At 39.3% G+C, this 113,647-nt stretch carries 124 protein-coding genes and 1 other annotated feature (1 of these 125 running past the window's edge); of the genes, 81 read left to right on the top strand and 43 right to left on the bottom strand.

What is annotated here, in order from left to right; genetic code table 11:
- The 4 genes from AB986_RS19165 to AB986_RS22885 all read left to right on the top strand — a co-directional run.
- Nucleotides 1–10, top strand: the end of a protein-coding gene (locus AB986_RS19165; RefSeq protein WP_048313219.1) for a sensor histidine kinase. Its footprint begins 1,352 nt before the window's first position; 10 of the gene's 1,362 nt are visible here — the last part of the coding sequence; the start codon falls outside the window, past its left edge; its stop codon occupies nt 8–10.
- Between the two features lie 68 nt (nt 11–78).
- Nucleotides 79–1,044: a 3'-5' exoribonuclease YhaM gene (yhaM, locus tag AB986_RS19160; protein WP_048313218.1), complete on the top strand. Its 966-nt coding sequence runs from the start codon at nt 79–81 to the stop codon at nt 1,042–1,044.
- 77 nt (nt 1,045–1,121) lie between these two features.
- On the top strand, nt 1,122–2,408 hold the full coding sequence (locus tag AB986_RS19155; RefSeq protein WP_048313217.1) for an MDR family MFS transporter: 1,287 nt from the start codon (nt 1,122–1,124) through the stop codon (nt 2,406–2,408).
- An 84-nt stretch (nt 2,409–2,492) separates the two neighbouring features.
- On the top strand, nt 2,493–2,768 hold the full coding sequence (locus AB986_RS22885) for a sporulation YhaL family protein (RefSeq protein WP_321212271.1): 276 nt from the start codon (nt 2,493–2,495) through the stop codon (nt 2,766–2,768).
- A 39-nt stretch (nt 2,769–2,807) separates the two neighbouring features.
- Here AB986_RS22885 and AB986_RS19145 read toward each other — a convergent pair whose 3' ends face one another.
- Together AB986_RS19145 and AB986_RS19140 are read right to left on the bottom strand one after the other, a co-directional pair.
- A complete protein-coding gene (locus AB986_RS19145; RefSeq protein ID WP_048313216.1) occupies nt 2,808–3,719 on the bottom strand; it encodes a peptidylprolyl isomerase in 912 nt (303 codons plus the stop codon).
- A 428-nt stretch (nt 3,720–4,147) separates the two neighbouring features.
- Complete coding sequence (locus AB986_RS19140; protein ID WP_211201486.1) at nt 4,148–4,336, bottom strand: hypothetical protein; 189 nt, start codon at nt 4,334–4,336, stop codon at nt 4,148–4,150.
- Between the two features lie 117 nt (nt 4,337–4,453).
- Between AB986_RS19140 and AB986_RS19135 the strand changes: the two genes are divergently transcribed.
- Nucleotides 4,454–5,050, top strand: coding sequence for a YpmS family protein (locus AB986_RS19135; protein WP_048313214.1), 597 nt, complete (start codon nt 4,454–4,456; stop codon nt 5,048–5,050).
- Nucleotides 5,051–5,183: 133 nt separating this feature from the next.
- On the opposite strand, the gene AB986_RS19130 is transcribed toward AB986_RS19135, so the two are convergent.
- On the bottom strand, nt 5,184–5,726 hold the full coding sequence (locus AB986_RS19130; RefSeq protein ID WP_048313213.1) for a DUF3267 domain-containing protein: 543 nt from the start codon (nt 5,724–5,726) through the stop codon (nt 5,184–5,186).
- Nucleotides 5,727–5,965: 239 nt separating this feature from the next.
- On the opposite strand from AB986_RS19130, the gene AB986_RS19125 reads away from it, so the two are divergent.
- Nucleotides 5,966–6,307 (top strand): DUF1878 family protein, encoded by a 342-nt coding sequence (locus AB986_RS19125; RefSeq protein WP_048313212.1) that lies wholly within the window; start codon nt 5,966–5,968, stop codon nt 6,305–6,307.
- On the opposite strand, the gene AB986_RS19120 is transcribed toward AB986_RS19125, so the two are convergent.
- The gene (locus tag AB986_RS19120; RefSeq protein WP_048313211.1) at nt 6,304–6,876 is read right to left on the bottom strand and encodes an HTH-type transcriptional regulator Hpr; all 573 of its coding nucleotides are present in this window, start codon (nt 6,874–6,876) and stop codon (nt 6,304–6,306) included. The genes AB986_RS19125 and AB986_RS19120 overlap by 4 nt on opposite strands.
- A gap of 71 nt (nt 6,877–6,947) precedes the next feature.
- The gene (locus AB986_RS19115) at nt 6,948–7,316 is read right to left on the bottom strand and encodes a YtxH domain-containing protein (protein ID WP_048313210.1); all 369 of its coding nucleotides are present in this window, start codon (nt 7,314–7,316) and stop codon (nt 6,948–6,950) included.
- A gap of 224 nt (nt 7,317–7,540) precedes the next feature.
- On the opposite strand from AB986_RS19115, the gene AB986_RS19110 reads away from it, so the two are divergent.
- Both AB986_RS19110 and AB986_RS21295 read left to right on the top strand, forming a co-directional pair.
- A complete protein-coding gene (locus AB986_RS19110) occupies nt 7,541–7,738 on the top strand; it encodes a hypothetical protein (RefSeq protein WP_048313209.1) in 198 nt (65 codons plus the stop codon).
- Between the two features lie 124 nt (nt 7,739–7,862).
- A complete protein-coding gene (locus AB986_RS21295) occupies nt 7,863–8,261 on the top strand; it encodes a YkvA family protein (RefSeq protein WP_053216269.1) in 399 nt (132 codons plus the stop codon).
- A 38-nt stretch (nt 8,262–8,299) separates the two neighbouring features.
- Here AB986_RS21295 and AB986_RS19100 read toward each other — a convergent pair whose 3' ends face one another.
- Complete coding sequence (locus tag AB986_RS19100) at nt 8,300–8,818, bottom strand: tryptophan transporter (protein WP_048313208.1); 519 nt, start codon at nt 8,816–8,818, stop codon at nt 8,300–8,302.
- A 129-nt stretch (nt 8,819–8,947) separates the two neighbouring features.
- Nucleotides 8,948–10,036, bottom strand: a complete 1,089-nt coding sequence (gene serC / locus AB986_RS19095; protein ID WP_048313207.1) for a 3-phosphoserine/phosphohydroxythreonine transaminase — start codon at nt 10,034–10,036, stop codon at nt 8,948–8,950.
- A 196-nt stretch (nt 10,037–10,232) separates the two neighbouring features.
- On the opposite strand from serC, the gene AB986_RS19090 reads away from it, so the two are divergent.
- Nucleotides 10,233–11,120, top strand: coding sequence for a hypothetical protein (locus AB986_RS19090; RefSeq protein WP_048313205.1), 888 nt, complete (start codon nt 10,233–10,235; stop codon nt 11,118–11,120).
- 45 nt (nt 11,121–11,165) lie between these two features.
- Here AB986_RS19090 and AB986_RS19085 read toward each other — a convergent pair whose 3' ends face one another.
- Nucleotides 11,166–11,597 carry an HIT family protein gene (locus tag AB986_RS19085; protein WP_048313204.1) on the bottom strand — a complete coding sequence of 144 codons (432 nt, stop codon included), beginning with the start codon at nt 11,595–11,597 and terminating at the stop codon, nt 11,166–11,168.
- Between the two features lie 469 nt (nt 11,598–12,066).
- On the opposite strand from AB986_RS19085, the gene AB986_RS19080 reads away from it, so the two are divergent.
- The 4 genes from AB986_RS19080 (at nt 12,067) to AB986_RS19065 (ending at nt 15,356) form a co-directional block, all read left to right on the top strand.
- On the top strand, nt 12,067–12,540 hold the full coding sequence (locus AB986_RS19080; protein WP_048313203.1) for a PCYCGC motif-containing (lipo)protein: 474 nt from the start codon (nt 12,067–12,069) through the stop codon (nt 12,538–12,540).
- Nucleotides 12,541–12,605: 65 nt separating this feature from the next.
- Nucleotides 12,606–13,346, top strand: a complete 741-nt coding sequence (locus tag AB986_RS19075; protein WP_048313202.1) for an ABC transporter ATP-binding protein — start codon at nt 12,606–12,608, stop codon at nt 13,344–13,346.
- On the top strand, nt 13,343–14,563 hold the full coding sequence (locus AB986_RS19070) for an ABC transporter permease (RefSeq protein ID WP_084006659.1): 1,221 nt from the start codon (nt 13,343–13,345) through the stop codon (nt 14,561–14,563). The genes AB986_RS19075 and AB986_RS19070 overlap by 4 nt, the downstream gene beginning before the upstream one ends.
- A gap of 37 nt (nt 14,564–14,600) precedes the next feature.
- Entirely contained in the window at nt 14,601–15,356 is a 756-nt protein-coding gene (locus tag AB986_RS19065) for an EcsC family protein (protein ID WP_084006665.1), read from the top strand.
- 21 nt (nt 15,357–15,377) lie between these two features.
- Here AB986_RS19065 and AB986_RS19060 read toward each other — a convergent pair whose 3' ends face one another.
- The gene (locus AB986_RS19060) at nt 15,378–15,812 is read right to left on the bottom strand and encodes a ferritin-like domain-containing protein (protein WP_048313201.1); all 435 of its coding nucleotides are present in this window, start codon (nt 15,810–15,812) and stop codon (nt 15,378–15,380) included.
- Nucleotides 15,813–15,993: 181 nt separating this feature from the next.
- Here AB986_RS19060 and AB986_RS19055 point away from each other — a divergent pair, with 181 nt between their 5' ends.
- From AB986_RS19055 to AB986_RS19045, 3 genes are all read left to right on the top strand, one after another.
- Entirely contained in the window at nt 15,994–16,509 is a 516-nt protein-coding gene (locus tag AB986_RS19055) for a type 1 glutamine amidotransferase domain-containing protein (protein ID WP_048313200.1), read from the top strand.
- Nucleotides 16,510–16,526: 17 nt separating this feature from the next.
- A complete protein-coding gene (locus tag AB986_RS19050) occupies nt 16,527–16,874 on the top strand; it encodes a DUF3243 domain-containing protein (protein ID WP_048313199.1) in 348 nt (115 codons plus the stop codon).
- Nucleotides 16,875–17,027: 153 nt separating this feature from the next.
- A complete protein-coding gene (locus tag AB986_RS19045; RefSeq protein ID WP_048313198.1) occupies nt 17,028–17,774 on the top strand; it encodes a phosphatase PAP2 family protein in 747 nt (248 codons plus the stop codon).
- Here AB986_RS19045 and AB986_RS19040 read toward each other — a convergent pair.
- The 4 genes from AB986_RS19040 to AB986_RS19025 all read right to left on the bottom strand — a co-directional run bounded on the left by AB986_RS19040 (nt 17,739) and on the right by AB986_RS19025 (nt 21,134).
- Entirely contained in the window at nt 17,739–18,632 is an 894-nt protein-coding gene (locus AB986_RS19040; RefSeq protein WP_084006658.1) for a diacylglycerol/lipid kinase family protein, read from the bottom strand. The genes AB986_RS19045 and AB986_RS19040 overlap by 36 nt on opposite strands.
- Before the next feature lie 110 nt (nt 18,633–18,742).
- Nucleotides 18,743–19,606: a formate/nitrite transporter family protein gene (locus AB986_RS19035; RefSeq protein WP_236690420.1), complete on the bottom strand. Its 864-nt coding sequence runs from the start codon at nt 19,604–19,606 to the stop codon at nt 18,743–18,745.
- Nucleotides 19,607–19,801: 195 nt separating this feature from the next.
- Nucleotides 19,802–20,563: a PRC-barrel domain-containing protein gene (locus tag AB986_RS19030; protein ID WP_048313196.1), complete on the bottom strand. Its 762-nt coding sequence runs from the start codon at nt 20,561–20,563 to the stop codon at nt 19,802–19,804.
- 76 nt (nt 20,564–20,639) lie between these two features.
- Nucleotides 20,640–21,134 (bottom strand): antibiotic biosynthesis monooxygenase family protein, encoded by a 495-nt coding sequence (locus AB986_RS19025; protein WP_048313195.1) that lies wholly within the window; start codon nt 21,132–21,134, stop codon nt 20,640–20,642.
- Between the two features lie 159 nt (nt 21,135–21,293).
- Here AB986_RS19025 and AB986_RS19020 point away from each other — a divergent pair, with 159 nt between their 5' ends.
- From AB986_RS19020 to AB986_RS18975, 10 genes are all read left to right on the top strand, one after another.
- A complete protein-coding gene (locus AB986_RS19020; RefSeq protein WP_048313194.1) occupies nt 21,294–23,492 on the top strand; it encodes a transglycosylase domain-containing protein in 2,199 nt (732 codons plus the stop codon).
- A gap of 184 nt (nt 23,493–23,676) precedes the next feature.
- On the top strand, nt 23,677–24,720 hold the full coding sequence (gene hemE / locus AB986_RS19015) for a uroporphyrinogen decarboxylase (protein ID WP_048313193.1): 1,044 nt from the start codon (nt 23,677–23,679) through the stop codon (nt 24,718–24,720).
- 17 nt (nt 24,721–24,737) lie between these two features.
- Entirely contained in the window at nt 24,738–25,694 is a 957-nt protein-coding gene (hemH, locus tag AB986_RS19010) for a ferrochelatase (protein WP_048313192.1), read from the top strand.
- Nucleotides 25,687–27,093 carry a protoporphyrinogen oxidase gene (gene hemY, locus AB986_RS19005; RefSeq protein ID WP_048313191.1) on the top strand — a complete coding sequence of 469 codons (1,407 nt, stop codon included), beginning with the start codon at nt 25,687–25,689 and terminating at the stop codon, nt 27,091–27,093. Before hemH ends, hemY begins: the two co-directional genes overlap by 8 nt.
- 189 nt (nt 27,094–27,282) lie before the next feature.
- Nucleotides 27,283–28,548, top strand: a complete 1,266-nt coding sequence (locus tag AB986_RS19000) for an ATP-binding protein (RefSeq protein WP_048313190.1) — start codon at nt 27,283–27,285, stop codon at nt 28,546–28,548.
- Entirely contained in the window at nt 28,538–29,116 is a 579-nt protein-coding gene (locus AB986_RS18995; protein WP_048313189.1) for a TetR/AcrR family transcriptional regulator, read from the top strand. The genes AB986_RS19000 and AB986_RS18995 overlap by 11 nt, the downstream gene beginning before the upstream one ends.
- 193 nt (nt 29,117–29,309) lie before the next feature.
- Nucleotides 29,310–31,637, top strand: a complete 2,328-nt coding sequence (locus AB986_RS18990) for a YhgE/Pip domain-containing protein (protein ID WP_048313188.1) — start codon at nt 29,310–29,312, stop codon at nt 31,635–31,637.
- 179 nt (nt 31,638–31,816) lie between these two features.
- Complete coding sequence (locus AB986_RS18985) at nt 31,817–32,956, top strand: ABC transporter ATP-binding protein (RefSeq protein ID WP_048313187.1); 1,140 nt, start codon at nt 31,817–31,819, stop codon at nt 32,954–32,956.
- Nucleotides 32,949–33,611, top strand: coding sequence for an ABC transporter permease (locus AB986_RS18980; protein WP_048313186.1), 663 nt, complete (start codon nt 32,949–32,951; stop codon nt 33,609–33,611). The genes AB986_RS18985 and AB986_RS18980 overlap by 8 nt, the downstream gene beginning before the upstream one ends.
- A 14-nt stretch (nt 33,612–33,625) precedes the next feature.
- Complete coding sequence (locus AB986_RS18975; protein ID WP_048313185.1) at nt 33,626–34,528, top strand: glycine betaine ABC transporter substrate-binding protein; 903 nt, start codon at nt 33,626–33,628, stop codon at nt 34,526–34,528.
- Nucleotides 34,529–34,569: 41 nt separating this feature from the next.
- Here AB986_RS18975 and AB986_RS18970 read toward each other — a convergent pair whose 3' ends face one another.
- Genes AB986_RS18970 through proV form a run of 3 tightly spaced genes read right to left on the bottom strand, consistent with a single transcriptional unit; the run spans nt 34,570 to nt 37,547 of the window.
- Entirely contained in the window at nt 34,570–35,493 is a 924-nt protein-coding gene (locus tag AB986_RS18970) for a glycine betaine ABC transporter substrate-binding protein (protein WP_048313184.1), read from the bottom strand.
- Between the two features lie 11 nt (nt 35,494–35,504).
- Entirely contained in the window at nt 35,505–36,338 is an 834-nt protein-coding gene (choW, locus tag AB986_RS18965; RefSeq protein ID WP_048313183.1) for a choline ABC transporter permease subunit, read from the bottom strand.
- Entirely contained in the window at nt 36,339–37,547 is a 1,209-nt protein-coding gene (proV, locus tag AB986_RS18960) for a glycine betaine/L-proline ABC transporter ATP-binding protein ProV (protein ID WP_048313182.1), read from the bottom strand.
- Between the two features lie 334 nt (nt 37,548–37,881).
- Between proV and AB986_RS18955 the strand changes: the two genes are divergently transcribed.
- A complete protein-coding gene (locus tag AB986_RS18955) occupies nt 37,882–38,409 on the top strand; it encodes a GbsR/MarR family transcriptional regulator (protein WP_201779293.1) in 528 nt (175 codons plus the stop codon).
- 269 nt (nt 38,410–38,678) lie between these two features.
- Here the strand turns inward: AB986_RS18955 and AB986_RS18950 are convergent, their stop codons facing one another.
- Entirely contained in the window at nt 38,679–39,407 is a 729-nt protein-coding gene (locus AB986_RS18950) for an amino acid ABC transporter ATP-binding protein (RefSeq protein WP_048313180.1), read from the bottom strand.
- 418 nt (nt 39,408–39,825) lie between these two features.
- On the opposite strand from AB986_RS18950, the gene AB986_RS18945 reads away from it, so the two are divergent.
- The 4 genes from AB986_RS18945 (at nt 39,826) to AB986_RS18930 (ending at nt 45,588) form a co-directional block, all read left to right on the top strand.
- Nucleotides 39,826–41,499, top strand: coding sequence for a glycoside hydrolase family 13 protein (locus tag AB986_RS18945; protein ID WP_048313179.1), 1,674 nt, complete (start codon nt 39,826–39,828; stop codon nt 41,497–41,499).
- A 231-nt stretch (nt 41,500–41,730) separates the two neighbouring features.
- On the top strand, nt 41,731–43,731 hold the full coding sequence (gene tkt / locus AB986_RS18940) for a transketolase (RefSeq protein WP_048313178.1): 2,001 nt from the start codon (nt 41,731–41,733) through the stop codon (nt 43,729–43,731).
- Between the two features lie 157 nt (nt 43,732–43,888).
- A complete protein-coding gene (gene deoR / locus AB986_RS18935) occupies nt 43,889–44,851 on the top strand; it encodes a DNA-binding transcriptional repressor DeoR (protein ID WP_048313177.1) in 963 nt (320 codons plus the stop codon).
- Nucleotides 44,848–45,588, top strand: coding sequence for an MBL fold metallo-hydrolase (locus AB986_RS18930; RefSeq protein WP_048313176.1), 741 nt, complete (start codon nt 44,848–44,850; stop codon nt 45,586–45,588). Before deoR ends, AB986_RS18930 begins: the two co-directional genes overlap by 4 nt.
- 955 nt (nt 45,589–46,543) lie before the next feature.
- Here AB986_RS18930 and AB986_RS18925 read toward each other — a convergent pair.
- Nucleotides 46,544–46,738 (bottom strand): hypothetical protein, encoded by a 195-nt coding sequence (locus AB986_RS18925; protein ID WP_048313175.1) that lies wholly within the window; start codon nt 46,736–46,738, stop codon nt 46,544–46,546.
- A gap of 170 nt (nt 46,739–46,908) precedes the next feature.
- On the opposite strand from AB986_RS18925, the gene lplA reads away from it, so the two are divergent.
- The 10 genes from lplA to paaX all read left to right on the top strand — a co-directional run bounded on the left by lplA (nt 46,909) and on the right by paaX (nt 55,440).
- Nucleotides 46,909–47,898: a lipoate--protein ligase gene (lplA, locus tag AB986_RS18920; protein WP_048313174.1), complete on the top strand. Its 990-nt coding sequence runs from the start codon at nt 46,909–46,911 to the stop codon at nt 47,896–47,898.
- 271 nt (nt 47,899–48,169) lie between these two features.
- Nucleotides 48,170–49,699, top strand: a complete 1,530-nt coding sequence (locus AB986_RS18915) for a fatty acid--CoA ligase family protein (RefSeq protein ID WP_048313173.1) — start codon at nt 48,170–48,172, stop codon at nt 49,697–49,699.
- Nucleotides 49,700–49,822: 123 nt separating this feature from the next.
- Entirely contained in the window at nt 49,823–50,788 is a 966-nt protein-coding gene (paaA, locus tag AB986_RS18910; RefSeq protein WP_048313172.1) for a 1,2-phenylacetyl-CoA epoxidase subunit PaaA, read from the top strand.
- On the top strand, nt 50,781–51,122 hold the full coding sequence (gene paaB, locus AB986_RS18905; RefSeq protein ID WP_048313171.1) for a 1,2-phenylacetyl-CoA epoxidase subunit PaaB: 342 nt from the start codon (nt 50,781–50,783) through the stop codon (nt 51,120–51,122). Before paaA ends, paaB begins: the two co-directional genes overlap by 8 nt.
- A complete protein-coding gene (gene paaC, locus AB986_RS18900) occupies nt 51,122–51,901 on the top strand; it encodes a 1,2-phenylacetyl-CoA epoxidase subunit PaaC (RefSeq protein WP_048313170.1) in 780 nt (259 codons plus the stop codon). Before paaB ends, paaC begins: the two co-directional genes overlap by 1 nt.
- 17 nt (nt 51,902–51,918) lie before the next feature.
- Nucleotides 51,919–52,392 (top strand): 1,2-phenylacetyl-CoA epoxidase subunit PaaD, encoded by a 474-nt coding sequence (paaD, locus tag AB986_RS18895; protein WP_236690419.1) that lies wholly within the window; start codon nt 51,919–51,921, stop codon nt 52,390–52,392.
- A gap of 25 nt (nt 52,393–52,417) precedes the next feature.
- Entirely contained in the window at nt 52,418–52,738 is a 321-nt protein-coding gene (locus AB986_RS18890) for an EthD family reductase (protein WP_048313168.1), read from the top strand.
- 20 nt (nt 52,739–52,758) lie between these two features.
- Nucleotides 52,759–53,532, top strand: coding sequence for an enoyl-CoA hydratase-related protein (locus tag AB986_RS18885; RefSeq protein ID WP_048313167.1), 774 nt, complete (start codon nt 52,759–52,761; stop codon nt 53,530–53,532).
- A gap of 143 nt (nt 53,533–53,675) precedes the next feature.
- A complete protein-coding gene (locus tag AB986_RS18880; protein WP_048313166.1) occupies nt 53,676–54,452 on the top strand; it encodes an enoyl-CoA hydratase-related protein in 777 nt (258 codons plus the stop codon).
- A gap of 94 nt (nt 54,453–54,546) precedes the next feature.
- Nucleotides 54,547–55,440: a phenylacetic acid degradation operon negative regulatory protein PaaX gene (gene paaX / locus AB986_RS18875; protein ID WP_048313165.1), complete on the top strand. Its 894-nt coding sequence runs from the start codon at nt 54,547–54,549 to the stop codon at nt 55,438–55,440.
- Nucleotides 55,441–55,473: 33 nt separating this feature from the next.
- Here paaX and AB986_RS18870 read toward each other — a convergent pair whose 3' ends face one another.
- On the bottom strand, nt 55,474–56,004 hold the full coding sequence (locus AB986_RS18870) for a gamma carbonic anhydrase family protein (protein WP_048313164.1): 531 nt from the start codon (nt 56,002–56,004) through the stop codon (nt 55,474–55,476).
- 131 nt (nt 56,005–56,135) lie between these two features.
- On the opposite strand from AB986_RS18870, the gene AB986_RS18865 reads away from it, so the two are divergent.
- The 10 genes from AB986_RS18865 (at nt 56,136) to AB986_RS18820 (ending at nt 66,486) form a co-directional block, all read left to right on the top strand.
- Nucleotides 56,136–57,104: an NAD(P)H-dependent flavin oxidoreductase gene (locus AB986_RS18865; RefSeq protein ID WP_048313163.1), complete on the top strand. Its 969-nt coding sequence runs from the start codon at nt 56,136–56,138 to the stop codon at nt 57,102–57,104.
- 183 nt (nt 57,105–57,287) lie between these two features.
- On the top strand, nt 57,288–58,256 hold the full coding sequence (locus AB986_RS18860) for an ABC transporter substrate-binding protein (protein WP_048313274.1): 969 nt from the start codon (nt 57,288–57,290) through the stop codon (nt 58,254–58,256).
- Nucleotides 58,257–58,359: 103 nt separating this feature from the next.
- Nucleotides 58,360–59,394 carry an ABC transporter permease gene (locus AB986_RS18855; RefSeq protein WP_048313162.1) on the top strand — a complete coding sequence of 345 codons (1,035 nt, stop codon included), beginning with the start codon at nt 58,360–58,362 and terminating at the stop codon, nt 59,392–59,394.
- Nucleotides 59,360–60,154 (top strand): ABC transporter ATP-binding protein, encoded by a 795-nt coding sequence (locus tag AB986_RS18850; protein WP_048313161.1) that lies wholly within the window; start codon nt 59,360–59,362, stop codon nt 60,152–60,154. Before AB986_RS18855 ends, AB986_RS18850 begins: the two co-directional genes overlap by 35 nt.
- Nucleotides 60,155–60,306: 152 nt before the next feature.
- Nucleotides 60,307–60,702, top strand: a complete 396-nt coding sequence (locus AB986_RS18845) for a thioesterase family protein (RefSeq protein ID WP_048313160.1) — start codon at nt 60,307–60,309, stop codon at nt 60,700–60,702.
- A gap of 26 nt (nt 60,703–60,728) precedes the next feature.
- On the top strand, nt 60,729–61,829 hold the full coding sequence (locus AB986_RS18840) for a Glu/Leu/Phe/Val dehydrogenase dimerization domain-containing protein (RefSeq protein ID WP_394175477.1): 1,101 nt from the start codon (nt 60,729–60,731) through the stop codon (nt 61,827–61,829).
- Between the two features lie 24 nt (nt 61,830–61,853).
- Nucleotides 61,854–62,921, top strand: coding sequence for a pyruvate dehydrogenase (acetyl-transferring) E1 component subunit alpha (gene pdhA / locus AB986_RS18835; protein ID WP_048313158.1), 1,068 nt, complete (start codon nt 61,854–61,856; stop codon nt 62,919–62,921).
- A complete protein-coding gene (locus AB986_RS18830; RefSeq protein ID WP_048313157.1) occupies nt 62,918–63,913 on the top strand; it encodes an alpha-ketoacid dehydrogenase subunit beta in 996 nt (331 codons plus the stop codon). The genes pdhA and AB986_RS18830 overlap by 4 nt, the downstream gene beginning before the upstream one ends.
- Nucleotides 63,914–63,928: 15 nt before the next feature.
- Entirely contained in the window at nt 63,929–65,077 is a 1,149-nt protein-coding gene (locus AB986_RS18825; RefSeq protein ID WP_048313156.1) for a dihydrolipoamide acetyltransferase family protein, read from the top strand.
- On the top strand, nt 65,077–66,486 hold the full coding sequence (locus AB986_RS18820) for a dihydrolipoyl dehydrogenase family protein (protein ID WP_053216266.1): 1,410 nt from the start codon (nt 65,077–65,079) through the stop codon (nt 66,484–66,486). The genes AB986_RS18825 and AB986_RS18820 overlap by 1 nt, the downstream gene beginning before the upstream one ends.
- A 286-nt stretch (nt 66,487–66,772) precedes the next feature.
- On the opposite strand, the gene AB986_RS18810 is transcribed toward AB986_RS18820, so the two are convergent.
- A complete protein-coding gene (locus AB986_RS18810) occupies nt 66,773–67,342 on the bottom strand; it encodes a helix-turn-helix domain-containing protein (protein WP_048313154.1) in 570 nt (189 codons plus the stop codon).
- Between the two features lie 101 nt (nt 67,343–67,443).
- Here AB986_RS18810 and AB986_RS18805 point away from each other — a divergent pair, with 101 nt between their 5' ends.
- The 7 genes from AB986_RS18805 (at nt 67,444) to AB986_RS18775 (ending at nt 72,836) form a co-directional block, all read left to right on the top strand.
- A complete protein-coding gene (locus AB986_RS18805) occupies nt 67,444–68,151 on the top strand; it encodes an AzlC family ABC transporter permease (protein WP_048313153.1) in 708 nt (235 codons plus the stop codon).
- Entirely contained in the window at nt 68,144–68,452 is a 309-nt protein-coding gene (locus tag AB986_RS18800; protein ID WP_048313152.1) for an AzlD domain-containing protein, read from the top strand. The genes AB986_RS18805 and AB986_RS18800 overlap by 8 nt, the downstream gene beginning before the upstream one ends.
- Before the next feature lie 180 nt (nt 68,453–68,632).
- Complete coding sequence (locus tag AB986_RS18795) at nt 68,633–69,505, top strand: Cof-type HAD-IIB family hydrolase (RefSeq protein WP_048313151.1); 873 nt, start codon at nt 68,633–68,635, stop codon at nt 69,503–69,505.
- 146 nt (nt 69,506–69,651) lie between these two features.
- Entirely contained in the window at nt 69,652–69,900 is a 249-nt protein-coding gene (locus AB986_RS18790; protein ID WP_048313150.1) for a hypothetical protein, read from the top strand.
- A gap of 396 nt (nt 69,901–70,296) precedes the next feature.
- Complete coding sequence (locus tag AB986_RS18785) at nt 70,297–71,568, top strand: M48 family metallopeptidase (RefSeq protein ID WP_048313149.1); 1,272 nt, start codon at nt 70,297–70,299, stop codon at nt 71,566–71,568.
- 341 nt (nt 71,569–71,909) lie between these two features.
- Complete coding sequence (locus AB986_RS18780) at nt 71,910–72,296, top strand: YueI family protein (protein WP_161797409.1); 387 nt, start codon at nt 71,910–71,912, stop codon at nt 72,294–72,296.
- A gap of 27 nt (nt 72,297–72,323) precedes the next feature.
- Nucleotides 72,324–72,836, top strand: a complete 513-nt coding sequence (locus AB986_RS18775) for a redoxin domain-containing protein (RefSeq protein WP_053216265.1) — start codon at nt 72,324–72,326, stop codon at nt 72,834–72,836.
- A gap of 42 nt (nt 72,837–72,878) precedes the next feature.
- Here the strand turns inward: AB986_RS18775 and AB986_RS18770 are convergent, their stop codons facing one another.
- Nucleotides 72,879–74,210: a DUF2254 domain-containing protein gene (locus tag AB986_RS18770; RefSeq protein ID WP_048313147.1), complete on the bottom strand. Its 1,332-nt coding sequence runs from the start codon at nt 74,208–74,210 to the stop codon at nt 72,879–72,881.
- Between the two features lie 143 nt (nt 74,211–74,353).
- Here AB986_RS18770 and AB986_RS22500 point away from each other — a divergent pair, with 143 nt between their 5' ends.
- Complete coding sequence (locus AB986_RS22500) at nt 74,354–74,524, top strand: hypothetical protein (protein ID WP_161797408.1); 171 nt, start codon at nt 74,354–74,356, stop codon at nt 74,522–74,524.
- Between the two features lie 230 nt (nt 74,525–74,754).
- Here the strand turns inward: AB986_RS22500 and AB986_RS18765 are convergent, their stop codons facing one another.
- Nucleotides 74,755–74,940: a hypothetical protein gene (locus AB986_RS18765; protein WP_048313146.1), complete on the bottom strand. Its 186-nt coding sequence runs from the start codon at nt 74,938–74,940 to the stop codon at nt 74,755–74,757.
- Nucleotides 74,937–75,500: a histidine phosphatase family protein gene (locus tag AB986_RS18760; protein ID WP_053216264.1), complete on the bottom strand. Its 564-nt coding sequence runs from the start codon at nt 75,498–75,500 to the stop codon at nt 74,937–74,939. Before AB986_RS18760 ends, AB986_RS18765 begins: the two co-directional genes overlap by 4 nt.
- Nucleotides 75,501–75,881: 381 nt before the next feature.
- Here AB986_RS18760 and AB986_RS18755 point away from each other — a divergent pair, with 381 nt between their 5' ends.
- On the top strand, nt 75,882–76,433 hold the full coding sequence (locus AB986_RS18755; RefSeq protein ID WP_048313145.1) for a GNAT family N-acetyltransferase: 552 nt from the start codon (nt 75,882–75,884) through the stop codon (nt 76,431–76,433).
- Here AB986_RS18755 and cls read toward each other — a convergent pair.
- Together cls and AB986_RS18745 are read right to left on the bottom strand one after the other, a co-directional pair.
- Nucleotides 76,428–77,927 carry a cardiolipin synthase gene (gene cls / locus AB986_RS18750; RefSeq protein WP_048313144.1) on the bottom strand — a complete coding sequence of 500 codons (1,500 nt, stop codon included), beginning with the start codon at nt 77,925–77,927 and terminating at the stop codon, nt 76,428–76,430. The two genes, AB986_RS18755 and cls, sit on opposite strands and share 6 nt — an antisense overlap.
- 53 nt (nt 77,928–77,980) lie before the next feature.
- The gene (locus AB986_RS18745) at nt 77,981–78,388 is read right to left on the bottom strand and encodes a DUF948 domain-containing protein (RefSeq protein ID WP_048313143.1); all 408 of its coding nucleotides are present in this window, start codon (nt 78,386–78,388) and stop codon (nt 77,981–77,983) included.
- Between the two features lie 149 nt (nt 78,389–78,537).
- Between AB986_RS18745 and AB986_RS18740 the strand changes: the two genes are divergently transcribed.
- The 5 genes from AB986_RS18740 (at nt 78,538) to AB986_RS18720 (ending at nt 81,457) form a co-directional block, all read left to right on the top strand.
- On the top strand, nt 78,538–79,236 hold the full coding sequence (locus AB986_RS18740) for an AIM24 family protein (protein ID WP_048313142.1): 699 nt from the start codon (nt 78,538–78,540) through the stop codon (nt 79,234–79,236).
- A gap of 3 nt (nt 79,237–79,239) precedes the next feature.
- Nucleotides 79,240–79,992 (top strand): GNAT family N-acetyltransferase, encoded by a 753-nt coding sequence (locus AB986_RS18735; protein ID WP_048313141.1) that lies wholly within the window; start codon nt 79,240–79,242, stop codon nt 79,990–79,992.
- Between the two features lie 106 nt (nt 79,993–80,098).
- Nucleotides 80,099–80,539 (top strand): macro domain-containing protein, encoded by a 441-nt coding sequence (locus tag AB986_RS18730; protein ID WP_048313140.1) that lies wholly within the window; start codon nt 80,099–80,101, stop codon nt 80,537–80,539.
- A 169-nt stretch (nt 80,540–80,708) separates the two neighbouring features.
- Nucleotides 80,709–80,972 (top strand): KGG domain-containing protein, encoded by a 264-nt coding sequence (locus tag AB986_RS18725; RefSeq protein WP_048313139.1) that lies wholly within the window; start codon nt 80,709–80,711, stop codon nt 80,970–80,972.
- Nucleotides 80,973–81,076: 104 nt separating this feature from the next.
- A complete protein-coding gene (locus AB986_RS18720; protein WP_048313138.1) occupies nt 81,077–81,457 on the top strand; it encodes a KGG domain-containing protein in 381 nt (126 codons plus the stop codon).
- A gap of 267 nt (nt 81,458–81,724) precedes the next feature.
- Here AB986_RS18720 and AB986_RS18715 read toward each other — a convergent pair whose 3' ends face one another.
- From AB986_RS18715 to ymzB, 3 genes are all read right to left on the bottom strand, one after another.
- The gene (locus tag AB986_RS18715; RefSeq protein ID WP_048313137.1) at nt 81,725–81,922 is read right to left on the bottom strand and encodes a DUF2188 domain-containing protein; all 198 of its coding nucleotides are present in this window, start codon (nt 81,920–81,922) and stop codon (nt 81,725–81,727) included.
- 310 nt (nt 81,923–82,232) lie between these two features.
- Nucleotides 82,233–82,592 carry a DUF4870 domain-containing protein gene (locus AB986_RS18710; protein ID WP_236690418.1) on the bottom strand — a complete coding sequence of 120 codons (360 nt, stop codon included), beginning with the start codon at nt 82,590–82,592 and terminating at the stop codon, nt 82,233–82,235.
- 121 nt (nt 82,593–82,713) lie between these two features.
- Nucleotides 82,714–83,061 (bottom strand): protein YmzB, encoded by a 348-nt coding sequence (ymzB, locus tag AB986_RS18705; protein WP_048313136.1) that lies wholly within the window; start codon nt 83,059–83,061, stop codon nt 82,714–82,716.
- 117 nt (nt 83,062–83,178) lie between these two features.
- Between ymzB and mnmH the strand changes: the two genes are divergently transcribed.
- Nucleotides 83,179–84,240, top strand: a complete 1,062-nt coding sequence (gene mnmH / locus AB986_RS18700) for a tRNA 2-selenouridine(34) synthase MnmH (RefSeq protein ID WP_053216263.1) — start codon at nt 83,179–83,181, stop codon at nt 84,238–84,240.
- On the opposite strand, the gene AB986_RS18695 is transcribed toward mnmH, so the two are convergent.
- Nucleotides 84,203–84,667: a hypothetical protein gene (locus tag AB986_RS18695; protein WP_048313134.1), complete on the bottom strand. Its 465-nt coding sequence runs from the start codon at nt 84,665–84,667 to the stop codon at nt 84,203–84,205. The genes mnmH and AB986_RS18695 overlap by 38 nt on opposite strands.
- Nucleotides 84,668–85,171: 504 nt before the next feature.
- Between AB986_RS18695 and AB986_RS18690 the strand changes: the two genes are divergently transcribed.
- The 5 genes from AB986_RS18690 (at nt 85,172) to AB986_RS18670 (ending at nt 92,219) form a co-directional block, all read left to right on the top strand.
- On the top strand, nt 85,172–87,295 hold the full coding sequence (locus tag AB986_RS18690) for an ATP-dependent Clp protease ATP-binding subunit (RefSeq protein WP_048313133.1): 2,124 nt from the start codon (nt 85,172–85,174) through the stop codon (nt 87,293–87,295).
- Nucleotides 87,296–87,555: 260 nt separating this feature from the next.
- Entirely contained in the window at nt 87,556–88,824 is a 1,269-nt protein-coding gene (locus tag AB986_RS18685; RefSeq protein WP_084006654.1) for an ATP-grasp domain-containing protein, read from the top strand.
- 32 nt (nt 88,825–88,856) lie between these two features.
- Nucleotides 88,857–90,827 carry a hypothetical protein gene (locus AB986_RS18680; protein ID WP_048313132.1) on the top strand — a complete coding sequence of 657 codons (1,971 nt, stop codon included), beginning with the start codon at nt 88,857–88,859 and terminating at the stop codon, nt 90,825–90,827.
- 79 nt (nt 90,828–90,906) lie between these two features.
- Entirely contained in the window at nt 90,907–91,203 is a 297-nt protein-coding gene (locus AB986_RS18675) for a Dabb family protein (RefSeq protein WP_048313131.1), read from the top strand.
- A 23-nt stretch (nt 91,204–91,226) separates the two neighbouring features.
- Nucleotides 91,227–92,219, top strand: coding sequence for a zinc-binding dehydrogenase (locus AB986_RS18670; protein ID WP_048313130.1), 993 nt, complete (start codon nt 91,227–91,229; stop codon nt 92,217–92,219).
- 51 nt (nt 92,220–92,270) lie between these two features.
- Here the strand turns inward: AB986_RS18670 and AB986_RS21290 are convergent, their stop codons facing one another.
- Nucleotides 92,271–92,837: a hypothetical protein gene (locus AB986_RS21290; RefSeq protein WP_053216262.1), complete on the bottom strand. Its 567-nt coding sequence runs from the start codon at nt 92,835–92,837 to the stop codon at nt 92,271–92,273.
- Nucleotides 92,838–93,005: 168 nt separating this feature from the next.
- Between AB986_RS21290 and AB986_RS18660 the strand changes: the two genes are divergently transcribed.
- Complete coding sequence (locus AB986_RS18660; RefSeq protein ID WP_048313129.1) at nt 93,006–93,710, top strand: DUF1836 domain-containing protein; 705 nt, start codon at nt 93,006–93,008, stop codon at nt 93,708–93,710.
- A gap of 93 nt (nt 93,711–93,803) precedes the next feature.
- On the opposite strand, the gene AB986_RS18655 is transcribed toward AB986_RS18660, so the two are convergent.
- The gene (locus tag AB986_RS18655; protein ID WP_053216261.1) at nt 93,804–94,277 is read right to left on the bottom strand and encodes a BsuPI-related putative proteinase inhibitor; all 474 of its coding nucleotides are present in this window, start codon (nt 94,275–94,277) and stop codon (nt 93,804–93,806) included.
- 173 nt (nt 94,278–94,450) lie between these two features.
- Here AB986_RS18655 and AB986_RS18650 point away from each other — a divergent pair, with 173 nt between their 5' ends.
- The 3 genes from AB986_RS18650 to AB986_RS18640 all read left to right on the top strand — a co-directional run bounded on the left by AB986_RS18650 (nt 94,451) and on the right by AB986_RS18640 (nt 95,955).
- Complete coding sequence (locus tag AB986_RS18650) at nt 94,451–95,074, top strand: NUDIX hydrolase (RefSeq protein ID WP_048313128.1); 624 nt, start codon at nt 94,451–94,453, stop codon at nt 95,072–95,074.
- 202 nt (nt 95,075–95,276) lie between these two features.
- Nucleotides 95,277–95,480 carry a hypothetical protein gene (locus tag AB986_RS18645; RefSeq protein ID WP_048313127.1) on the top strand — a complete coding sequence of 68 codons (204 nt, stop codon included), beginning with the start codon at nt 95,277–95,279 and terminating at the stop codon, nt 95,478–95,480.
- Nucleotides 95,473–95,955 (top strand): endolytic transglycosylase MltG, encoded by a 483-nt coding sequence (locus tag AB986_RS18640; RefSeq protein WP_048313126.1) that lies wholly within the window; start codon nt 95,473–95,475, stop codon nt 95,953–95,955. The genes AB986_RS18645 and AB986_RS18640 overlap by 8 nt, the downstream gene beginning before the upstream one ends.
- 41 nt (nt 95,956–95,996) lie before the next feature.
- Here AB986_RS18640 and AB986_RS18635 read toward each other — a convergent pair whose 3' ends face one another.
- Both AB986_RS18635 and AB986_RS18630 read right to left on the bottom strand, forming a co-directional pair.
- Complete coding sequence (locus tag AB986_RS18635) at nt 95,997–97,229, bottom strand: hypothetical protein (protein ID WP_048313125.1); 1,233 nt, start codon at nt 97,227–97,229, stop codon at nt 95,997–95,999.
- Nucleotides 97,229–97,762, bottom strand: coding sequence for an RNA polymerase sigma factor SigX (locus AB986_RS18630; protein ID WP_048313124.1), 534 nt, complete (start codon nt 97,760–97,762; stop codon nt 97,229–97,231). Before AB986_RS18630 ends, AB986_RS18635 begins: the two co-directional genes overlap by 1 nt.
- A 204-nt stretch (nt 97,763–97,966) precedes the next feature.
- Between AB986_RS18630 and AB986_RS18625 the strand changes: the two genes are divergently transcribed.
- Nucleotides 97,967–99,247: an MFS transporter gene (locus tag AB986_RS18625; protein WP_048313123.1), complete on the top strand. Its 1,281-nt coding sequence runs from the start codon at nt 97,967–97,969 to the stop codon at nt 99,245–99,247.
- Between the two features lie 37 nt (nt 99,248–99,284).
- Here the strand turns inward: AB986_RS18625 and AB986_RS21285 are convergent, their stop codons facing one another.
- The 4 genes from AB986_RS21285 to AB986_RS18605 all read right to left on the bottom strand — a co-directional run bounded on the left by AB986_RS21285 (nt 99,285) and on the right by AB986_RS18605 (nt 102,587).
- Nucleotides 99,285–99,821, bottom strand: a complete 537-nt coding sequence (locus AB986_RS21285) for a GNAT family N-acetyltransferase (RefSeq protein ID WP_053216260.1) — start codon at nt 99,819–99,821, stop codon at nt 99,285–99,287.
- 93 nt (nt 99,822–99,914) lie between these two features.
- Nucleotides 99,915–100,793 carry a hypothetical protein gene (locus AB986_RS18615; protein ID WP_053216259.1) on the bottom strand — a complete coding sequence of 293 codons (879 nt, stop codon included), beginning with the start codon at nt 100,791–100,793 and terminating at the stop codon, nt 99,915–99,917.
- Nucleotides 100,774–101,721, bottom strand: coding sequence for a hypothetical protein (locus tag AB986_RS18610; RefSeq protein ID WP_048313122.1), 948 nt, complete (start codon nt 101,719–101,721; stop codon nt 100,774–100,776). The genes AB986_RS18615 and AB986_RS18610 overlap by 20 nt, the downstream gene beginning before the upstream one ends.
- A 290-nt stretch (nt 101,722–102,011) precedes the next feature.
- Nucleotides 102,012–102,587, bottom strand: coding sequence for a DUF2087 domain-containing protein (locus AB986_RS18605; RefSeq protein WP_048313121.1), 576 nt, complete (start codon nt 102,585–102,587; stop codon nt 102,012–102,014).
- A gap of 431 nt (nt 102,588–103,018) precedes the next feature.
- Between AB986_RS18605 and AB986_RS18600 the strand changes: the two genes are divergently transcribed.
- Nucleotides 103,019–103,666, top strand: a complete 648-nt coding sequence (locus AB986_RS18600; protein ID WP_053216258.1) for an N-acetylmuramoyl-L-alanine amidase — start codon at nt 103,019–103,021, stop codon at nt 103,664–103,666.
- Between the two features lie 115 nt (nt 103,667–103,781).
- Here AB986_RS18600 and AB986_RS21915 read toward each other — a convergent pair whose 3' ends face one another.
- Entirely contained in the window at nt 103,782–103,949 is a 168-nt protein-coding gene (locus tag AB986_RS21915) for a YfhE family protein (RefSeq protein ID WP_084006653.1), read from the bottom strand.
- A gap of 136 nt (nt 103,950–104,085) precedes the next feature.
- Between AB986_RS21915 and AB986_RS18595 the strand changes: the two genes are divergently transcribed.
- On the top strand, nt 104,086–104,400 hold the full coding sequence (locus tag AB986_RS18595) for a hypothetical protein (RefSeq protein ID WP_048313120.1): 315 nt from the start codon (nt 104,086–104,088) through the stop codon (nt 104,398–104,400).
- A 20-nt stretch (nt 104,401–104,420) separates the two neighbouring features.
- On the opposite strand, the gene AB986_RS18590 is transcribed toward AB986_RS18595, so the two are convergent.
- The 3 genes from AB986_RS18590 to AB986_RS18580 are packed head-to-tail and all read right to left on the bottom strand — an operon-like array spanning nt 104,421 to nt 108,149.
- Nucleotides 104,421–105,554, bottom strand: a complete 1,134-nt coding sequence (locus AB986_RS18590; protein ID WP_048313119.1) for a Ger(x)C family spore germination protein — start codon at nt 105,552–105,554, stop codon at nt 104,421–104,423.
- A complete protein-coding gene (locus tag AB986_RS18585) occupies nt 105,551–106,639 on the bottom strand; it encodes a GerAB/ArcD/ProY family transporter (RefSeq protein ID WP_053216257.1) in 1,089 nt (362 codons plus the stop codon). The genes AB986_RS18590 and AB986_RS18585 overlap by 4 nt, the downstream gene beginning before the upstream one ends.
- A complete protein-coding gene (locus AB986_RS18580) occupies nt 106,626–108,149 on the bottom strand; it encodes a spore germination protein (RefSeq protein ID WP_236690417.1) in 1,524 nt (507 codons plus the stop codon). Before AB986_RS18580 ends, AB986_RS18585 begins: the two co-directional genes overlap by 14 nt.
- 249 nt (nt 108,150–108,398) lie before the next feature.
- Nucleotides 108,399–108,605 (top strand) — a binding site (T-box leader).
- Nucleotides 108,606–108,659: 54 nt separating this feature from the next.
- Between AB986_RS18580 and argS the strand changes: the two genes are divergently transcribed.
- Nucleotides 108,660–110,345 (top strand): arginine--tRNA ligase, encoded by a 1,686-nt coding sequence (gene argS / locus AB986_RS18575; protein WP_048313118.1) that lies wholly within the window; start codon nt 108,660–108,662, stop codon nt 110,343–110,345.
- 39 nt (nt 110,346–110,384) lie between these two features.
- Here the strand turns inward: argS and AB986_RS18570 are convergent, their stop codons facing one another.
- A complete protein-coding gene (locus AB986_RS18570; protein WP_048313117.1) occupies nt 110,385–111,119 on the bottom strand; it encodes a TraR/DksA C4-type zinc finger protein in 735 nt (244 codons plus the stop codon).
- Nucleotides 111,120–111,271: 152 nt separating this feature from the next.
- On the opposite strand from AB986_RS18570, the gene AB986_RS18565 reads away from it, so the two are divergent.
- Nucleotides 111,272–111,742: a hypothetical protein gene (locus AB986_RS18565; RefSeq protein WP_048313116.1), complete on the top strand. Its 471-nt coding sequence runs from the start codon at nt 111,272–111,274 to the stop codon at nt 111,740–111,742.
- A gap of 339 nt (nt 111,743–112,081) precedes the next feature.
- On the opposite strand, the gene ctaG is transcribed toward AB986_RS18565, so the two are convergent.
- Nucleotides 112,082–112,987, bottom strand: coding sequence for a cytochrome c oxidase assembly factor CtaG (ctaG, locus tag AB986_RS18560; RefSeq protein ID WP_053216256.1), 906 nt, complete (start codon nt 112,985–112,987; stop codon nt 112,082–112,084).
- 278 nt (nt 112,988–113,265) lie between these two features.
- On the opposite strand from ctaG, the gene AB986_RS18555 reads away from it, so the two are divergent.
- On the top strand, nt 113,266–113,592 hold the full coding sequence (locus AB986_RS18555) for an ArsR/SmtB family transcription factor (protein WP_330218554.1): 327 nt from the start codon (nt 113,266–113,268) through the stop codon (nt 113,590–113,592).
- Nucleotides 113,593–113,647 lie beyond the last annotated feature (55 nt).

The following is a 113,647-nucleotide window of genomic DNA, read 5'->3' as shown; positions in this document are numbered from 1 at the left end:
AAAGAAATAATCATGGTCCAATGACAAGTTGAGGCTGTGCTATACTAGGTAGATAGATTTTGCCGCGGAGGTGGAAAGATGAAGGATTTTAAAGGCATCGGTCATTATCGTGTTGGTGATCAAGTTGATCACTATTTATTAATTAAATCATCTGTGAAAGGTGTAGCGAGCAATGGAAAGCCTTTCTTAACGTTAATACTACAAGATAAATCAGGAGACATTGAAGCGAAGCTATGGGATGCTTCTTCTGATGACGAGGAAAGCTTCGATGCACAACAAATTATTAAAGTAAAAGGTGATGTAACAAATTATAGAGGCCGCAATCAGCTTCGTATTAAGACAATACGATTGGCGACAGATATGGATCAAGTTAAGGTTAGTGATTTTGTAGAATCTGCTCCGCTTGAAATAAATGAAATTATGGAGAAAATCACGCAATATGTATTTGAAATGCGCAATCCAAATATTCAGCGAATCACACGACATCTAGTTAAAAAGCATCAAAATGAATTTCTTACTTTCCCAGCAGCAACGAAGAATCACCACGAGTTCGTATCCGGATTATCTTACCATGTTGTATCTATGCTAGATATTGCTAAATCCCTATCGAATCTCTACCCATCATTGGATACAGATTTGCTTTATGGAGGCATTATTCTTCATGACCTAGGAAAAGTCGTGGAACTTTCCGGATCAATTGCTGCAAGCTATACCAATGAAGGAAAGTTACTAGGTCATATATCAATTATGGTAAACGAAATCGGACAAGCTGCGAAAGAATTAGAAATTGAAGGAGAAGAAGTGATGCTTCTTCAACACCTCATCCTAAGCCACCACGGGAAAGCAGAATGGGGAAGTCCGAAGCCACCTATGATTCGCGAGGCAGAGATCCTTCATATGATTGATAACATTGACGCAAAAATGAATATGCTTGATCGCGCTCTTGATAAAGTAGAACCAGGTGAATTTACTGATCGAGTATTCGCTCTTGATAATCGTTCATTTTACAAGCCACAGATGGAAACTGTGAAAAGAGAAAGCTAATAGAGGCAGACGAACGAAAGAGAAACGCGCTAATGAGCCGTTTCTCTTTTTTTTGTGACTTACTACGGAGGAATCCTATGAGAATAAAAGATTGGGATCGAAACTTAAAGATTCGACTGTTTGGTGAAGGGATGATGAATGTTCTTTTCTGGATGTTCTTTCCCTTTATGGCGATTTATTTTTCTGACTCATTTGGAAAGGGAATGGCAGGGCTACTACTAGTTCTTTCACAAGTAATTGCCGTTGTTGCTAACCTTGTTGGTGGTTATTGTGCGGATCAATATGGAAGAAAACGAATGATGTTTGTTTCAGCATTCGGACAAGGTATAACGTTTATCCTTTTTGCTCTTGCTAATTCTCCTTGGTTCAACTCTCCAATGCTAACCTTTATTAGTTTCTCAATACTAGGGGTGTTTGGCTCATTATATTGGCCCGCAAGCCATGCAATGGTTGCAGACGTTGTTGAAGAGAAAGACCGAAATACCGTCTTTGCTGTCTTTTACACGGCACTCAATATATCTGTTGTTGCAGGTCCAATCCTTGGAGGAATCTTTTTCTTTCAACATAGATTTGAATTACTTTTACTAGCGGCGCTTGTAAGTTTTGGGGTTAGTGCTTTAATTGGAGTCTTTATTCGAGAAACGGCTCCGGATAAAATGCAAAAGAAACTTGTTTCTGAGTCGTCCACCAAGTGGACCAGCTTTATTTCGAATCAGCTTAGGGACTACAGGATTATTGTGCAGGATAAAGTGTTCCTCCTATTTATTCTCGCAGGAATTCTTGTAGCTCAAACGTTTATGCAGCTAGATTTGTTGATTGCTGTCTATTTAAGTGAATCCGTACCAACACAACCTGTGCTATCTCTCTTTGATTTCAATATTAGTGCAGACGGTAACCGGATTTTCAGTTGGCTCATTTCAGAAAATGGCCTATTAGTCGCTCTATTAACGGTCTATATGACTTCAAAAATGAGTAGATATAAGGAGCGAAATGTCTTTATCGCTTCGTGTCTAATCTATGCTTTAAGTATGGTTATGTTTGGTCATACGACTCATGTGTGGATGCTTGCATTAGCGATGTTTGTTTTTACATTAGGAGAGCTCATGGTTGTAGGTATTCAAGAAGGATTTGTGTCAAGACTTGCACCTGAGCACATGCGTGGTCAATATTTCGCTGCAGGAAGCCTTCGTTTTACTATCGGTAGAACAATTGCCCCAGCAGCTATACCAATGACGGCGTTAATTGGATTTCAAATGACTTTTTATCTTATTAGTATACTAGCTGTGTGTGCAGCATTACTCTATGGTGTAATGTTTAAGCTTCATAGTCACCAGGACTCAAATCGTATCCATTCTGAGACGTAACTTGAGGCATATTCCTTTCTATTTCTACATACAGTGTAGTAATCAAATGAGCTTGTACGAGAGTAGGAAAGGAAGTGGCTTACGTTGAGGAAGGGTGTTCTTATTATTCTTGGATTTCTATTTATCATTAGTGTTCTCCAACTTACCGAAGTTTCTTCGAATGTATCTAGCTTTTTCTCCAGTTTCCCATGGTGGCTTTATTTTGTACTAGCAGGGATTGTTTACAGCGGCTACAAAACAATGCAGTTGACGGCAGAAGAGAGAAAAGTAGATCAGATCCATATTGAAGAAGAAGGCCGTGTTTATGTAGAGAGAATGGAAGAAGAGCGTAAACGAAGAAAGCAAGCTACCGAAAATTAAAAAAACGAAAGGGCGCGGTGGCCCTTTCGTTTTTTTTAATTATTCTTCTGAATTATGGTCATGGTCAGCATCTGCTTCTTCTTCAGAAGCTTCTTCTTTATCAAAGAGATCTTTGAACTGATCGTCTTTCACTTTAATGTCAGAGTCCTGGATTAGCTCATCAATGACAGCAGGAACGTCTTTCGCGTTCTGCAACATGTACTGTTCTTCAACTTGTTCTTTAGCTTCTTCAAATGGTTTAACCGTCTTACTCTTTAGCTTAATAATGTGATAGCCAAATTGAGATTGAACGATATCACTAACTTCGCCTTCTTTAAGAGCATATGCAGCTTCTTCGAATTCAGCTACCATGTCACCTTTTTTGAAGATACCAAGTTCCCCGCCATTTTCAGCTGAGCCGTCTTTAGAGTATTCCTTCGCAAGCTCTGCAAAGTCACCGCCATCTTCAAGCTTACTTTGAACTTCTTTCGCAGTTTCTTCATCATCTACAAGGATGTGGCTTGCTTCTAATTCAGTGAATAGATCTTTGTTATCCTCATAGAATTCCTTTAGTTTGTCATCAGTTACTTCAACACCCTCAGTAGCAGCTTTCTGTGCAAGAAGCTGTTTGCGTACATCTACTTTGAATTGTTCAAGATCTTTGTATCCATTAGATTGTAGCGCTTGTTCTAGCTGTTCGTCTGTTTCAAAGTTTTCTTTAATTTTATCAAGTTCAGCATCAACTTCTTTATCTGAAACGTCGTATTTATCTTCGAGAATTTTAGTTTGTACTAAATCACTTAGAACGGCCTCACCGGACTGGTCTTTCATTGCTTGATAGAATTCTTCTTTGGTTACATCGCCAGCACTCGTCTCTACAACAACTTCTGAGTCATCCGCAGAATCATTACTGCATGCAGAGATAGCTAGCATTGCAATCAATACTGAAAGCATAATGAACATTTTTTTCATCAAAGATACACTCCTAAAGGGTTAGTTATATTTAATCTGTTTGTGATACAGTTAATACTATAGCATAGAAAGATATGGTAAGTTAAATTCATTTGGAAATATGAGAAAAATTACATAAAAGAGGAAAAAATCACGGTGATTGATAAAATTAAAGGGGAGCAGACTGTTTTTGTAGACATTGTTGCTATAGTGTGGTGATTTCCGCTCCAGGATGCTCGCTTTCCGCGGGGCGGGCGGTGAGCCTCCTCGTCGCTAACGCTCCTGTGGGGTCTCACCTGTCCCGCTAGTCCCGCAGGAGTCGAGCATCCTTCCGCTCCAATCAGCGAAGTGTAGTTTACTATATAAAAATCCTTTCAATAACAACAAAATCTGTCTGAAAAAACTCAAAAAAAAGATGAGGCATGATTGCCCCATCTTTAGATCAGTTGCTAGGTAAAAAGAACTTCTACATATGAAGAAATGAGCAATATTGTAATTAGAACGTTAATTGTTCTAAATACATTAGGCTGCTTTTCTTCAGGTATATTTTTCTTTAAGCAAAGCGCATTTGTCATTGAATTGAATGTTACTAGAATGAACGTTGCAAATAGAATGAAGAAAATTCCAATAATAGTCATGTAAGAACCTCCCAGAGTCCATTTCGATAATTCGAAGAATATATAACGATTTACTTTAACTAAACTCTCTTTCCGTAGTATGATGGAGAATATTCGTCCCACAAGGAGCTGTTAGAAATGTTTAAAAACCGATGGAAGACGGCCTTTATTATTCTTTTTGCTGCTGTCATCCTCACGTTGGCGGGAATAGTAGGATTCTATCAATACTATTTTCCTGAAAGTGAAATTGCCAAACTCTCAAACGAGAGAAACAAGGAAGAATCTTTTGAAACGACATTTTCCATACAGATGAAAAAAGATGAGCTGAATGAAACAATCAACCGAGAGCTTGAGAAGTATAGTGATAAACAAGAGAACATTGAGTATAGTGTTAATCTCAATGAGCTTGCTACCTTCCAAGGGTACGTGACGATATTTGATCGAAAGGTTGATTTCTTTTTGAAATTTGAGCCACAGGTTCAACCGAACGGAGATCTTTTATTAAAAGAAAAATCGTTTCAGATTGGCCTTTTTGAGCTCCCAAGTGATAAAGTTCTCTCATTTATAAAAAAACAGGCCTCACTTCCGCCTGAAATTACAATCGATTCAGATGAAGGGACAATCTACATGGCTGTAAGCGATCTAGAGTTGAAGAATGATATGAGGCTAAAAGCTAGATCATTTGATCTTCCAAATGATGAAATCATTTTTGATGCCTACTATCCTATTAATTAGATCGTTGTCCTATTGTTATTATGAAGGAAGTCTTATGAGAATTCAATACTGACGACTGTGTCGTCCATACAAAAGAACAGAGCGCTGATCTCCAGCGCTCTGTTCTTTTGCTATCTAATTGAACCAATCGTTTTCACGAAGCTCGTTTAATGAGTATGTGGAATCCTTCGCTTCTATCTTCTACATATGCATGTTTAGGCGCGCGTAGCACTTGAGAAGCATAGAGAAAATCGCTGAAGCTGAATCCAAGATTTATAGCGGCTAAGATCGAGAAGAACGATACATAGGTTGGCATATAAACCGATGCTACAATAGCAGCAACCGTAATAATAACTGCGGGAGAAAGAGCTGCAATCAAAAAGAGATTACGTGAAATGGGACTGCACGTTTCACATCGCATCATGGGTATCATAGTGCCTTTTTCGAACTTCATAGTTGCTTTCAATCCGGCTAATGTTAAAGGAAGCCAGTGAATAATCTTATGAATTGGGAAAAGAACTGCTAAAGAACCGAGAAACGGTAAAATAGGTACAATCGCATGTTTTGTTGTCGGGTATAACAAGCTAAATACAAGATAAAATGCAATGAAGTATAATAGTGTTAATAGCATAGAGAAAATAGTTAATCGATGCGTTCCAAATTCGCGATTTAGGTAAATCGATTTCCAACAATTCATAAGAGTCACCTGCTTCCGTAGCTTTCTTCTAAGTTTGTTTTAATATTGAATACTCGTATACTGTACAGCCATTTGATAAAGAAATCAATACGTTTTTTTGTAAAGAAATTAGTCAAAATTTTTTTGACAAAATCAGCGCTTTTTCGCACTGGATTAGTCTGGAAAATACATTTCAATTTAGACCCTATTCCGTTAAACTATAAGTACAATTGATTGCAAAGTAAGGAGTTAAGTTGAGAATGGAAGCCATCCATAAACGTTTAGACAAAATTGAATTTCATATGCGCTTACTTGCTAAAATGAAAGAGGAAGGTGAGTACCCATTCTATCGTATGGTTATTGAACAGGGGCTAACTGAGGAAGAATTAATAGAAGTTTACAAACTGTGCGCAGAAGTTAACAAAAAAATGCATGAACAAGTAGAGGAAGGGCTTCTTAGCAGATCCTCATTGCTCACGCATTTTGTAGGTATGTTGAATATTAAGCTGGACCCACTTTCAACAATTAGAGCTATACAAGCTCAGGAGAAGCTTTATCAAGAACTTATGGAAACTCTTTTAAAGGTATCACCTTATCGTTAGAGTGAAGATGAGTGGTTCTCAACATCTTGTTCAGTGAGTTCTTTTGAGAATTCACTTTCAAGCTTGGTGAACGATTTCTGGAATATTTCCATAAAGTCTTCACCATAAAGACTCTTAATGACACACATCATTTCGGTGAACTCAGGGAACTTACCATAAAGCTCACGTAATGGCATAGAAGCTTTTAAAACGCTATCACGGTTTGGAGAATAATGTTTCCATGTTTCTTGTAGAAGTTTTTCGCCCTTTTCTGTTAGCTGTACATAAGTATTACGTTTGTCATTTTCTCTTTTGGAAAAGGTTAGAAGGGACCGTGATTCTAGCTTTTTTGAAAAGTTGAATGCTGTTGAAACATGCATGACGCCAAACTTAGCAATATCAGAAATAGAAGAACCGTCAAGGTGATAAGCAATTGAAAGAATATGATGCTCGTTAATATTTAAATCAAATGGCTTAAGCCACTCTTGCCAGTCTCTTTCAACCGATTTCCAGAGTGCTTTGCTTAGTTGACCAATTCGGTGGCTAAAAATCATTGCTTCTTGAATAGATATATCCTGTTTTTCTTTCATAAGTTCCTCCTCTACCTCTATCATCGCTCAAGCTATATTAGAATATTGTTGTCCATCTGAAAAAAAGCCGGCTATTTTGGAGCCGGGCTGTTTACTTCATCTTTAACCGTTTCAATGGTTTTCTGCATTTCTTCCATATCATCTTTTAATCTCGTAAGATTAGGCTCAATATCCTCCTGGTAAGAGGCAATTGATCGTTTAAGGTCAGCAGCAACCTCTTGTATTACTTCTTTCCCCTCAGAAGATAACTGTTTTACTTGAGCAGTTAATTCGTTAACGTCCTGTTTAAGTCTTGAAAAAGCTTCCTTTATATCATCGCTTTTTTCTTTTGCGTCAGCGATCATTTCTTTGCCTGGTTTTGGTGTTGTTAATAGAACAGTGGCAGCGGAGACGACTCCACCAAATACAAACCCTGTTAGTAATGTTTTAGCTTTTCCCATGGTGTTCATCCTTTCCTATCAAATCTTCTAACTATACATCGACTTATAAGACAATACTTCTCCACGAACGTGTGAATTCCTTCTTTTCGTTATCACTCATTTCAAGCGATTAAGCTTAAAAACCAGTATCCACTTATAAACCCCAACTTTCATAACGGAATGAACACAAGAGTATTTACATATACCTTGTAGTATACATTATGGCAAAAAGGAGAGGGAAGGATATGGCTGGATTCGTATTTATTCTAATAGTAGTCGGTGGTTTACTTCTAACGGCAATGGTGAGTAGGTTGTTACTTGTTAGAAAATATTCATTTCATAACGACCAAATGATTCGAAAACAAAAAAGTGCATATTTGTTTGGCATGTGTGCAGTTGTATTTCTCGTTCTTGGCGTATCGATGGCATTTCTTGTTTTTTAGCAGTCATTCTCTATTTTCCCCATCGATTTCACTTCACAAACATAATAAATTTAGTGTATTTGGTTAGAAACACGCTCAATTGAGGTATCTTATAAAGAGAATGGTAACGAAGGAGCGTGTGAAAATGAATCGAATGGTTAGAAGTATTTTTAAACGTATGACAAAAAAAGCTGTATCAGTTGTGAAAGATAAAGATCAACTCAATGAGGTTTCTGTTGAATCGTTCAAAAAAGGAGCATTATACAAAGGCAGAAAAGGTATGGACGATATGTGGGTTGATGTGAAAACATTCTCGAGACTTGTACAGGAAGTGAAAAAGGGGAGTTATCGAGATATTTCAAAGAAGTCCGTTGTTATGATTGTAGGTGCATTGCTCTATTTTGTTAGTCCAATTGATGCTGTACCGGATCTATTGGCAGGAGTTGGGTTGCTTGATGATGTTGCTGTTATTGGATTTGTAGCAAGTCAATTGAAGCAAGAACTAGAGAAGTTTCGCGAGTGGGAAACAGGAATTAAGATATAAGAAAACCGGCCTGGAATGGCCGGTTTTCTTATATCTATTTAATAGGCGAAGCTTGTACGTTTTAGAATCGATTGTACAACTGGATAGATTAGTACAATAGCAATTGTATTTACTGCAGCAGTTGGAAGAACTACGGTTAGGAATAATCCAGTAAATGCAGCGCCGCCAGGAAGTCCTGCGAATACGAGAGCTGCTCCTAGGAATATGGCTCCGCTAATCATCGTACCAATTGCAGTTAGTACACCAGCAGTAATTAATGACTGACCAAAGCGCTTAACAAGTAAATATAGTCCGAAAAAGGCAAATGCCGTAATCGGCTTATCGATCATGTTGGCAAGTTGGCCACCGGGAAAAGTAGTTGTTGCAGCTGAAATTACGCCAGTTGCAAGACCGAGTACTAGGACACTTTTACGTTCTGGAAACAATAGTATTCCAAGAAACATCATCGTAAGAAGCATATCATTCTTCATCCCGGAAATAAGACCGGGAATAATGGCGTGAAGAATCGTACCAATCCCAAGTAGTAAAGCCATTAATACTAAATTTTTCGTTTTCATTAAAAATCTCTCCTCTTCTCATCTCATTCTCCGCCAAAAGACGGTGTTCTCTCCACCAGTGCGCTTAGTGCCTGCTGCGAAAGAACTAGTTTTATTAATAATAACAAACGATTACTTGATTTTAAAGTGTTAAATATTGTGTTTGTGATGGAATGTGTGCATAAAATCACATAGTGCATGAACTGATTCGATTGGGACGGCGTTGTATAGTGAGGCTCGACAGCCGCCCACAGAACGGTGTCCTTTCAGACCTACAAAACCTTCTTCTTCTGCTTCCTTAAGAAACAACTCTTCGAGTTCTTTCCCGGGGAGTCTGAATGTTACATTCATGGAAGATCGGCTAAGCTTATCAGCTGTACCGTTATAAAATCCTTTGCTTCCATCAATTGTGTCGTAAAGAAGGTTTGTTTTTTCAGCGTTTAATTTTTCTATTGCTTGAATACCACCATTATTCTTTGTCCATTGAAGGACAAGAGAAAGCATATAAATGGCGAAAGAGGGTGGAGTATTATAAAGAGACTTTTTATCAACATGTGTTCGGTAATCTAGCATAGTTGGAAGGTTGTCTGGAATGTTCTTAAGCATGTCTTTCTTTAGAATTACAACAGTGACACCGGCAGGACCAAGGTTCTTCTGGGCGCCAGCATATATGAGGCTAAATTGATCAACAGGAAGAGAGCGGCTTAGAATATCACTCGACATATCAGCTATGAATCGTGACTGGTCGTTTTTAGGAAAGTGTTTCCACTGAGTTCCGTGGATCGTGTTGTTAGAAGTGAGATGAACGTATGCGTCCTGATCACTATACTTAATCGTACCTAGGTCAGGAATGCTTCGAAAATCATCAGCTTGACTGCTGCTTCCTATGAAAGTGTTCCCGATTTTCTCTGCTTCCTTGAGCGCTTTCTGGGCCCAACTTCCCGTAATGACATAGTTACCTTGCTGACCTTCTGAAAGAAAGTTCATAGGGATCATAGAGAACTGTAAGCTTGCTCCACCCTGTAGAAAAAGAACCTCATAATCATCAGGTATGTTCAACAATTCCCTCAACAGTTCATTCGCCCCATCATGAATCTTCTGGTATTCTTTGCTTCGGTGACTGAATTCCATTATTGACATGCCGAGTTGCTGGTAGCTGAGAAGCTCTGATTGAGCATGGTCCAGCACTTCCTGAGGTAATGCTGAAGGACCAGCGTTGAAATTATAACGACGTTCCACTAGTAGACACTCCCTTTAGCGATGTAATGCGACTTGATTTTGCTTGTCATTATCCTATCATTAAAAGAATCATCGTTGCTATGCTTTTTTCTAATCTTTTAGAATATTTCGCCCAATTAAGCGGGTAGCATTTGCTCTTTTTGCGAAATTTGCTATCCTAGATGAATCGAACGTAAAGAAAGTGGTGTAATGAAGAATGTATAGAGAAAACAAGCCAACACTTATTGGTCCATATGATCATCCAGATATATATCCTGGACCGCGCCCATCTTCCTCTTTTCTCTACCACAATGGGAAAGCGCATCGAATTGAAGAGAAAGAAAATGTACCTGTAGAGAAACAAGTTGTTCATTATGCACAAGGTGATGATGTTACAGGGACATTGGCATTCGCTTCTTCAGAGCAATATACGGTAGAGGAATTAGTAGGGAAGGAAGGGTTGTCTTCCATTGAAGATCGGATTCCATTGCTAGCATACGGGTCTAATGTATGTCTTGCACAATTAAGATATAAATTTAGTTTAAATCCAGACTTAAGTGATTTTCTATTGTATTATCGAGCAGATCTAACGGATACTGACGTTGTAGCGGGCTCATTTCTTGCCCCTTATGGTGCTCTTCCTGCTGTTATAGCTCCAGTAAAAGGAGCGAAAACAGAAGTGTGGGTTACATTTGTAGATCGAGAACAGCTAGAGTTGTTGAATCGTACAGAAGGCAGTTATGTTCTAAGGGAACATCAAAATGGGAAATTAACACTTAAAACCGGTGAACAATTTGAACGTGTTTATGCTTACTACTATCCTCATGCCTATCTTAGAAAAGGGTCATTTGTTCGTTTCATGGATATACCAGGGGAGTCAAAGCTTCCTTCTATGTGGCAAGCAGACTTGTTAAATGAAATAAAAACTATGATCGGCTACGGCGGTCATCGAGAAGAATTTATTCATGAATTAAGATGGGATGGTAGCTTTCGTAAGAAGATGACTACGATGTTAAATGGGTTAGACGAAACGTTTGATCACCCAGATTGGGTGGAGCCAAAAGGGTTCCATACTTTGAAGGAGATGACCCGTTCACAAAAATAAAGGAGACCCGATTGGGTCTCCTTTATACTTATATACAGTAGAGGTTTACTGATATTGCGAACGAACACCTTCAGCAAGGCGCTTTAGAGTATCTGCATCATAATCATTCTCATGCGTTTTCCATACGGCGCCGAACCCATCTCCTTGACCGTAACGAGGGATGAGATGTAGGTGGTAATGGAACACTGACTGACCTGCGATCTCTTCATTATTGTTTAGAATGTTCATCCCTTGAGGTGCAAAGTTCGCTTTTAGTGCATTAGCAATTTCAGGAACAGCAGCGAATAACTTTGATGCTGTTTCAGGTTCGAGTTCGTAGATATTTTGTTGATGTTGCTTAGGTATGACGAGGGTGTGACCTTCCGTTACCTGGGTAATGTCAAGAAAGGCAAGTACATCATCGTTTTCATATACTTTTGCAGACGGAATGTCTCCATTTATAATTTTACAGAAGATGCAATCGGGTGAATGACTCATCATTATCATCCTTTCAATCTTTTTATTTATCGTACCATAATTTACTATAAGTTAGGCTATGTTAATGGACAGTGTTGATTTTTGAATCGTTTACGCCCTGTGGTGACCTTTCAGCAGAGCTGAAAGGCGACTGAAACTGAGGATACTCTCGATTGAGCCAAAAATCGAGTAATTAACAATATGAGATAACATACCCATAAGTTAAGATCCATTCCCTAAATTAGAGATGTTAAATTAGTGTTAAATGCCATTTTTAAACAAAGAAATGGGCTCTGCCGGGGGTGCAGAGCCCTGACCCTGAGTGCAACTTGTTTCAGGGAAGACGTCACACTCTCTATAAGGATGTTCGCAAATCCATTGATCTATTCAACTATTTCTAAATGTTTTACGAACTTCGAAGGTGGTTTATAGAAACTCATAACAAAACAAGGTAAGATATGGATAGATAGGTGGTTCGGAGGGATGAAAAATGTATAGAATTAAAATGGTAGTATGTGTCAGCCTACTTGCTCTTGGGGTCATGACTGGTTGCGGAAGTGAAGACCATAATGAAGTACATATGGTAAATGGGGATATGAGAGAGACAACGGCGTCTACAGATATACTTCCTACGTTTCTTGATGAAAAGGATGCTACTGTTGAAACCATTTATGCAGAAGTCGCTCAGCATAAAGATCTATTAGAACACATTCCTTGTTATTGTGGTTGCGGGGAATCTGCTGGACATACAAGCAGCTATGATTGCTTTATTAATGCAGAAGACAATAATGGAATTACGTGGGATGATCATGGCGCTAAATGCGGCGTTTGTTTAGATATTGCAGCCCAATCACTAAATTGGTTTAATGAAGGGCAATCGGTAAAAGAAATTAGAGAACGAATTGATGAAGTATACAAGGAAGGATATGGCACACCAACGCCAACTCCAATACCTGAAGTATAAAGCGATTCACCTGCCAACAATAAGTTTGTTAAACTAAAGGCAAATGAAGAAATGAGAGGACCTCTATGACGAATTCAATTTTGGAAGTTAGTAATCTTACTGGTGGATATCAGGCAAATAAGCCTGTTCTTCACAATCTTTCACTAAACGTACGGCCAAATGAAATTGTAGGGTTAATTGGTTTGAATGGTGCGGGAAAGAGTACCAGTATTAAGCACATACTGGGCCTCCTTGATCCAATGGAAGGCAGTATTCGTGTTGCAGGGAAAACCTTTTCGGAAGACAAAGATGGCTATCGTAAACAGCTTTCCTATATACCAGAAACGCCGTTATTATATGATGAATTAACACTATGGGAACACCTACAATTAACTGCTCTGGCGTATGAACTAGGAAACGATTGGCAAGTTCACGCTGAAGATCTTTTGAAAGAATTTCGAATGACAAATATGAAAAAATGGTTTCCTGGACATTTCTCTAAAGGAATGAGACAGAAAGTCATGATTATGTGCGCGTTCCTTGTGAAACCTTCTCTATATATTGTCGATGAGCCTTTTGTAGGTCTTGATCCAATTGGTATTCAATCTTTTCTTGATACAATGCTACAAATGAAGGAAGAAGGTGCAGGCGTATTAATGTCCACACACATTCTTTCAACAGCCGAAAGATACTGCGATCGCTTTGTTATTCTTCATGATGGGGAAATTGTGATGTCAGGAACGCTTAAGGAGTTACAAAGACAAATTGGACAACCAACTGCTACGCTGGACGACATTTATATTAAAGCGACCAGGAGTGGAAAATGATGCATCTTGATACGTTATGGAAGGAGAGGTCAGGTGCATTCTGGAATATTGCTCTACGATATTTTCGATTAATAGGGAATAGTAGCTTTTTGTTTACCGTTGTACTGACGTTAATATTTGGAGCGTATTATTACAGTGAATTACTTAAGGTTCTACCAGAAACGTTTCCAGGCTTAATTGTTATTACAGCGATCACAGCTGTTGTACTCGTTCGAACACCGCTTCGTTTCTTCTTATACGAAGCAGATCTTGTTTTCCTTTTGCCAGCCGAAGGAAAGCTGAATGGGTATTTCAGAAAATCTCTTATATATAGCTTTCTACTACAGGTGTTTACGACGATTGTAGTATTAACAATTCTGGCCCCTTTATATCAACATGAAACAAACGCAGGAACTGGATATTATGTGTTTGTCATCGCAGTTCTAATCATTCTAAAAGGTTTGAATGTCATTATGAAGTGGTTGGAGCTTCACCTACCAGCACATCGATCAGTAGTCGGTTATATCATAGTAAGGCTATTCCTTACTATGTTGATTACATACTTATTGCTTATTCAGGCACAGTGGCTTTACGTTACTCTTTCGGCGGGATTGATTGTTGGCATTCTGTTTCTTCTGTTTCTACCGCTTCAAAAAAAGTATTCAATTAAATGGGAGAAGTTACTTTCAATAGACGAACACCAAAGTATGAAGTTCTACCGAACAGCGAATTTGTTTACTGATGTTCCTAAATTAAAGCAATCTGTTAAGCATAGACGTATGTTAAGTGCACTTGCAGAGAAAGTACTCCCTGTAAAAACGGTTTATGCAACGCTATATCAGAAAGCGTTTATCCGTAGCAATGAATACTTTGGCATATATATACGTCTTTTGCTTGTGGGACTAGGCGTTATTGCATTTGTACCAAGTGAAACAGGTAGGATAATTGGAGCAGCCCTAATCGTTTATTTAACAGCTGTCCAATTACGTACTTTATACCCTCATTATCAGGCCCATGTGATGGTAAAGCTTTATCCGATTTCTGACATGGATCAGGAAAGAGCATATCGAGCTCTTCTAATCCGGTTACTTAGTACACAGGCTGCTGCTTTTGCGCTTCTTTCAATTATTCTTCACTTTAACCTAGTTGAGTTTATACTTATTGCACTGGCGGGAACGGCGTCAGTCGTATTTGCTTCGCTACGCAATCGCAAGAAGAAAGTCAAGTCTATGAACTAGCTTTGGCATAGTTAAAAAGTGAAGGGTGATTTTGTTGTTGAATAATTACCGCAGTCAAATTGAAGAGGAACTTGAATCTTGGGAACGAAAAATGAAGAGAAAGTCTTCCGTGGTCTCTCGAGCAGCAAAAAAGGTACAAAACCGGATAAACAATGTCATACCTGAACGTGTGCATAAAGTTGTCACAAGCAGCATCAAAACGATGGTGCAGGGGGTTCTTGCAGGGAATACTTACGCTGTCAAAGTACCTGAACAACATTTATCGTTACGTTCTAGGGATACGTTGGCAAAGCACTCTATTCAAACCTATAAGCGAATTGCTGCCGTTGAAGGAGCAGGAACTGGAGCTGGAGGAATTCTTCTTGGAATAGCAGATTTCCCTTTGCTTCTATCCATTAAAATCAAATTTTTATTTGATATTGCGAGTATTTATGGATTTGATGCAAAACAATTTGAAGAGAGAGTGTTTATTCTTTATATCTTTCAATTAGCATTTTCTTCTGATGAAACTAGAAAAGACGTGTATGAACGAATTCAGAATTGGGATCAGTCTTATTTACAAAAAGAAGTAAGAGAGACGTTTAATGAGCATGATTGGAAGTCATTTCAACTTGAGTATCGTGATTATATCGACTTCCCTAAGTTGCTTCAAATGATTCCAGGGTTTGGAGCGATTGTTGGAGCATATGTAAATTATCATTTTATTGATTGGCTAGGGGAGACAGCAATAAATGCCTATCGACAGCGACTCATTCAACTAGAGGAACACAACGAAGAAACGCCAGCCGAATAGGCTGGCGTTTCTTTATGCTATTTATTCGAAGCGAGCATCGCTCAAGATACGATCCATTTCTTCCATATGATGTGTTTCATCGGCAATCATATCGTCAAGCTTCACGACCAACTCAGTCAAACCAAGTTCATCAGCTTGCTTTTTGCGTTTTTCGTAACGATCGATGGTATCTTTTTCAGCTGCTCTAGCTTCAAGTAACATTTCCTTAACATCTGTTAGTTGTTTTACTTCTGTAGGTGCTGTAGTTGGCGTACCGCCAAGCACTTTAATTTTCTCAGCAAGATAGAGAGCGTGTCCTTGTTCATCTGCAATTTCACTCTCGAAGAAAGGTTTTAATGTTTGACGGTATAGTCCAGATACTACTGCCGCATTGTACGTATACATAATGCTTGCGGCATACTCATTCGCAAGGTCTACATTAAGTCCATCAATTAGTTCTTGTTTCTTATCTGCCATTAAAAACATCCTTTCTATTTCTAATCTGATTTCGTTTCCACCTTATTTTTACCCTTCAATGGTGTTTATAAAACATAAATTGACTAAAACATATCAATACGCCATTGGAGGTTTGACAGTTGAATGGAGGGGTAATAATCAACTATGCAGAACATACTACCATTATATAGGAGGGCTTCACTTGAGTAAGATAGCAGTACTTATGACAAGTATGTTTGAGGATGTAGAATATACAAAACCTGTAGAACAGTTTAAGAATGCAGGCCATTCAATAACGGTTATTAGCCCTGAAGCGGGTCAGGAACTAACGGGAAAACAGGGTGAAGCAAAAGTTACTTCTGACAAAGGCATTGATGAAGTTAAACCAGAAGAGTTTGACGTTCTTTTCATCCCAGGCGGAGTATCACCTGATGAACTGAGAGCGGACGATCGATTCGTAGCTTTTACGAAAAAAATGATGTTTATGAATAAGAAGACATTGGTTATTTGTCACGGACCCCAGCTATTAATTTCAGCAGAAGTCCTAAATGGACGCAACATTACTGGGTTTAAGTCAATCCAAACGGATCTTAAATATGCTGGAGCAAATGTATATGATGAAGAAGTTGTTGTTTGTGGAGGAAATCTTGTCAGCAGTAGAAACCCAGATGACATTCCAGCATTTATTGAGAAATCACTATCAATTCTAGATAGCTAATTTAGGGAGTGTATTGAATGAGTGAGAAAAACCATCTTGTAAATAAAGACAGTGAGCTTAACGTAAATAAAGTAGATGATACAATTGAACGCATGAGTGACGATCGCTTGGATAGTATTTTATCGAATTTCGAAGAATTTAAAGGTTATCTTGCTACGCGAGTTCAAGTGGGTGAAAAGCTAGGATTAAATGAAGAAGCACTAGCACAAGCCGCTGAGAAAGTAGCTGGATATCTAGCCAAGAAGGAAGAACCGAAAAACCGAGAAGAGAAACTTCTTAAAGAGTTATGGTTAGTTGGGGATAAAGAGCAACGCCATCAACTCGCACACCTTCTAGTAAGAATGGTGCAAACAAAAAAGAAGTAACAAAAAGCCGCTGTTGGTTCAGCGGCTTTTTTAAAAGAATGGCTATATTAGCTCATATTGTTGATTTCTCGATTTTTGTATCATAACCAAAAATCAACATTGTTCATTAACATAATTAACATAGCCAAAAGAATAGGTGAAAGGCGAGATTGTATGAATAAAAATGAATTTTTTAGTTCGTTCCCAGGAGTATTAAAACAAAAAAAAGTATGGTATCCGCTTGCACTTAATGCATTTGGTCTTTTAATTGCGATTCTTGCTATTATGTTATTTTCTGAACTAGCGGAAGAAATACTTGAAAAAGAAACGCTTCAATTTGATCAGACAATTATCTCAGCGGTTGATGTCATTCGGTCCGATTGGATGTTAAGCATCATGGAAGTGATAACAGAATTAGGTGCAGTATGGTGGATTACAGTCGTCTCAATCTTGACGGTTGCCATACTCTGGTTTCGTAAAAAAGATTTGTGGAGCATTATGTTTTTTATTATTGCAGTAGCTGGTGGGGGTCTTCTAACTAAAGTATTAAAGCATTTCTTTGCGCGTTCTAGACCTACAGTCGACGCGGCTTATGATGCTGTAGGATACAGCTTTCCAAGCGGACACGCGATGGGATCTTTCATTCTATATGGTTTTATAGGATACCTCATTATTAGAAGCCAGAGAGGTAAAACAACCAAATGGATAAGTGGAATACTAGTAGCACTATTCATCCTTTTAATAGGATTTAGCCGTATGTATTTAGGTGTCCATTATCCAAGTGATGTTCTAGCTGGATATGCAGCTGGCACACTCTGGCTTTTTGTTTGCATCTTTTCTTTAGAATGGGTGATGTGGATCAAACGATCATCCGTAAGCTTTAGTTCATTCAGGAAATTGATCTCCAGTAAGGACAGTTAAATAGTTAGGTACAACTTCGAGTGATGATGGAGTGGTGTGATGCCGCTCTCCGTCACAGTCGATATTCTGTTCAGGCTCAGCTGAAATACGCAAACTTTTCGTTTGGAAATGAATGATATCTTCGTTGAAACGTGACTCTTTCATGATTTTTGATTGGAAAATCGACCAAAACGTTGGAAGAGAGGATTGCTTAATAATTAGAACATCAAATTTCCCATCCTGTAGATTGTTTTCTGGGAAAAAGGCTTGAATGCCTCCTGTAAAAGGTCCATTACCAACAATCATCATGACAGCTTCACCCTCAAAAGATTTCTCATCTGACTCTACTTTAAGGTGAAAAGGTTCAGGATTATTCACTGTCTGAGCTGTACTAATGTAATAAGAAAGTCTTCCCAACACCTCTTTTGTATCAGGGTTAATATTCTCGGAAGCCTGAGTGATTAGTCCAATTCCCCAGAAATTTAGGAAGTATTCATCATTCGAGCAACCAACATCTATAGTTGAACGGTTGTCCTGAAGCAATTGTTCTACTGCTTGAAGTGGGTTCTGATTGATCCCAATGGCACGTGAAAAATCGTTTGCTGTACCACCTGGAATAATGCCAAAAGCTGGACGTTTTTCTCTTTGACATAATGCATTAGCCAGTTCGTAAATTGTGCCATCTCCGCCAGCCCCTATGATGATATCTACATGGTCGGCTATCTGATCGATTAGCTCTGCCCCGTGACCTTTATAATCAGTTTTGTATAGCTTTACTTCATCGAACTTTTCCTTTAGTTTATTCTGGATGGTGTCAATTTGATCAACCATTTTGACATTTCCCGCTTTGGGATTCAAGATCAATGCTACACGTGTCACTATGATTTCCCCCTTTCGCGTTATCTTTCATTCTTATTCCCTGATCAGAGGGAGTCTACACGCACTTTGTTATCAAAATAAAGAAGGAGTAAGCCGGAGCTACTCCTTCTTTATTTTGCTTCTTCTTTTGGAAGGCGATTCACATCAATTTCTTCTTTAAATGCATAAGTAAACGTTAGAGCAACAAGAATTCCGCCTCCAATTAAGTTACCGATACTAGCTGGAACAAGGTTAAAGAATAGGAACTCAATCCAAGAATACTCAGAACCATGTATGAAGGAAGTACTGAAATAGCCCATGTTTGCAACACTGTGCTGGAAATTCCCAGCAACGAAAATGATGACAGGAAGTGTTGTTGCTAGTACTTTTCCTGTTAAGTCACGAGCTGCTGTTGCTAGAAATGCAGCCATCCCAATTAACCAATTGGCGATAATTCCGGAGACCAGTATCTGAAACCAGCCTAATGTCCCATTAGATAGGAATTTCATCTTGTGTTCAGTGTAAGTTGTCAATTCAGAATAAAATTCTGGAGGAAGAGATCCGGAAGCTACAACAAGGGCACCTACGAGTAGAGCACCTATAACATTTCCAAGATAACAGACCACCCAGAATTTCAAAATGTTCTTCGGAATCCAGAACTTTCTTTGTAAAATATAAGTCGGTAACAGCACGTTAACCTCAGTGAATAAAATAGCACCAGAAATAAAAACAATCGCATAGCCGGTAACGAATCCGATACCTGCAAGGAGGTTGTGAATACCTTGAGTTTCAACCCCAAGTGCGATGAGAACAGAAAAGATCGCTCCAAAGGTAACGAACGCCCCAGCTAGTATGGATAATATAAATTGCCTGTTTAGTGGTCGGGCACTATGAGATTCACCTTTAGCTATAAATGTTTCGACTATTTGTGCGGGAAAATAGAATTGTCTCTCGGGATATTTCACGTCCTCATTCTGCTTTTTTGATTTCTCCACGATAAATCTCCTATCTATATTCTTATTCTACTAAATTACTTATTTTGTTTGAAAGTAACCTGTTAAAAAGGCTTGTATAATGATGAATGATCAAATCTATTTGCCTTTGCTGTCAAAAAGTAAGATTTCCTGGGAAATCAAATCATAACTTGTCCTAAATAGACAAGAGCGAGATGGGTTCCATCTCGCTTAGTATTAAAATTTCCAATATCCTGTTTTTCCGTAATGAGTATGAAGATCTTCCTCGAAACGACGAGAGATAGGTTCATTGAGTCGATATTCAGGTGCATTACGAATATCTTCTTTCTTTACATTTACCTGTACTGTTCGATCCTGCCAGTGAATATCTGTTACCCATTTGGTTGAAAGCAAAACTTCTTTGCCCGGAAGTACGTTTTTAGTATCAATTACAAAATAGCGTAGCTTCCACGTCTCTTGATCAAAAATAAAATCTTTCACATGCCCGATTTCACCATCGGTTGCGTGAATATGATATCCAGCTATTTCTTTCGTGCTTCTTAAGTGGTTTTCATCCTCTTGCTCGTTAGAACTTTGGAGGTGGGAGTCTTCTTCAACCATATCTTCTGCCATGAAAGGTCTTGGATACATACCACTCCCCCATGCCCCTGTACCTACCCAGTAATATGGCCAGCTAAAATGACGATTGATTTCCATCTCATGCTTTCTAGAAATCGGTTGCTCAGTATCAATGTCTGGACTATTTTTAACTTCTTCGCTTGTGAGTGAAACGGAAATTGCCTCGTTCTCATGGTCTAAATGATCAATAGAAAGAGGGGACAATAGAACTTTACGTCCTGGTATCCATTTATGAGTATCAACCACAAGATACCGTATTGTCCAATGCTCGTCGTCGAAATAGAGTTGCTTTAACACGCCTTTTTCTCCGTCACTCGTATCAATAGAGTAGCGATACACTTCATTTTCGCTAACTAACATTTCTATCACTCCTATAAGGAAAAATGTACGTTAACATGGCGATTCCCTGGTATTAGTTAAGCTAAACGAAGATTTGCTATTCGACTTGGTATGTTTTTAGATAAGGTTTACCTGAGAAAATCGTTTTGGGTAAGCCTTTGCTCGTGTGTCTGTTCTTATGTGCTTCTCCATATGCTTCAGAGGATTGCCAGTTCTTGAAATCCTTTTCTTCATCCCAGAAAGTAGCCACGATGTATGGGTCATTGCGTATAGGTCGTAGTATTCGGATCCCCTGGCAACCAGGTTCGTTCTCTACTTTTCCTGCTCTATTCTTGAAACGATCTTCAAATACAGCACGTTCACTTTCTTCTACAGGAATGTGATTTAACACAACAAATCCAGGGTCTTTCAATGTCCCTTTATTGTCTAGAAGTTCATATTTCTTAGCATTTTTGAAAAATGTTTTAGAAGACGTTTCATGGTAGAGAGCAGCGCCATCAGCATTAGAGAAAAGCATAATTTCTTCTTTCTCATGTTCTTCTTTCAGTTTTGTTAAATACTCGTAGGTTCCATATGTAACATATATATTCATCCCACTCATCCTTTCAATGAAGTGATCAGGCAGAATTGCCTGATACTTTACCCTTATTTGGCAAAAGCTAAACAGAATCGTCACTGTATATAGTACAAAAAAGTCAATTTTTCATGTAAGCTTAGCTTTAATTAAGTTTATAAGGGAGTGCCTCATAGAATGAAAAAGCTTGGGATAGGCCTTTTCGCTACAGCTGCAGTTTTCTTGATAGGATTGTTAGGCTATCTTGGCATTTTACTTGCAGGTAATTATGTAATTGATGAGAAGAAATTGGTTATGAATTCAGCCACTAAACTCGTTGATTTAGAAGGTGAATTGATTACAAAACTATACTTTGAAAATCGCGATCCGGTTTCAATAGATGATATACCCGATCATGTTAAGGAAGCTTTTATTGCAACAGAGGACAGTCGGTTCTACGATCACCATGGTCTTGACATTAAAGCAATCGGACGCGCGCTCTATCGTGACATTCTTGCAGGTGCAAAAGTTGAAGGTGGGAGTACGATTACACAGCAGCTTGCGAAGAACGTCTTTTTATCGAATGATAAATCCTGGCTTAGAAAAACAAAAGAAGCCGTAATTGCTATTAATCTTGAACGAAACTATAGTAAAAATAAAATTCTAGAAATGTACTTAAATCAGATTTACTTCGGACACGGAGCTTACGGAATACAATCCGCTTCAAAGTTGTATTTCAATAAATCAGTTTCAGAGCTAGGTGCAGAAGAAGGGGCAATGCTAGCAGGTCTACCTAAAGCTCCTACCAATTATTCACCTATAAATCATCCTGAAGAAAGTAAAGAGCGAAGGGATCTTGTTCTTTCATTAATGGAAAAGCACGATTATTTAACAGCTGAAGAAACAGTTCGACTACAAGGGAAGACACTTTCGCTAGATGTAGCTGAAGTGACGAAAGAACCTGCTTATCTTACCTATATTGATATGACGCTTGAAGAAGCAAAAACTCGTTATAAATTATCTAATGAAGAAGTACTAAGAGGCGGCTATGAAATTGTCGTTCCGATGGATGTGGATCTGCAAAAAGAAGCTTATTCGCAATTTCAGAATAAAGCCTTTTTCCCTGGAAGCAGCAGTGAAACTCCACCTGAGGGCGCGTTAACGATGATGGATTCAAAGAGCGGAGGAGTTGTGGCTGTTCAGGGTGGAAGAGAGTATGTTCAAAAAGGTCTCAATCATGTAACTTCAAAAAGGCAGCCTGGGTCAGCATTTAAGCCTATTGCTGTATATGGACCAGCGCTTGAAAAAAAGGAATACAGTCCATATACATTACTGAAAGATGAAAAGATAGACTATGATGGCTATTCGCCATCCAATTATAACAATCAATACACAGGGGAAGTTTCGCTATACGATGCAGTTAGAACATCGGCAAACGCACCTGCTGTCTGGCTTCTAAATGAAATGGGCATTTCTTATTCAAAGAAGTATTTAGAACTGGGCGGACTTAGTATTGAAGATAAAGATTTGAAAATTGCACTTGGAGGCATAGATAACGGTGTATCTCCATTTGAAATGATGGAAGCTTATCGCCCATTTGCCGCAGAAGGGAAACAAATAGACCCATACTTTATTACGAAGCTCTTCGATCACAATGGAAAGTTAGTTGGAGAAGCGAAACAGGATGAAAAAAAGGTGTATTCCAAGCAAACAGCTTGGTATATGACAAGAATACTTGAAGGCGTAGTGAAAAATGGTACAGCAACAAGTGGTGAATCAAAAGTTGATGTTGCAGGTAAAACTGGTACAACAAGTTACGAAGAAGTTTCAGGCGGAGCGAGAGATGCTTGGTTTGTTGGTTTTACTCCAGAGATAGTAGGTGCAGTATGGATTGGGTATGATCGAACAACTGAGACGAACTACCTGACAGGCGGAAGCGAATACCCTGTTCAGCTTTTCAAAAAAGTAGTGAATGCTGATATTAACGAGGAGAGTACTGTTACATTTGAAAAGCCATCAAGTGTCAAAGATATGGAAAAGCCTATGACCCTTCCAGATGTTTCTGATTTAAGTGCTAAATTTGACTTTCTTTATGGTCTTCCAGCGATAAAACTTAAATGGACACCTTCAGCGGATGAACGTGTTACATACCATATTTATGAAATAAAAGATGGTCAACGAAAGCAGATTGCAGAAGTAGAAGGCAAAGGTGAATATACTCGCAATTCAATTTCGTTCTTTGGATCAGTATCTTATCAAGTTATTCCTTATAACTCGTTAACCGATCAAGAAGGCAGTGCATCCAATGAAGCATCTGTTAGCTTGTTCAATCGTTTTAAAAGCGATGAGAAAGAGAAAAGTAATAAGGAAGCAGATGAGAGCAAAGAGACAGCATAATCGGGCGAGTGAATCGTTACTTTTCCTTTAAGACTTAATCTAATATGATAGAGTAGATGTAAACGGCTACAAACTAGGACGATTTTATGACTTTTTTCTTCAACGACTGTACACTAAAGCAATCGATCGCTATAGTATGTAGGGATGTAAAAATGAACGTTTGTATTTAGAAAGGTGGACAAGCATGAATAAAGCACCATTTAATGATCAATTTCTTCGGGCATGCCGAGGAGAAGTGACAGACCATACACCTGTTTGGTATATGAGGCAAGCTGGTCGATATCAGGCTGAATATAGAAAGATTAGATCGAAGTATTCTTTTCATGAAATGAATTTAAATCCAGAGGTAGCAGCAGAAGTAACGAGGTTTGCAGTTGAGCAGCTTGGTGTTGATTCTGCTATCCTGTTCGCTGATATTATGACACCACTACCATCAATTGGCGTGGATGTAGAAATAAAGTCCGGTATAGGTCCAGTAATTGATAATCCTATCCAATCGAGGTCAGATGTCGATCGTCTAGGTGAACTTGATCCATTAAAAGATATCCCTTACGTAATGGAAACAATCAAAATGCTACGCGAACAGCTATCTGTTCCGTTAATCGGCTTCAGTGGAGCTCCGTTTACTGTCGCAAGCTATATGATTGAAGGCGGTCCATCAAAGAACTATTATAAGACTAAAGCATTTATGTACACGGATCCAGAAGGTTGGCACCAGTTAATGAATAAGCTTGGTGATATGACAATTGCCTATTTAACAGCACAGGTTAAAGCTGGTGCTCAGGCAGTGCAATTGTTTGATTCATGGGTAGGTGCATTGAATGAAGCGGATTACAGAACGTATATTGCACCAGTAATGAATCGAATTTTTTCTTCGTTAAAAGAATTGGGAGTACCTCTCTTAATGTTTGGTGTAGGAGCAAGTCATCTTATTCAAGAGTGGAACAAGCTACCTGTTGATGTTATTGGGATTGATTGGAGAATTACGATTAAGAAAGCACGAGAAGTAGAGGGGATTACAAAGCCTCTTATGGGCAACCTTGAACCAGCACTTTTACTTGCTCCTTGGGAAGTAATTGAAGAAAGAACTAAGGAAATCCTTGATCAGGGAATGGAAAAACCAGGATTCATTTTTAATTTGGGTCATGGCGTATTTCCACAGGTTAAAGTAGAAACGTTACAACGCTTAACAAGCTTTGTACATGACTATACACGCAAGAACAGTTAGGGAATGGGAGGTGTAGCATGAAGAAGACGATTGGCCTTCTTGTAATGGCTTATGGCACACCACGAAGTGAATCAGAAATCGAACCATACTACACACACATCCATCGGGGGAAAAAACCATCAGATGAAATGCTACAAGATTTAATCGATCGATATGAAGCGATTGGTGGCATATCTCCTTCATCGGATATAACGAAAGAACAGGCTCAAAAATTAGAAGATCGTATGAATGAGCAATTTGGGGATGAAGCTATCCAATTTAAAAGCTATCTTGGGTTAAAGCATATTGAGCCGTTTGTAGAGGAAGCGGTTAGGGATATGCAAAAAGATGGGATTACTGAAGCAGTAAGTATTGTTCTAGCACCACATTATTCGACCTTGAGTGTTAAAACGTATAATGAACGAGCTAAAGTAGAAGCTGAAAAATTAGGTTATCCATATATCTATACAATTGATCAATGGTACAACGAACCTAAATTTATTCAGTATTGGGTAAACCAACTGCAATCGTGTTTAAGTGAAATGGATGAAGGCAAAAAGAAAAAAACGGTTGTGATCTTTTCTGCCCACAGCGTGCCAGAGAGATTATTGCAAGATGGGGATCCGTACCCTGCTCAGCTTGAGGAGACCGCAAAACATATCGCAGATCGAGCGGGCATCAAGAACTACGCTATTGGGTGGCAGAGTGAAGAGAGTACACCAGATCCATGGATTGGGCCTGACATTCAGGATTTAACGCGTGATCTTTTTGAACAGGAAGGCTTTACTGGTTTTATTTATTGCCCTGTTGGTTTCGTAGCCGATCATCTAGAAGTGTTGTACGATAACGACTATGAGTGCCGACAAATGACAGATGAGCTTGGAGCTTTCTATCATAGGCCAGAGATGCCGAATGCAAGAGATGAATTTATCGAAATTCTAGCAACAGTTGTGACACGTGAATTAACTAAAAAGAAGATGATGAGTAATGAATAAACAGACAAAAAGAATCGTTATTGTAGGTGGCGGAATCACTGGATTAACTGCTGCCTATTATCTTCAGAAGGAAATGCGTGAATTAGACGTTCAGTATGAAATTACTTTACTTGAAGGTAATGACAAACTTGGCGGGAAAATTCAGACTGATACAACGAACGGGTATGTGATTGAACGTGGACCTGATTCCTTTCTTGCTAGAAAAGAAAGCGCGGCTCGTCTAGTCAAAGAAGTTGGTTTAGAAAATCAACTTGTTCCGAATTCCACAGGGCAAGCATTTGTTTTGAATAATGATCAACTATACCCAATACCTGGTGGGGCCGTTATGGGGATTCCGACTGAACTTTCTCCATTTGTGTCCACTCAGCTGTTTAGCCTAAAAGGGAAGGTAAGAGCGGCCTTTGATTTAATTCTTCCAAGAAGAGAAGATGATGGAAAAGACCAGTCACTTGGTTTGTTCTTCCGCAGACGTCTTGGAAATGAAGTAGTTGAGAATTTAATCGAACCACTCTTATCAGGTATTTATGCAGGTGATATTGATAAGTTGAGTTTAATGTCCACTTTCCCTCAGTTCTATGAAGTGGAACGGAAATATCGTAGCTTAATAATAGGGATGAAAAAGACAACCCCTCCTTCTCGTAGAAGTACTGGAAAGAAGAAGCCGGCCTTTTTAACCGTTAAGTCAGGTTTACAATCGTTTATTAAAGCTATCGAAGATAGGCTAACAGATGTAGAGATTAAGAAAAATGTGAAAGTTGATCACCTGACAAGAGAAAAGGATTCTTATATCCTAACAACAACGAATGGTGATGAAATGCTAGCAGACGCGGTCATCGTTACGACTCCACACCAGCAGGTTCACCATATGTTACGTGACCAAAAAGAAGTAGCACCTCTTGAGGAAATGCCTTCTACGACGGTTGCAACCGTCGCAATGGCATTCCCTGAAGAGGCAGTGAAAAAGGCAATGGATGGAACAGGTTTTGTTGTATCTAGAAATGCCGACTATACAATAACGGCTTGTACTTGGACCCATCGTAAGTGGCAGCATGCCGCACCAAAAGGTAAAGTGCTATTACGTTGTTATGTTGGAAGAGCAGGCAAAGAAGAAATTGTTGAGAAAAGCGATGAAGAAATTGTACAGACCGTTCTTAACGATCTGAATCAGATTATGGAAATTGAGGGACATCCTGAGTTCTATCGAATTACAAGGTGGAGACAATCCATGCCTCAATATGAAGTTGGCCATCGCAATAGGATTGATGTGGTGAAAGAAGGAATTGAAGCAAAAATGCCAGGTGTATTCCTTGCGGGCGCTTCCTACAACGGAGTGGGTCTTCCAGATTGCATCGATCAAGGTGAAGCATCAGTAACTTCAGTATTGGATTTTTTACAATAGTCTCCCTCAATAGCTACAAAGTTTAGGGAAATAGTAGTAAGACGGGTTCACCTTTAATTAGGTGAACTTTTTTTAATGGATAATATGACAAAAGTTAGCAGGTATTCGTGATTTATACTATAATAGTGTAGATTTGCGTCTAAGAATAGAATAATATTGGTAATGATTAGTAATTAAGGAGAAAAAATCATGTTGGAAATGGCGAGACCTTTACTTATTAATATAGCAATGCTCTTCTCAGTATTATTCATCTGGAATATGGTCATGCCATTTCGGAGATCAAACATAATGAATTTGAAGAGGAAACTTATCTATGGATTGATTAGTTCAATAATGGCGCTTCTTTGTATGCTTTTTCCGCTTGAAAAATTTGGAGATACAGTCTTTGATTTAAGAGTAGTTCCTCTAATCCTCGTTACATTGTATGGCGGGGGATTTGCTGGGCTGATTTGCATGTTAACCATTTCTAGCGTGCGTCTAGGGATGGGAGGAGAATACGCATGGGTTGGCGTCCTCATTGCTGTCGTTGGTTATATGATCGCACTTAGTCTAAATGGATATTTCAAAAGGTCTATTAGAAAATGGAAAGTGATTCTGTTGACTGGTGGAGTGTTTATGCTCTCATATATAGCGATTGTATGGATGTTTATTGATCCGTTGAAATCATATTTTTACCCAATCTATTTCACTTCGTTCGCTATTGCTTACTTTTTTATTTTCTATTTAACCGAGCGTTTAGTTCTGATTAACATACAGCTTGAAGAAACAGTATATCTCGAGAAATTATCTGTTGCTGGGAAGATGGCGGCTGCAATTGCCCATGAAATACGAAATCCACTTACAACGGTTAGAGGGCTTCTTCAGTTTATATCTAATGATACACAAGATGAAAAAATTCGAAGTTATGCTCCACTAATGATTGAGGAAATTGACAGGACGAACAAAATTATTACCGATTATCTCATGCTGATTAAACCCTCGAAAATTGAATATGAAGTTGTCAAATTAAATCAGGTTGTGAAAGATACAACAAACCTAACGGAGGTATTAGCATCTTATCATGCTGTCGAATTGCAGTATGAAGAAAAAGGGGAATTCACTATACATGGTAATTCGCAGGAGCTGAAGCAGTGCCTAATCAATTTAATTAAGAATGCGATTGAGTCTATCGAGGAAGAAGGATTCATTCTTATTACTTTGCAAGATGGTACAAAAAAAGGTACGGTAGATATCGTTATTCAGGATAATGGAGCAGGAATGAGTGAAGAGCAACTTAAAAAAATTGGTCTTCCTTTCTATACAACTAAATCAAAAGGAACCGGTCTTGGAACAATGATTACGATTCGACTCATTCGTAACATGGGAGGCAAGGTCCAATTTCAAAGTAACGTAGAAGAGGGAACGACTGTGACAGTAACGCTACCAACTATAAAGGGGGAGTATGATGGTATTTGATCGAAGAAAGAGTATTCTAGAAGCGGCTGAGAAATCATTTTCAATGTTTGGATATAAAGCGACCACGATGGACCAAGTGGCGAAAATAGCTAATGTAGGGAAGGGGACGATTTATACCTTTTTCAAAAATAAAGAAGAGCTATTCAATGAAATCGTTACTGGTATGGTAAAGGAAATGAGAGAGCTTGCCAGAAACTCAATTAACGAAGAAGATAATTTCTTCAATAATTTGCATAGATCTCTCTATAGTGTGCTTGAGCATCGAAGGGAACACCAATTAGCAATTAAACTTTCACAAGAAGTTCGTGAAATCGGTACCCAGGCAGCAATCGATGCACTTGCACTAGTAGAGAAAGCAATCCTTGCCTTCCTTGAATTAGAGATTGAACGAGGAATTGAGAATAATGAAGTAAAAGAATGTGATCCATCTCTAACGGCATTTCTTATGTTTAAGATGTACATTGCTCTTATTTTTGACTGGGAAAAATCGCATCAATCACTTACGAAAGAGGAAATTGCAAATCACTTTGAATTTTATATGATGCGAGGCATAAAGGTAGAACAGTAATATCAGAAATTAAGTGATAAAGAGCTATTGCTATACAAAAAAAAGGGTGTTATATTACTATTTGTAGCAAAAAATGACCGTAATTAATAAATGGTCAACTAGGGTTCGAATAAATATAATAGTGTTATTGCACTTTTTTTTGCTTCAAAATGACCAAATGAGAAAAACGGTCAATTAGACAGGAGGATATAATATGAAAAAATCATTTCGTCAATTTCGTTCGGAATGGTCATCATTACTCAAAAATAAAAAGATTTTAATCCCAGTTATTGCAGTTTTGTTTATTCCAGTTCTTTATAGTGGGATGTTTCTATGGGCATTCTGGGATCCATATGAAAACCTCAACGAAATTCCAGTAGCAGTTGTGAATAATGATGAGGGTGCTGATTTTGAAGGAGAACATTTAGAGATTGGTAATGAATTAGTAGATAGGTTAAAAGAAGAACCTGATTTTAAATGGGAGTTTGTAAGTGAGAAAGAAGCGAATGAGGGTCTTCAAGATCAGACTTATTACATGAAGATCCAAATTCCGGACAATTTTTCCGAAAAATCTACTACTGTTCTTGATGAGCATCCGGATAAATTGAACCTCGAATATGTTCCAAATGAAAGTTTTAACTTCCTTGCAGGGCAAATTGGTGGTACGGCTGTAAAGGAAATTAAATCGCAAATCGCTCAAAATATTACTGAGAATTATAGTGAAGTAGTGTTTGATAAGTTTAGTGAAATTGCTGATGGGTTGTCAGACGCATCGGACGGTGCAGGGGACCTAGCTGACGGATCATCTGAGCTGAAAGATGGTACAAAGCAGTTGAAAGATAATTTAGCTGTGCTTAATGAAGGCTCAATTGAGTTAACAAATGGTCTTAGTAGTGCAGAAAGTGGATCCATTGATCTTGCAAATGGTATTAGCGAGGCAAACCAAGGATCAACAGATCTATTAAACGGTTTAGAGAAGAAACAACCTGAAATTAACCAGTTAGCTGATGGCTCACATCAGGTAAGTAATGGTATTGTAGAGCTTAGTAACGGAATGAACCAGTTCAAATCAGGACAAGAAAAGCTCCTTACAGGTGTACAAGATAGCAAAGCAGGATCAAAAAAACTGATGGACGGTTTGAATCAGACTGTTACGAAATTAGAGAATTCATCTCCAAATAGTGTAGATACTGCAGGATTGAAAGAGTCTTTAACAAGCGGTGGTACAAAGGCGAAAGAAGTTCCACAAGAACTTCAGGCAGTCATTGAATCGATCCAAACGAATGACCAATATACGGATGAGCAGAAACAAGAGCTTATTAGTCAGTTAAAACCAATTGCTGAGAAATCAGGTTCTGCTGCTAAATCTATTGGAGATGTAGCAACGCGTTTTACAACTCTTTCTGAGAAACTGTCTAATGCATCAGCAAATGCTAATGCTCTTCTAGAAGGTCAGAAAGCTTTAGCAAAGGGTGCAACTGATCTCTATGAAGGTCAGGCGCAATTAGAAGAAGGTCTTGTTAGCTATGGTGAGCGCCTTAATCAAGCGAAAGAAAGTGTAAATCAACTTCATAATGGTGCAGAAAAAGTTGCCGACGGAAACAGTACAGTTGCATCAGGTTGGGCGACAATGATTGATAATGTAAATCAACTTAATTCTGGTATGAATGAGTTGTCTAGTGGATCAAAAGAGCTTTCAAATGGACTTTCCAAGCTTGAGGGTGGATCAAATGAATTATCCTCAGGGGCAAGTCAATTAGCAGACGGATCTAAGAAACTTGATAACGGAGCGAAAGATTTAACAGACGGATCAGCAGAGCTTCGTGACAAACTTGGTGATGCTGCAGAAGAGACTTCGAAAACAAAAGCTGATGATGAAACATACAATATGTTTGCTGATCCAGTGGATGTTAATACAGAAGCTGTGTCATCTGTACCGAATTATGGGACAGGATTTGCACCATACTTCTTATCACTTGGTCTATTTGTAGGAGCGCTATTAATGTCAATTGTGTTCCCGTTACGCGAGCCAGCTGGCAATCCACGTACTGCTATTGGTTGGTTCTTGAGTAAATATGGTATTCTTCTAACCGTTGGAGTTATTCAATCGTTAGTTGCAGATGCATTGTTATTATATGGACTTGGGATTGAAGTTCAAAGTGTACCGTTGTTCCTATTATTCTCCATCGTATCAAGTCTTGCTTATATGACGCTAATTCAATTTTTCGTTACTACACTGGGGGATCCAGGACGATTTGTAGCCATTATCATCTTGATCTTACAACTGACGACAAGTGCTGGTACATTCCCAATTGAATTAATACCAGAAGGCTTGCAAGTGTTTAATATATGGTTACCTATGACGTATACTGTTTCAGGTTTGAAAGCAGTCATTTCAAGTGGTGATATTGCTTACATGTGGCAAAACGTATATGTTCTATTAGGATTTATTGTGATTTTTGCCGTCGGTACAATTTTATTTTTCTTCTTCCAATTGAAGAAGCACAAAAAACAAGGATTGGAACCAGCTTTGAACGAATAGTAAAACTAGGAGTCTTCTCAACACATTGAGAAGACTTCTTTTTTTGAAAATTGATTGGAAAAACGATACAGTAATAGTAATAAAGTTGCAGGTGAACACGTTAATTGGTTTAATAGTAATCTAGAAAAGGGTAAATATAATGAAGCTATGGATTTTAGGGAGGCAGGAGAAGCGATAGAATGATTACATTTGAGCATATTAGTAAAAAGTTCCCTGATGGAACAGAGGCGCTAAAGGATATTAACTTACATATTGAAAAAGGAGAATTATTAACGTTAATCGGTCCTAGTGGTTGCGGAAAAACAACAACTATGAAAATGATTAACCGGCTGATCGAACCAAGCGGGGGTCAGATTCACATTGATGGCAAACCTATTTCTGAGCAGAACCCAGTTGAGCTTAGACGAAACATAGGCTATGTTATTCAACAAATTGGTCTGCTTCCACATATGACAATTGCAGAAAATATCGCATTGATACCCAATTTAAAAAAATGGGACAAAAATAAAACAGAAAAAAGAATCGACGAATTGCTTAATCTTGTGGGCCTTGAACCTTCCACTTTTAGATCACGCTATCCACTTGAACTAAGCGGAGGTCAGCAACAACGAGTAGGAGTTATTCGCGCTCTTGCAGCAGAACCACCCATCATTCTAATGGATGAGCCCTTCAGCGCACTTGATCCGATTAGTCGCGAACAGCTTCAGGATGAGCTTGTTAAGTTACAAAAAGAAATCCAGAAGACTATTGTTTTTGTGACACATGATATGGACGAGGCCATGAAGATTGCCGATCGAATTGCTATAATGAAAGATGGAGAAATTCTCCAGCTTGATACACCTGATCGTTTGCTCAGGCATCCTAAGAATGAATTCGTTCGTAACTTCATTGGAGATGAACGGATGGCTAAGGGACAGACTCCATCAGCTGTCGATTTAATGATTCGGAAAGTAGCTACTGTTAAAGAAAGTCGAGGACTTGCTGAAGCGTTTAGATTCATGAAATCTGAACAAGTAGACAGCCTTGTTGTAACAGGTCCAGATCAAGAATACAAAGGAGTTGTTACGATAGAACACGTTCAAAACCATTATGATGATGATAACAAACGAATCCACGACCTTATTGAGAAAGTTGAACCAATTCTTCCTGGTGTACTATATCCTGAAATTGCAAAACGGTTTGCAGAAAAAGAGCCGATTAGCATTCCAGTAGTAGAAGCAGGCAAGCTTGTAGGCTTAGTGACAAGAAGTAGTATGATGCGTGGGTTAGCGGGACTTGAGCAGCATAGCTATCGAGAGGAGGGTGCCCTGAATGAATGAAGAAAACTTTTTCGTCCTATTTATTGATATCGTACAAAGTCGCTGGGATGATATTTTTGTTGCGCTTCAGGAGCATCTATTCTTATCATTTATCTCAATCGTCATTGCTATTTTAATATCCGTTCCACTTGGTATTTTCATCTCAAGAAGGAAGAAACTAGCAGAACCCTTTATAGCAGTTACAGCTATTTTTCAAACGGTTCCTAGTCTTGCTTTATTTGGGTTTTTAATTCCTTTTCTAGGTATTGGGAACACGACAGCAATTATTGCTTTAACTGTTTACGCATTACTACCTATTTTAAGAAATACGTATACAGGCATCACGTCCGTTGATCAATCTTCTATAGAAGCTGGAAGAGGAATGGGCATGACCGATTTGCAAATATTAATGAAAATTGAAGTGCCGCTCTCGCTTCCTGTGATTATGGCAGGTGTGCGAACAGCAACCGTGTTAACGATAGGTGTAGCAACACTTGCAACCTTTGTTGGGGCTGGTGGCCTTGGTGATATTATTTACAGAGGGCTTACATCCAATAAAGATGAACTTGTGTTAGCTGGTGCACTACCAGCAACCATTCTTGCACTTGGTTTTGATTTAATTCTGAAGCTACTCGAAAATGCTGCAACTCCTAAAGGGGTTAAAGCCAAAAAATAAAGGGAGAGATTTGATTGAAAAGATTCGCAATGCTTTTGATTGGAATAGTGATGGTTCTTGCTGCATGTGGTGGCAACAGCGGTAGCGAAGAAAGTGATCCAATTGTTATTTCTGGAAAGCCATGGACAGAGCAGTATATCCTACCATACATACTCGCTGAATACATAAAAGCAAACAGTGATTATGAAGTTGAAGTAGATGCTGGAGTTGGTGAGGTTAATATTCTTCAACAGGCTCTTGTAGATGGAGATATTGATATGTATGTTGAATATACAGGAACTGGCCTTGAAGCCGTTTTAAAAGAAACTGCTGATTCCAGTGAATCAGCAGATGATATCTTTAAGCGTGTTAAACAAGGATACAAAGAAGAGTATAACCTTGTATGGCTTGAACCTCTTGGTTTCGAAAATGGATATACTCTTGCATTAACTCAAGAAACAAACGAAGGCTTAAATGCTGAGAATTTCTCAGACCTTATTTCAAAATCAGATGAAATGGTGTTTGGGGCACCTCATTCATTCTATGAGCGCGAAGATGGCTATGAAACACTAGTAGACGCTTATGGCTTTAATTTCAAAGGAACTGAAAGTCTTGATCCTAATATTATGTACGATGCTCTTAATGAAGGTGAAGTAGACGTTATTCCAGCGTTTACGACAGATGGACGTATTGCTAGATTTGATCTTGTTACGACGAAAGATGATAAGCAGTTCTTCCCACCTTATTATGCAGCTCCAGTAGTACGACAAGAAGTTCTAGATTCGCATCCTAATCTTGAGAAAGTAGTGAATGAATTTGCTGGAAATATTTCTGAAGAAGAAATGGCTGAGATGAATGCGAAAGTTGACATGGATGGTGAAGAGCCAGAAGATGTAGCCATTGAATTCTTGAAAAACAAAAACTTAATCGATTACTAAAAAAAGGTGCTGACAATATTGTCAGCACCTTTTTGGTGTTATTATTCAGCTGGCTTTAGATCTTCAATAGAATCTGCTTCTACATAAGATGGAACAACAAGGCCAGTCTTAGCACCTTCAAGGTTTGGTCCTAGACGTTCCATTGTGTCACCATATTCATCTAGAAGGTCAGCATGAGTAATTGGAAGCCATCCAGCTACCATAGCATCAGCATCACCTTCAGATACTGCGATAAACATTGAAGCTGCATCAAGTTGTGTCAATTCTACATCATAACCCATGCTCATAAGAACTTGAGCAACAACATTAGTACTAGCAATCTCAGAATCCCATGCAACGTAAGCTAGAGAAATTTCTTCACCTTCAACTTCGTCTGCACCGTTTGTCCATTCTTCTACCATATCGGTATGCTCATTTACCCAATTCTTAGCAGCTTCTTCTGGCTGAGCACCTTCTTGAATTTCTACCATTACGGCATTCATATCTTCAGGAGACCATTTGAATTGATCAAGAATGGTGTGAGCAGAAGGCTTGTCTTCTTTTAGGCCATCGCGTGCAAATGTTTCGATGTTCTCTTCTTCACCGTAAAGACCTTGTGGGTCTTCTAGATATTTAAGGTCATATTTTGCAAACATCCAATGCGGTGTCCAACCTGTTACAATAACTGGTTCTTCGTCTTCAATTGCTTTACCAAGTTCTGCTGCCATCGCTGCAGATGATGATTCAATTAGTTCCCAACCTTTTAGGCTATCGTATTCTTCAATTGCGGAAGTAGTAGCTTTCATAATACCGGCGCCTGGTTCAATTCCGACAATTTCATAATCCATTTCTTCTCCAACAGAAGAACCGCTTTCGCTTGATCCTTCGCTGCTATCACCGCTATTGTTTCCGCCGCAAGCAGCTAGAATTAATGTGAGTGAAAGAAATAGTGCAAGTCCTGTTAGACCTTTTTTAAAGTTAAACATGTAATTCCCCCTTAGTTTTTAGTTTTACCTATATTTTGAGAAATCCGATCAAGCATGATTGCAAGAATAACAATAGCTAGACCAGCTTCAAAACCAATACCAACTTTAATCTGTGTTACGGCTCGATAAACATCCGCTCCAAGACCTGGTGCACCAACTAGGGATGCAATAACAACCATCGAAAGAGATAGCATAATGCTCTGGTTAATACCAGCCATAATCGTTGGAGTTGCTAGTGGAAGTTGTATCTTAAATAATTTCTGCTTAGTTGTTGATCCAAACGCGTTGGATGCTTCAATCAAGTCCTCTGGAACCTGGCGGATACCAAGGTTCGTTAGACGAATAGTAGGAGGCATCGCAAAGATTACCGATGCAATAATACCTGGTACCATTCCAATTCCGAAGAATAGAATAGCTGGAATTAAATAGACGAATGCTGGCATCGTCTGCATGAAATCCAGAATTGGCGTTATAATTCCTCTAAATCGATCACTTTGTGATGCCCAAATACCGAGTGGCACTCCGAGTATAATTGATATAATCACGGAGGTTAGGACAAGTGCCAATGTATCGAGAGTAGGATCCCAGTAACCGAGGTTATCGATCAACAACAATCCTAGAAATGTAAAGATCGCCACAGGCCATCTGCTTGACCACCATGCAAGAATCGTGAAGATTGCAATGAGTACAAGTGCTGGTGGAAATGCCAAGATGGAAACGATTCCTTCTACGAACCAATCAATTCCTGAAGTAATACCATCAAATAGTGGTTCAAGATTATCCGTTAGCATATCAACAAAACGATCGACCCAGTCAGCTAGTGGGATTTTAGGAAATAACTGCATTTAGCTCACCTCGCTTTTCGTTGATTCAGTCTCGTTGCCTGCAAGTGCTCCAATTACTGCACCGCGAACAATGATCCCTTTAAATTTATCGGCTTCATCTATAACTGGAAGAGGTAGAGAAGAGTCTGCCATCTTCGTAAACATATCCGTTAATAATGTATCTGGTGTAACAGTGTGCAAGTCTGTAATCAAGATATCGTTAATGTCTTTTTGAGAGTCAATGGCTTTAGCTGCATCGTCTGCCGTAATGGCTCCGAGAAGTTTTTGTTTTTTGTCAACAATATACAGACTAGATAGACCTTTATCTTTCATAAGTTGCAGCGCAACTCGCGGTCCGCGATCTGCTCTTAGTGTTTCTGCTCGCTTCATAACGTTAGAAGCAGTTAATACTTTCGAAAGATCAACATCCTCAACAAAACGTTCAACGTAATCGTTAGCAGGATTCGTCATAATTTCTTCTGGGGAACCGATCTGAACGATAGAGCCGTCTTTCATTAAGGCAATTCGATCACCTATTCGAAGGGCTTCGTCTAAGTCGTGCGTAATGAAGACAATTGTTTTCTCCATGGATTCCTGAAGTTCAAGCAGCTCATCTTGCATATCTTTACGAATTAGCGGATCAAGAGCACTAAATGCTTCATCCATTAGAAGTACATCAGGGTCATTAGCAAGGGCACGAGCTAGACCAACACGCTGCTGCATACCACCACTTAGTTCTGAAGGGAAGCTATTTTCATAACCTTTTAATCCAACAAGTTCAAGTGATTCCTGAGCTTTTTTCGCTCTGTTTTCTTTGCCAATGTTTTGTACTTCAAGACCGTATTCTGTATTTTCAAGTACAGTACGATGGGGGAAGAGAGCAAAACGTTGGAATACCATACTAAGCTTCTTACGTCTGACTTCCCGAAGCTGTTCAGGTTTCATCCTGACGATATCTTCATCATCAATGAGAACCTGACCTGAAGTAGGTTCAATTAATCGATTGAGCAATCGGACTAGTGTTGATTTCCCACTACCTGATAGCCCCATGATGACAAAGATTTCACCGGGATATACGTCAAAACTTGCGCGGTTAACACCAACCGTATTTCCGGTCTCTTTTAAAATTTCACTTTTTGATTTGCCCTGATCTAACAGTTTAACTGCTTGTTTGGGCGATTTGCCAAAAACTTTTGTTACGTCTTTTACAGTAATTTTGGCTTTTTCCATAGTCTCACCTCTGCCTTTATTAATAAATTTCAACGGTTAAAGTTACAAAAATCACTGAAATATGTCGAAATTTACGATAATCAGTCATTTACTAGTCTTTTTTTACCGACCTATTAAGTATAGGGTTTGGGTCTATCATCCTACAAATGGCGTGAGTGCTCAAATTCAGGTAATTCAGTACATACAGAAAAAACTGTACAATCTAAACGGTAAAATCCTTAAGTATCTTCTAGAATGCTACTAAATGCTAGTAGCTTCATAGGTGAACTTTACAATTGTTACGGTTAACCATACACTATGAAATGACAAATGAAAGAAAAAGTAGGTGTATAGTTTGGAAGATGAAAAACTGGAGAATGCTCGCGAAAGAGTGATTGATTCAATCTCTAAAAACATGGACATATATAGCGTAACTCCTTCTGTAGGGAGGTTGTATGGTGCTATGTTCTTTGAGAAGGAGCCAATGACATTAGACGAAATGAAAGACAAACTTCAAATGAGTAAGACAAGTATGTCGACCGGTGTTCGAACATTACTCGACCTAAATATGATTGAGAAAGTATGGAGAAAAGGGGAACGTAAAGATCTATACGAAGTAAAATCAGACTGGTATCAAACCTTTACCGATTTTTTCTGCATTCATTGGCGAAAAGGAATTGAGATGAATCGTGATGCCTGCAAGGAATCTATTACCGAATTAATGGAGTTGCTCGAAGATGATATACCTCATGAAAAAAGAATAACTGCTCAAGAAGATCTGGATCGAATGTCCTATGCTTTAGGGTACTATGAGTGGTTAAATAAGGTCGTTGATTTATTTGAATCTCGTGAAATATTCGATGTAATTGATAAAGTAGAATAGGTTTTCTACTTATAATAAAAGGCTTGTAAGTTGTTGCTATAAGAGTGGGTGAATTTCCGCTCCAGGATGCTCGCTTTCCGCGGGGCGGGACACTTGAGCCTCCTCGTCGCTAACGCTCCTGAGGGGTCTCACCTGTCCCACTAGTCCCGCAGGAGTCGAGCATCCTTCCGCTTCAATTAGCGAAGTGTGGTGTTCTCTAAAGAACAATCTTTTAGAAAAGAGCCTAATATAAAAAAGCGTGCAGGATTAGATCGATCCTGCACGCTTTTTTATAGAATTTTACTTAAGAATGCTTTGGTACGCTCGTTCTGAGGGTTAGAGAAAAGTTCGTTAGGCACGTTTTCTTCAACAATATAACCGCCGTCCATAAAAATGACCCGATCACCAACTTCACGAGCAAATCCCATCTCATGAGTTACAACAACCATCGTCATACCCTCTTTGGCAAGTTGTTTCATAACTTCAAGCACCTCTCCAATCATTTCTGGATCGAGTGCGGAAGTAGGCTCATCGAAGAGCATAACGCTTGGTTCCATTGCGAGTGCACGTGCAATAGCGACACGCTGCTTCTGACCTCCTGATAGCTCACCAGGATAGCTTTCAGACTTGTCTTTAAGACCAACTTTTTCAAGAAGATCAAGTGCTTTTTTCGTAGAGTTATCTTTGTTTTCTCCTTTAACTTTCAAGGGAGCTAATGTAATGTTTTGAAGCACTGTTTTATGTGGGAAAAGGTTAAAGTGTTGAAAAACCATGCCCACATCTTGTCTCACTTTATTAATATTCGTTTTTGGGTCTGAAATATCGTACCCATTTACGATAACACTTCCACCTGTAATTTCTTCTAATTTATTCAAACAGCGGAGAAACGTACTTTTTCCTGACCCTGAAGGTCCGACCACGCAGACAACTTCTTTCTCCTTAACATCTGTATTAATGCTTTTCAATACTTCTAAGTCTCCGAATGATTTTTTTAGATCTTTAACTTGAATGATGCTCATGGCTGTTATGATCTCCCTCCGAGAAAGCTTCCTTGTTTTTAACTAGCAACTAGTAGAATTAAACGCTATTTTAGATTTACTATAGTATAACAAGTAATGACGCATTTAAAAAAGATCAGGTCTTGTTATGCAGTTTCATTCGATTTAGTATGCTCTTTTCGTATGCATTTTGCTATAAGCGTGGGTTAATTTCCGCTTCAGGATGCTCGCTTTCCGCGGGGCGGGAAACTTGAGCCTCCTTCCGCTCCATTCACTAAGTGTAGTTTTTTTCAATATTTGTATCAAAAGCAACAATCTTTTAGGAAAGAGTCATTTAGTAAGAGTTGTAGTAGACGATGAACTTTATTATAATGATTAGCGAAAACGTTTGCACATGAATTGACTAGTCTTTCACAGTTAGAAATCAGGAGGGAACAAGATGGCAGAACAGTGGTGGAAAGAAAGCGTTGTCTATCAAATTTATCCTAGAAGCTTTAATGATAGCAATGGAGATGGAATTGGTGATATCAAAGGCATTACAGAAAAGCTAGATTATTTAAAAGAGCTTGGTATTGATGTTGTTTGGTTGTCACCTGTTTATCAATCTCCCAACGATGATAATGGATATGACATCAGTGATTATCGAACGATTATGGACGAGTTTGGAACAATGGATGATTGGGAGGAAATGCTAGACGGTATGCACAAAAGAGGGATCCGTCTTGTGATGGATCTTGTAGTGAATCACTCATCTGATGAACACGCCTGGTTTACTGAAGCAAGAAAGTCTAAGGACAATCCATATCGTGATTATTATATGTGGCATCCTGGAAAAGATGGACAACCTCCGAATAACTGGGGTTCTTTCTTTGGTGGTTCTGCTTGGGATTATGATGAAGTGAGCAATGAGTATTTTCTACATCTTTTCTCTAATAAGCAGCCTGACTTGAATTGGGAAAATAAAGAACTTAGACAAGAAATTTATGACCTTATGACGTTCTGGCTTGATAAAGGAGTTGATGGCTTTCGAATGGATGTTATCAATTTAATATCCAAAGACCCACAGCTTCCTGATGCAGAAATAACGTCTCCTGAACGTTACCAATGGGGCGGGGATTATTTTGTTAATGGTCCTAAATTTATGGATTATATGAAAGAAATGAATGAGAAGGTCCTTCAACATTATGATGCCATGACTGTCGGTGAGATGCCTATGGCAACACCTGAGGATGGAAAAAGATATACAAATGAAGAGTCTGGGATCGTTAATATGCTGTTTCAGTTTGAACATATGGATGTGACAAGCGGTCCAGGAGGAAAATGGGATCAGCAACCATGGAAACTAACAGAATTAAAAAGGATTATTTCAAAGTGGCAAACAGAGCTTCACGGTAAAGGTTGGAACAGTCTTTATATGGAAAACCACGATCAGCCTCGCTCAGTATCTGTCTTTGGAGATGATGGCACGTATCGAGTGGAATCTGCGAAGATGTTAGCTGCATGGCTCCACTTTCTTCAAGGTACGCCATATATCTATCAAGGCCAAGAACTTGGAATGACGAATGTGTATTTCGATTCAATTGAAGAGTATGAAGATATTGAGACTCTGAACATGTATAAGGAAGAAGTAATTGAAAAGGGGAAGAACCCACAAGATGTGATTGAAGCCATTCACAAAAAAGGGCGTGATAACGCGAGAACGCCGATGCAATGGACGAATGAAGTAAATGCAGGATTTACTACTGGGACCCCATGGCTTAAAGTAAATGAGAATTATCAGGATCTTAATGCTAGGAAGGCATTGAGTGATGAAAATTCGGTTTTCTATTTCTATCAGAAGTTAATCCGCATGCGCAAAGAGTACCCTGTTATTATTCATGGTGATTATCAGTTATTATTAGAGAATCACGAAAACCTATTTGTGTATTCACGATCATCCAACGATACAACATTACTTCTTGCTGCAAACTTCTCTAAAGAAACATGTCCCATGACTCTCCCAGAAAAATTTAACGGTGGGGAGATTTTGATTACTAACTATTCAGATGCTCCGAAATCTTTGGATCATCACTCAACTATGCGCCCTTATGAAGTAAGAGCATATTTACTATAGAACCTAATGATAGTGAGAAAGCTTGAGCAAATGCTCACGCTTTTTCATCTTCTCAAAAATAGAAGGATTGAATGAATCTTTTCGAGGGAAGATAATTCTGTGGTAAAGAAAATAGTAGGAAATGTGATCGGTTTCCTTTTTCTTTTTGTTCTAGTATTGTATAATTACAGATGTACATTTGTTCATATTGGATTTTACTAAATTTCATAATAAAAAAAGGAGTGTATACATATGACAACGACTCAAATGGATTCACTTGCTGTTAACACGATTCGTACGCTAGCTATCGATGCAGTTGAGAAAGCTAACTCAGGACACCCAGGTATGCCAATGGGGGCTGCACCTATGGCTTATACGCTATGGAGTCAGTTTATGAACCACAACCCTTCTAATCCAAATTGGTTTAACCGCGACCGTTTTGTCCTTTCTGCTGGACACGGCTCGGCTCTTCTTTACAGCATGCTACACTTGTTTGGTTATGATGTAACAATGGAAGATCTTAAATCATTCCGCCAATGGGGAAGCAATACGCCAGGACATCCTGAATTCGGTGAAACACCAGGAGTTGACGCAACGACTGGACCACTTGGACAGGGACTTGCAATGGCTACAGGTATGGCCATGGCTGAACGTCATCTAGCTGCAACATATAACCGTGATAACTTTAATGTAGTCGATCACTACACATTTAGCATTTGTGGTGATGGTGACCTTATGGAGGGCGTATCATCAGAATCAGCGTCACTTGCTGCGCACTTGAAGCTCGGACGTCTTATTGTGATGTACGATTCAAACGATATTTCTCTAGATGGTGATCTTGACCAATCGTTCTCAGAGAACGTGCAACAACGTTATGAAGCTTATGGATGGCAGGTTATTCGCGTTGAAGATGGCAACGATATGGCTGCTATTGCTGATGCGCTTAAACAAGCAAAAAGCAACACAGAGCAACCAACATTAATTGAAGTTAAAACAACAATTGGCTTTGGTTCACCTAATAAAGGTGGCAAAAACACTTCTCATGGTGCTCCACTTGGAAAAGATGAGATCTCACTTGTTAAAGAAAACTACGAGTGGTCTTACGAAGAAGATTTCTATATCCCCGAAGAAGTAAAAGGTCAGTTTGCTGACTTTAAAGAAGCTGGAAGTAAGAAAGAACAAGAATGGAATGAACTTTTCTCAAGCTACGAAGAGAAGTATCCTGAACTTGCAAAACAATTAACAGCTGCATTAAATAATGAGCTTCCTGAAGGTTGGGACAGCGAAATTCCTTCATATGAAAAAGGAACGAGCACTGCTTCTCGTGCCGCTTCTGGAGAAGTTCTTAATGCGATTGCAAAGAACAACAAACAAATCTTCGGTGGTTCAGCAGACCTTGCTTCTTCTAACAAAACAATGTTAAAAGATGAAAAAGATTTCTCACCTGCTGACTATAGTGGACGCAATATTTGGTTCGGTGTTCGTGAATTCGGAATGGCTGCAGCAATGAACGGTATCGCTCTTCATAAAGGTCTTCGTATCTTTGGAGCAACGTTCTTCGTATTCTCTGACTATCTTCGTCCTGCACTTCGACTATCTGCTTTAATGGGTACGCCAGTAACGTACGTCTTTACTCATGATAGTGTTGCTGTAGGAGAAGATGGTCCAACTCACGAACCTGTTGAACAGCTTGCATCTCTTCGTGCAATGCCTGGTCTATCAGTGATCCGTCCTGCGGATGGAAATGAAACAGCTGCTGCTTGGAAGCTTTCTGTTGAAGCAACCGATCACCCAACTGCACTTGTGCTTTCTCGTCAGAACCTGCCGGTTGTAACAAACTCACATGAGCAAGCATACGAGGGTGTTAAACGTGGTGCTTATGTAGTAGCTGGTGGGGAAAATGCTGAAGCAATCCTACTTGCATCAGGATCTGAAGTAGGGCTTGCTGTTGAAGCACAAGAGCTTCTTGAAAAAGAAGGCATCTCAGCTTCTGTTGTTAGCATGCCAAGCTGGGATCGTTTTGAAAAGCAATCAGCTGATTACAAAGAGAGCGTATTGCCAGAAGGTGTAACTGCTCGCCTTGGTATTGAAATGGGAGTATCATTTGGCTGGGATAAGTACGTTGGCCAAAAAGGTGATATCCTTGCAATTGATCGCTTTGGTGCATCAGCTCCTGGTGATACAATTATTAAGGAATTTGGATTTACACCTGAGAATGTAGTTAACAAAGTTAAAGCAATGCTATCAAGATAAAGAAGTGACATTTTCTTTGCCATATAAGAGCAGGTTCTAATCCGCTATCTATGGTAAATGACACTTTTTAGTAAGGGGCTTTCAGAAGGCGTAAATTGTCTTTCTGAAAGCCTCTTTCTTAACATGTGAAAGAAATCAACTATTTAAAGGTGTTGCTATGGATAAAGATAAACTTGTAAAGGTAGTTGAAGCAGCTCGTCTGTACTACCAATTAGACAATAGTCAACAAGAGATCGCCAAAAAGCTTTCTGTTTCTAGACCAACTGTGTCTCGCTTACTAAAGCAGGCTAAAGCGGAAGGTATTGTGGAAATTACCATTCATGATCCTTCACAGGATGTTAACAAGCTTGCTTTAGAGTTGGCAGACACTTTTGGGTTGTTAGATGCCAGGGTGACGATTGTCCCTCAATTTGAAGACCGTATTGTTAAAAAACAGATTGGAAAAGTTGCTGCTGATTACTTAAATTCAACTTTACAGGATAACGATTTGATTGGTGTTTCATGGGGAACAACGCTAAACGAGGTTGGAAAAAACCTACGTCATAAGCTACTTAAGAATGTATCGGTCGTTCAGTTAAATGGTGGCATCAGCTATTCCGAAACGAACACCTATGCATACGAAATCATCCAGATGCTAGGTAGAGCGTTTCATGCTACTAGTCACTTTTTACCTGTTCCAGCCATCGTGGATCATCTCCTTGTTAAGCAAACCTTGGAGGAAGATCGACATATTCGAAAAGTATTAGACATGGGTAGAAATGCGAATATTGCTTTATTTAGTGTAGGTATACCTACTAATGATTCTGTTATCGTACAAGCTGAGTATGTATCAGAGCAGGAATTAGATACGATTCATTCTAAATCAGTAGGAGAAATATGCTCTCGTTTTTTTGATGAGAGAGGAAAGGTTATTCATAAAGAATTAAATGCCCGCACAATTGGAATTGATCTTGAAGAGCTTTCAAGAAAAGAGAAATCTATACTAGCTGCTGGTGGACCGAAGAAAATAGAAGCAATCTACGGAGCTTTACAAGGCGGATATGCCAATATTCTTGTAACAGATCAATATACGGCTAGAGCCCTTTTGGAAAAGAAGAAACAGGAGCGTGAAAAAGAATGAAAGTAACAGTGCTTGGTCCATGGGGAGGTTATCCTAAAGCAGGTGAAGCAAGTGCAGGATACCTTGTACAGCATAACGGATACAATTTGTTGATTGACTGCGGCAGCGGAGTGCTATCACAACTTCAGTATCATCTTCCTGTAGAAGAACTCGACAGTGTATTGATTAGTCACTATCATCCCGATCATATTGCAGATACGGGTGTACTTTATCACGGAAGGCTTATTCAATCAAAAATAGGATCGGAGCTCCCGGTTCTCCCTATTTATGCACATCCTTACGATGAGGCAGAATTCCAAAGTTTGAATCATCAGCCATATACCGAAGCGAGACCTTATAAAGAAGAAGATGAACTTGAATTAGGACCATTTACAATCACTTTTCTTGAAACAAATCACCCAGTAAAGTGTTACGCCATGAGAGTAACTGATGGAAATCATTCAATGGTATTTACAGCTGATTCAAGTTATAAAAAAGAGTTTGCACCCTTTTCAAACGGAGCTGATTTGCTAATTTCCGAATGTAACCTATACAGTGATATGGATGGATCTGCAATGGGACATATGAATAGCACAGATGCAGCTAGCATTGCAAAAGAAGCGAACGTCTCAACACTGATGCTGACCCATCTCCCACACTTCGGAAATGTAATGGAGTTAGAAATTGATGCGAAACGTATTTTTGAAGGCGAAGTATTACTAGCTTCAACTGGACTTGTTTGGGATTCGGAAAAATAAGCATGATTAAGGCCAGAAGGGAAAATCACTTCTGGCCTTTTGAGATTGGTTATAACACAAAGAACGTGTTCAATTTATAGGGCTCCAGCGCTTGTCGAGGCTAGACGCCCACTTCCGCTTTTCGTGATCTAGCTGCAGTGGGCAGCCTCTCGATCGCTTCACCTCTCAAAATGAACACAAAGGGCGTGTTCTTTTTGAGAGGCTCCAGCGCTTGTCGGGCCTAAACGGGCTCTTCCGCTTTTCTGGTCTAGCTGCGACTCGCAGAAACTGCGATATTTCACTCTTTCATAGGAACACAAAAAGCGTGTTCCCATTCAAGAGCTCCAATATCTCCGTTTCTGAACGCTCGTCTCCGCTTTTCTGGTCTAGCTGCAGTGAGCAGGGTCTCGATCCCTTCAGCATTTCATTCAAACACAAAAACCGTGTTTAAATGAAATGCCTCCAGCGCTTGTCGACCCTAACTGCTCACTTCCGCTTTTCTGATCTAGCTGCGACTCGCAGAAACTGCGATATTTCACTCTTTCATAGGAACACAAAAAGCGTGTTCCCATTCAAGAGCTCCAATATCTCCGTTTCTGAACGCTCGTCTCCGCTTTTCTGGTCTAGCTGCAGTGAGCAGGGTCTCGATCCCTTCAGCATTTCATTCAAACACAAAAACCGTGTTTAAATGAAATGCCTCCAGCGCTTGTCGACCCTAACTGCTCACTTCCGCTTTTCTGATCTAGCTGCGACTCGCAGAAACTGCGATATTTCACTCTTTCATAGGAACACAAAAAGCGTGTTCCCATTCAAGAGCTCCAATATCTCCGTTTCTGAACGCTCGTCTCCGCTTTTCTGGTCTAGCTGCAGTGAGCAGGGTCTCGATCGCTTCAGCATTTCATTCAAACACAAAAACCGTGTTTAAATGAAATGCCTCCAGCGTTTGTCGACCCTAACTGCTCACTTCCGCTTTTCGTTATTCACCTAAAGTTGAGTCTAGTTTTCCGTTCATGTCCATTAGGAATCCGATTTCGCGTCCTAGTAGTCGGGCTAGTTCTTTTGATTTTTTTTCGCCTTCGGATTTGATTTGTTCGATTGTTAGGCTTGAGTTTAGGTTAGATGCCCCTACGATTACTGGGATTTCACCTTTTTCGTAATAAACAATTTTCATATTGCTCCTCCTCAAAGTACGTTTGTTAACAATATTCGTAAGGGAGTGGAGGAGAAAGGGTGGGGGGTTTTCATTTTTTAATACTATTGTCCGTGTGTCTTAAGTATCAGGTTTTGATTCCACCGCTACAATTCATTAGAATAGAAGAAGAACATACAGGAGGTAACGTTATGCTTTATATTGATAATGAAAACATTATGGATGCCGGGATCAATCTGGCTATTGAAGAATATATTCTGAAGGAACTTAATCCTGAGGAAACATATCTATTGTTCTACTCCATGAATCCGACGGTCATTGTGGGGAAGAACCAGAATACAATTGAACAGATCGATACAAGTTATATTCGGGAAAACAAGGTGGATGTGATTCGTCGTCTATCTGGTGGTGGAGCCGTTTATAATGATCAAGGTAACTTGAGCTTTAGCATTATTACAAAGGACGACGGAAATAGCTTTCATAACTACAAGAAATTTACTGATCCAGTGGTGAAGGCGTTAGGGAAGTTGGGCGTTAATGCGGAGCTAAGTGGACGAAATGATCTTCTTGTTAATGGTAAGAAAATTTCAGGTAACGCTCAATTCTCCACAAAAGGAAGAATGTACAGCCACGGAACATTAATGTTTAATGTGAATCTTGAGAATGTCGTGAAAGCCCTTAAGGTGAATAAAGAAAAAATTGAGTCGAAGGGAATCAAATCGATTCGTAGCCGAGTGACAAATATTAGTGAACACATGGATCAAGAAATGACACGAGAAGAATTTAAGCAAACGCTTCTTCAGTATATTTTTGAAGGGCAAGATGAAATTCCTTCATATAAATTAACCGAAAAAGATTGGACTGCTATTCATAAGATTGCAGAGGAACGTTATAAAAATTGGGATTGGAATTACGGAAGATCGCCTAAATTTAATATACAGCATTCAAAACGGTTCCCAATTGGATCGATTGATGTTCGTCTTGAAGTGAAGAAAGGCTATATTGAACAAGCAACGATTTTTGGTGACTTTTTTGGAGTAGGCGATGTAAAAGAATTAGAAGAACAGTTGCAAGGTGTACGATATGAGCCAGGATCTTTAGAGGATGTACTCAATGATGTAGATGTTTCTTATTATTTTGGGAAAATAACAAAAGAGGAATTTATTGATCTTCTTTATTAGTGGGAGTAGGAGCTGGGTATCCAGCTCTTTTTTTTGGCTCTTTTCGTATAAATTTTGCTATAAAAGTGAAGTAACTTCAACTCCAATTAGCCCAATGTGGTTTCTTTATTTAATTTAGAAGGAGCTAATATTAGCTCTTTTATTGGAAGTAAGAAGTGATTTAATTCATGAACTTTTCACTGTTCCCCTTGCTAGACAAATTTTCTTCCAATATAATATATTTAGAAAATTAAAAAATGAATGATTACTCATTCACGTAGGAGGAGAGCGAATGAATTTATCTGAACAGTTAAGACAAACGGCAGTCACTTATCCTGATAAACGTGCCTACATTTTTGAAGATCAAGCTGTTACATACGAGAACCTGGATCACAAGGTATCAGTTTTTGCGGCAAATCTTTCTTCAGAAGGAATAAAAAAAGGTGATCATGTAGCACTTATTCTTGGTAATTCACCAGAATTCCTAATCGGTTACTATGGTGCATTAAGAGCAGGAGCTGTTGTGATACCTATTAATCCTATCTACACACCTGATGAAATAGGGTACTTGCTTCATAATGGCGACGTAAAAGCCATCATAACTCTTGAGCAAGCATTGCCTCTCGTTGAGAAAATGAGCCATCAACTTCCAGATATTTCGTTAGTTGCTTACACTGGCTCAGGAGAAGAAGAAAAGACTATTTCACAAACTAAATTGAAACCGTTTACAAAAATGGTTGAAGAATCTGGCCATCCCGTTCCTACTGTTTCGATTGAAGACGATGATTTAGCTGTTATTCTTTACACATCGGGTACAACCGGTAAACCAAAGGGTGCCATGCTTTCGCATCTTAACTTATTTAGCAATGCTTCAGATACCGGATCTTATCTCCAAATTTCTTCAGAAGATGTTGTCATAACAGCACTACCAATGTTCCACGTGTTTTGCATGACTGTCTCAATGAATGCTCCACTCATATCAGGCGGCACCATTCTCATTCTTCCAAAGTTTAGTCCTCAAGAAGTTTTCCATGTTGCAGAGAAATACAAAGCTACTATTTTCGCTGGCGTTCCTACTATGTACAATTTCCTATACCAGTACCCAGAAGGTCGGGCGGAATATTTTCAACATATGCGTTTGTGTATATCTGGTGGTTCCTCGTTACCAGTTGCTCTTCTCCATCGTTTTGAGGAGAAATTTAATGTGCGTATTTCTGAAGGATATGGTCTATCAGAAGCAGCCCCTGTTACAACGTTTAACCCGCTTGATCGGCCACGTAAAGCTGGGTCGATTGGCATGAATATAACAAATGTAGTGAATAAAGTAGTTGATGAACTTGGACAGGAACTTCCTGTAGGAGCGGTAGGAGAACTTGCAGTCAAAGGGCCAAACGTCATGAAAGGGTATTATAAAATGCCTGAAGATACAGCGGTCACCATTAAAGAAGGTTGGCTCCTTACTGGTGATTTAGCCAAAATGGATGAAGAAGGTTACTTCTATATCGTGGATCGCAAAAAAGACATGGTTATCGTTGGAGGGTATAACGTCTATCCCCGTGAAGTTGAAGAAGTACTATACCAGCACCCATCTATAGTGGAAGCCGCGGTTGTTGGTGTACCTGATCCTAACTTTGGAGAAGCGGTACAAGCATTTATTGTCTTAAAAGAAACTGTCACGGAAGAAGAAGAGGTGTTGGAACATTGCAGGGAGCATCTTGCGAAATATAAATGTCCAACGATTGTGGAATTTATTGAAGAGCTACCTAAGAATACAACTGGTAAAATTCTTAGAAAAGCCCTACGTAAACATGTTAACGTATGACAGACAAGCTGATCCTATAGGGGTCAGCTTTTTCTATAGAATGAAATGTCAGAAAACATTTGATATTTATATAACAATAAAATATAATGACGTTAAATAAACGTTATATAAGGGGTGCGTAAAATGACGGTTGCTTCAGAACATCAATTGGAACAGTTCATGGATCGAATTGATCGTGGTGAGAAGATTGAAGCAAATGATTGGATGCCTGATGATTACCGTGAAGCCTTAATCCGTTTGATTTCAATGCATGGCATTAGTGAAATTATGGGAGCATTACCAGAGAAAGAGTGGGTTCCTAAGGCGCCTACTCTTCATCGCAAGCTTGCTATTATGGCAAAAGTGCAAGATGAGATGGGACATGGACAGCTGCTTCTCCGTGTAGCGGAGGATTTAATGGAACCTCTTGGAAAGAATCGTGATGACATTATGAAGGACTTATTTTCGGGAAAACTCAAATTTCATAATGTCTTCCATATGGAGGCACCGACATGGGGAGATGCAGGTATCATTGCCTGGCTAGTGGATGGTGCAGCGATTATATCGCAGACAATGATGCTTGGAACTTCCTATGGACCATATGGCCGCGCTTTGAAACGTATATGCGCTGAAGAAGTGTTTCATGCTCAACATGGCGAAAGTATTATCATGGCTCTTGCAGAGGGAACGAAGGAGCAGAGAGTGTTATTACAAGATTCAATAAATAGCTGGTGGCCCTCCTTACTGATGTTCTTTGGCCCTAAGTCAAAGGCGGAAACCGGTCATACGAATCAAGATAAAAACATGCGTTACAAGCTCCGTACGAAAACAAATGAACAGCTGCGACAGGAATTTCTTACAAAGTACGTTCCGCGAATTTGGTCATTAGGATTAACGATACCTGACGAATCGCTCCGCTTCGATGAAGGTGATGGTGAGTGGAAATATGCTCAACCAGATTGGAATGAATTTAAGCGGATTGTGACCGGCCATGGTCCTAAATCACAAGAGCGATTATCACTAAGGGTACGATCGTATGAAATGAATAACTGGGTAAGAGAAGCGCTAGGGAAGAGTGCACTGGCGAGTGGGGTGGGAAGCCATGAGTAAAGAGGAGAATGGATTTTATCAAGTTTTTGAAGTGTTTAGTAAAAAAACAGACACCTCCTCGTTACAACATCAATTTAGCCTTCTTGCTCCGAACAGAGATCTTGCGTTTATTATGGCAAAAGAAAACTTCTTTAGACGAGAGCAGGTAGCTGATATTTGGGTTGTTAAACGAGAAGACGTGAAGCGCATGTCTCAGGATGAGCGTGAATCAATGAAGCAACTCAATAAAGATTATCGTGAAACGAAAGGGTACGGGTATTTGAAGAAGAAATGGCGACAGTATGAGCAGGAGCAGCTTACTGAGAAAGACATAATGGGGGGAGGGGATAAGTAATGGAATCTATAGAATACCGCAATTGTTTAATCGAATTACTGTATCAACTGGCAGACGATGATTTTATCTTGGCTTATCGAGGATCAGAATGGCTAGGACTTGCTCCACATATTGAAGAAGATGTAGCTTTTTCCTCCATTAGTCAGGATTTAATGGGTCATGCTACCCTTTATTATTCTTTGTTAGAAGAGCTTGGTGAAGGGAAGGCTGACTCACTCACACATAATCGCCGGCCTGAAAAATTTCGTAACGCCATTATTCTAGAACTACCAAATGGAACGGGAACGTATCTAGTTAATCCCGACTTCGATTGGGGATTCACTGTCGTACGTAATTACTTTTATACTCTTGCCAAAAAGATTCGCTTGGATTCAATTAAGAAAGAGTCATATGAGCCTCTTCAACACATTGTAAAGAAAATTTCAGTTGAAATGACTTACCATCTCATGCACTGGGAAACATGGTTTATCCAGTTAATGAATAGCACGCCTGAAGCTCGGAGTCGAATGGAGACTGCTATAAAACTCGTACTAGAAGATTTTGAAGGAGTTTTGTCTTATGGAGATTTAGGAGATCAGATCGTTACACTTTCTCTTATCGAAAGTGAAGCAACACTTAAGCAACGCTTTATAGCAGAATTGCAAAAGAAAGAGCCAATCGATTTATCCATGAAGATGAAGAATGGAGATGGCCGTAATGGTACTCACACGAAACACCTGACAACATCATTAGCCATTCTTTCAGAAGTCTATCAATCTATTCCGGCTACGGAATGGTAAATGAGAGGGTGATTGATATGACACTTGAAGAGCGAGTAATGGCAGCTCTTCAAACAGTCAAAGATCCTGAAATTCCATCAATCAGTGTCGTGGATCTTGGGATAGTCTATGAGGTTCGGACGATTGGTCTTCATGTGGAAATTGATGCGATGCCTACTTTCTCTGGTTGTCCTGCGCTCGACATCATGAAAAGGGATATGACGCTCGCTGTAGAAGATATTCAGGAGGTGAAATCTGTTACCGTAACCTATATTCGCAACCCTATTTGGACAACAGATCGTGTTTCCGAGAAAGGGCGGCTCGAATTAAAGGAATATGGAATTGCACCACCCGAGGCTCATGATGGAAATGAATGGCGTGTACCATGTCCTTATTGTGGCTCTGTTTATACAACGCTGGATAATATTTTTGGTCCGGCTGCTTGTAGAAGTATTCTGTATTGCAAGTCTTGTAAAAACCCATTTGAGGCAATGAAACCTGTGTCGATTTAACTAATTTGAGAAAGGTTGATGAAGAATGGTAAAAGTGATTGCATTGTACAAACAGCCGGAGAACGCACAGAAATTTGATGAGCATTATTTTAATACGCATGCGCCGATTACTTCAAAAATTCCAGGGCTAAAGAAAATGGAAGTAACGAAAATTGTCGGCTCTCCAATGGGGAAGAGCGACTACTACTTAATGTGCGAGATGTTCTATGAAGATCATGAATCAATGAAAGCAGGTATGAAGTCTCAGGAAGGTAAAGCATCAGGCAAAGATTTGATGAGCTTTGCAGGCGATCTCGTTACGTTAATGATTGGAGAAGAAGTTAGCGAAACGGTTAATACAAAGTAATAAGGGACGGTGTGATAGTGATGTTCGAAACGATTGAATACGAAGTAAAGGATCACGTAAGTTGGGTTCGCTTAAATCGCCCTGATAAATTGAATGCGTTTACATTCAAAATGAATCAGGAAGTTACAGAAGCAATCCAGAAAGCTACGAATGATCAAGATGTTCGCTGTATCGTAGTAACAGGGAATGGAAGGGCATTTTGTTCCGGTCAAGATTTAAATGGAGTAGAAGAAGGACTAGATCATGGTGAAATGCTCAGGACTGCTTATAATCCGATGATAAAACAAATTGTCTCCTCCAGAAAGCCTATTGTTGCAGCAGTTAATGGGGTAGCTGCAGGCGCGGGGATGAGTCTTGCTCTTGCGTGCGATTTTCGACTAGCACATGAACGTGCTAGCTTCATAGAAGCATTTGTTCATGTCGGACTCGTTCCTGATTCAGGAAGCACGTATTTTCTACCTCGTCTCATCGGGCACGCGAAGGCGCTGGAGCTTGCAATGCTTGGCGAGAAAGTGGGTGCTCCTGAAGCGAAGGAATTAGGTCTTGTTAACGAGTTGATTTTAAATGAACAATGGGAGAAAGGGATAGTGGAATTTGCAAGTCGTCTTGCAGCACTTCCTCCGAAAGCCATTAGTCTAATAAAGCAGAGCTTTTCAAAGAGCTTTGATCATAGTCTTGAACAGGTACTTGATATGGAAGCAGATGCACAGCGTGAGGCAGGTCGAACGAATGACCACGCTGAAGGAGTTAAGGCATTTACTGAGAAGCGTAAGCCTGTCTTTCAAGGTAGTTAAATGGGTTACTAGTTAAAAGAGGGAAACAGGGGGATTATCAAGAATAGATGCTATAGAGTGAAAGTAGCCGCGGAGATTGATTGCGCATTTCAATCAATTGCCCGGCTCTTTCCTGTGCTCACAATACTAGAGGAGGTCATGAAATGGCTGTTGTTACATATGAAGTGAAAAATCACATAGGATACGTTACATTAAACCGTCCAGAGGTATTAAACTGTTTTAATTTCGATACGCTCTCGGTTCTTCAAGGAATTGTAGACGATATTTATTCAGATCGAGATGTGAGGGCTGTTATTTTTATGGGTTCAGGTGAAAGGGCTTTCAGTGCAGGAGCTGATCTAAAAGAGAGAAGAACATTAACGGAGAGTGAAGTTCGTAGAAATGTTAAAAAGATTCGTGAGGTATTCACTGCTGTGGAATCATTGCCGCAACCAACGATTGCTGCGTTGAATGGTTACGCATTTGGAGGTGGATTTGAACTGGCGCTTGCCTGTGATTTCCGTTATGCAGTTGAAGGAACGAAAATGGGCCTCACCGAAACAAGTCTCGGTATTATTCCAGGAGCTGGTGGAACCCAGCGGCTTCCTCGATTAATTGGAACAGCAAAGGCGATGGAGTTAGTGCTAACAGCTCGTAAACTGTCATCGGAAGAAGCGTATGAGTATGGAATTTTAAATGGTGTCGTTCAACGTGAAAGGCTGCTTGCAACGTGTGAAGAGCTAGCTACAGAAATTTGCCGCAATGCACCTGTAGCTGTGCAACAAGCGAAATTCGCAGTACGTGAAGGTATGAATGTGGATCGGCATACGGGCATGGCCATTGAGTCCAAAGCTTACGAAGTTACAATACCAACGAAAGATCGAATAGAAGCGCTCGATGCATTCTCAGAAAAGCGTAAACCAGAGTTTAAAGGCGAGTAAAAGTTGCGTTGAGCGTTATGGTCTGGTAGTATAACATCATATTTAGGCTGCGTGATAATAACGGTATACCGTTATGACGAGCGGGGGTATGATGATGAATGAAAGCTTAAATACAAGGTCGATGATCTTTACTTTGTATGGTGAATACATTAGGCATTATGGAAATGAGATCTGGATTGGAAGCCTTATTCGCCTTTTGAAAGAATTTGGCCACAATGACCAATCAGTGCGTGCAGCCATTTCAAGAATGAATAAACAGGGATGGGTGCAATCAAGGAAAGTTGGGAACAAAAGCTTCTATTATTTGACTGAACGCGGCGTGAAGCGTATGGATGAAGCAGCCAGGAGAATTTTTAAACTTCAGCCAGCTGAATGGGATGGTAGATGGAGAATGTTCCTTTATACGATTCCTGAAGAAAAACGTCATATTCGGGACGAGCTTCGTAAAGAATTAGTTTGGAGTGGGTTTGGGAGTTCTTCTGCTAGCTTATGGCTATCACCAAATCATCTTGAGGAACAAGTGGAACTGCTCATCGAGAAGTATGACATTAGCGAGCATGTACATTTCTTTATTGCTGATTACAAAGGACCGCATGAGAACATAGCGCTAGTGAATGAATGCTGGGACTTGGATGAAATCAGCGATAAATATCGAGAGTTTATAAAAATGTATAGTGAACGATATGTGATCGACCGAAGCAAGATTGAACAAGGTAAGATGAGCGATGGAGAATGTTTCGTAGAACGAGCTAAGTTAGTACATGAATATAGGAAATTCTTGTTCATCGATCCAGGATTGCCAGCAGAGTTGCTTCCTGATGCATGGCCTGGTGAACATGCTGCGAGGCTGTTTAGTGATTACTACAAAACGCTTGCTAAGCCATCGTCTCAATTCTTTGAAGAGGTTTTTAAAGAAGGAAACGAATTAACAAATAAGGACAACGGTTACGATGCACTACAGCATCCATTACTAATTGATCGAGGATAGAAAGAAGGAACGGGAGCCCCGTTCCTTCTTTTTCTATACTCCTTCACTTACAATGTGGGACTGCTCTTTGAATTCTTTTCCTTTTGTTTTATATGTTTCAATTGTTAATCTAATGAGTTCTCTGTCTTTATCAGATAGTTCCCTAACTACTTTACCGGGTGAGCCAAGTACCATAGAGTTTGGGGGTATTTTCTTTCCTGAGGGGATGAGCGTATTAGCTCCGATTAGAGACCCTTCCCCAATTTCTGCACCATCAAGAATGATTGCTCCCATTCCGATTAAAGCACCTTTTTTAATTTTACATCCATGAAGTATAGCATTATGCCCTACTGATACTTCGTTTTCTAATACGAGAGGATAACCTTCGAATAAATGGCAGGTGCAGTTGTCTTGGATGTTGCATCCGCTACCAATCACAATTGGTGCTTCGTCTCCTCGAAGAACAGCATTAAACCACACGCTAGAATCTGCTCCAATTCGTACATCACCGATTATTTTGGCACCCGGTGCAATAAAAACATCCTCACTAATGACTGGTTCAATTCCTTGATATGAAATTAACATAAGAAATAGTTCTCCTTTCCATTAACTTAAGCAGGAATACGATAGGTTCTTTTTGAATGATATAAATAAGTATAACACGAATACACGATATCGTTTGTTTATCGTTATATAAAAAGAAAGGAGAACAAGTAATGAATTGTGTTTGTAAATTACTTTCGATTCAGTACCCAATTATTCAAGGAGGAATGGGGAATATCTCGAGTCCTATTCTCGCTGCTGCTGTGTCTGAAGCAGGAGGTCTGGGAACAATTGGAACAGGAACAATGGGACCAGATGAAGTCGAAGGACTTCTACTAAATATGAAAAAGCGGACGTCTAAACCGTTTGCCCTTAATATTCCAATCACTGTGACAACACATTTTAAAGAGATGTGTGAGTTAGCAGTGAGACACAATGTTCCAGTCGTATCGCTATCAGCAGGAAATCCTTCACCATTTATATCCTTTTTTAAACAAAACGATATAAAGGTTATTTGCGTCACAGCAAGCGTTAAGCATGCAAGAAAAGCAGAAGAAGCAGGAGCAGATCTAATTGTTGGTGAGGGTTATGAAGCGGCAGGTATTAACTCACCTCTTGAATTAACAACGATGACCCTAATTCCTCAACTTGTTGCGAACGTATCAATCCCAGTCATCGCAGCGGGTGGGGTTGGAGATGGGAGAGGGTTAGCTGCTGCTTTTGCTCTTGGGGCAAAAGGAGTGCAAATGGGAACAAGGCTTGTGGCTACGAAAGATTCTCCCTATCATGAGCGCTATTTAGCAAAGCTTATGGAAGCAAACGACACTGGAACAGTCATTATCGGTCGCAGTGTGGGGAAAGTTCGTAGAGTGTTGAAGACAGAATACTCCGATCGTTTGGTAGAAGCAGAGTTGAACGGTATTGATTCGAATAACTTTGCTGCAATGACAGATGAGGATAAGCACAGAATTGGTGCGATTGAGGGGAGGCTCGATGAAGGATTTCTTAATGGCGGTCAGATTAGTGGATTAGTAACATCTACACCTACGGTAAAGGAGCTTTTTGACGAGATGATTATGGATGCTACAAGAATCGTTGAGAACCTATCTATAAACTTTAATTCATTAGTGCAAGAGTTGTAGACTTTACTCTGTGGCTATATATCTGAAAATACTTAATAATTATAATTATTAGACATTTCGTTGACAAGCTAGAAACGCAAGTGTACCATAACGATAAAATATGCTGGTTAAGTTACTAACTATTAGGGGGACAAGCGTGTGAAATCCTGGAAAAAGTGGGTTGGAATATCACTTGTTAGTGTAATGGCTCTTACGGGGTGCGGGACGAATAGTACTTCGTCTAACACGGAAAATAACGAAGGTGGAGAAGGTGAGGAATCTTATACAATTGGGGTTACGCAAATTGTTGAACACCCTTCGCTCGATGCTGCTTTTGAAGGATTTAAAATGGCTCTTGAGGAAAACGGGTTTAAAGAAGGCGATAACGTAACGTACGATGTTCAAAATGCCCAGAACGACATGAACAACAGTAACACAATCGCTCAAAACTTAGTTGGAGATGAAGTCGATCTAATTTTCGCGAATTCAACACCAAGTGCACAATCAGCACTAAATGCGACATCAGATATTCCGATCATATTTACATCAGTTACAGATCCAGTTGGCGCGAAGCTTGTTGAATCGTTTGATAATCCAGGAGATAACATTACTGGAACAACGGATACACATCCTGAAGCGATTCCTAAAACAATTGAATTTATTGCTAACGAATTTGAAGCCAAGAATGTTGGATTAATTTATAACGCTGGCGAACAAAATTCAGTTGCGCAAGTTGAAATTGTAAAGGAAGCCTTAACTAGTAAGGGTATGAAAGCGGTAGAAAAGAGCGTCTCAACCTCAGCTGAAGTTAAACAGGCTACTGAAGCTCTTGTTGGAAAAGTAGATGTTATCTACATTGCGACGGATAACACAGTTGTATCTGCTCTAGAGTCAGTTATTAGTGTAGCGAATGATAAAGACATTCCAATGTTTGCCGGAGAATTTGATTCAGTTAATCGTGGTGCATTTGCAGCTTATGGTTTTGATTACAAAGATATTGGTTATGAAGCAGGTCAAATGGCAGCGAAGATCCTTAAGGGTGAAGAAACAACTGCGGAATTGCCTGTTCAGTATCCACAGAATCTAAAGCTTAAAATGAACAAAAAGGCAGCAGAGGAAATGGACATCGAAGTGAAGCCAGAATGGGAAGAGATGGGGGAATATACGGAGTGACATTGACAGGTTCGAAAAAGAGGGAGTCTTCTTTTTCGAACCTTTTTTAAGGATAAGACACCTTGAAAAGTGTAACAAATGATAGGGATTAGGAGGTTTTTGCATGAGTTCAGCGATGTTTGGTGCAGTGGAATCTGGAATTATATATGCCATTATGGCACTCGGAGTGTATTTATCTTTTCGTATTTTGGATTTTCCGGACTTAACGGTTGATGGAAGCTTCGTCACAGGTGCAGCTATTGCTGCCATTTTGATTGTGAATGGGACCAATCCATTCTTTGCAACTTTGCTAGCAATTGGAGCAGGTTTTATAGCAGGGTGTATAACGGGACTTCTTCATACGAAAGGAAAGATTAATCCGCTACTTGCAGGAATTCTAATGATGATTGCTCTTTACTCTATTAATCTAAGGATTATGGGGAGATCGAATGTTCCTTTATTGAATGAAGAATCTATTTTTACAAAGATAGAGGCTTTCTTTACATCAACAGGACTTGATGCACTATTTGCTAGTATGGCAGCAGCGATCGGTCTTCAAAACCTAACCTCGACCTGGTCAGTCTTAATTAGCATGTTGGTCGTAACGGCGCTTATCAAAGTGGTCACAGACTTATTTCTACGTACCCAGATTGGTCTTGCCCTACGTGCGACAGGGGACAACAAACGAATGATTCGTAGTTTCTCAGCGAATACAGATCAGCTAACGATTCTTGGACTCGGATTATCGAATGCACTTGTCGCCCTTGCAGGTGCTCTCATCGCTCAGTATAGCTCTTTTGCAGATGTTGGAATGGGAATTGGAATGATTATTATTGGACTCGCTTCCGTCATTATTGGTGAGGCGATTTTTGGAACAAAAACGATTGCTGTGACAACTTTCGCTGTAGTGGGTGGAGCAATTGTTTATCGTATTGTCGTCAGTCTTGCACTCCGCGTCGATTTTCTTGAAACAGGTGATATGAAGCTGATTACAGCTGTAATCGTTATTGCTGCACTTGTATTGCCACAATTAATAGATGGGCAAAAAGAACGAAGACGTAAGAAAAAGAAGCGACTTCAGCAAGAAACGAAAATCAACGAGATGAAGAAAGGAGGCGAAGGATATGCTTCAACTAAATCAAATTCACAAAGTATTTAACGAAGGCACACTTGATGAAAAAATTGCCCTTGAGGATATTAACTTAACGCTTAAGCCAGGTGATTTTGTTACAGTAATCGGAAGCAATGGCGCAGGTAAATCGACTCTAATGAATATGATTTCAGGTGTATTGACACCAGATGTTGGTGAAGTGTTCATAGATGATAGAAAGATTACGAATTTACCAGAATATAAAAGGTCGCGTTTAATCGGACGTGTTTTCCAGGATCCAATGGCTGGAACGGCGCCTTCTATGACGATTCAGGAAAATCTGGCACTTGCTTATAATCGAAACCGAAGAAGAACCTTGATGAAGGGTGTAACTAAAAAGCTAAGAACAACATTTCAAGAAGCATTGGGAACGCTTCATCTAGGGCTTGAAGATCGTTTGTCAGCAAAGGTTGGTTTACTTTCAGGTGGTGAGCGACAGGCGCTTTCTCTTTTAATGGCCACTTTTACTGAACCTAAAATGTTACTTCTCGATGAGCATACAGCGGCACTTGATCCAGCGAGAGCAGCTTTAATTACGAAACTTACAGGAGAAATAGTAGAACGTACGGAATTGACCACTCTGATGGTTACACACAATATGCAGCAAGCTCTTGATCTTGGAAATCGATTGATCATGATGGACAGCGGTCGGATTATTCTAGAAGTAGATGGAGAAGACAAACAGAACTTAACGATTGAAGCGTTACTTCATGAATTCCAACGAATTAAAGGTTCTAAAATGACGAGTGATCGAGCGCTCCTAGGATAAGATGCAAAACCAATTAGCAAATCGCTGGTTGGTTTTTCTTCAGCTAATGATCGTAATTTTTTGACAATTAATTGACTGTCATTATACGTGATGTTATTATATCGTTAAATAAACGTCATATATTTAAGTGTGATGAGTATGGGGTGAAACAGATGAAAAGTGGAATTTCGGTTGGACAAAAGGCCGTTATTCAAGCGGAGGTAACACCCGACATGTTTGCACAATTTGAGGGTGAAGTCATTCACCCTGCCTATTCTACAGTGTCGATGGTTTATCATATGGAATGGGCAGCAAGACAGCTTATTTTACCCTATCTTGAGGATGAAGAAGAGGGAATAGGTGGCGGAGTTGAGGTTAAGCATCTAGGACCAGCATGTGCTGGTCAATCAATTGAAGTCCTAGCCACAATTACCGACATTACCCACAAGTCTGTGATGAGTAGGGTAGATGTTCGGAGGGGAACTGATATTATTGGCACGGGGAAAGTGATTCAGTTTATTCTACCTAAGAAAGAGATCGAGAGTAAATTAGCAAAAGCAAAAATGTAAGCGATTTCATAAAAGGGGTGAAAATCGTGTTTGATCGAATAGAAGAGCACGAACAAGTACTATTTTGCAATGATGCAGATACGGGGCTAAAGGCAATCATCGCCATACATAATACAACGCTTGGTCCCGCGTTAGGTGGCTGTCGGATGAGGCCATATGAAACTGTTGATGATGCGATTGAAGATGTTCTAAGACTTTCAAAGGGCATGACGTATAAATGTGCAGCAGCAGATGTGGATTTTGGTGGAGGAAAAGCGGTCATTATTGGTGACCCACTGCAAGATCGTACCCCAGAGTTGTTTCGTGCGTTTGGACAATTCGTGGAATCGTTAAATGGACGATTCTATACAGGTACTGATATGGGAACAACGCCAGATAACTTTGTTCATTCACTAAGGGAGAGCAGTTGCATCGTAGGTGTTCCGGAAGAATATGGAGGTAGTGGAGATTCATCGATTCCGACAGCTAAAGGTGTGCTGTATGGAATCCAAGCTACGAATAAAACAGTATTTGGATCAGAGGAATTTGGCGGAAGAACATATGCCATTCAAGGACTTGGCAAAGTAGGTTTTAAAGTAGCTGAAATGCTTCTCGAGAACGGGGGAGATCTTGTTGTTTCAGATATCAATCGACATGCGATTGATCGCTTGATTCAAAGGGCGATTGAGCTTAATCGTGGTGTCAAGGTTGTATCAGGAGATGAGATCTATGAAGCAGAAGCAGATGTGTTTGTACCTTGTGCTCTTGGTGGTGTCATTAATGATCAGACGATTCATAAGTTGAAAGTTCGAGCAGTAGTTGGCTCTGCTAACAACCAGCTTCTCACAACAGACCACGGGGATCAGTTGAATGAGCGTGGTATCCTCTATGCCCCCGATTATATCGTGAATAGCGGTGGATTAATTCAAGTATCGGATGAACTCTATTCTCCTAATCCGATGCGAGTTCTCCAAAAAACAAAAGCAATCTATGACACTCTTTTTACTATTTTTGAGCAGGCAGAGGCTCATTCAATCTCGACTATTAAAGCAGCCAACCTATTTTGCGAGCAGCGAATTGAAAGTCGAAAGAGAAGAAATAGTTTCTTTGCTCATAAGAAACCTGGTAAGTGGACTGTACGTTCTTAAGTAAGAAATGAGAGGAGGATTTCCATGGATCTAACTGATCAATTTCCAATCGTTCAACTTGTTGATGGAGAGGGAAAGCAACGTGAAGAAAATTCACATGTCACTGTTGAAAACGCTAAGCGTTTTTATGAACATATGGCATTTTCCCGTCTGTTTGATCAAAAAGCTGTCAATCTTCAACGTCAGGGGAGAATTGGCACATACGCTCCTTTCGAAGGACAGGAGGCATCTCAAATAGGAAGTGCACTTGCACTAGAAGATGGTGATTGGATGTTTCCTACGTATCGTGACCATGCGGCAACAGCCGCTTTTGGCCATTCCCTTGAGAATATTTTTCTTTATTGGAAAGGGTGTATAGAAGGGTGCGTGCCACCACCTGGTAAGCATATTTTTCCACCGTCTGTTCCTATTGCCTCTCAAATTCTTCACGCAACGGGAACGGCATGGGCTGAGAAGAAAAAGGGGAGCGACAGAGTATCGCTTGTTTACTTTGGTGATGGAGCTACTTCAGAGGGGGATTTCCATGAAGGGCTGAACTTTGCAAGTGTGTTCCAAATCCCCGTCGTATTTCTGAATCAAAACAATGGTTATGCAATTAGCGTTCCACTTGAGCGTCAGATGAATTCCAAAACAATCGCTCAAAAATCGCTAGCCTATGATATGCCAGGGGTTCGGGTAGATGGAAACGATGTTTTTGCTGTCTATAACGAAACAATGAAAGCAGTTGAAAGAGCGAGAAGGGGCTGTGGACCAACACTTATTGAGGCTGTTACATGGCGCTATGGTGCGCATACAACGACAGATGAACCTTCGAAATATCGTGATCAGAGTGAGAGTGATCGAAGAAGAGAACGTGATGATCCCATCAGTAGGATTGAACGTTTTCTTAGAGCAAATGATGCGTGGGATCCTGAATGGGAGATTAAAGTGAAAGCTGATTCAGAAAAAAGGTTGAATGAGGCTGTTAGTGAAATGGAGAAAACACATAAATCAGATGAAACCCTTATGTTTGATCATGTGTTTGGAACTGAAGTATGGCCAGTTCAAGAACAGAAGGAGCGTTTTTTTCATGAAGGGAGTGAGAAAGCATGAGTATCGCTGTGAATATGAAAAAAATGACTATGGTGCAAGCCATTACGGAAGCTCTTAAAGTGATGCTTGAAGAAGACGCCTCTACGCTTGTTATTGGTGAAGACGTGGGTCGAAATGGGGGGGTTTTCAGAGCTACAGATGGTTTATTCGAGCTATTTGGTGATGATCGAGTAATCGATACGCCTCTAGCTGAATCCGGCTTAATTGGAACGTCCATTGGTCTAGCCATGAACGGCTTTAAGCCAGTTGTCGAAATTCAGTTTCTAGGGTTTATTTATCCTGGGTTTAATCAGCTAATTACCCATGCTACGAGAATTAGAACGAGGACCCAAAGCCGCTATACTGTACCCCTTACGATAAGGGTTCCTTATGGTGCTGGTGTGAGAGCGCCGGAAATTCATAGTGATAGTACGGAAGCGCTCTTCACGCACATACCTGGTTTGAAAGTGGTTGTTCCCTCTACACCACATGATGCAAAAGGAATGCTCATTAGTAGTATTAAAGATCCTGACCCCGTTCTCTTTCTAGAACCTATGAAGATGTATCGATCCGGAAAAGGGGATGTTCCTACAGGAAGTTATACAATACCACTTGGAAAAGCGTACAGGCGACGCAAAGGTGAAGATGTATCGATCTTTGCTTGGGGAGCAATGGTAAGGATTGCTGAGAAAGCGGCTGAAACAGCAGCAAAGAACGGAATAGAGTGTGACGTGATAGATCTTCGAACGTTATACCCGCTTGATAAGGAAATGATTGCTGAATCAGTTCAAAAAACCGGAAGAGCAGTAATTATACATGAAGCTCCGTCTTCAGGTGGAGTTGGTAGTGAAGTCATTACGATTATTAATGATACATCCTTTCTTTATATGAAAGCTCCGATTAAAAAGGTCACTGGATACGATACGCCTGTTCCTCTTTTTACCCTTGAAGATGACTATCTTCCTGATGAGAAAAAAGTAGTTCGAGCTATAGAAGAAACCGTTCGTTTCTAAGGAGGGTTAACAAATATGGAAGTTAAGCTACATGATATAGGAGAAGGAATGTCAGAAGGGGAAATTGTTCAGATTCTCGTAAATGCTGGCGACTTTGTGACTGTTGATCAACCTCTAGTTGAAGTTCAAACAGATAAAGTAACAGCTGAGCTTCCATCACCGTTTGCTGGAAGAATTGAGAACATCTTCGTTTCTTCAGGTGATGTTATTGAAGTGGGAGGAGTACTGTTGACGATTTCTCCTATTGAGCGAAAAAACGAAGTGGTGACCAAAACAAAAAATGCTACTAGAATACTAGCTGCGCCGTTCACGAGGAAAATAGCACGAGAACATGGTGTGGATATCGAAAACGTCATAGGGAGCGGGCCAGCAGGGCGAATCGTAGATGAAGACGTAATGAACTATATTGAACTGGGGCGGGAAGCGGAGGTAGAACCTGTTCAAAATCATAAAGAAAAGAAAGAAGTAAAGTCCGATACGATTCCATTCACTTCGAGACGTAGACAAATAGCTGCTAAGATGACGAAAGCAGTTCGGACCATTCCACACGTTTCGCACTTTGATGAAGTAGATGTAACGAATGTCCTTGAAATTAAAAGTATGCTAGCTGAGAAACGCGGCATTTCATTATCCGTTGCAGCTTTTTATATTAAAGCTGTCTGTGTAGCACTAAAGGATTACCCGATTTTCAATTCAGAATTGAGTGAAGAGGAAAGTCTAATTACGTTGAAGAAAGACATTCACATTGGCATTGCAACTGATACAAAAGAAGGGCTTATCGTCCCTGTTATTCAGCACTGTGACCGCCTCTCGATTCAAGACATTCATGTCAAGATGAAGCAGTTACGTGAGCGTGCACTGAAAAATGAGCTCACACGAGAAGAGTTGTCATCTGGTACGTTCACGATTAGTAATGCAGGTCCGCTGGGAAGCACTGGAGCTACGCCTATTATTAATTACCCTGAGGCAGCTCTGTTGGCATTTCATAAAACGAAGAAAATGCCTGTTGTGACAGATGAAGACGAAATCGTCATCCGTTCAATTATGAATCTTTCGATGACGTTTGATCATCGAATAACTGACGGAGGTACATCTATGCGTTTTACAAATCGAATCATTGAATTAATTGAACAACCATCCCTACTTTTAACGGAGCTTGTGTAATGGTAGTTGGAGAAATTATTCATGAAAAAGATGTTGTTGTCATCGGTGCAGGGCCAGCAGGATATGAAGCGGCTCTCCGTGCTGCTCAATATGGTAGAGACGTTACACTTGTAGATCGATCAAGGTCAGGTGGTGAATGTTTACATACCGGGTGTATTCCATCAAAGTTACTTGCGATATCAGCGAGGAAAATGTGGGATTCAGCACCGGGTGTAACGATGGATCCAGAATTTTCAATGCAGCAGTGGCACAATGAAAAAACTGAAGTCGTTGAGAGATTAGAAAAAGGCTTAGAGATGCGATTTAAATCAAATAACATTGAGTGTGTAAAAGGGAGCGCTTCCTTTCTATCGAGCGAACGGATAGGTGTAGAGCAAGGAGAGAAATTTGAAGTATGGACGTTTCAACATGTCATTATCGCAACGGGGAGTCGTCCAAAAGATCCTCCCTTTCTTTTTGAAAACATCCCAGGTGTTATCCCTGTCGAACAGCTTTATAAGACGCCTTCTATTCCTAGACGACTAGTCATCTTCGGCGAAGACTACCTTTCATTAGAAGCTGCAAGTACGTTCAGAGCTCTTGGGGCAGAAGTTACGGTCGTTACGGCATATGACTCACTCATCGGTGACATGGATGAAACGATCATAAGAGAGTTGCAAAGACAGTTTAAGAAACAGAAAATTAGAGTGATTACTGGTGTTTCAGAATGTAATGCGGTGGCACGTGACAACCTCATTTTTGAAGGAATAAAATCGACAGGCGAGCGATTTGAAGTAGAAGCAGATACGATCGCTTATTCTGCAGGAAGAATAAGTAACATTGAGTCTCTCTGTTTAGAACAGGGAGGAATTGAGGTATGTGGAAACTATATTAAAATTAAAGATACGTGTGAAACTTCAATCTCAAGAATTTATGCCTGTGGCGATATAACAGAAGGCCCTGCTTTAGCTATAAAGGCAATTAAACAGGGCAAGACAGCTGCAGATCATTGTTGTGGTGTAGCGGCTACATTTTCTTTTGAATGTATGCCTACAATCATTCAGACTCAGACTCCATTAGCAACAGTTGGTCTAACCGAAGCAGAAGCTATTGAAGCTGGATATCAAGTAGTTGCTGAGAGCAGTCCTATGCGAGCAAGTGGGTATGCAAGCTTGCTGCGACAAACAGAAGGTGTGGTAAAAGTAGTCCGTGATAAAGAAAGTCATCTTCTTCTCGGTTTTCATGCGATTGGTGCCGGAGCGGTAGAGTTAATTGAAAAGGCAACGCTAGCATTAGAAATGGCAGGAAGAGATGAAGATTTCAGTTATCCATATTCACCTCACCCAGGATTTGGTGAACTGTGGTCAGAGACAGTTGATCGAACGATAGAAAAGAAGGCAAAGTCTATTGAATATAATCTAAATCAGTAAGCGCTCACTCAGGAGCGCTTTTTTTATTAGACTCTTTTCGTATACATTGTTGCTATTGCGATTATTTCCGCTCCAGGATACTCGCTTTCCGCGGGGCGGGACGCTTGAGCCTCCTCGTCGCTAACGCTCCGGTGGGGTCTCACCTGTCCCGCTAGTCCCGCAGGAGTCGAGTATCCTTCCACTCCAATCTCGAAGCGTGGTTTATTATTAGTGAAAGGCTCCACATCCAGCTAATTGGAGCGGAGATCAACCACCACTCCTATCGCAACAATTGCTAGGAAACAGCTTAACGAAATGAAGTAGGATAATGAATAATCATCATAGCTTTACAGGAAGACTGAGATTCATTTCGATAGCAATGTGGATAGTTTGCTGTAAATCTTAAGCTTTCGCCGGTTGAAACAGTGTAGGAATGTGTATCCACTTCAAGGGTCATCTTCCCTTCCTCTACGAATAGGTATTCTTCCACACCTTCGGGATGAGGATTAGAGTTGTAGTTACATCCAGGTTCTAGCTCAATATAAAAGGTTTCAAAGCTTTTGCCCGGTTCCATTGGAAAGAGTGGCACTACTTTCATCTTTCCACTTTCTTCGATAAGTGGCTCAATTTCATTTCGATTCACTTTCTTAATCAGAGGTTGTTCTTCATCAATGAAAGTCGTAAATGATACCCCAAGACCATTAGCTATTTTCCACAGTGTATTGACAGTTGGGTTCGATGCGCCTCGCTCAATTTGAGCGAGCATGGGTTTACTAACTGAACAACGTGAGGATAACTGGTCGAGGCTTAACCGATTCTCAAGGCGTAGTTTCTTAAGTTTCTGACCAATTTTTTTTGTTAAAGAATGGGTTTCCATAGGATTCTCCTATACTAGATGATTTTCTATTGAAGAACTGTTTAATATAACATACAATAAGTTTAATATATTTTACAATTTGTAACAATAGGAGGGATCGAATGCAAGCTATTAGCGTAACAAAAAGTGAATCAGGGTTTACAGACGGGCTTAAAGCAGGCATCAGTATTGCTATCGGATATATGCCGGTTGCCCTAACATTTGGATTGCTAGCGAGAACAACTGGTCTCACCCTTTATGAAGCTGTATTAATGAGTGTCCTAGTTTTTGCGGGAGCTGCTCAGTATATTACGCTTAGTCTACTTGCTATCGGGACTGGTGCTTTTGAAATTATCTTTACGATCTTTATTGTAAACATTCGCCACCTGTTAATGAGTGCCTCTATAAATGAAAAAGTTATGGATGATTCTCCATGGAAAAAAGCGATTTATGCATTTGGAATAACGGATGAAACCTTCACAGTATCAGCTACAAAACAAGGCGAATTAACGACAGGTTATATGTATGGACTTTGTCTTATTTCTTATTCAAGTTGGGTTGCATTTACAGGAGGAGGTTACATAGTAGGTGCTTCTTTACCTAGCGTCATCCAACAAGGTATGAGTGTTGCGCTATATGCGATGTTTATAGGATTGTTGATTCCTTCTGCTAAAAAAAGTAGGAAAGTACTCTTCCTAGCTGGAGTTGCTGCGTTATTAAACAGCTTATTCACATGGGCACATTTTTCAACAGGTTGGGCGATTGTGCTAGCAACACTATTATCGTCCATACTCGTTGAATGGATTGTAGGGATGAAGTCTAATGAGTAGTACAATGCTAATGATTATTTTAGGCCTTGCCATTGTTACGTATATACCAAGAATGATACCACTTGTTTTCTTTAAATCCGAAAAGATTCCCGCCTCTGTGCAAGGTGTATTGAAAAATGTTCCGTTTGCGATCCTAGGTGCTTTGATTTTCCCAGGTGTTCTAACAATCAGTGATAATATTATGTTTGGCATCGTTGGAGCAGGTGCTGCCTTTTTAGCAGCCTACCTTGGTGCTAATTTAATTATCGTTGTTATGGTTTCCGTTAGTGTGCTTAGCACATATGCCTATTTTTTTTCGTGAGAACTTTTCATTACGATCCAATCGTTTAAGATGCAGTTCTCGTTTATTGACTTTTTTACCCAAAACGAAAGATAATACCTACAGAGAGCTTTTTCGAAAGCTCCTTTTTTATATTGATTTAAGTGTTTTAATTGAACGATCCACTGCAACTCATTATAAGTAGAAAAGGATGTTGACCTTATGCGATGTATTTCAATTGATATGGACGGAACGCTTCTCACGAATGAACAAACAGTTAGTTCAGAGAATGTGAATGCGATTCGAGAAGCTCAAAGCCAGGATATAACGGTTGTCCTTAACACAGGTAGAGCTTATGATGGAGCGTTAAAACCACTTGAAGGTAGCGGGTTAACACTGCCAATTATTTGCTACAATGGAGCAGAAATTCGTTCAGTAGAAGGTGAGATTCTACATGCAATTTACCTTGATGATCACCAAGTTCACACCGTTAAAGATATTTTGGATAATGAGAGCATCTATTATCAGCTTTTCACAAATAAAGGTGTATTTACACATGACTATGATGGAACAATTGACTTAATTATCGATATGATGAGAAGTTCTAACCCTAATTTAACAGAAGAAGAATTGAAGGTTGGTGCAGAGCGACAATTTGAGAGCCTATCTCTAAAAACTGTAGATAACTTTGATGAATTGTTAGAAGATCGCGAGCTTCATGTCTATAAGTTTCTTGGTTTCTCTTCCGATAAAGAGCGTTTAAATCGCGCGTCATCTAAAGCTGACGGGGTACATCAGACAGTAGTTACATCATCAGGTAAAGAAAATCTCGAAATTAATCATGAAAATGCACAAAAGGGACTTGCACTTGAAACCTTTGTTGCTGAACGTGGTTTAAATATGAAACATACGGCGGCTATTGGTGACAATTATAATGACCTTTCCATGTTTAGGAAAGCGGCTTATTCGATTGCTATGGATAATGCAGATCAAGAGATCAAGCAGAATGTATCTTTCGTAACGAAAAGCAATGAAGACGACGGCGTCGCTCATGCTATATATAAACTAATGGATGAAGATTTGCTATCTACCTAATTGAAAAACAAGTGAAAGATGTTTGAATTTTGAATTATCGGGAACTTTCTTCTACAGGAAGGGATTCCCATTTAATATGAAGAGGTTTTCCGGACCTTTGTTCCCGCAGTCTTTGAAATACTCTGCAAAAAGGAGCTGGAAAAACAATGATGAAACCAACAGAAATTGAAGAAAAAGCTACGTGCAGAATGTGTGACAATGAGTACACCTGGTTTATACCACTCGCAAGCAAAAAGAATCAATCGGATGATCGGGTTGAAGCAACAGGTATCACGACCAAAAGTAGCCAGGCACCTATTGTAGAATTACATGTTCTTGCAGAATGCCCGGATTGCGGTATTCTAAACCGATTTGATCACACTTACGATCGTACAAACTTATATGTAGAAAAATGAACTAATTCGAGGCCGACAGCACTTCTGTCGGTTTCTTTTTTTATGGTTCTTCTCTATAGTTTCTTTTCGTAAACATTGTTGCTATAGTGGTTAATTTCCGCTCCAATTAGCGAAGTCTACAAAAGGAACAATCTATTACAAAAGAGCCTTTCTAAAAGATTGTTTTTTTTATGAGAAAATTGGAGCAACCTGGAGCGGAAATCACTCCATTCTTAGTGCAACAAAGTCTACGAAAAAAGCCTTTTCTACTGAAGCTTCAAATTTGTTAAATTCAGATGACTACCATTGACCTAAACTTGCTTGGAACAATACAAGTGGATATGATTAAGCTTAGATAGTTCTAAAAAAAGGATTTGCTCGTACTATTGGTAAAGAGATAGCATTGGGAGGAGATTAATGATGAAAAAAAGAATAACCTGGATTATTCTGGGCTTCTCCATTTATGCCCTCTTTATGGGGCTTTATTTGTTCTACTGGGCTGATTTTGGAGTGCCAGACGCTTATAAGGGAACAGCAGCCGATCCAGCAACCTTTATGACAGAGCGAGAGCTTCAACTTTCGGAAGAGTATTCTCGCTACAGAAGTTTTCTATCCTTTCTTGCGATCCCTTTTGAGTGGATTATTTATTTGGGAGTGCTAGGCTTTGGTTTATCAAGGATTTTTAAACAATTTAGCGAAGGCATTTCAAAAAAGAAGATTGTAGTCGTACCATTATACATTCTCCTTCTGACTGCCTTCACGTGGGTGTTTACTTTTCCTCTTCAATATTGGGCAAGATCACTATCGGTTAAGTATGGCATTAATACTCAGTCATTTTCGGGATGGATGAAAGACGAGATGGTATCATTCTGGATTAATGTTGGACTAACCTCACTTGTAATTGGAGTTCTCTATGCCCTTATTAAACGCTTCAGGAAGAAGTGGTGGCTTGCAGCATGGGGATTAATGATTCCATATCTCGCATTTATGATGTACATTCAACCTGTCGTAATTGATCCTCTTTACAATGATTTTACATCCTTGTCAGATAAAGCATTGGAAGAACAAATTCTTGATATGGCTGAAACAGCAGATATTCCTGCAAATCGCGTTTTTGAAGTAAACATGTCAGAGAAAACAAATGCAATGAATGCCTATGTATCGGGAATAGGTTCGAATCTTCGCATTGTACTTTGGGATACAACGATGGATAAGCTAGATGATGATGAAGTTCTATTCATTATGGCTCACGAGATGGGTCATTACGTAATGAATCATCTTTATGGGAATTTGATCGGGGCACTCGGTACAAGTTTAGTTGGTCTTTACCTCGCGTATCGACTTCTTGGCGGAATGATAAGGAAATGGGGCAAATCATGGGGAGTTTCTTCTGAAGCTGATCTTGCATCTTTACCTGCTTTGTTTCTGTTATTCTCTGTTATGTCCTTTATAGCAAGTCCAGTAGAACTTGCTATATCAAGACATGCGGAAGTCCAAGCAGATGAGTACGCGATTGAGATGACTGAAGACGTAGATGCAGCGGTTGGTTCGTTTCAAACGCTTACTGTAAATAGTCTAAATGAAGTCAATCCACCATTTCTTGTAAAGTACTTAAAATACGGCCATCCTACGATGATGGAACGTTTAATTATGCTTAATGATTACAAGAAAAACACTCAAGCTGAGTAGCATGAGTGTTTTTTCTTTTTATATGGACATTGTTGCTATATCGATAAAGCAGAGCTGAAAGGCGAGTGAAACTGGGGTTTCACTCGAATGAGCCAATAATCGAGAATTCAACAATATGAGCTAACATAGCCTTTAAAATAATTGGTTCAAATCAATAATCTTTAGAAAAGAGCCTTATACAATAAGGATTCCTAAAAGGTAAGTGAAGGGACTGTTAACAGAACCTTCACTTTAAGAAAGATTCACTCTATTATACGATAGTAGAGGAAGACCTTTCTAACTAGCATTGAATTAAGATTCTGTGAGAAGATAGAAGTATTCTACAAGATGAGGTGGCAAACGTGAACGAAGATATTAAGCGAGTTCTTGATGCTGGCATACATGGTACACCTGAACTAAAGCCGGCTGAGAAAGCACTATATTTATCAACCTTTAGAGAGCGAGTTTTTGTGGCTCTTACGAAAAGACAGGTAGCACAGCAAGCTGTCTACAAAGAAGTGAAACAAGAGTTGAAAGGAATTCGTAATGGGATCCTTTTTCTTAATGGTGATCTACCTTACTCAATGCTATCTAAATACATTAAAGAAGCAAGTAAAGTATCTTTATCGTTCGAAATAGTAAACGATAAAGAAACGGATACGCCGCTCGGTCTTGTTCTTGCCTCAAAACAAGATGCAGTGGAGAGAGAAGAAATCTTTGTACATGACGACTTCTTTCAACTGGATTGACCTTTGAAGAAAAAGGAGCGAAGGCATATGATAAAGAAGTTTGTCTTTCTCGTTCTAACTATAGCACTTGGGTGGGGCGTATATAATACAGTTATTGCCGATCGAAGTGTTGGGACAGAAGTTGGTGACAAAGCTGCAGACTTCAATCTAACTACGCTTGATGGCGAGAAGGTTAGTCTTTCAGATTACAAAGGTAAACCAGTCTTTCTGAATTTCTGGGCGACCTGGTGTCCGCCTTGTGAAGAAGAGATGCCTGACATCCAAAGTTTTGCAGACGCTCATCGTGAAGAGGTTACCGTCTTATCAGTTAATTTCACTAAGTTTGAGCCTGATAAGGAGGCTATCCCTGCCTTTGTGGAAGCCAATGAACTCAGGTTTCCAATACTAATGGATCGAGAAGGCACTGTAGGAGAGAACCTTTACAAAGTCATTTCAATGCCAACTTCCTTTATGGTTGATGGAGAAGGGGTTATTCGAGAAAAGCGAGTAGGCCCACTCACATTAGACGAGATGGAGAACTGGCTAGATGAAGTGAAATAATGGAAAAAACGGTCTCGCTTGGGACCGTTTTTTAGTATGCAATTACTCACGAGAAAGTGGTTGATAAGCATCCTGAAAACCGGTTGCCTTAGCCAGGTTCTCAAGTTTTTCATTAATATAGCGATGATCAAATTCGTCTAGAACTTTAGGGTCAAATCCTCTAATAACAAACTGGCCAAATTCCCAAATGGTTTCATGAATGTCGTGTTTATTGCCATCTGCGGCGATTTCTAATGATTGAAGAATGGATGCTAGAACAGAAACGTCTTCTCTAGCATAGTGTCTAATTTGATAGAAGCTTTTATATAAGTATTTACTATACGTTACAGGCTCAGTAATGACACGTAAATTCTTCTTGGTATCATGATAGATTGGCTGAGGGATATGCTTTTGTCCTAACCGAGAAAGAACTTTGCCAAGACGATTAATGCAGTTGATTGCGGTGTTAGGATCATTTATACCAGGTGAAATAGCTCGTAAAGCTATTTCTACTAATTTCTGAATGCCGTATTCAATATCCTGATCTGTCGTTCGTTCTGTTCCGAGAGATAGTGTATTTAATAATTTGGATGAATCAGGTACTGCAGAAGTAGACCAATAGGAGAAAATAACCGTTCCTTCATCCACAAATTCACCTATATCTTTCTCGAGCCTAATAATAAAGTCTTGATTAGTCGCGAGTTTGATTAAATTCGGAATATCAACATTCTGAAGATATCCAGACTTAGAAGAACGAATCGTTGTTGCACTTTTCATTTTAATTTCATCCAATTCCCATGAATCCCATGAAGCAATATCACCCTCATTCGCTTCTTCAAAATCTAAAAAAGCTCGATCAATGGTCTTTAAGGTATTACTAGTAATATGTTGTATTAAGTTACCAACAAGAATCCAATTTGAAACATGGTGAATAAAGAAAACGAAATACGCCACACATATAATGGCGTAAAGAACTGCAAATACTGGTGCAATATAAACAGTGTCTTGATTGCTTTGTTCAATTAGAAGTAAAAGAATAATAAAATAGATAACACCCCCGACAAAAATTCCAAGCACTCTTTTGGTAATACGGTCTGTTATGAAATTCTGAAGGGTACGAGGTGAAAAATTAGATAAATATGTTGTAAGAACGACCATAATCGTAGAAAACGTAATGGTTGTCATCGTGAGCATAGAGCTTACAAGTGTACTTAGAATCGTTACACTTGTATCGTAAGAAGCAAAGAAAAAGTACGGGAGGATAATAGCATTGCCTCGAATAATGTATTGATCGAATAAAAGGGTAAGAATAGCAGCGATAAATGCTCCTAAACCATAAAAGGTCGGGATAAACCAGAAACTCGATTGAATTAATTTAAACTTATTGTGTTCCATATAATCCTCTATCCTCCACTAGTCGGTTTAGTACTAGTATGTGAAAAGAGGATACAAGTTCATACGTTGATGACTTTAAGGTGTCAAAAAGTATGTTAACCTAATCTATTTAAGGGTAGTAAATTAGTAAGGAGGGGAAGAAGATGAGGGTTGACCGGACAGGGATTTATCGAAATATTCAAGAGAAAAGATATGAGTACTGGGTGGTTGAATCAGCTGATGTGAAAGTTATGGCTTCTTGGATTAGCTGGGATGTTCCGCTAGATCAAATCGAGAAATGGAAAGAAGAATGGATGTTGTCAGGTATCTCCTGAAACAAACCTCTTAACCTCCCTTAGCAAGGAGGTCATTTTTTTGTTTGACAATGTTCGTAGAGATTGTTGCTATAAGAGTAGTAGTTGTAGTTGATCTCAGCTCCAGAATGCTCGCTTTCCGCTCCAATCAACGTTGATTGTGTTTTTTAAAACAAAACTGTCTTTTAAAAAGGAGTATTTAATTAATAAGGGATAGAATTACATATTCAAACTTTACGGAGAGCGAGTCCTTAACCTGATTGACGTTTTTCTTTTTCCATTTTTCTTCTAACGATTTCTTTCGGTTCCCAGCAATTAAATTGGTAGGTGGGTTTTGTTTCAAAGCCTAGTCTTGCGCACCGATAAGTCGTTCGTTCTTTCTTAACAACTTCGTAATGAACGCATGTAGCACAGCAATGATAGCGTTGAATATTCATTGGGTGTCCTGCCTCTCCAGGTTTATGTGCTTCATGGATTGATAGGAATTGTCATCAAATGTAAGACAGTAAATAGCTGGATTAGTTAAGGACTTCCAAGTATCAAATCCGAAGGACGATTCGTAATGACGTAATAGTAAAGTTAAGAGATTACCATGGGTCATCATTAGAGCATACTCTTTCGTATGATGAATCGCTTCCTCTAAGGCTCGCAAACCTCTAGCTGTAGCTTCTTCACTCGTTTCGCCACCATCAAGTTTATAGGATGTGTCGTTGAATGTTTTCTCAAGTTCCTCTAGCCAACTATCAATGGGTTCTGATGTTAATATTCTTTCACTTAGGCGATCATCAATTGTAATTGATTTATCTAACGCTAGAGCGAGAGGTTCAATAGATTGTTTAGCACGTCTAAATGGAGAGCTATATAATTTATCAAAAGGTACAGTACGAAGCGTGTTAGCAAGCATAACAGCTTGATAACGACCGTCTTTTGTTAATGAGGCCTCTGGCTCCTGTCCTTCTGCTGAACAATGTCTAATGAGGTAAAGATGTTTAATCAATGTGATCACTCCTGAATAAGAAATTCTAAATTGACCTAACATTTATGTAGTAAAATCTTATCATGGAAAAGTTTTTTTAAAAAGAATTTAAAGAATAATGAAACTTTTTATGCGGTCTAGTCGTTAATAGAGAGACCCCTTAAAGTAAGTTGTTTTTCCCCTTGCTTAAAGAATGCATGCAGTGCGTTCTTTAAGTTTTTTTTTAATCAATAGGCTGGGTAATGAACAGTGTTGATTTTTGGCTCATTTTCGCCCTGTGGTGACCTTTCAGCAGGGCTGAAAGGCGAGTGAAACTGAGGTTTCACTCGAATGAGCCAATAACCGAGAAATCAACAATATGAGCCAATATAGCAAATCCATAAAAAAGGAATGAAAGCAGTTATGAATAAGGAATTTCCAGAACAAGTAACGAAACGCCTTAAATTAAGAGCATTGGGTGAAAAAGATTTAGAGGATTTATTATCCATCTTCTCAAACCCTCACACAATGAAATACTATGGTAGTGACGTACTCAGCAGTCTCGAAGAGGTAGATGGGATGCTAATGAGCTTTAGGAAAGGGTTTGAAAATCAACAGGCGATTCGATTTGGCATAGAGTGCCTGGAAACTGGTCAGTTAATTGGGACGTGTGGCTTTCATAATTGGTCAAAGCGAGTTAATCGAATTGAAATAGGCTATGAGTTAAAACATGAAAAAGAAGGCAATGGATATATGATAGAAGCTTTAACAGCTATCATTTCCTTTGCCTTCCGTGAATTACAAATTAATCGTATAGGTGCACTAATTCACCCTGAGAACACATCTTCAAGGAAACTTGTTAAGAACTTGGGTTTCCAAGAAGAAGGTTTACTCCGGGACTATGCTTATGCTAACGGAAACTACATGGATTTAATCATGCATTCTCTTTTGAAGAAAGAGTGGTCCAATTTATAATACAGGTGAGAAAAGTCTAGCAAAGGACTCTTTTGTACGATGCTTTAATCCTCTTTGATTGTAAGAGTCTTTTGTGACTTTAACCGAATCATTAATGTCGTTTTTGTAGCCATCCACAAGATCCTTAACCGAACTTGCTTGAAATAGAAACAAGTTAACTTCGAAATTTAAATTCATTGAACGCATATCCATGTTTGCAGTTCCAATCGTTGCAATATCTTCATCAATTATCATGATTTTTTGATGAAGAAATCCCTTTTGATACATATATATTTCCACACCATAATCAAGAAGCTCTGAGAAGTAAGACCTTGTCCCATATTGTGTTAAAAATCCATCACTTACTTCAGGTACGATTAACCTTACTTGAATACCTCTCATAGAAGCCATCGCAAGAGCTGTCCGGATCGCTTTATTTGGAACAAAATAAGGTGTTGCGATCCAGATTCGGTCTGTCGCAGACGTAATTAAGCTGAAATAAAGATCAGACATTGCTCCTCGTTTTGTGTCAGGACCACTTGCAACAAGTTGTGTACCGCCGTTTCCTTCTACTTCATACGTTTCAAGATACTTGGTGGTGCTTAATTCTTCTCCACACATATAGAACCAATCCATCAGAAATACAGCATGAAGGGCAGAAAGAACTTCTCCTTTTACAAGTACATGTGTGTCACGCCAGAACCGCATGTTGTTCATATCACCAGCATATTCATCTCCAATGTTTAAGCCTCCAACAAAACCGGCTTTACCATCTATCACAATTATTTTGCGATGATTGCGGAAGTTCACAGTTTGATTAAAGAAACCATATTTGATTGGTAGGAATTGTTGGACGCTAGCACCGGCCTCTCTTAACGCTTTCTTGGAAGCTCTTGAAAGGTTATGGCTACCGATTGAATCGTAAAGAACTCTTACCTCGACGCCTTCCTTTGCTTTCTCAATAAGTAGATCAATAATCGATGTTCCGAGCTCATCAGAACGGAACGTATAGTACTCCATATGGATATATATTTCTGCCTTTTGAATTTCTTCTTTAATTGAAGAGAAGGTTTGACTTCCGTTAAACAGTATTTTTGTAGTAGATCTCATGCTAATTGGACTTGAAACCATTGTAGCAATTAAGTTAGAGAAATTTTGATTTCGTTCAGTTAATTCATTCCAACGTTCTGAAGGTGGAAAGTTAACGTACTGCTGGAAGAACTTAAGTCCATTTGATCGTTTTTCTTTAAATAAGTGGCCTTTCACTTCAAGTTGGCCAGAAAATAGGAAGAACACGTACCCAATGATTGGAAAGAAAATAAGAACATAAATCCAAAGTAACGTTTTATAAGGCGACCGCCCCTCTAACAAAAGAACATATAAAATAGATAGTAAAATAACACAATACGTTATACCAGAGAGCCACTTCCATTCAGGGGAGAGAGAAGTGAAAAAAATGATCGAAAGGGATGAAGTCATTATGATAAAGAATATAATTTGTCTAATTTGCTTCATGGATAGCCCACCTAGGAAAAAATTTTGAACGTAAAAAAGTAAGGGCTATGCCCTTACTCCGCTTGGTTTGACTTTCGCTTCACGCGGTAGCGGCCCCACAGATCAATAAGCTTATCACCAATTTCGGTCAATTGAGAATCGGATGTTTCACGCTGTGGATTTGGCGTGTTTTTAATTGATGAGAGTAGCTTTTTGAAAGGTTCAGGTGAAGCCTTTGCTGTCTTAATAACATTTTGTACCGTTTCTTTCTTTGTTTGGATGCCGTTAGAAATGGTTGAAGTGGTTTCTGATAGTTGAGTGGTTTCGTTGTTAATTTTATCAACTTTTTCTTGAAAGCGTGCAGCTGTTTCGGAAAGGTCCGTTACAGATTTTTTCGTTTCTTTTAAATTTTTTACGACTATGTAACCTAAATAGACAAGTGAAAGAACGACAATAGCAATGCTTATATACACGATAATCATTTCAAAACCTCCTGCTCGCTCGTATTAAGGTTAATTTACCCTTCGAATCCTATTCACAAACAATATCTTTCTAAATATTTCATTCGAAATTGAAACGATTTCGACTGGTATTACGTAACAAAAGAAAAGAGTGGAAGGGGAGAGGACAAATGAATCGATATTCGATTGAAGAATTTATACAGTCAACTGAACAGAAGGATAAAGGTGAGGGGTTCTTTGAACTTGAGACACCAAGAATCCTTGAAGTGAATTTAAATGGCCGTGTATGGGCTAAATCAGGCGGTATGATAACGTACAATGGTGAAATTAAATTTGAAAGAGAAGGCATTCTTGAGCATGGACTGGGTAAAATGTTTAAGAAGGCACTAACAGGTGAAGGGGCTTCCCTTATGAAGGCACAAGGAAATGGGAAGCTATATCTTGCTGATGCCGGGAAAAAGATTTCTATTATTCAGTTGCATCATAATGAATCAATTAGCGTGAATGGGAATGATTTATTAGCGTTTGAAGATGGAATTGACTGGGATATAAAAATGATGAAGCGAATTACAGGAATGATGGCGGGTGGATTATTTAATGTCACATGTAAGGGCCCAGGAATGATTGCTATTACTAGTCATTATGAACCTCTTACGATACGAGTGTCCCCTGGAAAGCCTGTCATCACAGATCCTAATGCAACAGTTGCATGGTCTGGTCATCTTCAACCGCAATTTCAAACGGATGTTTCATTAAAATCCTTCTTTGGAAGAGGGAGTGGTGAGTCAATTCAGATGAGGTTTGAAGGTGAAGGTTTTGTTGTGGTACAGCCATTTGAGGAAGTTTATATGCAGAACAGTCAAGGCTAAAGGATGAAATCATTTTTAACAAGTAAAGAACGAGACGTAGATGTGAAATTACTTGATGGCCGACCTTATTACCTAGCAGCAGAAAATGTGGAGAATTTAGAAACGAATGATGATCTTGACCTGTTTATTAGTCGAATGGAAGAGTTGGCTATGAAGGAAAGAGTACAACACGTTACGATTACAATAGACTCATCTTCTGCTCACATTCATAAATTAAAGAAAAACTTATATGTAAATAAATCCAGGTCAATAGAATATTCTCGCGATCTTAACCTGGAAAGCTTTACCTATAATTACAATAGTACTATTACTTTTTCATCTGCGGCTGAAGTTGGAATTACAAGGTTTCTCGATATTTGGGAGAATGCTATGAGTAGCTCTTTGAATGTCCCATCCTTATACACGATAGAAGAGCAATACGAAGGGATGAAGCAGGAAGTAGGTGCTCAGTACAAAACGAGTTGTTTTATTGTTTTTAATAACGGTATACCGCTTGGTGTGGTGATGCCTATTATCGAGTCAGGTACAACAGAAGAAGGGCGTTTATTTTATTTTGGATTATTACCTAATCAGCGGGGAAAGGGACTTGGTACAATCGTTCACCGTTTAGGATTACACCTTTTGCAGCAAAAGGGTGCTTCCTATTATATTGGCAGTACGGGAGTAGACAATAAACCAATGCAGCAAATATTTCGAAATAACGATTGTAGACGTAGCCGTGAAGTAGTGACGTTAATCAAATCGTTACAAATATAGCGAAACTTATCATATTATGCAGAAGGAAGTAAAATATTCCTATTGAAATTAAAAGAATTTTCTTTATAATCATACAAAAGGGTTCTCTACAAAGGAGAGTGCATGTATGATCAGTTTAGAAAAAGGTAACCTTCTTAAAAGTGATTGTACCGTTATAGCTCATCAATGTGACTGTTTTAATGCGATGGATGTTGGTATTGCAAAGTCAGTAAAAGAAACGTACCCTGAAGCAGCAAAAGCTGATGAAGACTTTCCGTTTTCACCCAAAAAGAAGCTTGGGAAGTGCTCGTTTGCTTTAAGCCGTGATAATAAGCGAATCATTGCTAACTTATACGGTCAATATAAACCCGCTGGACTTCAAACAAATTATCCAGCGTGGCTGAAATCGTTCGAACATATGATTAAAGAATTAAAACCATTCGAAGAAAAGGGATTTAAAATAAAAATTGGTTGTGGAATCGATAAAGATGATCTGATTAATGTAAAAAAATCTTTAGAAAAGATTTCCAAGAAATACGAGAAACCAATCCATGTGTACTATTCTTAAGGAAACGCTCCCGTCATGGGGGCGTTTTTTTGATGAGTATTCCTATTTACTATTTAGTAAGAAGGAATCAAAAATGTAAAATACCACCATTATCCCGTTTGTGAAAACGATATCGTGGAATACAACGAGTGTAGCGCAAAAGAAAAAATGGATGAAAGGAGAATGTAAGATGGCTGATCATAACAATGACAAAATGAGTAGAGAAGAAGCAGGACGTAAAGGTGGGAACAAGACATCTAGAGAGCATGATAAGGAATTTTATCAAGATATCGGTCAAAAAGGCGGAGAAACAACTGCTGAGGAACATGATAAAGAATTCTATCAAGAAATTGGTGAGAAGGGCGGAGAGCAAACGTCCAAGAATAAAGATAAGGAATTCTATAAAGAGATTGGAGAAAAAGGCGGTAAGAAGAGTGGATTTCAGAACAATTAATGCAGTGTCTTGTGAAGCGTAGGGAATTTTCTACTAGACCATTCTTTCATGAGACTTAAGGTTTGTTACTTGAAAATAATTAACAATACTGGAGGAGATTTAAGATGGCTAACAATAACGAGAAAATGAGTAGAGAAGAAGCAGGACGTAAAGGCGGAAAAAAAACAGCAAGAGAACATAACAAAGATTTTTACGAAGATATTGGACAAAAAGGCGGAGAAAAAACGGCGAAGGAACATGATAAAGATTTCTATCAAGAAATTGGCGAAAAGGGTGGAAACAAAACATCTGAAGAGCATGGTAAAGAATTCTATGAGGAGATCGGAGAAAAAGGTGGTAAGAAAACAGCTAGAGAGCATGATAAAGAGTTCTATCAAGAAATTGGAGAGAAAGGCGGAGAGCAAACTTCCAAAAATCAAGATAAAGAATTCTACCAGGAGATTGGAAAAAAAGGTGGTAAGAAAAGCGGAGACGATCAGAATTAATCGGGTAGAGCGGAGGGTCATCCCTTCGCTTTTATATTTTTGTTTGGCTCTTTTCAAATAGATTGTTGCTTTTAAATCAATTATTGTAAAAAACCACACTTTGCTAATGGGAGCATAAGGAGGCTCACCGCCCGCCCCGCGGAAAGGGGGGAGGAGCGGAAATTAACCACTAGTCTAAGAGCAACAATGTCTACGAAAAGAGCCTTGTGTCTATAACAACAGGAATCCCCTTCACAGATCTGTGAAGGGGATTCCTATGTACATTATTTAAAATGTGCGTTCTTCTTCAACTTCATGCTGTTCGTTTAGGATTAGCAATCGGCTCGGTGAATCACCTTGAGCTAGTTCTTCTGCTTTCTCAATCGCAGTTGAACGCATTTTGTATAAATCTGTTGGTGCAATGTCCTCAATTTTAACGAACCAACCTGTTACATCTTTATTTGGTGCTACTGTATATTCCTTCATGGGAAATATCCTCCTTTAAGCTGTTGTAGTATTAACATTTCCCAACTAAAAGAGAGCTAAAACATGGTTTTGTACACAATAAAAAAAATCAGCGAGTTAACGCTGATTTATTGCGGTCTTGTTGTGATGTAAAAACCGACGATAAAAGCAATTGGCACAGCCCAAACCATAAATGCTAGTGCCCAAACAGTAAAACGGTTCCATTCTTTTTCTTTAGCAGCCAAGAGCAGACCCTCCACATTATAAGTTTAGTTTCATTATAACATGGACATAGCTAAATTATGAGTGAACATACTAAATTATTGCGGATTTAAGACACGAATCGAATCGTCAAAGGATAGTGGTAGTCTTCTCCTTGATTAGATTTAACTGATGCGACAATAATTAATACAAGATGGAGTACGAAAAGAGCAGGGAGAAGAATAAGTCCAATGATTACGATACTTAAAATACCTAGAATAAGGGTATAAATCATCATGGTAATTTGGAAGTTCAACGCTTCTTTCCCTTGGGTTTCAATAAATGGATCAGTCTCTCTTTTGATCGACCATATAACTAACGGTCCTACAATATTTCCAAAAGGGATTAAGTAACCTGATAAGCCAGAGAGGTGGGCAAACATGGCCCAAGTGCGTGCTTCTTGATTAGGAATGGTTGCATCTTTTTCCAATAGAATCCCTCCTGTTAAAGCATTCTATAATCAGCATATTATTGAGTAGGAAGGGATATTCTTAAGGTGTTGAATACAAGGGGTGTTTTCACTATAAAAAACGGAAACCAATTGGTTCCCGTTAATTTGGATTGTAGCTGATGTGATAAGAAGCTCGTTCAGTTGCAATCATTAATTCAGTTGTCTGGTGATTTACTTCACTGATATTTTCAATCGGTATTTCAAATAAAGAATGTGGAAGAGGAACAGTAGCCTCAGCTGAGATTACTTTGCCTTCACCTTTAAGCTGAAGAAGTGTTGAGGCTGTGTAGTCATCAACCTTCTCACCACGATGTTGAAAAGTGAAATCTTCAAGCTTCATTATTGTCTTATCAACATCGTCAAGTTCTTTCTTCTCAACAATTATATGTCCACCAATCCATTCAGTAAGCGCGTTGCGAAGGTCTTTTAACATTGTTGAAGTTTCCATACTTTTCACCTCGTTATTATTTTCCCCATTTCGAAGGTCAATAAACCGTTACTCTGAACTTATAGAAGAGGTAGATGCTATACTTAAAATACGAATAGAAGCAAAAGGATGATTGTAATGAAAACAATTACGATAAATGAGGTTCTAGATCGAAAGCTTACTCTTATAGATGTCCGTACGCCCGCTGAATATGAGAAGTTCCATATTCCTGGGGCTCTTAATTTACCGGTTTTTTCGAATGAAGAAAGGGAATTAGTTGGGACAACATATAAACAAAAGGGAAAAGAAGCAGCGAAGGTACTTGGTATATCACTCATTTCTCCATCTCTACCTGACTTTTACGAGAAAGCGAAAGAACTATCAGGTGAAGAAGAATTTGTGGTTTATTGCTGGCGAGGTGGTATGCGAAGCAAAAGTTTGACTGTTGTTTATGACATGATGGGGCTTTCTTGCTACCAGCTTGAAGGCGGTATTCGTTCGTATCGTCAAAAGGTAACAGAAGGATTAGAGCATATGGCCAATCTAACTACACCATACCTTGTTCTAGAAGGGTTAACAGGCACATCCAAAACTGAAATTCTAAATGATTTGGAAAATAGAGGGTATCCTGTTATTGATCTGGAAGGTCTTGCAGCTCATAGAGGATCAGTATTTGGAAGGGTTAACTTGCCCGAGCGTAGTCAGAAGGAATTCGAGGCTGAGCTTTATCATAGGTTAGAAGAGATTGGGGATACAGCTTTTTATATCATTGAGTCTGAAAGCAAACGACTTGGGAACATTATTATTCCTGACTTTATTCTAGATGGAAAACAAAAAGGGACGCGTATACAAGTCCACGCCCCGCTTTCTTATCGAATCCAAACAATCCTTGATACGTATCATCCTGAACAACATAAAGACGAGATTATGAAAGGCATTAACAAGATCGAGAAGCGTTTTTCTGATGAAGATCGATTTGAAATCTACTCAGCAGTAGAAGACAAAAATTATGCCTCAGTTGTCGAGCGGTTGTTACTTCATTACTACGACCCCAGGTATGAACACAAGGCATATGAAAACGAAGGTGAAATTGTTAATCTTTCTTTTGAATCACTCGAAGAAGGAATTCGACTTGTCCAGAATGAAGTGGATCGACTAGGAACTATGCTTCGATCAGAAGGCGAGAAAGTTTCGCTTTAATTGATTTTCTTTCTTCAGGTAGTTCTTCATTGTTATACCGTTCAATAAGATCGTCAATCCGTTTGAAGTACAAATTACTAACCCATGCCACATAGCTTTTATAAACTGGCGACTTCAAGAAGTGGATAAGCATATTGTCGTTTGGTCCGAAGTAGTAGGATTTATCGTCAAAAAAAGTGAAAAAGCGCTTGAATGATAATTTGGTAAATGAGTTGTCCATTTCAAAACGAAATCTGTTTAGTGGATCTGGGATTAAGCGAATAGTAAACACATCATCGTTATCAAACATTTCCTTCGGTGTTGGTAGAATCAAATAAGGATAGTCTCGATCATCAAGGGCAATGAAGAAATCTTCAGGCGACTCGTGACAGGTAGGGACTCGTTTGACGGTCGTTTCAACAATCAATTGATAGACTGAATCATTCATTGGTAATCCTCCCTTTAGTAATCTATCATCATTGTTACCGTACTAGTAAACTTGTATACCCTTTGTCGAAAAGTAGTTTATTACAATCTATTATCCAAGCCTTAAAAAAATTCCTTTATTTCAAATATTACATTTCAAAATGTAGTTTTTTCGAAGACCTTGCTTCTATAAGGGTGATTAATTTCCGCTCCAGGATACTCGCTTTCCGCGGGGCGGGCGGTGAGCCTCCTTCCGCTCCAATCACTAAGTGTGGTTTTTTAAATAATTTTATCAAAAGCAACAATTTTTTAGAAAAGAGCCTTTTAAAAAGCTGAGACTAATGTCTCGGCTTTTTTCTTTTTAGATGTTACTCAAAAAAATAAGCATAATACTTGAAAGTCAAAGATAGTCAAATTATAATAAGGTTACAAGGTCAAAGATAGTCAAAGTCAATTTAATCTCTTTGCCTTTTATTAAACAAACTTAATTTAATTCTAAGGATATATATTATAAGGAGGCCATCATATGCTTTGTGATCATTGCAAGCAGAATAACGCGTCAGTTCAATTGAATGTTCAAGTAAATGAGAGTAGAAAACGAGTTCATCTTTGTAGCACGTGTTATACAAAAGTGATGAATGGTCAAAATACTCCATCACCAAAAGGTCAAATAGACGATTTCTTTAACTCCTTTATGAATGCATCAAACGGATCTGCTAGTAATCAAGTTCCTGAATCAGAGACTGAACACGGAAAAGGCGGCTTGCTTGATGATTTAGGTCGTAATCTTTCTGATGCGGCTAAAGCTGGTTTAATTGATCCGGTAATTGGTAGGGAGAAAGAAGTAGCTCGCGTAATTGAAACGTTAAATAGAAGAAATAAAAATAATCCAGTTCTTATCGGTGAAGCAGGTGTTGGTAAAACAGCGATCGCCGAAGGTCTTGCTCTTCGAATTTCTGAAGGGAACGTTCCTTCTAAGCTTAAGAATAAAGAGATTTATTTACTTGATGTAGTTTCCCTTGTATCAAATACAGGGATTAGAGGGCAATTTGAAGAGAGAATGAAGCAACTGATTACAGAGTTGCAAAATAGAAAGAACGTTATTCTATTCGTTGATGAACTTCATCAGATTGTCGGTGCAGGATCAGCAGAAGGATCAATGGATGCAGGTAACATTCTGAAACCTGCACTCGCTAGGGGGGAGCTACAGCTTATTGGCGCAACCACCCTTAAAGAGTATCGACAAATTGAGAAGGACGCGGCTCTTGAGCGTCGTTTCCAGCCAGTAATGGTCAATGAACCGTCCGTAGAAGAAGCGATTGAAATTCTAAATGGGCTTAAGAGTAAATATGAAGAATATCATGAAGTTAGCTACACACAAGAAGCCATTAAAGCGTGTGTAACATTGTCTAACCGGTTCATACAAGACCGTTTCCTTCCAGATAAGGCCATTGATTTATTGGATGAAGCAGGTGCGAAAATGAACTTAACATTCGCTGAAACAAACCATGATGATATTCAAAAACGTTTGCAGCAATTAGCTGTAGATAAGAAAAAGGCGACAGATGCTGAAGACTATGAAGAAGCAGCTAAGCTGCGGGATGAAGAGTCTAAGCTTGAGAAGCAGCTTGAAGAAACCGTTAATCATTCTTCCAAGTCTGAGAATGTGATTGATTTAGAAGAAATTCAACACATTATTGAGGACAAGACTGGAATCCCTGTTCGCAAACTTCGTGAAGATGAACAAACCAAGATGAGAAACCTTGCTGAACGACTTAATACGAAGATAGTTGGGCAAGAAGAGGCCGTTAACAAAGTAGCAAAAGCGATTCGCAGAAGCAGAGCAGGTTTGAAACGTCAAAATCGCCCTATCGGTTCATTCTTATTCGTTGGGCCAACGGGAGTAGGTAAGACAGAACTTTCTAAATCACTTGCTGAAGAGTTGTTTGGAGACAGAGAAGCTATGATTCGACTTGATATGAGTGAGTACATGGAGAAGCACTCCGTATCTAAGCTTATCGGCTCACCTCCAGGTTATGTAGGTCATGAGGAAGCAGGGCAGTTAACCGAAAGAGTTCGTCGTAAGCCTTACAGTATCTTATTAATTGATGAGGTCGAAAAGGCTCATCCTGATGTTCAAAATATGTTCCTTCAGATTCTAGATGATGGTCGTTTGACAGATAGTCAGGGTAGAATGGTTAGCTTTAAAGATACAGTTATTATTATGACAAGTAATGCTGGAACTGCAGAACGCAAAATTACTGTTGGTTTTGATTCAGCAGAAAGCTACACAAACGTCATGGAAAGTTTAGGAAACTATTTCAGACCAGAATTCTTAAACCGATTTGATGGGATCATTCCTTTTAAATCTCTTGAACAAACAAGTCTTGTTACGATTGTAGATTTAATGATTCAAGAGTTAGATGAGAGTCTTGTTGAACAGAATTTATCACTAACAATTAGTGATGAAGCGAAAAGGAAACTGGCAGAATTAGGGTACAATCCAACGTTTGGTGCACGACCTCTGAGAAGAGTTATTGAAGAGCATGTTGAAGACGGTATTGCAGATTTACTCGTGGATGAAAGCGATGTGAAATCAGTCACTGTTGAACTAATCGAAGGTAACATTGTCGTGAATAAACAAGCGTAAAAATGTAAGAGAAAGTCGTTCTATAAAGAGCGGCTTTCTTTTTTTGTTACTTTTTTACAAAAAGAGGGAAGTAAATAAATAGCAGTATTCCTGACCTCTCACACTAACAGGTAAGTCGATTTGTGTCGTTTTATGACTTCTTTTGTATTAATGTGGCGAAAGTTCAGAATATTAGTTAAAATAAGTTGTTATATCTGCTACGTTATATAAAGAAGGTCAGGAAAGACTTCTCTACTATTTTATAAAGGAGCGAGAACAAAATGGAACTGGATCAGCTAGAAATGAACCAGACGTTACAAGAAAGTCAGCCAGAAGGAAGGACAATTCCATATTTAACAGCATTGATTGGATGGAGTCTTCCCGCAATTGAGGCCTGTGACAAGTTGAATCGGCCTTTTGTAGTGGTGGGTCCTCCTGATTTTAAGGAATATGCCGAGAAGCATGACATCACTTTCGTAGGTTGGGAGTTTGACAGATTGAATGAAGGTTCAGACAAACTCTATAAGCAACTTAAAGCACTAGGTGCAGAGGTTGCAGTACCTCTTTATGAAGAGTGTGTTGAATGGGCAGGTGCTCTAAATTCACGCTTCAGAGAAGAACCAAGACTTTTTAACCGTTCGCTTCTTTTAAGAGATAAAGGGATGATGAAACGAAAAGCACAGATGGCCGGCATTAAAGTAGGCGTTTTTGAAGAAGCAAGAGATAAAGAAGATGTAAAGCGCTTTCTAAAAAGAGTGAACGATGCTCTACTGAAAGTGGATGGAGATAAATACGAACCAATTCACTGTAAGCCTCTAGATAAGGCTGGATCAGTTGGACATCGAGCGATCGATAACCCTGCAGATATTGAAGCACTAACAGATACTGATTTTCCTTTACTAATGGAAAGTCATCTAGACGGACAGGAATTCTCTTGTGAAGTTTTCGTCCATAATGGAAAAATTCAATTTCTTAATATTACAGAGTATGTAAAACTCGGATACTCTAACTTTGTACCACCTTCCCCGTCTCTTGAAGCGAGACGTCCGATCATTCGAAAAGCAATTGAACAGCTAATCGAGGCATTTGAAATTGAGAATGGTGTTATTCATCCAGAGTATTTTGTTATGCCTGATGGTACCCTTCACTTTGGCGAAGTAGCGGCGAGAGTACCTGGAGGACATATATTTGATTTAATTGAACGCGCTTACGGATTCAGTGCATATGAAGCTCAAATTCTTTGTAGTGATCCGAATACGACAGAAGAAGAATTAAGAAAATTCTTCCCAGGTGAGGATGAGGCACAGGGTTATGCTGGATGTCTAATGGTTCATCCACATGTGAACTTTATTGAGGAGCTAAATATTCCAGAAGAGCTTGAAAACCATGATTTCTTTGAGAAACATGATATGTTCACACCTCCTCAAGGGAAAGTTGCTGAGCGCGTAGGCTTTGGAAACCATTATGGTACGATCTTCTTCTTCGGAGATGATAGTGCCGAAATCACTCGTTTACTTGTTGACTATGAAAAGTATGACTTCTATCTATAGAACATTATCTTTACCATAAAGGAGAATTTAGCATGCCATCTGAAGTAACAGAAGGAAAGATTGCAAGGTTTTCCCGCTCATTGACACGTCTAGAAGAAGCGGCTTCTTATGCGAAGTCGCGTTATCAAACAGATGTATATCAAGAAGCGAACCGTCTCCTTGAAACCGAAGAGGGACTAGAAGTGCTATATCAATACGCACACCGATTAGATGATGCAGGGGTTTTCCAGGACGGTCCATGGGAAGATGCATCGAAGCTGCAAGCCCCACTAGTAGCCGGTTCTTTGCAGGCGAAAGGTCTTCCGTATGTTATTGAAATGCTCAGCGATTTGCGTATGTTAGCCATTGCAGAAGGAAAAATGAATCATCCTAAAGTATCACAGGAGATGGCAATGGACTTCTTAAATGAAGTTATGGCATTGAACCTTGATCTGCTTTTCCCAGATGCCTCGGAAGCGTCTCGAATTGAGAAAAAGGAAAACACAGTTGAAGCACAGAGGCTGTTTCGATTTATTTCACAGTATCTTTCTTCAAGCGCGCTTTCAGAAACACTTATCTATGAAATTGAACGGTTAACCGCTCAACGCCCTATTACAGTGAAACGGACTGTTTCAATGATAAGAATGGCTAAAGAAATGTTGAAAACCGAAACAAGTGGAACTCAAGCTGAAGTTCTTGAGCAGTATATTGCTTCGATAGAAGGGCCTTCACAGTTAAGTAGTGATCATTCGTTACCCAATGATTATCGTAAACAGCTGATGGCACTTTCCACTGAAGAGTTGCGTAAAGAGAGTGAAGCACTTGGGATTTCAATGAGAAAAACAGGGCTTTGCTCTCCACAGCATAGCGTTCTAGCAAGGTTTTTGAGTCGTAAATCTCCACACCTTCTTCCTGTCTTATTGCAGCTAACTAGTAAAGGGAAGGCAAATCTTGAGGAGCACGCTGAACTCGTACACCAGCTTATAAAGGTAGCTCTTTTCCCTTCAACATGCCAATCGGTGTACGGTCTTGCTCTATTGCTTGAAAGAGGGGTATTATCTGCATCCCCTGTCATGCCGGGATTAAGGCGATTGATTGAACTGGATATACGACCTGAGGTAAGAAGTGCTCTCTTCAAAACAGTAGGAGAAGGAGAGGGGCTAACAGCAAACAGCATTTTGCTTGCTGGAGTGATTAGTGTCCTTGGTCAACCTCTTGGCGTTGGACAGGGTCTTAACCCTACTTGTCAGGCAGCGAGAGGAATCAGTCTATGGGCTCAACACGCGCCAGGATATTTACTAGAGATTATTCCTAGAGCTGCACGTGATGGGGACATTGATATGGTGTTTGAAGGTGTTCAAATTCACTCTAAAGATCTTCATGGAGGTCTTGCACCAGATCTACATCCAGAGCTTGATCCTGTATCGCTTGTCCTCGTACCGCATCTTGATCGTATTTACAGCGAAATGATGAGCCGCGTAGCTCTTAGAGGAGAAGATGGGCACCGCTGGGTTAATCCAGCTTTTTATGGCGATTGGGTACAAAAAGGATTCAGTACAGTTATCGAACCGATAACAGGTAGTGTAACCGATTATCCAGGGTTTGTAAGACTGTTTTATGCTACACATCATCCTGAGTACAATGATGATTATGAACTAATCTACCCAAACCCCGTTGGCATTTTCATTACAAACGTTCATGGGAAGATGCTTGGTTTCCATGCAGTTTCGATTCAAAGAATCGCAAAAAGCCCAGATGGAGAATATCGAGTCTATTTCTATAATCCGAACAATGATGGTTCGCAAAACTGGGGTCAAGGTATCGAAAGTACAGTGATGGATCATGGAGAACTTCCTGGTGAAAGTTCGTTGCCATTCGATGAATTTACATCAAGGTTATACGCATTTCACTACAATCCTTATGAACAGGGAGATGCTTACGCAGTAGAGGCAGAGAACGTCTCAAATGTGAAGTCCATGGCTCTAGATAGCTGGGGCCAGGAGTATACATGGATTAGTAAATAAATTAAAGTGTACAGCGCCTTGGATTTGTTTCTGGGCGCTGTTTTGTGTATAAATAAGGAAAAGAGAAGGAGGAGTTTCTATGATCGAACACGTTGTATTATTTAAGTTTAGTAATGAAACAACAAAGGAACAGAAAGAAGAAGGGATGAGCAGACTAATTCAGGTAAAGGACAAGATTCCGGGAATTGTCGATATTCAAGCTGGAACTAACTTTTCTGATAGAAGCCAGGGCTTTGAAAGTGGATTAACCGTTCGTTTTGAATCAAAGGAAGCCTTAGAGGCATATGGTCCTCATCCAGCCCATCAAGACGTTGTTGCATATCTTAAAGAAATTGGCATGACAGAAGTACTAGCACTTGATTTTGAATGTATGTAAGGAAGTGAAAGGAGAGAATACATATGAAAGGATTTGTTCATGGAGGCTATGCTGGAAATGAAGGACTAGCTCTTCGAGATGAATTGAATGAAAAGTCGCCATCAAATGGAGAAGTGAAGATCAAACTAAAGGCTTCAGGTCTTAACCATCGCGACCTATTTATTCCTGATAGACACGATGCTTCTGAACCAGATGTTGTTCTAGGCTCTGACGGAGCAGGAATCGTTATTGAAGTCGGTAGTGAAGTGAAAGATGTAAAAGTTGGCGATCATGTGGTTATTAATCCTGGACTTGGTTGGAGAGAAAATTCAGCGATTCCACCAGAAGGGTTTCAAATAGTTGGATTCCCTGGTGATGGTACGTTTGCAGAAACAATTGTTGTACCAGCTGAGAATGCTGTGTTAAAGCCTGAGTCGTTATCGTTTGAGGAAGCAGCTGTTATTGGTCTCGCGGGTTTAACGGCGTTTCGTGCTTTATTTACAAGAGGTCAGCTTAAAAGTGATCAAACCGTATTTATTCCGGGAATAGGTGGAGGAGTGGCGACATTTCTTCTCCAATTTGCGAAAGCAGCCGGTGCGAGAGTCATTGTTAGTTCAAGAAGTGAAGAGAAAAGAGAAGCTGCACTTAAACTCGGAGCTCACAAAGCTCTTTCGAATGACGAAGACTGGGCTAAAGTAGCTGAAAATGAACACGTTAACCTCGTGATTGAAAGTGTGGGAGCTGCCACCTTTAATCGATCACTCAGTTTATTGAAACGAGGAGGGACTCTAGTCATTTTCGGTTCCTCAACAGGAGACTCAATTGATTTTGACTTGCGTTCTTTCTTCTATGGCCAATACAACTTACTTGGATCAACGATGGGCAGTGCAGAGGAGTTTAATGAAATGATAGAATTTGTAGCTAATCATTCGATTAAGCCTGTCATTGATGAAACGTATTCATTAAATGAGATCGAGAAAGCATTTAAGCATCTAAGTGATGCAAATCAATTTGGTAAATTAGCAGTATCGATCTAGTTTGAGATAGGGATTGAACAAAAAAGGAAGCCTTGTTGGCTTCCTTTTTTGTTAGTAATAATATGGCGGATAGTAAGGGTAATACGGGTATGGGCGATAGTAAGGGATTAGACTTAAAGCGGCAATACCAGCTAATGGAAAGAAAAATCGACCGAATCTACGGTAGCGATATCTTCCATACTGCCTGTTCATATCCGGACCTTCATCTTCTTCAACTTCTTGAGGGATGATCATTGACATATGTTCATCATCAGAATCCATTATAATACCTTCATACTCCATTCCATCCTGCATTTTAACTTTGGCATGGTAGTGACTGTAATGGTTACATAATTTTTTCATATCGCCTTTAAGCTCTTTTTCTTTACCATGCATCATAGCACCTTGAACGGCTTGGTTAGGCATATTACCCTGCATAGCACCTTGGACAGCTTGATTAGGCATGTTACCTTGCATAGCACCTTGAACGGCTTGATTAGGCATATTACCCATCATAGCACCTTGAACAGCTTGATTAGGCATTCCTTGCATAGCACCTTGGACAGCCTGATTAGGCATGTTACCCTGCATAGCACCCTGTACACCTGGATTAGGCATGTGATTGCCGTACATGTTCATGAGTAATTCCTCCTTTACACAACACAGGATATTCACCCATATCACATTCAGTTCCTATTATGTTTCAGGATAAGTGCCCAAATATGAGGACTTTAGCCTATCCTTCTTGAAATTTCCATAAATAAGCTATACGATAAGTTCAAATGACCTTAAATGTAGAGGTGTACGATGAGTGGATTTTATTTAACAAGAACAGAAATGGGATCATTGTTGCAAGCGATACGGAATCAAGAAGCACCATTTCAGGTTATAGAAACAGCATGTAACCGATCAAGAAATTCAGCGGATATAAGTGAAATAATACCTAAGCTACCATCGATCTTTGGGAAGTTACTTAAACTAGGTAAGGAAGCATTTGGTTTATCGATTAATGAAATTGTTAGCCTTGGAAATCAACTGGAGTATGCTAGTTTCCGTTCAACAGCCGTTCAAAACTGGGTGAAGCGAGATATTAAGGATTGGATTGGATCGCCTCAGCTTGGTAAAAAATATTCCATAGAACAAGCCGCTATTTTATTTATCGTTGAGGATTTAAAGAACACTCATGACTTTGAGAGCATACGTCTTTTACTGCGCTATGCTTTTAATAATCCAGCTGATCGAAATGATGATTTAATTGATCCTGTCATTTTCTATACGGCTTATGCTGAGCTTTTCGAAGCGATTCATTCTGAGTTAAATTTATCGAAGAATGACTTTACAGAGAAAGCAAGAGCGTTAACAATCATTTTTAACCACCTAACGCTCAGTCAAAGGGAGGATATCGAGAAACTATTAATTTCTTCCGCGCTTTCTGTTCAGGGAGCTTATTATCAAACTCTGTCCAAACACTACCTTGAAGAGGTGTGGAAATGGAGCGGTGAGCATTTTTGAGTCGCGGACATGTTGCTCCAATCATCTAAGTGAGAGTTATTATGCAAAACAAAAACAAGCTGGCCCAGATGTCATCGGCCAACTTGTTTTTGTTTACTCAATCGTAAAATTGATGGTTTTCTTATAATCTCCTGCTCCTTCAGTAGCTAACCAAACGTCTAATGTATAGGTGCCTTTAGAAAGTTGATCAATCGTGATTGGATATTCTAGAATCTCAGCTTGTTTAACTTTAAGGACTTCTTCTTTTTTAACAAAACTTTTGTCAGCGGAGTACGTTTTAAGGTGTTCACCTTTTTCATTATAAAGCTTGTATTCGTATTTCTGACTACTTGGTAATGTGATTGTTTGAACCTGTTCCGTTTGATTCTGTATCGTATAAAGGAAAGTTGCTGTGCCATTCTCTTGTTCTTCAAACGTAAGGGAGGGCTCCATAGAACCGGCTACAATTCCAGAGGAACCAGATACCTGTTCACTTGTGTTATTGTTCGTGTTCATCGATGAATTCTCCTCTCCACAACCCGAAAGCATAAGGAGGACAATCGTTCCTACTGTAAAATACTTTACCATTTAATCACTCCTTTATTAGGTAGACGGTATAAGTGTGCATATGGTTACAGAATCACCATAATTAATTCAGAAAATACCTTCTACTGTTAGGGGTAATGTCTTGAAGGGGATAAATTGCTTTTTATAACGTATAATAGAGTAATAGCATATTCGTATAGAAGGAGTTAGATAGAATGAAGCCATCGTTAGTAGATATTAATTCTAAAATACATGGCAGAGACGCAGGAGTACTCGGGAACGAACGTTTTTTTAAATTTGCTGTACTCCTACCTTTAATCGAGAAAAATGATGAGCTTCATGTTTTGTTTGAAGTGAGAGCCCATACTCTTAGAAGACAGCCTGGCGAAGTTTGTTTTCCAGGAGGCAAGGTCGATCGTCAAGATAATAGTCCTATGGATGCAGCAATAAGGGAAACGTGTGAAGAGCTTGGTGTGTTGGAGAATGAGGTAAGCATAACGGGAGAACTGGATTTTCTCGTTACGTCGTTTCAATCCATTGTTTATCCATTTGTAGGTAATATTAAAGCAGGAACAGAGCTATCCTCTAATCCAGATGAGGTAGAAGAAGTATTTACCGTTCCGCTTAGTCATTTTATTCATCATCCTCCTGAACGTCATGACATTCGCGTACATGTGAAACCAGATGAAAGCTTTCCCTTTCATCTTATCCCGAATGGGGAAGAGTATAACTGGTCATCTTCAGCGATGCCAGAGTTTTTCTATTACTATAAGGACTATGTGATTTGGGGAATGACAGCGAGAATTCTCTATCACTTTATCCATTTAATACAGGAATAGCTGGAACTAGATTTCCACTGAGTTCCTATTGCCAATTTTATAAAACATCGGTAAACTAGAAAAGGTCGATTTATGTCGGTTTTTCTAGTTTATTTGTATTTAAAACGACAAAAATGAGTACGCTTATTCGAATCAATTAAATGGATAAAAATTATGTGCAATACATAGAGAGAACGAAAGTAATCTAATAGGGGGAAACGTTATGTTGTTAATTATCTTTGTTTTACTTGCCTGTTCACTTGGATTCTTTATTTACTCATATTTCGTTAAGGACTATGCTAAAGAGGTAAAAGGTCAAGTTGATGATGTTTACATTAATTTGATGAGAGAGTTAAAAACAGTGAAACAGCGAACGGAAATGCTTGAAAGCAAAACAAAATCTGTTAGTGGTAGTCACAATGAGTAAGCAAGAAGCAAAAGGAATTGCTGCAGGTCTCTTGTTCGCTGCTATTCTTCTGACGGCATATTATTTCATGTTCTCAAACGTGACTGCTGAAGAAGAAAATCAGCTGACCGATGCTGCTGTAGAGCAACGTCTTGAAGAAAACGGTATGGTTATGCTGAAGAAAGAAGAATATGATGCTCTAAATGAGCAAAAGATCACGACTGATAAACAAAAGCAGGATGATAAAGAGTCCGAAGAAGAGAAAGAAGAAGAATCTGAATCGGACGAACCTAAGAAAGTAACATTTACGATCAATGAAGGTAGTACTAGTCTAGAAGTTGCTCAAAGTCTTGTAGATCAGAAACTAGTTAAGAAATCAGCTGACTTTATTGATACGCTTCAGGATATGAATAAGGAGACAGCTGTTCAACCGGGGGAATATGAGCTTCAATCGGATATGTCAGCTGCTGAGATTGTAGATGAAATAACAAGGTAATGAAAACACCCGGCACATAAGCCGGGTGTTTTTGTGTGTTTTTACTTTAGTTGAACTGCGTTTGGGGATTGGGGAACAGAGAGTTTCTCGTTAAGTGAATAGTTTCCAATTTGATCGAATCCTGTGTTCTCAAAGAGGATGGTCTTGTAATTATACTGAGATGCTGCAAGCATAATGGCTTCGATTGTCTGCATCGCTTCTTCTTCTGATTGGAATTTACTGTCTTTTGTAAAGGCGATTGTCGCTTCAGTTCCGTCACCTTCGAAAGAATAGATGGATACATCAGAAGGAAATGCTGATTTGTACCAAGTAGATTCTGGTGAGCCTTCTTTCATTTGGGAGAGGGCCACATCCAGCTGAGCTCCTTCTTCATTAAGAGCGGGACCTTCTACAAGGAATCGGTTTTCTGTAGATGTTTCATAAAGATAGTAAGGAGAAGGTTTAGTGTTAACGGACGTGTCAGGTGGTCCGAAATTCCCTAAGCTATAGCCTTCTTCTCCGTTTGTTTGCCAGTTTATTTCATCAGCATTTAGACTAGTAGCAAGTCGCTGGACGCTATCATTGATCATTATTGATTCATTTGAAGAAAGACTGTTACCAGGTTCATTGAAACTAGCAACTAGCGTTTTGGTTTCATTCTTCGTTACCACTTCAAATGTTGCATTGACTAATGGTGAGCTTTCTAAACCGTATTGTGATGCATCGAATGTAGAAAGGATGTCTCGAATGTTTTCTGACATTGCTTTACTGCTATCAATTTCAAATGTAAGTGGGACGAGAAGCAAACTCTCTGGATCTGGATATGAAAGAACGACGCTCTCACCATCCGTTTGTTGGAGAGCTGGTATATAATAATCAAATTCCGTCTTTGCTTTAGGTAATGGTGGATCTTCTTCTTTCACGATTGTTGTATTTGCTGCTAAATCATTTGAAGAATCTGATGGTGCTTCGGTTGCGTCTTCAGGCTGTGAATCGTCTTTAGGTGTAGCAGAGTCTGCTGATTGATTATTTTCGTTTGATTGCTCTGTAATTGCAAGATTAGTAGGACCGTCGTTTTGATTGAATAACCCTGGTGTAATGAGAGCAGCCAGTAGAATCACAAGCGCTGCTGCGAATGTCGGAATAATCCATGGTGTTCTTTTCTTCTTTTTCTTTGTTCGTGACTGTGTAGGTTCATTCATTTTTTTCTGGATATTTTGATAGATGGTTTCTTTATTTCTTTGATCTTTCAGTTCTGGTAGTTGGGAAAGCAGTGATTTTGTTTTATCACTCATTATAATACCCCCTTTAATTGGCTAGTGGTCTTATCGTCAACGAGTTCACGAAGAGCTTTTATGGCTCTATGCTGAGTGGTTTTCACTTTACTTACACTCCAATTAAGAATTTCAGCTGTTTCATTGACAGATAATTCTTGAATGTAACGAAGAATGAGAACCTGTTGTTGATCTAAAGTACATTCTCTCAAACACTTGTAGACTCCCTGAACCTCTTCTTTTTGAACTAATATCTCATCAGGTAGTGGAGCGTTATCTTCTGTTTGTTGTTTATTGAAATCGAATTTACTTAGCCATCTAGAAGTTCTTCTGTTATGAGTTCGTAAGTAATCAATGGCTACATTTCTAGCAATGGCTAGAAGCCAGGTCTTTTCGTTGCTCCGTTCTTCGTAATTTTGATAAGAACGAAGCACTTTAATATAGACTTCTTGAACTAATTCTTCAGCTACTGCGCGGTTCTTAACCATATAGAAAATAAATTGAAATAAGTTCGTGTGGTAATGCTCATACAAACGGTCAAAAACGTTATCCATTCTACAACCCTCCCTCTCTCCTACCTAACAACACGAGATTAGTAATTAAAAGGTTACAGTAAGATTACAAAAAGGGGTAGAGCTACTTTAACTTAATTGATAATTAGAAGTGATCTTGTAAACTTAAAATGAAGCAAAGTGTTTCAGTATTGTGCTGTTCTTCGATAGAATGGAATTTAGTTACAGTTTGAGAGGGGTTTTTGGATGGGGCAATCTTCGTTGCATAAAAACTCGCCTTTTTTCTATGGGTGGTATATTGTTCTAGCGGCTGCAGTAGGTGTTTTCTTCTCAGGTCCTGGGCAAACTTATGCGGTATCTGTTTTTATTGATTATTATATTCAAGACTTTGGATGGAGTAGATCTCTCGTATCTGGTATTTATTCTTCAGCTACTCTTGCAGCGGGTCTATTATTATTTATTGTTGGGAGAATGGTAGATAAGTATGGTCAAAGGCGAATGATGCTGATCATCGGATCATTGCTCGCAATTGCTTGCTTTTGGAATAGCTTTGTACTTGGTCCAGTGATGTTATTTATTGGTTTTTTCATGTTGCGTTTATTCGGACAGGGATCTATGACCTTAATTCCCAATACGCTTGTACCGCAGTGGTTTGTCGTTAAACGGGGGCGTGCTCTTAGTTTTATGGCGATTGGTGGGTTCTTAAGTTCAGCGTCTTTTCCTCCATTAAACACGTGGTTGATCGCTTCGTATGGTTGGGAAAATGCATGGAGAATACTGGGCTCAGCACTCGTACTTATTTTACTTCCTATAGTCTATTTTCTTGTTAAAAATAAGCCTGAAGACATTGGACTTCTACCAGATAATGCTGTTTCTAAAAAGAGATTAGCAGAGCGTAAAGAAGAGAAGATGGATGAAGAGGACGAGGAAGAAGGTTTTGAAACAAATTGGACAGTGAAAGAAGCGATGAGAACAAGAGCTTTCTGGTTTATTCTCTTTTGTGTGAGTATCCCTGCCCTTGTGAATACGGGGCTAACTTTTCACTTATTTTCCATTCTAGGAGAACAGGGAGTGCCAGGTAGCACCGCAGCCCTAATTCTAAGTATCATGGCTATAGTTGGTTTTCCTGTTACAATGGTGTCAGGTTTTATTCTTGAAAGAGTGAACGTACATATCGTATTAGGGCTGTCATTTATAGGGCAGATCATTTTTATCTTATTACTTACACAGGTGAATACGTATATTCTTGCAATTGGATTCGCGGTTCTGTGGGGAATCATTGGTGGTATTGAACGGATAACACTTAATATTATTTGGCCGAATTATTTCGGAAGAGAGCATCTTGGTAGTATTAAAGGTATTGCCACGACAACGATGGTTATCGGCTCCGCTTTTGGACCGCTACCGTTTGGGATCGCGTATGATGTTTTTGGCGGCTATACCGAAATTCTTTTGATCATATTGATTTTCCCTATCCTTGGGACCCTTGCTGCATTTTTGTCTCCTCCACCAAAAAAGACAGCATAATAAAACGCTTCTTCTGGGTACCCGGAAGGAGCGTTTTCTACTGAAAAAGGGAATAAACAAGAACATGATAGTACTGTTTTCTTAAATAGACATGATCTCTAAAAGTTCCTTCTTTTTGAAAACCGAGTTGTTCAAGACGCTTAACCGCAGCGTGATTATTCTCAATGGTTTGAGCATATATTTTGTGAAGATGCATGTGGCGGAAGCCGTAGTTAATGACTGCTTTTGCTGCTTCTAGCCCATAGCCATCTCTCCAGAATTCTCTTGAAAGGATTGCACCCATTTCAGCCTTGGAAGAAGTTCGGTCCCAATTCTGAAAGCCAGCTGTTCCAATTAGATCCATCGATTCCTTTAGCCGTACCCCCCACCGAATTGTATTCGTTGTCGAAATGGAAGTTACATCTTTAAATGCACTAATATAGTGTTGGGCTTGTGTTGCTGTCTTCATCACTTTCCCGCCGTCATAATAAGTAACAAGAGGGTCTGAGAAGATCGAAAGTAGTGAATCGCGATCTTCTGACTTTAGAGCTGTTAACGTTAGTCGTTTTGTATGAAGCACTGGAAAAGTCTGCATTGATTACACTCACCACCATTTTTCTATAGCATATGCACAGAAAATGAGGGTGTAGAGGGCGGATGACGATGAGCTAAGCCCGAATCGACATGTTTATGGAATAGGAAAGCGAACTGTAATATAGTTCTTAATCCATTCACTTTGATTTGTTTCATAATCTTCGACTGAAAGAGTTGAGCGTTTAAGACTCTCATCGAAAAGAATGATTCGTCTATTTTCTTCAGATCGAGGCAGGGTAAATTGGTATAGATAAGAAAAGCCAGGCCTTGTTGCAGGAACCATTAAATAGGGCATTCGAGTGGCGCCAGGACGTCTTCTTAATGCAAGAGCTTCAATCATTCCTTCAAGTGATCGAAACCCTAGTCCGTGCCCAAAAAAAGTCCCATCGCCTAAGTCAACAACGTTCTCACCTTGCCACTCTGGAGTTAGCGGGTTTACATCTGGGTTTTTGACATAACGAATATCACCAGGTAGATAATCTGGAGGGACATTATGCACGATCTGTAAATCTTGATCAAATTTCCATCCCCACAAACGAATGTTAGCAAACAAGCGATTAAATTGTTCAGGAGGAACCATCTTGATCGTTGCTCGGTATAAAATGATGATCATTGCCGTAGCGCATTCGAATGCGTATTGCCTTCCATTTCTGTAGATATCGAGAATAGCTTCAGAAGCTGGAACACCCATTTTAAGTTGAAAGGCACCATCGGGGAACAGTTTCCAAAACATTGGATTGCAGCGTGAACGATAGAAGTCAGCAAATTGCACACCGCTATAATAGAGTTCTCGCGAGCTATCTATGATTGCAACTCGAAACCGAACTTCAAAAAACAACGCATCAAACGTTCGAAAAGAATAGTTGAAATGGCTATCGTACATGACGGTAAGAATCGTCTGTTCCAGGGGACTTTGTAAGCCTGCGTTCATAATTTCTTCCTTCTTTTTTTGGCTACCTCCTATGATGATCATCTTGAACCTCCTCAATCAACCTAATCTGAGCATCAAGAGGTTGCCTCATCCATTCCTTCCATTCCTCTCGAGAATTCCTTCGTAATTTGTATGAGAAATCTGCTAAATTCACTTTCAAGTTTTCTGAAAGTGTTTGGAATGTTAGATCTTCATGTCGTTCACTTGATTGAGTGGTGCGCTGCTCTTTATATTTTGCATAATGATCAACAACATATGGTGACAGTTCTGCAGTCATTTCGTAGTTATTCTCATTGGGACAAAGATATGGAAGGTTTTCTTCATACCAAGCTCTAAAATAAGCGTAACGATCGGTACTATCTTCAAGACCAGAAATAAAGTGGAGAAGCTCACTTGCAAAAGCTACTTGTTTTTGAGAAGGAGATTGCAACTTTTCACCTATTGGGAGGAGGCTTGAAAAGTTTCTAGATGAGAAATACGCACATGTTAAGTAATGAGTAGAATGATGATCGTCGTTTCTTTTAAATAGCAGTTCTGAAACAAGAGGGATATCAGTAGGGTCCTGGTATATCGTTGTAAGCAATCCTGCTGATCGATCAATAACAAGACGATATCTGGCATTCAATTGATCAGCCGATCCTGTTTCGACCATCCATCTGAGAACGGATTGTACGAATTGGGGGAGATCACAGATAGAATAAGGAAATGGGGCTGAAGGTGTACGTTCCTTTGCCAATATATCTTGTTGGATAGCAAGAGCTACTTTATTCCGATCTGAAAGATACTTATTCAATCCATTCTCACGAATTGTAGACGAAAGAATGTAAAGGGTTGAATAGGTAAGACTTTCATCATTGAGATGTGCAGCAGCCGATTTCTTATCATGCTGAATAAGTGTTTTAACATGCTTCTCAAGCCGTTTAATTCCTTCTGTTTTCCGAATCGTCTCAAGGGAAAGTGAGGGATTCATCCTGTATCCTCCTTTCAAAAGTCCGCTATTAGAAGCGTATTCCTATGGAAGACAATTCATCACAGGTAAAAATCTTTAGGAGATAATATCGTCTCTAAATTGTAGAGGCTATAAAAGAGGAATAAGAAAGAATGAGAAGTACATATGCGATTTGAATTTATAGGTGGGTGAGCTCTTGTAAATGAATCAGTTTATCAATCGTAGTGGAAATACTGTTCAAGTAACCTGTTATATTGAGGGGAAAAATGGAGGGGGTGAACGAAATAAAAACACAATCACTGATTGTGTTTTTATTCAATCGTTGCCCACATTTCTTCTGGATTTAATTCGTAGATGTTATTCTCGCGGTACATAAAATGATTAATAATAAATTCTCTACGAATGGTCGCAAAGTCAGGATGGAACTTTTTGATGTATTCATTTATTTCTTTCTCAGGATACTTTTTCCCGCGTTCTAATCCATTTATTAAGTGCTTTAGTATAATGATTTTTTTCTTACGTTGAGAAGGAAGATGCTTCAACGTACCGTCTGGTGCTATGAAATTATTCACTACGGAGTGCATTTTCATTGAATCGTCCTCCTTGTCATAGTTCGGTTGGTAAAGCATATTAGGCAAGGCTTCAGAATAAGAACGTAATTTCTTCTCGTCGATGTAGTAGTAGATCGTATTCTTATCTCTTCGTTGATAAACAATGCCAGTATCTCTTAATTTAGTCATATGATGAGTGATGGTTGGAGCTTTTAACCCAAGTTTGCCTGCTATCGCTTGTCCATGGAGAGGACCTGTCGCGAGTAATGAAAGAATTCGAATTCGAGTTGGATCACCGAGCGTTTTATGAAAATTGACTAATCTATTTAACTGCATGTACTACCCCCTACCATCTAATTAGATTAAAACCTAATTAGATGGTAACCTAACTAGTTTGCTTCGTCAATAAAATAGGCTCTTTTCTAAACGCTGTTTTCGTAAGCATTGTTGATATAGGAGTGGGGGGATTTCCGCTCCAGGATGCTCGCTTTCCTCGGGGTGGGCGGTGAGCCTCCTCCGCGCACATAAACATTGCGCCTGTGGGGTATCACCTGTCCCGCTAGTCCCGCAGGATCATAAAACAAGACAACTTGTACGTATAGCTAAAGTCGTCTTATTTTGTAGCATATTCCATTCTAGAATCAACAGCTTGTAAAAAAATTATGATCGATGCCCCTTTTTCTTCTTTCCAATCGATATATAAGATAAGGAAGATTGTTTAACAAGATTAGAAAAGAATTAAATGCGAAAAGAAGGAGCGATGGTTAATGATTATTATTGATGCTGGTCATGGTGGAGCAGATCCAGGAGCAAATGGGCATGGTGTAACCGAGAAAGATTGGACACTTGAAGTATCGTTACATCAGTATCACTTTCTGAGGAAATTAGGGATACAGTGTAAGGTGACAAGGGATAGGGATGTGCTATTACCACCAGAGAGGAGGGCAGCTCTTGTAAAACAATCTGGTGCCAAGGTTTGCATTAGTAATCATTATAACGCTGGTGGAGGAAGTGGAGCAGAAGTTATCCAATCGATTTATTCAAAAAGTAAGTTGGCAAAGCAAGCAGCTGATGCATTAATGGAAGCAGGTATGCCAGTGCGACGAGTGTTTTCTCGAAAAGGAGAAGCTGGAGATTATTATTACATGCATCGCTTAACTGGATCTGTCGAGACGATCATTGTCGAATATGGCTTTCTAGATTCGGCTGTTGATATGAAGAAGTTAAGCATACGTTCTTTTCGTCTCCAATTGGCAGAGGAAGCAGCACTTGCCGCTGTTAAGTATAGTAGAGGTGTTGAGAATTCACTTTATGTCGTTCAATCTGGAGCTTATTATGCTAAAGATAAGGCGGAGAAACTATGTGAAGAACTCAAGCAAAAGGGGTACGAAGCATTTGTGAGAAAAACGAACTAATAAAGTTCATAAATTAGCGAAGTCAGGTTCTTTTACGAAAATCGTTTCAAAACAAACAACCTTTTAGAAAAAGAGCCATTAAAAAAGCCGTGCAGAGCACGGCTTTTTTTATAATTTATTTGAGTAGATCAGGGTTTTCGCTTTTAGCTCGTTTTACTTTCGGCTTACGAATGCCACCTGCAATATCTGCTTTCTTAAATTCCTTCGCATATGCTACCTCTTGAGCGTCACTTAATGAAAATCCGCTCTCATGTATTGGTTGGTATTGAGAATTCTTAGCCATTTGTAACTCCTCCTTATAATGTCTCTTATATTAGGGGTACCCGTGTGAAAATCTCACTAAACATACAGTTGTTATTTTGTTAAACAAATCAAATTTGTGGTACCTTATAACTAATCAACTTAATGACGGAGGCACTATGAATAGAAAAAGACTATTAAATATCGCAATTGGAAGTATCATTGTACTAATTAGTATTTTTGCAATTGGAAGGTACACGTATGTACATGAAGAGCATATTGAGCGAGGTGAAGTGATTAAAAAGGAAAGCATCGATCACCATTTCTATGTATTTGTACAACCTGAAGGGGAAGGTGAAGCAAAAGAGCTCGAAATGGAAGATGAACTGAGCTGGAACCTCGTACGTGAAGGTGATGTATATAACGTCGTTTACTCCTGGTATGGAGGTAAGCAACCGACAATTGAAGAGATGGAACGAATAGAACGCGAATGAGTGTAGTCACTCTTCGCGTTTTATTTAATTATGCCTGTTTCGTCTATGTCTACCTTCACTTTTGCTTCTAGCTTGATTTCTTTATATTCTTTCTCCCATCTTTTTGCGTTCCATGCCTTATGGTGGTAGGCATTCAGATCACGACCAATTCCGAGAAAATCACAGTTAGCTTCCTGCAACTTGTTAAGGATTTCGTTTGCTCTTACGGTTAAACGTTTGGATAAATCATCGGCAATGTCAGTCAGCTGGCTTTTTTCTTTAAGGTTGTTCTGTGGATATTCTTCGATGTTTCCTCTTAGTTCAAGATTAATCGTCACTTTCTCCAAAAGATTATTCTTAATAGAATAATCTTTTTCTACTGAATCATTTCGTACGTTTATTGTTACTGTATTTGTTAGGAATTCATTGTTTGGATCGTTATCAAGAAACTCCACAATACTGGTTTTATTGCTACTTTCATTGTTCATTAATAGGAGTAGCTTCGCATCACTAGGTGGTAAAGTCGTCCCTGTATAGGTGGTTTCGTGGAAAAGAGCTAACCCATTAAACTCAGGGCTACTTGCCTCTTCGTTATAACTAATATAAGGGAGAGCATAATCCTGACCTTCGTCTAAGGAATACCGAAATGCTTTCTCAACAGTCATTTTTGTTGCTTCCGTTTTATTCTCTGCTCCTTTAATTAGATCCGTCGTAAACTCTACGATAAGTGTGTCTCCGATATGATCCAGGTTAAATATATCTAAAGCTCGTCCTTCAACAACTGCTATTCGCGCATCTAGTGGACTTTTGGGATCTCTGAACAGAATATCAAGCATATGATCGATATTCTGTTTGGCTACTTCTTCACCGAGAAGTAGTAGCTGATTCTTTGATGCACTCAATTGCTTTGAGATGAGACGATCCATTTGTAACCGAGTCTCACGTGAAGACGGCCCTACTACAGACACGACGCGATTGGAATAGACGCCTCCTTGACTAACGGGAACACCAAGGTTTCGAACAACGAAGGTTGTACGTATCATGTTATTACTTTCATAATCAAACCCAGCTCCATATACTATCTTAGAATTTTTTAATAGCTCTTGATCCCAGCATGAGGTTAAGGTAAGGGTACAACAAATGACGAGAATGTAATGCGCAATCTTCAGATTCATGCCGCACCTTCTTTCTTCTTCGTAATAACACTGATAATCCAGAGTAGTATTGGAATTCCTAGCGCAAAGAAATAGCTCGCGTTTGCATGATAACTAGATAGCGTCTCTATCGTATAACGATCATGCGTAAACGTAGACAGAATGAGTGAAACAATAGCGACAATGATTATGGGGCCAGTTGTTTTCTTTCTTTTAGTGAGATACTGTATTCCTATTCCACCAATATACAAGTAAGAAGCATAGGAAGTCATAACTGAAATGATCCAAATCGAAAGAAAAAGTAAGTCTACTCGATCAACAATGATGAAAGAGACGCCTTTCAACATATAGACGATTGGCTCAGGAATCATCTCGAGTTGTTTTGGGCTAAAGAAAACGTACGTGGTGAAAGTTAGAAAAGCATATAAGCTTGTTACAGCTAGATTGGCTAATGATGCACTTTTTAAAGCAGCTTTCCCTTTATCTTGTACATAAGGATATACAAAAAGGATAACTTCAAATCCAAGCATTGAAACGATTCCTTTTTGCGTTGCTTTAAGGATTGTACCAAATCCGTTTTCACCAATGGGTAATATATAGCGCAAATCGGCATCTTTTAATGTATAAGCAGCCATTATGACGAGCGGGACGATGAGAATAGAAACAATTTGATAGAATCTACCCATTACCTTAAGTTTGCCTACAGCAAGGTACGTTCCTGTTAGAGTGAGAAGTAATAAAATCGCTAGCATCGGTGTACGAAATAGAACCCATGTTTTAACGGTTGTTTCAAATAGTTCCAATACAATAACGGCTGTCGAGATGGCAAATGCGATGTAAAGTAACGAAAGAACAAATGCGATGTACTTCCCAACAATTTTTGGAGCAAATTCGTATAGCGTTGAAGATGGAAATCGATTGCTTAAAAGATAAAGAATGTAGATGACCCCTTGGATAATTGCGCCTGTTAATATAAGCGTAATCCATCCATCCGCTCCGGCCCCCGAATAAAGGGAAGTTGGTAGAGAAAGCACGCCAACGCCTACCTGAGTTTGGAAAATAATAAAAAACAATTGTGTAGAGTGAATCGTGTTATTCGTCTTCATTGCGTTTCCACCTTCTTGAGAACCATTCCTGTCTTTGTTCTTGAGCATGAACATCAATTGGTCGTTTTCCAAGAAGCCACCTTGGTACCCTAATAATTGAATCCTTTAACTCACTGAAACGAAATGGTGCAAGTGGAGAGAAATAAGGTGTGCCGAATGTTTCTAACCCACAAAGGTGAATTAAGATCATCGATAATCCAAATACAAGTCCGATGAATCCAAAAGTTGCAGATAACAGCATTAAAGGAAAGCCAAGTAATCGAATGGACATGCTCATTTCATAAGAAGGAACAGCAAAGGACGAGATAGCGGTCAAGGCTACGATAATGATCATCATGTTTGAAACGAGATTCGCTTCTACTATAGCTGTTCCAATAACTAAACCGCCTACAATACCAATTGTTTGTGCAATCGGATTAGGCAGCCTAATTGCAGCTTCTCTTAACAATTCAAGTGTAATTTGCATGATCAATGCTTCAATTAAAGGTGGAAAAGGAACATTTTCTAGAGAACTTTTGATATTTAGAATGAGTTCGGCAGGTAGTATTTCAGAGTGAAATGAAACGGTTGCAATGTAGACAGACGGTAAGGCAAGTGCAAATATAAAGCTCGTAATTCTGATCAACCGTAAGACGGTGCCAATATACCAACGGCTATTGTAATCCTCAGGTGATTGGTAGAAAGCAAAAAAAGTTACGGGCATGATTAAAGTAGAGGGACTGCCCTCCATAAAAACACCAATTCTTCCTTCGGTAATATGCGCTGTTAATCGATCAGGACGCTCTGTGCTAAGCATTTGTGGAAAAGGGGAGAAAGGTTCGTCTTCGATAAACTCTTCTACATACCCAGGTGTTTGAATCGAATCTGCTTCTATAGCATTAATCCGTCTTTCAACCTCAGCAACTAAATCCGGGTTAACAAGATTCTGTATGTAGGCGATGGCTATTTTCGTATCTGTCGCTTTGCCTGCTTTGAAAAATTTAACAACTAGATTCGGATTCTCAATTCGGCGACGTAACATTTGTAAATTCTGCATGATATTCTCAACGAAGCCCTCATGAGAGCCTCGTACGACTTGCTCATTTACTGGCTCGGTTACAGCTCTAGACTCGCCTGCAAAAGCTTCAAGTATATATAAATGTTGGGTTCCATCTACCAAAAAAACGGCAAAACCCTTCGTAAGACCAGAGACCGCCTCATGAAGATTAGTCGAGATACGTATTTCTTTCGAAGTAACGATCTTCTCTATGTTCAGTTCGTTTCGTTCCAATAAAGGTTTAATAATTGTTTTTTGTAGCTTATCCTCGCTAGTCAATGGGTCTAAATAACAAATGATGCATTTAACATCTTTGAGAACCACTTCTCTGAATTTAAGGTCATCTGTTTGATAGAAGGCATCTGACAAATACTGTTTGTTTTCCTCGACCGTGAAAAATGATTGATAGGATTCAGCAGAAGTGGGAATTTGATATGGTTTATTTCGATAGGGTTTCCGTGTACCACGTCTCACTTCGCATTCTCCTTTTATTGTCCTTAGTTATTCTTTAGTTTGGTAACAATAGCGAAATGTTATGTATCTCGCCCTATTTTGTAAATCAATAGTTATAATTCCATGTCTTGTTTTATTAACTTTTTGGCTATTTCACTCGAATGAGCCAAAAATCAACACTGTTCATTAACATAACCAACTTTTTAGGTGAAAGTAGAAAGTTATGATTGATTATTCAGTATAAATGTTTATAATGAGTACTAATATTATGTATCGTCTATGCGAAAGAGAGTAATGTTTGTAACAGAATGAAGCGATTCGGGGATGGTGGGAGCCCGGCAACTGAGCAAACATGAACCGGACTTTCAAGACACTGTTCTGAATGAAGTAGGATCAGTCGGACTCGCCGTTATCGAGTAAAGCTGGCTCGTTAGCGAGCAACCAGAGTGGTACCGCGGGTTAATCTCCGTCTCTTATTTAGAGACGGAGATTTTTTGTATGATCAGGTTAAATATTTAAGGAGGTCAGGAAGTGAAGTATATAAACTTATTTGCACAAGAATTGTATGCTGCTTGTGATGAGAAGTTAGGTAAGGAAGAAATAGTTCAACGAATAGAAAAGCCGAAGCATGAAGAGCTAGGGGATTATGCATTTCCCTGTTTTGATCTCGCTAGAATGAAACGTGAAACACCTAAAAGAATAGCGGCGAACATAGCATCTCGAATTCATTCTGCACATTTCGAAAAAGTTGAGGCTGTAGGCCCTTACATTAATGTGTTTCTAAAAAAAGAAACAGTAGCTTATGAAGTTGTGAGAAAGATCTTACAAGAGGGGAATCATTACGGAACTTCCAATTTGGGAAAAGGTGGAGCTGTTACAATCGATTTATCATCGCCGAATATTGCAAAGCCCTTCTCTATGGGTCATCTGCGTTCGACTGTTATCGGAAATGCATTAGCTCTTATTCTTGAAAAGAGTGGCTATCGCCCAGTTCGAATTAATCATTTAGGTGATTGGGGAACACAGTTTGGTAAACTCATTACAGCGTATCGTAAATGGGGAAATGAAGCTCAAGTGCGTCAAAATACAATAAAAGAATTGCTTGCCCTCTATATTAAATTTCATGAAGAGGCGGATTTAACTCCATCTCTTCTAGATGATGGACGAAAAGCTTTTAAATCCCTAGAAGAAGGGGATCCAGATGCGGTGGCTTTATGGAAGTGGTTTCGAGAGGAATCTCTTCAAGAGTTCAATCGCATCTATCAATTAATGGGAATCACGTTCGATTCTACAAATGGAGAAGCATTCTACAACGATAAAATGCAGTGTGTTGTAGAGCTTCTTGAAGAGAAAGAGCTTCTTACTGAATCTCAAGGTGCTATGGTAGTAGAGGTTGATGATCACCTCCCACCTTGTTTAATTAAAAAGAAAGACGGGGCAACGCTATACGCTACTCGTGATTTAGCTGCTGCTCTTTACCGTTATGAGACGTATGGCTTCAATCAAGCGCTTTATGTAGTCGGGAATGAACAAAGTCTTCATTTTAAGCAAGTTTTTAAAGTGTTAAAGAAGATGGGCTATGAGTGGGCTGATCAAATGCATCACATTACGTTTGGAATGATGTTAAAAGACGGTAAAAAGATGTCTACTAGAAAAGGAAAAGTCGTTCTACTTGAAGAGGTCTTAAAAGAAGCGATCGCCCTTGCGAAAGAAAATATTAACACAAAGAATCCATTACTGAAAAATAAACAGATTATCGCCGAACAAATAGGCGTCGGCGCTGTCATGTTTCACGACCTAAAAAATGATCGACGAAACGACATTGATTTTTCACTAGAAGACATGCTACGAGTAGAAGGAGAGACTGGTCCTTACGTGCAGTATACAAATGCTCGGGCATGTTCTATTCTTCGTAAAGGTCAATTTCAAAGTGAGAAGAATAGCAGCATAATCGTTGATAAAGAAGCCTGGCCTATTATAACTCGTCTCAATGAATTTCCTATGGCGGTAGATCGAGCAGTGAAAGAATATGACCCATCTCAAGTTGCCAAATATGTGCTTGATCTATCTCGGTCGTTTAACAAATATTATGGTCAAACTCGCATACTGGACGATAAGACACATATGAATGCAAGACTTAAGCTAGTGTCTGCTGTCTCAATTGTCCTTACTGAAGGACTGAGGTTGCTCGGACTGCATGCACCTGAAGAAATGTAGAGAAGAGCCCTGACCATTTATGGTCGGGGCTCACTTTGTTCAAAATTTTAGATCAGTGTCTTCAATCGTTCCGTTATTCACTTGTTCTTCATAGTCATCAAGCTCGGCTTCGTAATGTTCATGAGTTTTGTTTGGAACCACGCCAGTAGGCTTGCCTTCAAGATCAGCGGAAAGGAAAGTTTCGATTTCTTCAACATAACCGTACGGCTCATGAGATTCAATGTACATACTGTCATAACTCATTTGTTGTTCATTGAAATCAGAAGGCGTTTCTGAGGTTCCATACCTAGCCGCTCGTTGCCATGAATCTTCTGCATCAAAAAAATTCGCATCTTTTGTGTCATTTACATATTTACCAAATGGAGGGTTAAGTGTGCTCTCTTCAGCAGGTCTATCGTGCGATGTATTCTGAGAAGGGCTATGTTCAATGCACGTTGATGCTGTTGGAATTGCAACCAGTCTTTCAACAGCGATGTCACCTCCACATACTGAGCAGACACCGTATTTACCACTTCCAATCCTTTGCAGGCCACTAGTTAATTCTGTTAATTCTTGTTTCATATGTTCACTTAAAGAGCTGTCTTTTTCGCGCTCGTATAACTCAGTAGCTGTATCACCTGGATGATTGTCATAATTTGAAAGCTCGCCTGTAGAATGTTGAACAAATGATTGAGAAACGCCAAAATCGTCGTTTGTTTGTAACTCGTGTTTAACTTCATTTATTCGATTCTGGATAATTTTCTTAAAGGACCTAAGTTGATCAGTAGTCAGCACTGGTCGATCTCCTTTCTTTTCATCTTATTTGTAGTATGAGACAAAATGAAAATCACTACTTCTGAAAATAATTCCATGTAGCTCGAATTGGATTCCATAAATATGGAAAAAGTACAACTGAAGGTAAGAAGAGGAGATGCGGTGGTGAAGTAATGAAGAAAATTTATCCGTTTGAGGTTCTGCTTTGGAGTATTGCATTTCCCGGATTCGGACAAATCATTAATAAGATGTACATAAGAGGTGCATTTTTTATTTTGTTAGAATTCGTGATAAATGTTAAATCGAGCTTAAACATGAATATTCTCTATAGTTTTCAGGGAAAGGCAAATGAGGCAGTTCTGGTTACTAACTATGAATGGGCCATGTTCTATCCATGTGTTTATATGTTTGCCATATACGAAAGTTTTCTAAGGGCGATCGAAAAGAGTGGACAAAATCCGCCAGTATTCTTAACTTTGCCTTTCGTGACTGGGGCGTATTTTTCAACTGTAGGCGTAATTTATTCTAATACAATTCCCTATCGTTTTTGGATACCGCCTACATTTATTCCAATATTGGGCATTGCAGTTGGCGTAGCGGTTGGTTTTTTTGTACGATTCATTTTGATTCGCTTTTCTAAATAACCATAGAAAAAGCCGTGAATCGAGCTTCACGGCTTTTGGGTGATGATATGATGTTGATGAATCTAAGGATTGTCGGACTTAAACGGCCACTTCCGCCTTTCGTGATCCAGCTGCAGCGCCCAGCCTCTCGATCGCTTCACCTTACAAAATGAACACAAAGACCGTGTTCTTTTTGTAAGGCTCCAGCGCTTGTCGAGGCTAAACGGGCGCTTCCGCTTTTCGTGATCCAGCTGCAACTCGCAGAAACTGCGATATTTCACTCTTTTACAGGAACACAAAGACCGTGTTCCTATTCAAGAGTTCCAATATCTCCGTTTCTAAACGCTCGTTTCCGCTTTTCTAGATTTCATTAAGTCTGAATTCTGCTGATTGTAGTTCTTCGTCGTCTTTTTGGCGTTCTGTTCTTGCCCATTGGAAGAAGATGTAGCCGAGTGCTGTTCCGTATGATAGTTCTTGGATGATTTTCATGATGATACCGCCTAGTTGCTGATCTTCCATGATGCCGAGCGGTTTGAACTGATCAAAGAGTGCTGGTGAGACAATGGTGCCGTTTGGAACACAATACCCCATTGCATTCGCCCATACTGTTGGGTCTGTGTATGTTGCGTAAAGAGGTGTGGTTGCAAAAATAATTAAGGCACAGGCGGGTGTAAGGAGTACGCCATCTGCAAAGATATATCCTAATTTTTTTACGCCTGATAGTGTATCATATTCAGGTACAGGACAAACAAGTGGCCACCACATTGCAAATGCTGAGATGACAAGGGCTACTTTGTAAATATCCTGCGCTGTGTAATTGACCATTAAATAATCAAAAATTTCGGGAATATGATAGAAAGAGAACAATCCATTAAACAATAGTAATGAAATGATCGGGAAAGTGAAAAATTTAACTAGTTTATGAACAATTGTAATGTTCAATAGCGGGCGAATTAGCCACGCTGGCGTTCCAACAATCATAAGTGGTGGAGCGATTAGATACACAAGAGCCATTTCTGTCATGTGAATACTAAGTAATAAATGCCCCATTAACGACAAAGGCCCACCAAAACCTATGTAAAAGATGAATACACCTATTAAGAAAAAGAGTTTCTTATAAACAGGAAAAGGTGCTGAATTTTTAAATTTACTTTTTAAAGGTCCTGTAAGGAGTAAATATAAACCAGCAATAATGATGGCTATTGCTAAAATCACGGGACTCCAAAGAGCAGCGAATGAAAATGTGCTCGTTAATTGTTCCCACATAAGGAACACCTCCATATATCTTCATAATACCTGACAGTAAATGAGTAACGTTTACATCATACCATATGACACTTAACCTTCCTATCACGTATAAAGGAAGGACAACTATTTCTATTGTATGAAGGATTGTCTTCTAACTCAAGCAACCTTAATAAGAAAGTGTGAAGGAATAGTGACACAGGGTGGTTATAGTGTTGACAATAAGACCAGGTTTTACATACAATGACAGCAGACTTATATGAATAAGTGTTCATATAATAATGTGGAGGGGAAGCATATTGGATAATGAGAGACCAAATTTGACCGAGGACGATACGGAACTTGATGAGGAAACGCTTTTTATTGTTTCTCAAACGTTTAAAGCACTTGGTGACCCCACACGGATTCGAATACTAAATTTACTTGCTGAACGAGAATGTGCTGTTAGTGAGATTTCCGACAAATTACATTTATCTCAGTCGACGGTATCACATCAGCTTAGATTTCTTAAAAATCTACGATTGGTTAAATTTAGAAGAGCTGGTACAAGCATTTATTATTCCCCAGACGATCAACACGTAATGGCACTACTACATCAGGCAATTCATCACGCTTGTCATGACTAAGGTTTGGATTAATATGATAGAATCGTCCAGAAACGTTCAATAAGTTTATCTTCAA

This window comes from Guptibacillus hwajinpoensis, assembly GCF_001039475.1.
GTDB classification, from domain to species: domain Bacteria; phylum Bacillota; class Bacilli; order Bacillales; family Guptibacillaceae; genus Guptibacillus; species Guptibacillus hwajinpoensis.
This window is presented reverse-complemented; position numbering and strand designations above follow the sequence as displayed.

Excerpts from the sequence above, each read along its gene's own strand:
- ymzB (WP_048313136.1), bottom strand. The coding sequence starts at position 83,061 with ATGGAAACTTCAACAATGTTAAAAGACCTTCGCAACGCGCTTACTGAA.
- AB986_RS18690 (WP_048313133.1), top strand. The coding sequence starts at position 85,172 with ATGCTTTGTGATCATTGCAAGCAGAATAACGCGTCAGTTCAATTGAAT.
- AB986_RS18825 (WP_048313156.1), top strand. The coding sequence starts at position 63,929 with ATGGAAGTTAAGCTACATGATATAGGAGAAGGAATGTCAGAAGGGGAA.
- AB986_RS19100 (WP_048313208.1), bottom strand. The coding sequence starts at position 8,818 with ATGAAAACGAAAAATTTAGTATTAATGGCTTTACTACTTGGGATTGGT.
- AB986_RS18865 (WP_048313163.1), top strand. The coding sequence starts at position 56,136 with ATGAATTGTGTTTGTAAATTACTTTCGATTCAGTACCCAATTATTCAA.
- AB986_RS18885 (WP_048313167.1), top strand. The coding sequence starts at position 52,759 with ATGTTCGAAACGATTGAATACGAAGTAAAGGATCACGTAAGTTGGGTT.
- AB986_RS18830 (WP_048313157.1), top strand. The coding sequence starts at position 62,918 with ATGAGTATCGCTGTGAATATGAAAAAAATGACTATGGTGCAAGCCATT.
- AB986_RS18810 (WP_048313154.1), bottom strand. The coding sequence starts at position 67,342 with ATGGAAACCCATTCTTTAACAAAAAAAATTGGTCAGAAACTTAAGAAA.
- AB986_RS18650 (WP_048313128.1), top strand. The coding sequence starts at position 94,451 with ATGAAGCCATCGTTAGTAGATATTAATTCTAAAATACATGGCAGAGAC.
- AB986_RS18770 (WP_048313147.1), bottom strand. The coding sequence starts at position 74,210 with ATGGAACACAATAAGTTTAAATTAATTCAATCGAGTTTCTGGTTTATC.
- AB986_RS18880 (WP_048313166.1), top strand. The coding sequence starts at position 53,676 with ATGGCTGTTGTTACATATGAAGTGAAAAATCACATAGGATACGTTACA.
- AB986_RS18655 (WP_053216261.1), bottom strand. The coding sequence starts at position 94,277 with ATGGTAAAGTATTTTACAGTAGGAACGATTGTCCTCCTTATGCTTTCG.
- paaB (WP_048313171.1), top strand. The coding sequence starts at position 50,781 with ATGAGTAAAGAGGAGAATGGATTTTATCAAGTTTTTGAAGTGTTTAGT.
- AB986_RS18925 (WP_048313175.1), bottom strand. The coding sequence starts at position 46,738 with ATGAAAATTGTTTATTACGAAAAAGGTGAAATCCCAGTAATCGTAGGG.
- AB986_RS18915 (WP_048313173.1), top strand. The coding sequence starts at position 48,170 with ATGAATTTATCTGAACAGTTAAGACAAACGGCAGTCACTTATCCTGAT.
- AB986_RS18735 (WP_048313141.1), top strand. The coding sequence starts at position 79,240 with ATGAAATCATTTTTAACAAGTAAAGAACGAGACGTAGATGTGAAATTA.
- AB986_RS18640 (WP_048313126.1), top strand. The coding sequence starts at position 95,473 with ATGAGTAAGCAAGAAGCAAAAGGAATTGCTGCAGGTCTCTTGTTCGCT.
- ctaG (WP_053216256.1), bottom strand. The coding sequence starts at position 112,987 with ATGTGGGAACAATTAACGAGCACATTTTCATTCGCTGCTCTTTGGAGT.
- AB986_RS19135 (WP_048313214.1), top strand. The coding sequence starts at position 4,454 with ATGTTTAAAAACCGATGGAAGACGGCCTTTATTATTCTTTTTGCTGCT.
- AB986_RS19120 (WP_048313211.1), bottom strand. The coding sequence starts at position 6,876 with ATGAAAGAAAAACAGGATATATCTATTCAAGAAGCAATGATTTTTAGC.
- AB986_RS18720 (WP_048313138.1), top strand. The coding sequence starts at position 81,077 with ATGGCTAACAATAACGAGAAAATGAGTAGAGAAGAAGCAGGACGTAAA.
- AB986_RS19090 (WP_048313205.1), top strand. The coding sequence starts at position 10,233 with ATGTATAGAGAAAACAAGCCAACACTTATTGGTCCATATGATCATCCA.
- AB986_RS19050 (WP_048313199.1), top strand. The coding sequence starts at position 16,527 with ATGAGTGAGAAAAACCATCTTGTAAATAAAGACAGTGAGCTTAACGTA.
- AB986_RS18800 (WP_048313152.1), top strand. The coding sequence starts at position 68,144 with ATGAGTAGTACAATGCTAATGATTATTTTAGGCCTTGCCATTGTTACG.
- AB986_RS18675 (WP_048313131.1), top strand. The coding sequence starts at position 90,907 with ATGATCGAACACGTTGTATTATTTAAGTTTAGTAATGAAACAACAAAG.
- AB986_RS18740 (WP_048313142.1), top strand. The coding sequence starts at position 78,538 with ATGAATCGATATTCGATTGAAGAATTTATACAGTCAACTGAACAGAAG.
- proV (WP_048313182.1), bottom strand. The coding sequence starts at position 37,547 with ATGGAAAAAGCCAAAATTACTGTAAAAGACGTAACAAAAGTTTTTGGC.
- AB986_RS22500 (WP_161797408.1), top strand. The coding sequence starts at position 74,354 with ATGAGGGTTGACCGGACAGGGATTTATCGAAATATTCAAGAGAAAAGA.
- AB986_RS18590 (WP_048313119.1), bottom strand. The coding sequence starts at position 105,554 with ATGAATCTGAAGATTGCGCATTACATTCTCGTCATTTGTTGTACCCTT.
- AB986_RS18870 (WP_048313164.1), bottom strand. The coding sequence starts at position 56,004 with ATGTTAATTTCATATCAAGGAATTGAACCAGTCATTAGTGAGGATGTT.
- AB986_RS19130 (WP_048313213.1), bottom strand. The coding sequence starts at position 5,726 with ATGAATTGTTGGAAATCGATTTACCTAAATCGCGAATTTGGAACGCAT.
- AB986_RS18730 (WP_048313140.1), top strand. The coding sequence starts at position 80,099 with ATGATCAGTTTAGAAAAAGGTAACCTTCTTAAAAGTGATTGTACCGTT.
- lplA (WP_048313174.1), top strand. The coding sequence starts at position 46,909 with ATGCTTTATATTGATAATGAAAACATTATGGATGCCGGGATCAATCTG.
- hemH (WP_048313192.1), top strand. The coding sequence starts at position 24,738 with ATGAAGAAGACGATTGGCCTTCTTGTAATGGCTTATGGCACACCACGA.
- AB986_RS19070 (WP_084006659.1), top strand. The coding sequence starts at position 13,343 with ATGATGCATCTTGATACGTTATGGAAGGAGAGGTCAGGTGCATTCTGG.
- AB986_RS18670 (WP_048313130.1), top strand. The coding sequence starts at position 91,227 with ATGAAAGGATTTGTTCATGGAGGCTATGCTGGAAATGAAGGACTAGCT.
- AB986_RS19075 (WP_048313202.1), top strand. The coding sequence starts at position 12,606 with ATGACGAATTCAATTTTGGAAGTTAGTAATCTTACTGGTGGATATCAG.
- AB986_RS18765 (WP_048313146.1), bottom strand. The coding sequence starts at position 74,940 with ATGAATATTCAACGCTATCATTGCTGTGCTACATGCGTTCATTACGAA.
- AB986_RS18725 (WP_048313139.1), top strand. The coding sequence starts at position 80,709 with ATGGCTGATCATAACAATGACAAAATGAGTAGAGAAGAAGCAGGACGT.
- AB986_RS19145 (WP_048313216.1), bottom strand. The coding sequence starts at position 3,719 with ATGAAAAAAATGTTCATTATGCTTTCAGTATTGATTGCAATGCTAGCT.
- hemE (WP_048313193.1), top strand. The coding sequence starts at position 23,677 with ATGAATAAAGCACCATTTAATGATCAATTTCTTCGGGCATGCCGAGGA.
- AB986_RS18695 (WP_048313134.1), bottom strand. The coding sequence starts at position 84,667 with ATGAATGATTCAGTCTATCAATTGATTGTTGAAACGACCGTCAAACGA.
- AB986_RS21285 (WP_053216260.1), bottom strand. The coding sequence starts at position 99,821 with ATGCAGACTTTTCCAGTGCTTCATACAAAACGACTAACGTTAACAGCT.
- AB986_RS18605 (WP_048313121.1), bottom strand. The coding sequence starts at position 102,587 with ATGCAGTTAAATAGATTAGTCAATTTTCATAAAACGCTCGGTGATCCA.
- AB986_RS18755 (WP_048313145.1), top strand. The coding sequence starts at position 75,882 with ATGAATAAGGAATTTCCAGAACAAGTAACGAAACGCCTTAAATTAAGA.
- AB986_RS19115 (WP_048313210.1), bottom strand. The coding sequence starts at position 7,316 with ATGGGAAAAGCTAAAACATTACTAACAGGGTTTGTATTTGGTGGAGTC.
- AB986_RS18855 (WP_048313162.1), top strand. The coding sequence starts at position 58,360 with ATGAGTTCAGCGATGTTTGGTGCAGTGGAATCTGGAATTATATATGCC.
- paaC (WP_048313170.1), top strand. The coding sequence starts at position 51,122 with ATGGAATCTATAGAATACCGCAATTGTTTAATCGAATTACTGTATCAA.
- AB986_RS18595 (WP_048313120.1), top strand. The coding sequence starts at position 104,086 with ATGAATAGAAAAAGACTATTAAATATCGCAATTGGAAGTATCATTGTA.
- AB986_RS19045 (WP_048313198.1), top strand. The coding sequence starts at position 17,028 with ATGAATAAAAATGAATTTTTTAGTTCGTTCCCAGGAGTATTAAAACAA.
- AB986_RS19125 (WP_048313212.1), top strand. The coding sequence starts at position 5,966 with ATGGAAGCCATCCATAAACGTTTAGACAAAATTGAATTTCATATGCGC.
- pdhA (WP_048313158.1), top strand. The coding sequence starts at position 61,854 with ATGGATCTAACTGATCAATTTCCAATCGTTCAACTTGTTGATGGAGAG.
- AB986_RS19155 (WP_048313217.1), top strand. The coding sequence starts at position 1,122 with ATGAGAATAAAAGATTGGGATCGAAACTTAAAGATTCGACTGTTTGGT.
- AB986_RS21915 (WP_084006653.1), bottom strand. The coding sequence starts at position 103,949 with ATGGCTAAGAATTCTCAATACCAACCAATACATGAGAGCGGATTTTCA.
- AB986_RS18970 (WP_048313184.1), bottom strand. The coding sequence starts at position 35,493 with ATGTTTAACTTTAAAAAAGGTCTAACAGGACTTGCACTATTTCTTTCA.
- AB986_RS19110 (WP_048313209.1), top strand. The coding sequence starts at position 7,541 with ATGGCTGGATTCGTATTTATTCTAATAGTAGTCGGTGGTTTACTTCTA.
- AB986_RS18805 (WP_048313153.1), top strand. The coding sequence starts at position 67,444 with ATGCAAGCTATTAGCGTAACAAAAAGTGAATCAGGGTTTACAGACGGG.
- AB986_RS18680 (WP_048313132.1), top strand. The coding sequence starts at position 88,857 with ATGCCATCTGAAGTAACAGAAGGAAAGATTGCAAGGTTTTCCCGCTCA.
- AB986_RS18945 (WP_048313179.1), top strand. The coding sequence starts at position 39,826 with ATGGCAGAACAGTGGTGGAAAGAAAGCGTTGTCTATCAAATTTATCCT.
- AB986_RS18820 (WP_053216266.1), top strand. The coding sequence starts at position 65,077 with ATGGTAGTTGGAGAAATTATTCATGAAAAAGATGTTGTTGTCATCGGT.
- mnmH (WP_053216263.1), top strand. The coding sequence starts at position 83,179 with ATGAAAACAATTACGATAAATGAGGTTCTAGATCGAAAGCTTACTCTT.
- AB986_RS18660 (WP_048313129.1), top strand. The coding sequence starts at position 93,006 with ATGAGTGGATTTTATTTAACAAGAACAGAAATGGGATCATTGTTGCAA.
- AB986_RS18985 (WP_048313187.1), top strand. The coding sequence starts at position 31,817 with ATGATTACATTTGAGCATATTAGTAAAAAGTTCCCTGATGGAACAGAG.
- AB986_RS18645 (WP_048313127.1), top strand. The coding sequence starts at position 95,277 with ATGTTGTTAATTATCTTTGTTTTACTTGCCTGTTCACTTGGATTCTTT.
- AB986_RS19020 (WP_048313194.1), top strand. The coding sequence starts at position 21,294 with ATGAAAAAGCTTGGGATAGGCCTTTTCGCTACAGCTGCAGTTTTCTTG.
- AB986_RS18775 (WP_053216265.1), top strand. The coding sequence starts at position 72,324 with ATGATAAAGAAGTTTGTCTTTCTCGTTCTAACTATAGCACTTGGGTGG.
- tkt (WP_048313178.1), top strand. The coding sequence starts at position 41,731 with ATGACAACGACTCAAATGGATTCACTTGCTGTTAACACGATTCGTACG.
- AB986_RS18950 (WP_048313180.1), bottom strand. The coding sequence starts at position 39,407 with ATGAGCATCATTCAAGTTAAAGATCTAAAAAAATCATTCGGAGACTTA.
- AB986_RS19030 (WP_048313196.1), bottom strand. The coding sequence starts at position 20,563 with ATGTTAGTTAGCGAAAATGAAGTGTATCGCTACTCTATTGATACGAGT.
- AB986_RS18715 (WP_048313137.1), bottom strand. The coding sequence starts at position 81,922 with ATGAAGGAATATACAGTAGCACCAAATAAAGATGTAACAGGTTGGTTC.
- AB986_RS19140 (WP_211201486.1), bottom strand. The coding sequence starts at position 4,336 with ATGACTATTATTGGAATTTTCTTCATTCTATTTGCAACGTTCATTCTA.
- AB986_RS18795 (WP_048313151.1), top strand. The coding sequence starts at position 68,633 with ATGCGATGTATTTCAATTGATATGGACGGAACGCTTCTCACGAATGAA.
- AB986_RS18980 (WP_048313186.1), top strand. The coding sequence starts at position 32,949 with ATGAATGAAGAAAACTTTTTCGTCCTATTTATTGATATCGTACAAAGT.
- paaA (WP_048313172.1), top strand. The coding sequence starts at position 49,823 with ATGACGGTTGCTTCAGAACATCAATTGGAACAGTTCATGGATCGAATT.
- AB986_RS18685 (WP_084006654.1), top strand. The coding sequence starts at position 87,556 with ATGGAACTGGATCAGCTAGAAATGAACCAGACGTTACAAGAAAGTCAG.
- AB986_RS21290 (WP_053216262.1), bottom strand. The coding sequence starts at position 92,837 with ATGAACATGTACGGCAATCACATGCCTAATCCAGGTGTACAGGGTGCT.
- AB986_RS21295 (WP_053216269.1), top strand. The coding sequence starts at position 7,863 with ATGAATCGAATGGTTAGAAGTATTTTTAAACGTATGACAAAAAAAGCT.
- cls (WP_048313144.1), bottom strand. The coding sequence starts at position 77,927 with ATGAAGCAAATTAGACAAATTATATTCTTTATCATAATGACTTCATCC.
- AB986_RS19085 (WP_048313204.1), bottom strand. The coding sequence starts at position 11,597 with ATGAGTCATTCACCCGATTGCATCTTCTGTAAAATTATAAATGGAGAC.
- AB986_RS18745 (WP_048313143.1), bottom strand. The coding sequence starts at position 78,388 with ATGATTATCGTGTATATAAGCATTGCTATTGTCGTTCTTTCACTTGTC.
- yhaM (WP_048313218.1), top strand. The coding sequence starts at position 79 with ATGAAGGATTTTAAAGGCATCGGTCATTATCGTGTTGGTGATCAAGTT.
- AB986_RS18585 (WP_053216257.1), bottom strand. The coding sequence starts at position 106,639 with ATGAAGACGAATAACACGATTCACTCTACACAATTGTTTTTTATTATT.
- paaD (WP_236690419.1), top strand. The coding sequence starts at position 51,919 with ATGACACTTGAAGAGCGAGTAATGGCAGCTCTTCAAACAGTCAAAGAT.
- paaX (WP_048313165.1), top strand. The coding sequence starts at position 54,547 with ATGAATGAAAGCTTAAATACAAGGTCGATGATCTTTACTTTGTATGGT.
- AB986_RS18995 (WP_048313189.1), top strand. The coding sequence starts at position 28,538 with ATGGTATTTGATCGAAGAAAGAGTATTCTAGAAGCGGCTGAGAAATCA.
- AB986_RS18990 (WP_048313188.1), top strand. The coding sequence starts at position 29,310 with ATGAAAAAATCATTTCGTCAATTTCGTTCGGAATGGTCATCATTACTC.
- AB986_RS18850 (WP_048313161.1), top strand. The coding sequence starts at position 59,360 with ATGCTTCAACTAAATCAAATTCACAAAGTATTTAACGAAGGCACACTT.
- AB986_RS19000 (WP_048313190.1), top strand. The coding sequence starts at position 27,283 with ATGTTGGAAATGGCGAGACCTTTACTTATTAATATAGCAATGCTCTTC.
- AB986_RS18565 (WP_048313116.1), top strand. The coding sequence starts at position 111,272 with ATGAAGAAAATTTATCCGTTTGAGGTTCTGCTTTGGAGTATTGCATTT.
- AB986_RS18930 (WP_048313176.1), top strand. The coding sequence starts at position 44,848 with ATGAAAGTAACAGTGCTTGGTCCATGGGGAGGTTATCCTAAAGCAGGT.
- AB986_RS18630 (WP_048313124.1), bottom strand. The coding sequence starts at position 97,762 with ATGGATAACGTTTTTGACCGTTTGTATGAGCATTACCACACGAACTTA.
- AB986_RS19080 (WP_048313203.1), top strand. The coding sequence starts at position 12,067 with ATGTATAGAATTAAAATGGTAGTATGTGTCAGCCTACTTGCTCTTGGG.
- AB986_RS18845 (WP_048313160.1), top strand. The coding sequence starts at position 60,307 with ATGAAAAGTGGAATTTCGGTTGGACAAAAGGCCGTTATTCAAGCGGAG.
- AB986_RS18785 (WP_048313149.1), top strand. The coding sequence starts at position 70,297 with ATGATGAAAAAAAGAATAACCTGGATTATTCTGGGCTTCTCCATTTAT.
- AB986_RS18615 (WP_053216259.1), bottom strand. The coding sequence starts at position 100,793 with ATGATCATCATAGGAGGTAGCCAAAAAAAGAAGGAAGAAATTATGAAC.
- AB986_RS18600 (WP_053216258.1), top strand. The coding sequence starts at position 103,019 with ATGATTATTATTGATGCTGGTCATGGTGGAGCAGATCCAGGAGCAAAT.
- choW (WP_048313183.1), bottom strand. The coding sequence starts at position 36,338 with ATGCAGTTATTTCCTAAAATCCCACTAGCTGACTGGGTCGATCGTTTT.
- AB986_RS18625 (WP_048313123.1), top strand. The coding sequence starts at position 97,967 with ATGGGGCAATCTTCGTTGCATAAAAACTCGCCTTTTTTCTATGGGTGG.
- deoR (WP_048313177.1), top strand. The coding sequence starts at position 43,889 with ATGGATAAAGATAAACTTGTAAAGGTAGTTGAAGCAGCTCGTCTGTAC.
- AB986_RS18635 (WP_048313125.1), bottom strand. The coding sequence starts at position 97,229 with ATGAGTGATAAAACAAAATCACTGCTTTCCCAACTACCAGAACTGAAA.
- AB986_RS18610 (WP_048313122.1), bottom strand. The coding sequence starts at position 101,721 with ATGAATCCCTCACTTTCCCTTGAGACGATTCGGAAAACAGAAGGAATT.
- hemY (WP_048313191.1), top strand. The coding sequence starts at position 25,687 with ATGAATAAACAGACAAAAAGAATCGTTATTGTAGGTGGCGGAATCACT.
- AB986_RS18890 (WP_048313168.1), top strand. The coding sequence starts at position 52,418 with ATGGTAAAAGTGATTGCATTGTACAAACAGCCGGAGAACGCACAGAAA.
- AB986_RS18860 (WP_048313274.1), top strand. The coding sequence starts at position 57,288 with ATGGCTCTTACGGGGTGCGGGACGAATAGTACTTCGTCTAACACGGAA.
- AB986_RS18790 (WP_048313150.1), top strand. The coding sequence starts at position 69,652 with ATGATGAAACCAACAGAAATTGAAGAAAAAGCTACGTGCAGAATGTGT.
- AB986_RS19025 (WP_048313195.1), bottom strand. The coding sequence starts at position 21,134 with ATGAATATATATGTTACATATGGAACCTACGAGTATTTAACAAAACTG.
- AB986_RS19060 (WP_048313201.1), bottom strand. The coding sequence starts at position 15,812 with ATGGCAGATAAGAAACAAGAACTAATTGATGGACTTAATGTAGACCTT.